Annotated in this window: 113 protein-coding genes and 1 pseudogene (1 of these 114 only partly in view); 86 read left to right on the forward strand and 28 right to left on the reverse strand. The window is 59.9% G+C overall.

Annotated elements, in window-relative coordinates; all coding sequences use genetic code 11:
- The first annotated feature begins 710 nt into the window (after positions 1 to 710).
- Positions 711 to 1,106 (forward strand): DUF6124 family protein, encoded by a 396-nt coding sequence (locus PMI25_RS00005; RefSeq protein ID WP_007964239.1) that lies wholly within the window; start codon positions 711 to 713, stop codon positions 1,104 to 1,106.
- 63 nt (positions 1,107 to 1,169) lie between these two features.
- Here PMI25_RS00005 and PMI25_RS00010 read toward each other — a convergent pair whose 3' ends face one another.
- The 4 genes from PMI25_RS00010 to plsB all read right to left on the reverse strand — a co-directional run bounded on the left by PMI25_RS00010 (position 1,170) and on the right by plsB (position 5,612).
- A complete protein-coding gene (locus PMI25_RS00010; protein WP_007964241.1) occupies positions 1,170 to 1,859 on the reverse strand; it encodes a DUF4197 domain-containing protein in 690 nt (229 codons plus the stop codon).
- A gap of 21 nt (positions 1,860 to 1,880) precedes the next feature.
- Positions 1,881 to 2,279: a YbaY family lipoprotein gene (locus tag PMI25_RS00015; RefSeq protein ID WP_003222082.1), complete on the reverse strand. Its 399-nt coding sequence runs from the start codon at positions 2,277 to 2,279 to the stop codon at positions 1,881 to 1,883.
- A 50-nt stretch (positions 2,280 to 2,329) separates the two neighbouring features.
- Positions 2,330 to 3,016, reverse strand: a complete 687-nt coding sequence (locus tag PMI25_RS00020) for a hypothetical protein (RefSeq protein ID WP_007964244.1) — start codon at positions 3,014 to 3,016, stop codon at positions 2,330 to 2,332.
- A 97-nt stretch (positions 3,017 to 3,113) separates the two neighbouring features.
- On the reverse strand, positions 3,114 to 5,612 hold the full coding sequence (gene plsB / locus PMI25_RS00025) for a glycerol-3-phosphate 1-O-acyltransferase PlsB (protein ID WP_007964246.1): 2,499 nt from the start codon (positions 5,610 to 5,612) through the stop codon (positions 3,114 to 3,116).
- 237 nt (positions 5,613 to 5,849) lie between these two features.
- Between plsB and PMI25_RS00030 the strand changes: the two genes are divergently transcribed.
- A complete protein-coding gene (locus PMI25_RS00030) occupies positions 5,850 to 6,059 on the forward strand; it encodes a cold-shock protein (RefSeq protein ID WP_007964248.1) in 210 nt (69 codons plus the stop codon).
- A 137-nt stretch (positions 6,060 to 6,196) separates the two neighbouring features.
- On the opposite strand, the gene PMI25_RS00035 is transcribed toward PMI25_RS00030, so the two are convergent.
- The 4 genes from PMI25_RS00035 to PMI25_RS00050 form a co-directional block, all read right to left on the reverse strand.
- Positions 6,197 to 6,574, reverse strand: a complete 378-nt coding sequence (locus PMI25_RS00035) for a hypothetical protein (protein WP_007964251.1) — start codon at positions 6,572 to 6,574, stop codon at positions 6,197 to 6,199.
- 75 nt (positions 6,575 to 6,649) lie between these two features.
- Positions 6,650 to 7,459, reverse strand: coding sequence for a putative RNA methyltransferase (locus tag PMI25_RS00040; RefSeq protein WP_007964254.1), 810 nt, complete (start codon positions 7,457 to 7,459; stop codon positions 6,650 to 6,652).
- A complete protein-coding gene (gene dapE, locus PMI25_RS00045) occupies positions 7,459 to 8,610 on the reverse strand; it encodes a succinyl-diaminopimelate desuccinylase (RefSeq protein WP_007964256.1) in 1,152 nt (383 codons plus the stop codon). The genes PMI25_RS00040 and dapE overlap by 1 nt, the downstream gene beginning before the upstream one ends.
- 238 nt (positions 8,611 to 8,848) lie before the next feature.
- Positions 8,849 to 11,440 (reverse strand): glycosyltransferase, encoded by a 2,592-nt coding sequence (locus PMI25_RS00050; protein WP_007964257.1) that lies wholly within the window; start codon positions 11,438 to 11,440, stop codon positions 8,849 to 8,851.
- Positions 11,441 to 11,824: 384 nt separating this feature from the next.
- Here PMI25_RS00050 and tcdA point away from each other — a divergent pair, with 384 nt between their 5' ends.
- Positions 11,825 to 12,643 (forward strand): tRNA cyclic N6-threonylcarbamoyladenosine(37) synthase TcdA, encoded by an 819-nt coding sequence (gene tcdA / locus PMI25_RS00055; RefSeq protein ID WP_007964258.1) that lies wholly within the window; start codon positions 11,825 to 11,827, stop codon positions 12,641 to 12,643.
- Between the two features lie 142 nt (positions 12,644 to 12,785).
- Here the strand turns inward: tcdA and PMI25_RS00060 are convergent, their stop codons facing one another.
- The 4 genes from PMI25_RS00060 to PMI25_RS00075 form a co-directional block, all read right to left on the reverse strand.
- Entirely contained in the window at positions 12,786 to 13,190 is a 405-nt protein-coding gene (locus tag PMI25_RS00060) for a SufE family protein (protein ID WP_007964259.1), read from the reverse strand.
- Complete coding sequence (locus tag PMI25_RS00065; protein WP_007964260.1) at positions 13,187 to 14,392, reverse strand: aminotransferase class V-fold PLP-dependent enzyme; 1,206 nt, start codon at positions 14,390 to 14,392, stop codon at positions 13,187 to 13,189. The genes PMI25_RS00060 and PMI25_RS00065 overlap by 4 nt, the downstream gene beginning before the upstream one ends.
- Positions 14,393 to 14,541: 149 nt before the next feature.
- The gene (gene dapD, locus PMI25_RS00070) at positions 14,542 to 15,576 is read right to left on the reverse strand and encodes a 2,3,4,5-tetrahydropyridine-2,6-dicarboxylate N-succinyltransferase (RefSeq protein ID WP_003222105.1); all 1,035 of its coding nucleotides are present in this window, start codon (positions 15,574 to 15,576) and stop codon (positions 14,542 to 14,544) included.
- Positions 15,577 to 15,608: 32 nt separating this feature from the next.
- The gene (locus PMI25_RS00075; RefSeq protein ID WP_003222107.1) at positions 15,609 to 15,971 is read right to left on the reverse strand and encodes an ArsC family reductase; all 363 of its coding nucleotides are present in this window, start codon (positions 15,969 to 15,971) and stop codon (positions 15,609 to 15,611) included.
- 291 nt (positions 15,972 to 16,262) lie between these two features.
- Here PMI25_RS00075 and PMI25_RS00080 point away from each other — a divergent pair, with 291 nt between their 5' ends.
- Positions 16,263 to 17,894, forward strand: coding sequence for a Na+/H+ antiporter (locus PMI25_RS00080; RefSeq protein WP_007964261.1), 1,632 nt, complete (start codon positions 16,263 to 16,265; stop codon positions 17,892 to 17,894).
- A 21-nt stretch (positions 17,895 to 17,915) separates the two neighbouring features.
- Here the strand turns inward: PMI25_RS00080 and PMI25_RS00085 are convergent, their stop codons facing one another.
- From PMI25_RS00085 to map, 5 genes and pseudogenes are all read right to left on the reverse strand, one after another.
- Positions 17,916 to 18,566, reverse strand: a complete 651-nt coding sequence (locus tag PMI25_RS00085; RefSeq protein ID WP_007964264.1) for a hypothetical protein — start codon at positions 18,564 to 18,566, stop codon at positions 17,916 to 17,918.
- A gap of 264 nt (positions 18,567 to 18,830) precedes the next feature.
- Positions 18,831 to 19,523, reverse strand: coding sequence for a M12 family metallopeptidase (locus tag PMI25_RS00090; protein ID WP_007964265.1), 693 nt, complete (start codon positions 19,521 to 19,523; stop codon positions 18,831 to 18,833).
- A gap of 161 nt (positions 19,524 to 19,684) precedes the next feature.
- Positions 19,685 to 20,884: a succinyldiaminopimelate transaminase gene (gene dapC, locus PMI25_RS00095; protein ID WP_007964267.1), complete on the reverse strand. Its 1,200-nt coding sequence runs from the start codon at positions 20,882 to 20,884 to the stop codon at positions 19,685 to 19,687.
- Positions 20,885 to 21,094: 210 nt separating this feature from the next.
- On the reverse strand, positions 21,095 to 23,797 hold the full coding sequence (locus PMI25_RS00100; RefSeq protein ID WP_007964269.1) for a [protein-PII] uridylyltransferase: 2,703 nt from the start codon (positions 23,795 to 23,797) through the stop codon (positions 21,095 to 21,097).
- 41 nt (positions 23,798 to 23,838) lie between these two features.
- A pseudogene (gene map / locus PMI25_RS00105) lies at positions 23,839 to 24,675 on the reverse strand (type I methionyl aminopeptidase); the annotation flags it as partial.
- A gap of 320 nt (positions 24,676 to 24,995) precedes the next feature.
- On the opposite strand from map, the gene rpsB reads away from it, so the two are divergent.
- The 23 genes from rpsB to ispD all read left to right on the forward strand — a co-directional run bounded on the left by rpsB (position 24,996) and on the right by ispD (position 51,129).
- Positions 24,996 to 25,733: a 30S ribosomal protein S2 gene (rpsB, locus tag PMI25_RS00110; protein ID WP_003222119.1), complete on the forward strand. Its 738-nt coding sequence runs from the start codon at positions 24,996 to 24,998 to the stop codon at positions 25,731 to 25,733.
- Positions 25,734 to 25,936: 203 nt separating this feature from the next.
- Complete coding sequence (gene tsf / locus PMI25_RS00115; protein WP_003222121.1) at positions 25,937 to 26,800, forward strand: translation elongation factor Ts; 864 nt, start codon at positions 25,937 to 25,939, stop codon at positions 26,798 to 26,800.
- Positions 26,801 to 27,013: 213 nt separating this feature from the next.
- The gene (gene pyrH / locus PMI25_RS00120; RefSeq protein WP_003222124.1) at positions 27,014 to 27,757 is read left to right on the forward strand and encodes a UMP kinase; all 744 of its coding nucleotides are present in this window, start codon (positions 27,014 to 27,016) and stop codon (positions 27,755 to 27,757) included.
- Entirely contained in the window at positions 27,754 to 28,311 is a 558-nt protein-coding gene (gene frr / locus PMI25_RS00125) for a ribosome recycling factor (RefSeq protein ID WP_003222127.1), read from the forward strand. Before pyrH ends, frr begins: the two co-directional genes overlap by 4 nt.
- 14 nt (positions 28,312 to 28,325) lie before the next feature.
- The gene (gene uppS / locus PMI25_RS00130; RefSeq protein WP_003222128.1) at positions 28,326 to 29,081 is read left to right on the forward strand and encodes a polyprenyl diphosphate synthase; all 756 of its coding nucleotides are present in this window, start codon (positions 28,326 to 28,328) and stop codon (positions 29,079 to 29,081) included.
- The gene (locus PMI25_RS00135) at positions 29,081 to 29,887 is read left to right on the forward strand and encodes a phosphatidate cytidylyltransferase (protein WP_007964272.1); all 807 of its coding nucleotides are present in this window, start codon (positions 29,081 to 29,083) and stop codon (positions 29,885 to 29,887) included. The genes uppS and PMI25_RS00135 overlap by 1 nt, the downstream gene beginning before the upstream one ends.
- Positions 29,884 to 31,074, forward strand: coding sequence for a 1-deoxy-D-xylulose-5-phosphate reductoisomerase (ispC, locus tag PMI25_RS00140; protein WP_007964273.1), 1,191 nt, complete (start codon positions 29,884 to 29,886; stop codon positions 31,072 to 31,074). The genes PMI25_RS00135 and ispC overlap by 4 nt, the downstream gene beginning before the upstream one ends.
- 54 nt (positions 31,075 to 31,128) lie before the next feature.
- Entirely contained in the window at positions 31,129 to 32,481 is a 1,353-nt protein-coding gene (gene rseP, locus PMI25_RS00145) for a sigma E protease regulator RseP (protein WP_007964274.1), read from the forward strand.
- Between the two features lie 74 nt (positions 32,482 to 32,555).
- Positions 32,556 to 34,931 carry an outer membrane protein assembly factor BamA gene (gene bamA / locus PMI25_RS00150; protein WP_007964275.1) on the forward strand — a complete coding sequence of 792 codons (2,376 nt, stop codon included), beginning with the start codon at positions 32,556 to 32,558 and terminating at the stop codon, positions 34,929 to 34,931.
- A 45-nt stretch (positions 34,932 to 34,976) separates the two neighbouring features.
- Positions 34,977 to 35,480: an OmpH family outer membrane protein gene (locus PMI25_RS00155; protein WP_003222140.1), complete on the forward strand. Its 504-nt coding sequence runs from the start codon at positions 34,977 to 34,979 to the stop codon at positions 35,478 to 35,480.
- Positions 35,481 to 35,483: 3 nt separating this feature from the next.
- Positions 35,484 to 36,539, forward strand: a complete 1,056-nt coding sequence (lpxD, locus tag PMI25_RS00160) for a UDP-3-O-(3-hydroxymyristoyl)glucosamine N-acyltransferase (RefSeq protein WP_007964276.1) — start codon at positions 35,484 to 35,486, stop codon at positions 36,537 to 36,539.
- 106 nt (positions 36,540 to 36,645) lie between these two features.
- Complete coding sequence (fabZ, locus tag PMI25_RS00165; RefSeq protein ID WP_003222142.1) at positions 36,646 to 37,086, forward strand: 3-hydroxyacyl-ACP dehydratase FabZ; 441 nt, start codon at positions 36,646 to 36,648, stop codon at positions 37,084 to 37,086.
- Complete coding sequence (gene lpxA / locus PMI25_RS00170) at positions 37,083 to 37,859, forward strand: acyl-ACP--UDP-N-acetylglucosamine O-acyltransferase (RefSeq protein ID WP_007964278.1); 777 nt, start codon at positions 37,083 to 37,085, stop codon at positions 37,857 to 37,859. Before fabZ ends, lpxA begins: the two co-directional genes overlap by 4 nt.
- 2 nt (positions 37,860 to 37,861) lie before the next feature.
- Positions 37,862 to 38,992 carry a lipid-A-disaccharide synthase gene (gene lpxB, locus PMI25_RS00175; RefSeq protein WP_007964281.1) on the forward strand — a complete coding sequence of 377 codons (1,131 nt, stop codon included), beginning with the start codon at positions 37,862 to 37,864 and terminating at the stop codon, positions 38,990 to 38,992.
- 8 nt (positions 38,993 to 39,000) lie between these two features.
- Positions 39,001 to 39,627: a ribonuclease HII gene (gene rnhB, locus PMI25_RS00180; protein WP_007964282.1), complete on the forward strand. Its 627-nt coding sequence runs from the start codon at positions 39,001 to 39,003 to the stop codon at positions 39,625 to 39,627.
- A 76-nt stretch (positions 39,628 to 39,703) separates the two neighbouring features.
- Positions 39,704 to 43,225, forward strand: coding sequence for a DNA polymerase III subunit alpha (gene dnaE / locus PMI25_RS00185; protein ID WP_007964283.1), 3,522 nt, complete (start codon positions 39,704 to 39,706; stop codon positions 43,223 to 43,225).
- 139 nt (positions 43,226 to 43,364) lie between these two features.
- Positions 43,365 to 44,312: an acetyl-CoA carboxylase carboxyltransferase subunit alpha gene (locus PMI25_RS00190; protein ID WP_007964285.1), complete on the forward strand. Its 948-nt coding sequence runs from the start codon at positions 43,365 to 43,367 to the stop codon at positions 44,310 to 44,312.
- A 132-nt stretch (positions 44,313 to 44,444) separates the two neighbouring features.
- Positions 44,445 to 45,773 carry a tRNA lysidine(34) synthetase TilS gene (tilS, locus tag PMI25_RS00195; protein ID WP_007964287.1) on the forward strand — a complete coding sequence of 443 codons (1,329 nt, stop codon included), beginning with the start codon at positions 44,445 to 44,447 and terminating at the stop codon, positions 45,771 to 45,773.
- A 274-nt stretch (positions 45,774 to 46,047) separates the two neighbouring features.
- Entirely contained in the window at positions 46,048 to 47,679 is a 1,632-nt protein-coding gene (locus PMI25_RS00200) for a CTP synthase (RefSeq protein ID WP_003222153.1), read from the forward strand.
- Positions 47,680 to 47,683: 4 nt separating this feature from the next.
- On the forward strand, positions 47,684 to 48,529 hold the full coding sequence (gene kdsA, locus PMI25_RS00205) for a 3-deoxy-8-phosphooctulonate synthase (RefSeq protein WP_007964290.1): 846 nt from the start codon (positions 47,684 to 47,686) through the stop codon (positions 48,527 to 48,529).
- Between the two features lie 156 nt (positions 48,530 to 48,685).
- Positions 48,686 to 49,975 (forward strand): phosphopyruvate hydratase, encoded by a 1,290-nt coding sequence (gene eno / locus PMI25_RS00210; protein ID WP_007964291.1) that lies wholly within the window; start codon positions 48,686 to 48,688, stop codon positions 49,973 to 49,975.
- Between the two features lie 171 nt (positions 49,976 to 50,146).
- Positions 50,147 to 50,425 (forward strand): cell division protein FtsB, encoded by a 279-nt coding sequence (gene ftsB, locus PMI25_RS00215; protein WP_007964293.1) that lies wholly within the window; start codon positions 50,147 to 50,149, stop codon positions 50,423 to 50,425.
- Complete coding sequence (ispD, locus tag PMI25_RS00220; RefSeq protein ID WP_007964294.1) at positions 50,422 to 51,129, forward strand: 2-C-methyl-D-erythritol 4-phosphate cytidylyltransferase; 708 nt, start codon at positions 50,422 to 50,424, stop codon at positions 51,127 to 51,129. The genes ftsB and ispD overlap by 4 nt, the downstream gene beginning before the upstream one ends.
- 143 nt (positions 51,130 to 51,272) lie before the next feature.
- On the opposite strand, the gene PMI25_RS00225 is transcribed toward ispD, so the two are convergent.
- The gene (locus PMI25_RS00225; protein WP_007964295.1) at positions 51,273 to 52,169 is read right to left on the reverse strand and encodes a LysR substrate-binding domain-containing protein; all 897 of its coding nucleotides are present in this window, start codon (positions 52,167 to 52,169) and stop codon (positions 51,273 to 51,275) included.
- 115 nt (positions 52,170 to 52,284) lie between these two features.
- On the opposite strand from PMI25_RS00225, the gene PMI25_RS00230 reads away from it, so the two are divergent.
- The 8 genes from PMI25_RS00230 to rpoS all read left to right on the forward strand — a co-directional run bounded on the left by PMI25_RS00230 (position 52,285) and on the right by rpoS (position 59,504).
- On the forward strand, positions 52,285 to 53,397 hold the full coding sequence (locus PMI25_RS00230) for an S-(hydroxymethyl)glutathione dehydrogenase/class III alcohol dehydrogenase (protein ID WP_007964296.1): 1,113 nt from the start codon (positions 52,285 to 52,287) through the stop codon (positions 53,395 to 53,397).
- A gap of 65 nt (positions 53,398 to 53,462) precedes the next feature.
- Complete coding sequence (fghA, locus tag PMI25_RS00235; RefSeq protein ID WP_007964298.1) at positions 53,463 to 54,308, forward strand: S-formylglutathione hydrolase; 846 nt, start codon at positions 53,463 to 53,465, stop codon at positions 54,306 to 54,308.
- A gap of 43 nt (positions 54,309 to 54,351) precedes the next feature.
- A complete protein-coding gene (gene ispF / locus PMI25_RS00240) occupies positions 54,352 to 54,825 on the forward strand; it encodes a 2-C-methyl-D-erythritol 2,4-cyclodiphosphate synthase (RefSeq protein ID WP_007964300.1) in 474 nt (157 codons plus the stop codon).
- Positions 54,822 to 55,880, forward strand: a complete 1,059-nt coding sequence (gene truD, locus PMI25_RS00245) for a tRNA pseudouridine(13) synthase TruD (protein WP_007964301.1) — start codon at positions 54,822 to 54,824, stop codon at positions 55,878 to 55,880. The genes ispF and truD overlap by 4 nt, the downstream gene beginning before the upstream one ends.
- Positions 55,868 to 56,617: a 5'/3'-nucleotidase SurE gene (surE, locus tag PMI25_RS00250; RefSeq protein WP_007964302.1), complete on the forward strand. Its 750-nt coding sequence runs from the start codon at positions 55,868 to 55,870 to the stop codon at positions 56,615 to 56,617. Before truD ends, surE begins: the two co-directional genes overlap by 13 nt.
- Before the next feature lie 41 nt (positions 56,618 to 56,658).
- Positions 56,659 to 57,294, forward strand: coding sequence for a protein-L-isoaspartate(D-aspartate) O-methyltransferase (locus PMI25_RS00255; RefSeq protein WP_169841266.1), 636 nt, complete (start codon positions 56,659 to 56,661; stop codon positions 57,292 to 57,294).
- A 212-nt stretch (positions 57,295 to 57,506) separates the two neighbouring features.
- Positions 57,507 to 58,388 carry a peptidoglycan DD-metalloendopeptidase family protein gene (locus PMI25_RS00260; protein ID WP_007964303.1) on the forward strand — a complete coding sequence of 294 codons (882 nt, stop codon included), beginning with the start codon at positions 57,507 to 57,509 and terminating at the stop codon, positions 58,386 to 58,388.
- Between the two features lie 105 nt (positions 58,389 to 58,493).
- Positions 58,494 to 59,504 carry an RNA polymerase sigma factor RpoS gene (gene rpoS, locus PMI25_RS00265; protein WP_007964304.1) on the forward strand — a complete coding sequence of 337 codons (1,011 nt, stop codon included), beginning with the start codon at positions 58,494 to 58,496 and terminating at the stop codon, positions 59,502 to 59,504.
- A gap of 599 nt (positions 59,505 to 60,103) precedes the next feature.
- Here the strand turns inward: rpoS and fdxA are convergent.
- Entirely contained in the window at positions 60,104 to 60,427 is a 324-nt protein-coding gene (gene fdxA, locus PMI25_RS00270) for a ferredoxin FdxA (RefSeq protein WP_007908827.1), read from the reverse strand.
- A gap of 163 nt (positions 60,428 to 60,590) precedes the next feature.
- Entirely contained in the window at positions 60,591 to 63,173 is a 2,583-nt protein-coding gene (mutS, locus tag PMI25_RS00275) for a DNA mismatch repair protein MutS (RefSeq protein WP_007964305.1), read from the reverse strand.
- 209 nt (positions 63,174 to 63,382) lie between these two features.
- On the opposite strand from mutS, the gene PMI25_RS00280 reads away from it, so the two are divergent.
- From PMI25_RS00280 to recX, 45 genes are all read left to right on the forward strand, one after another.
- Positions 63,383 to 64,117 carry a LexA family transcriptional regulator gene (locus PMI25_RS00280; protein WP_007964306.1) on the forward strand — a complete coding sequence of 245 codons (735 nt, stop codon included), beginning with the start codon at positions 63,383 to 63,385 and terminating at the stop codon, positions 64,115 to 64,117.
- A gap of 512 nt (positions 64,118 to 64,629) precedes the next feature.
- Positions 64,630 to 65,034 carry a tail fiber assembly protein gene (locus tag PMI25_RS00285; RefSeq protein WP_007964307.1) on the forward strand — a complete coding sequence of 135 codons (405 nt, stop codon included), beginning with the start codon at positions 64,630 to 64,632 and terminating at the stop codon, positions 65,032 to 65,034.
- Positions 65,035 to 65,178: 144 nt separating this feature from the next.
- Positions 65,179 to 65,520, forward strand: coding sequence for a phage holin family protein (locus PMI25_RS00290; RefSeq protein WP_003222183.1), 342 nt, complete (start codon positions 65,179 to 65,181; stop codon positions 65,518 to 65,520).
- 72 nt (positions 65,521 to 65,592) lie between these two features.
- Positions 65,593 to 66,114 carry a hypothetical protein gene (locus tag PMI25_RS00295; protein WP_007964310.1) on the forward strand — a complete coding sequence of 174 codons (522 nt, stop codon included), beginning with the start codon at positions 65,593 to 65,595 and terminating at the stop codon, positions 66,112 to 66,114.
- A 3-nt stretch (positions 66,115 to 66,117) separates the two neighbouring features.
- On the forward strand, positions 66,118 to 66,726 hold the full coding sequence (locus PMI25_RS00300) for a phage baseplate assembly protein V (RefSeq protein ID WP_007964312.1): 609 nt from the start codon (positions 66,118 to 66,120) through the stop codon (positions 66,724 to 66,726).
- 14 nt (positions 66,727 to 66,740) lie between these two features.
- Positions 66,741 to 67,073 carry a phage baseplate protein gene (locus PMI25_RS00305; RefSeq protein WP_003222189.1) on the forward strand — a complete coding sequence of 111 codons (333 nt, stop codon included), beginning with the start codon at positions 66,741 to 66,743 and terminating at the stop codon, positions 67,071 to 67,073.
- A complete protein-coding gene (locus PMI25_RS00310) occupies positions 67,070 to 68,065 on the forward strand; it encodes a baseplate J/gp47 family protein (RefSeq protein WP_007964315.1) in 996 nt (331 codons plus the stop codon). The genes PMI25_RS00305 and PMI25_RS00310 overlap by 4 nt, the downstream gene beginning before the upstream one ends.
- Positions 68,062 to 68,697, forward strand: a complete 636-nt coding sequence (locus tag PMI25_RS00315) for a phage tail protein I (protein WP_007964318.1) — start codon at positions 68,062 to 68,064, stop codon at positions 68,695 to 68,697. The genes PMI25_RS00310 and PMI25_RS00315 overlap by 4 nt, the downstream gene beginning before the upstream one ends.
- A complete protein-coding gene (locus tag PMI25_RS27770) occupies positions 68,698 to 70,647 on the forward strand; it encodes a phage tail protein (RefSeq protein ID WP_007964319.1) in 1,950 nt (649 codons plus the stop codon).
- Positions 70,648 to 70,656: 9 nt separating this feature from the next.
- On the forward strand, positions 70,657 to 71,082 hold the full coding sequence (locus tag PMI25_RS00325) for a hypothetical protein (RefSeq protein WP_045121928.1): 426 nt from the start codon (positions 70,657 to 70,659) through the stop codon (positions 71,080 to 71,082).
- Positions 71,083 to 71,182: 100 nt separating this feature from the next.
- Complete coding sequence (locus tag PMI25_RS00330) at positions 71,183 to 71,368, forward strand: hypothetical protein (protein WP_007964321.1); 186 nt, start codon at positions 71,183 to 71,185, stop codon at positions 71,366 to 71,368.
- Between the two features lie 2 nt (positions 71,369 to 71,370).
- Complete coding sequence (locus PMI25_RS00335; protein WP_007964323.1) at positions 71,371 to 72,537, forward strand: tail protein; 1,167 nt, start codon at positions 71,371 to 71,373, stop codon at positions 72,535 to 72,537.
- Positions 72,537 to 73,043, forward strand: a complete 507-nt coding sequence (locus PMI25_RS00340) for a phage major tail tube protein (RefSeq protein WP_007964324.1) — start codon at positions 72,537 to 72,539, stop codon at positions 73,041 to 73,043. The genes PMI25_RS00335 and PMI25_RS00340 overlap by 1 nt, the downstream gene beginning before the upstream one ends.
- 233 nt (positions 73,044 to 73,276) lie before the next feature.
- Complete coding sequence (locus PMI25_RS00345) at positions 73,277 to 73,858, forward strand: phage tail assembly protein (protein WP_007964326.1); 582 nt, start codon at positions 73,277 to 73,279, stop codon at positions 73,856 to 73,858.
- 188 nt (positions 73,859 to 74,046) lie between these two features.
- Complete coding sequence (locus PMI25_RS00350) at positions 74,047 to 76,485, forward strand: phage tail tape measure protein (RefSeq protein WP_238547058.1); 2,439 nt, start codon at positions 74,047 to 74,049, stop codon at positions 76,483 to 76,485.
- Positions 76,482 to 76,865 carry a phage tail protein gene (locus PMI25_RS00355; RefSeq protein ID WP_007964328.1) on the forward strand — a complete coding sequence of 128 codons (384 nt, stop codon included), beginning with the start codon at positions 76,482 to 76,484 and terminating at the stop codon, positions 76,863 to 76,865. The genes PMI25_RS00350 and PMI25_RS00355 overlap by 4 nt, the downstream gene beginning before the upstream one ends.
- Positions 76,858 to 77,070, forward strand: coding sequence for a tail protein X (locus PMI25_RS00360; RefSeq protein ID WP_007964330.1), 213 nt, complete (start codon positions 76,858 to 76,860; stop codon positions 77,068 to 77,070). The genes PMI25_RS00355 and PMI25_RS00360 overlap by 8 nt, the downstream gene beginning before the upstream one ends.
- Positions 77,071 to 77,079: 9 nt before the next feature.
- The gene (locus PMI25_RS00365; protein WP_007964331.1) at positions 77,080 to 78,108 is read left to right on the forward strand and encodes a hypothetical protein; all 1,029 of its coding nucleotides are present in this window, start codon (positions 77,080 to 77,082) and stop codon (positions 78,106 to 78,108) included.
- 158 nt (positions 78,109 to 78,266) lie between these two features.
- Entirely contained in the window at positions 78,267 to 78,851 is a 585-nt protein-coding gene (locus PMI25_RS00370; protein ID WP_007964332.1) for a phage tail terminator protein, read from the forward strand.
- The gene (locus tag PMI25_RS00375) at positions 78,848 to 79,027 is read left to right on the forward strand and encodes a DUF2635 domain-containing protein (protein ID WP_007964333.1); all 180 of its coding nucleotides are present in this window, start codon (positions 78,848 to 78,850) and stop codon (positions 79,025 to 79,027) included. The genes PMI25_RS00370 and PMI25_RS00375 overlap by 4 nt, the downstream gene beginning before the upstream one ends.
- On the forward strand, positions 79,027 to 80,523 hold the full coding sequence (locus PMI25_RS00380; RefSeq protein ID WP_007964334.1) for a phage tail sheath subtilisin-like domain-containing protein: 1,497 nt from the start codon (positions 79,027 to 79,029) through the stop codon (positions 80,521 to 80,523). The genes PMI25_RS00375 and PMI25_RS00380 overlap by 1 nt, the downstream gene beginning before the upstream one ends.
- Positions 80,524 to 80,590: 67 nt before the next feature.
- Positions 80,591 to 80,938 (forward strand): phage tail tube protein, encoded by a 348-nt coding sequence (locus tag PMI25_RS00385; RefSeq protein WP_007964335.1) that lies wholly within the window; start codon positions 80,591 to 80,593, stop codon positions 80,936 to 80,938.
- Complete coding sequence (locus PMI25_RS00390; RefSeq protein ID WP_003222226.1) at positions 80,935 to 81,231, forward strand: phage tail assembly protein; 297 nt, start codon at positions 80,935 to 80,937, stop codon at positions 81,229 to 81,231. Before PMI25_RS00385 ends, PMI25_RS00390 begins: the two co-directional genes overlap by 4 nt.
- A gap of 130 nt (positions 81,232 to 81,361) precedes the next feature.
- A complete protein-coding gene (locus PMI25_RS00395) occupies positions 81,362 to 83,359 on the forward strand; it encodes a hypothetical protein (protein ID WP_007964337.1) in 1,998 nt (665 codons plus the stop codon).
- Positions 83,346 to 84,581 (forward strand): DNA circularization protein, encoded by a 1,236-nt coding sequence (locus PMI25_RS00400; protein WP_007964338.1) that lies wholly within the window; start codon positions 83,346 to 83,348, stop codon positions 84,579 to 84,581. The genes PMI25_RS00395 and PMI25_RS00400 overlap by 14 nt, the downstream gene beginning before the upstream one ends.
- Before the next feature lie 3 nt (positions 84,582 to 84,584).
- On the forward strand, positions 84,585 to 85,628 hold the full coding sequence (locus PMI25_RS00405) for a phage baseplate assembly protein (protein WP_007964340.1): 1,044 nt from the start codon (positions 84,585 to 84,587) through the stop codon (positions 85,626 to 85,628).
- A 159-nt stretch (positions 85,629 to 85,787) separates the two neighbouring features.
- Positions 85,788 to 86,297 carry a phage baseplate assembly protein V gene (locus PMI25_RS00410; protein WP_007964341.1) on the forward strand — a complete coding sequence of 170 codons (510 nt, stop codon included), beginning with the start codon at positions 85,788 to 85,790 and terminating at the stop codon, positions 86,295 to 86,297.
- Entirely contained in the window at positions 86,297 to 86,695 is a 399-nt protein-coding gene (locus PMI25_RS00415) for a phage GP46 family protein (RefSeq protein ID WP_007964342.1), read from the forward strand. The genes PMI25_RS00410 and PMI25_RS00415 overlap by 1 nt, the downstream gene beginning before the upstream one ends.
- Positions 86,685 to 87,731, forward strand: coding sequence for a baseplate J/gp47 family protein (locus PMI25_RS00420; RefSeq protein ID WP_007964343.1), 1,047 nt, complete (start codon positions 86,685 to 86,687; stop codon positions 87,729 to 87,731). The genes PMI25_RS00415 and PMI25_RS00420 overlap by 11 nt, the downstream gene beginning before the upstream one ends.
- Positions 87,719 to 88,318: a YmfQ family protein gene (locus PMI25_RS00425; protein ID WP_007964344.1), complete on the forward strand. Its 600-nt coding sequence runs from the start codon at positions 87,719 to 87,721 to the stop codon at positions 88,316 to 88,318. The genes PMI25_RS00420 and PMI25_RS00425 overlap by 13 nt, the downstream gene beginning before the upstream one ends.
- Before the next feature lie 14 nt (positions 88,319 to 88,332).
- Positions 88,333 to 89,484: a hypothetical protein gene (locus PMI25_RS00430; protein ID WP_007964345.1), complete on the forward strand. Its 1,152-nt coding sequence runs from the start codon at positions 88,333 to 88,335 to the stop codon at positions 89,482 to 89,484.
- On the forward strand, positions 89,481 to 89,996 hold the full coding sequence (locus PMI25_RS00435) for a hypothetical protein (protein WP_007964347.1): 516 nt from the start codon (positions 89,481 to 89,483) through the stop codon (positions 89,994 to 89,996). Before PMI25_RS00430 ends, PMI25_RS00435 begins: the two co-directional genes overlap by 4 nt.
- A gap of 136 nt (positions 89,997 to 90,132) precedes the next feature.
- A complete protein-coding gene (locus tag PMI25_RS00440) occupies positions 90,133 to 91,227 on the forward strand; it encodes a hypothetical protein (protein WP_007964350.1) in 1,095 nt (364 codons plus the stop codon).
- A gap of 8 nt (positions 91,228 to 91,235) precedes the next feature.
- Positions 91,236 to 91,802, forward strand: coding sequence for a tail fiber assembly protein (locus PMI25_RS00445; RefSeq protein ID WP_007964351.1), 567 nt, complete (start codon positions 91,236 to 91,238; stop codon positions 91,800 to 91,802).
- 22 nt (positions 91,803 to 91,824) lie between these two features.
- Positions 91,825 to 92,751: a glycine-rich domain-containing protein gene (locus PMI25_RS00450; protein ID WP_007964353.1), complete on the forward strand. Its 927-nt coding sequence runs from the start codon at positions 91,825 to 91,827 to the stop codon at positions 92,749 to 92,751.
- Positions 92,751 to 93,218 carry a phage tail assembly chaperone gene (locus PMI25_RS00455; protein ID WP_007964355.1) on the forward strand — a complete coding sequence of 156 codons (468 nt, stop codon included), beginning with the start codon at positions 92,751 to 92,753 and terminating at the stop codon, positions 93,216 to 93,218. The genes PMI25_RS00450 and PMI25_RS00455 overlap by 1 nt, the downstream gene beginning before the upstream one ends.
- Before the next feature lie 36 nt (positions 93,219 to 93,254).
- Complete coding sequence (locus PMI25_RS00460; protein ID WP_007964356.1) at positions 93,255 to 93,992, forward strand: gp53-like domain-containing protein; 738 nt, start codon at positions 93,255 to 93,257, stop codon at positions 93,990 to 93,992.
- A 2-nt stretch (positions 93,993 to 93,994) separates the two neighbouring features.
- Positions 93,995 to 94,426, forward strand: a complete 432-nt coding sequence (locus PMI25_RS00465; RefSeq protein ID WP_007964358.1) for a phage tail assembly chaperone — start codon at positions 93,995 to 93,997, stop codon at positions 94,424 to 94,426.
- Between the two features lie 32 nt (positions 94,427 to 94,458).
- A complete protein-coding gene (locus PMI25_RS00470) occupies positions 94,459 to 95,661 on the forward strand; it encodes a carbohydrate binding domain-containing protein (protein ID WP_007964360.1) in 1,203 nt (400 codons plus the stop codon).
- Positions 95,662 to 95,671: 10 nt separating this feature from the next.
- Positions 95,672 to 95,890, forward strand: a complete 219-nt coding sequence (locus tag PMI25_RS27775; protein WP_007964361.1) for a hypothetical protein — start codon at positions 95,672 to 95,674, stop codon at positions 95,888 to 95,890.
- Between the two features lie 33 nt (positions 95,891 to 95,923).
- Positions 95,924 to 96,490, forward strand: a complete 567-nt coding sequence (locus PMI25_RS00475) for a glycoside hydrolase family 19 protein (protein WP_007964362.1) — start codon at positions 95,924 to 95,926, stop codon at positions 96,488 to 96,490.
- Positions 96,469 to 96,987 carry a lysis system i-spanin subunit Rz gene (locus tag PMI25_RS00480; RefSeq protein WP_007964363.1) on the forward strand — a complete coding sequence of 173 codons (519 nt, stop codon included), beginning with the start codon at positions 96,469 to 96,471 and terminating at the stop codon, positions 96,985 to 96,987. The genes PMI25_RS00475 and PMI25_RS00480 overlap by 22 nt, the downstream gene beginning before the upstream one ends.
- Positions 96,988 to 97,055: 68 nt before the next feature.
- The gene (locus PMI25_RS00485; protein WP_045121930.1) at positions 97,056 to 97,556 is read left to right on the forward strand and encodes a CinA family protein; all 501 of its coding nucleotides are present in this window, start codon (positions 97,056 to 97,058) and stop codon (positions 97,554 to 97,556) included.
- Between the two features lie 83 nt (positions 97,557 to 97,639).
- The gene (gene recA, locus PMI25_RS00490) at positions 97,640 to 98,698 is read left to right on the forward strand and encodes a recombinase RecA (protein ID WP_003222269.1); all 1,059 of its coding nucleotides are present in this window, start codon (positions 97,640 to 97,642) and stop codon (positions 98,696 to 98,698) included.
- Between the two features lie 8 nt (positions 98,699 to 98,706).
- Positions 98,707 to 99,177 carry a recombination regulator RecX gene (recX, locus tag PMI25_RS00495; protein ID WP_007964365.1) on the forward strand — a complete coding sequence of 157 codons (471 nt, stop codon included), beginning with the start codon at positions 98,707 to 98,709 and terminating at the stop codon, positions 99,175 to 99,177.
- 54 nt (positions 99,178 to 99,231) lie between these two features.
- On the opposite strand, the gene PMI25_RS00500 is transcribed toward recX, so the two are convergent.
- Positions 99,232 to 100,350, reverse strand: a complete 1,119-nt coding sequence (locus PMI25_RS00500) for a TIGR00730 family Rossman fold protein (RefSeq protein WP_007964366.1) — start codon at positions 100,348 to 100,350, stop codon at positions 99,232 to 99,234.
- A 351-nt stretch (positions 100,351 to 100,701) separates the two neighbouring features.
- Between PMI25_RS00500 and PMI25_RS00505 the strand changes: the two genes are divergently transcribed.
- Positions 100,702 to 100,896, forward strand: coding sequence for a hypothetical protein (locus PMI25_RS00505; RefSeq protein WP_007964369.1), 195 nt, complete (start codon positions 100,702 to 100,704; stop codon positions 100,894 to 100,896).
- Here PMI25_RS00505 and PMI25_RS00510 read toward each other — a convergent pair whose 3' ends face one another.
- Positions 100,897 to 101,322, reverse strand: coding sequence for a PA3611 family quorum-sensing-regulated virulence factor (locus PMI25_RS00510; RefSeq protein WP_007964371.1), 426 nt, complete (start codon positions 101,320 to 101,322; stop codon positions 100,897 to 100,899).
- Between the two features lie 189 nt (positions 101,323 to 101,511).
- On the opposite strand from PMI25_RS00510, the gene PMI25_RS00515 reads away from it, so the two are divergent.
- From PMI25_RS00515 to PMI25_RS00525, 3 genes are all read left to right on the forward strand, one after another.
- Positions 101,512 to 102,258 carry a tRNA-uridine aminocarboxypropyltransferase gene (locus PMI25_RS00515; RefSeq protein ID WP_007964374.1) on the forward strand — a complete coding sequence of 249 codons (747 nt, stop codon included), beginning with the start codon at positions 101,512 to 101,514 and terminating at the stop codon, positions 102,256 to 102,258.
- Between the two features lie 225 nt (positions 102,259 to 102,483).
- Positions 102,484 to 103,134 (forward strand): response regulator transcription factor ErdR, encoded by a 651-nt coding sequence (gene erdR, locus PMI25_RS00520; RefSeq protein ID WP_007964376.1) that lies wholly within the window; start codon positions 102,484 to 102,486, stop codon positions 103,132 to 103,134.
- 74 nt (positions 103,135 to 103,208) lie between these two features.
- On the forward strand, positions 103,209 to 103,571 hold the full coding sequence (locus tag PMI25_RS00525) for a diacylglycerol kinase (protein ID WP_003222276.1): 363 nt from the start codon (positions 103,209 to 103,211) through the stop codon (positions 103,569 to 103,571).
- On the opposite strand, the gene PMI25_RS00530 is transcribed toward PMI25_RS00525, so the two are convergent.
- Entirely contained in the window at positions 103,568 to 104,494 is a 927-nt protein-coding gene (locus PMI25_RS00530) for a LysR family transcriptional regulator (RefSeq protein WP_007964377.1), read from the reverse strand. The two genes, PMI25_RS00525 and PMI25_RS00530, sit on opposite strands and share 4 nt — an antisense overlap.
- 133 nt (positions 104,495 to 104,627) lie before the next feature.
- Here PMI25_RS00530 and fpr point away from each other — a divergent pair, with 133 nt between their 5' ends.
- Positions 104,628 to 105,407 carry a ferredoxin-NADP reductase gene (gene fpr / locus PMI25_RS00535; protein ID WP_007908723.1) on the forward strand — a complete coding sequence of 260 codons (780 nt, stop codon included), beginning with the start codon at positions 104,628 to 104,630 and terminating at the stop codon, positions 105,405 to 105,407.
- Positions 105,408 to 105,576: 169 nt separating this feature from the next.
- Here the strand turns inward: fpr and tsaA are convergent, their stop codons facing one another.
- The 5 genes from tsaA to rimO all read right to left on the reverse strand — a co-directional run bounded on the left by tsaA (position 105,577) and on the right by rimO (position 109,740).
- The gene (gene tsaA, locus PMI25_RS00540; protein ID WP_007964378.1) at positions 105,577 to 106,275 is read right to left on the reverse strand and encodes a tRNA (N6-threonylcarbamoyladenosine(37)-N6)-methyltransferase TrmO; all 699 of its coding nucleotides are present in this window, start codon (positions 106,273 to 106,275) and stop codon (positions 105,577 to 105,579) included.
- A 9-nt stretch (positions 106,276 to 106,284) separates the two neighbouring features.
- Positions 106,285 to 106,752, reverse strand: a complete 468-nt coding sequence (locus PMI25_RS00545; protein WP_007964379.1) for a DUF1456 family protein — start codon at positions 106,750 to 106,752, stop codon at positions 106,285 to 106,287.
- Between the two features lie 73 nt (positions 106,753 to 106,825).
- Complete coding sequence (locus tag PMI25_RS00550; protein ID WP_007964380.1) at positions 106,826 to 107,536, reverse strand: rRNA pseudouridine synthase; 711 nt, start codon at positions 107,534 to 107,536, stop codon at positions 106,826 to 106,828.
- A 189-nt stretch (positions 107,537 to 107,725) separates the two neighbouring features.
- The gene (locus PMI25_RS00555) at positions 107,726 to 108,199 is read right to left on the reverse strand and encodes a GNAT family N-acetyltransferase (RefSeq protein WP_007964381.1); all 474 of its coding nucleotides are present in this window, start codon (positions 108,197 to 108,199) and stop codon (positions 107,726 to 107,728) included.
- Positions 108,200 to 108,402: 203 nt separating this feature from the next.
- Positions 108,403 to 109,740 carry a 30S ribosomal protein S12 methylthiotransferase RimO gene (rimO, locus tag PMI25_RS00560; RefSeq protein WP_007964382.1) on the reverse strand — a complete coding sequence of 446 codons (1,338 nt, stop codon included), beginning with the start codon at positions 109,738 to 109,740 and terminating at the stop codon, positions 108,403 to 108,405.
- 349 nt (positions 109,741 to 110,089) lie between these two features.
- Here rimO and PMI25_RS00565 point away from each other — a divergent pair, with 349 nt between their 5' ends.
- On the forward strand, positions 110,090 to 111,849 hold the 5' portion of the coding sequence (locus PMI25_RS00565; RefSeq protein WP_443200884.1) for a potassium transporter Kup. It continues 82 nt past the right edge of the window; the window shows 1,760 of its 1,842 coding nt (coding positions 1–1,760); it begins with the start codon at positions 110,090 to 110,092; the stop codon falls past the right edge of the window.

Consider the following 111,849-nt stretch of genomic DNA (forward strand, 5'->3'; position numbering starts at 1 on the left):
CGGCCTGACAGCCGACCAATCTCCAACTGCCTGCACCCAATCCCACTGTAGGAGTGAGCCTGCTCGCGATGGCGGCCTATGAGCCGACCAATCTCCAACTGCCTGCACCCAATCCCACTGTAGGAGTGAGCCTGCTCGCGATGGCGGCCTAGTAGCCGACCAATCTCCAACTGCCTGCACCCAATCCCACTGTAGGAGTGAGCCTGCTCGCGATGGCGGCCTGACAGCCGACCAATCTCCCACTGGCCGCAGCCAATCCCACTGTGGGAGCTGGCTTGCCAGCGATGGCGACCTATGAGCCGACCAATCTCCAACTGCCTGCACTCAATCCAACTGTGGGAGCGAGCTTGCTCGCGAAGAGGCCCGCCCAGCCATCCAACCTCTTTGGTTTGTTTAAAAATGTTCCAGATAACCAGAACCTTCCCACAAGGTTTTCAGGTTGCCCGTCGGAAGCGCGATCTCTAGCCTGAGTCTGTCGCTGCCAATTCAGCGACCGGGTCTGCAAGCCCGCCGATAGTTTGTTAGGTGCTGATCAGCGCCCCTATAATCGTGGCGCTTTTTAGTGGCCATCGTTTTATGGTGGCTGTGTGCGGGATACCTTTGGGTATGCCGAGGGCCTAACAACTCGGTCTTGCAGACCCGTGCACAGCTGCCACCCGTCATCTGCAAGTGATGGTGGTAGCTCCACTTGAATAGTTAGGAGTTCCACCATGTTCAAACACACCCCAAATCCCCCAGAATCCGAACCCGAACCAACCCCCCAACGACCAACCGACCCCGTCTCCCCCTACGCCTTCCTCGATTCGCGCAAGCTCCACGACGCAGCCCTGCGTGCGCTCGATCACTACCTGCTGCCCGAGGCTGAAAAACAGCCCAAGCCCGTGACTCAGCCCAGCACAATCTTCACTGTACTCCCCGAAGTCGACACTGAAACCCTGCTGGCCCATGCCTGTGAAACGCTGGCCTCGGCCAATGTCATGGCCAGTGAGTTGGCGTTTACCCTGAGCGGCCCGACGTGCAGCCAGCTTCTCGGTATTCAGCAGATGATTTCGCTCGCTGAGCTGTCGGTAAACCGCGTCCTCGATCATGTCGATCCTCAAGGCTGACACGCAACAAAAAGCCCGCTGGCCATTACCGGTTCAGCGGGCTTTTTCGTGCAGCGGCAAAAATTACAAGGTGCCGAACACCTTCTTCGCCAGACCGGTCGCTGCAGCAGCCGGATTCTTGCGGATGGTTTCTTCCTGTTTGCCGATCATTTCGAACAGGCCGTTCAGTGCTTGTTCGGTGACGTAGTTTTCGACGTTGGCGCTCTTCGCATCCACCACGCCGAGGGTCGCGGCCTGGCCGGCGAAGGCGTTGTACTTTTGCGCTACGCCGACTTTGTCAGTGGCTTGTTTGACGATGGGCAGGAACTTGGCGCGGATCTGTTCGCGGCTGGTCTTGTCCAGGTATTGAGTGGCCGAGTCGGTGCCGCCGCTGAGGATGCCCTTGGCGTCGGCCACGGTCATTTTCTTCACGGCGTCGACGAGGATCGGCTGGGCCTGGGTCACGGCGCTTTCTGCGGCCTTGTTCATCGCGGTTTCGAGTTCGTCGACCTGGGCGCCCATGCCGAAGGCTTTCATCTTGCCGGCGACTTTGCCGAGTTTGCCCGGCAGTTCGATTTTAACGTCCGGGTTATTGCTGAAACCGCCCGGGGTGCCGAGTTGTTTGACGGCGAGTTGCGCGCCTTGGGTCAGGGCGTCCTTGAGGCCGCCGGTGGCGTCTTGTTGCGAGAGGTCGCTGAGCGACAGTGCCAGAGCGCTGGCAGAGATCATCAGGCCCGCGCACAGGCCGGCGAGGCGAAGGGTAGGGCGGAACATGGCGGCTTCCTTGAAAGACAATTAGCGAATCGCGTCGACGCGGATTTTCAGCGGCTGCGGATCGTTGCCGTCCAGTTGCACGGCGTGATTCTCGGTGGTGATGAACATCAGCTCGCCGTTGACTTCAATGCGCGCGCTGACCGAGTAGCGGTGACCGGGTTTGACCTGGGCCGGATCGTAACTCAAGTGGAACGGCAGCGGCACCTGGCCTTTGACCGGGCCTTTCTGTTCGTCGAGGACCACCGCCGGGGCGTCGGCCAGCGACACGTCCTGCAGGCTCACGCTCAGCGTCGCGCTCGGTGGCAGGGCGATGCGTTGCAGGTAGAACACTTCGCCGTCGAGGCCGACTTTGCCGGCGGGGGTGGTCGACTGGCAGGCGCTCAACAGGGTGGCTGCGGCGAGAAGGGTGAGTTTTTTCATCGGGACCTCTGAGACTTTTGCGCCGGAAGAATCCCGGCGCCGAAGCAAATCTAGCGGATTTTGGCGCCAGCGTCAGTGAACAAACGTAAGGGCTTTTCCAGCCACTGCATTAATTTCTGAAACGACAGCGCGCGGGTACTCGGCACCACGGGAGCCAGTTCGACTTGTTCAGGCGAGATCACAAGACGTTGATGGTAGCGGTTTTCAATACCCGTCAGTGCATAGCGTTTACCGGGTATAACGCGGTCAGGATCATATTTCAGATAAAACCCGGAGACTGACTGTTCGTCCTGTTTGACACTGACCAGCTCAACGTCGGGCGACTCTGCTTCATGCAGACTGATGGTGACTGCTTCTTCTGGCGCAACAACCTCGGCCTCTTGAGCTTCGACATACAGAAGCCCGATCGGGCTCAGGTGCAAAGTCTGACGGTGGGGAGTGTTGTTGACAGTAACGAAGTAGTCCTGCTCGATCAGCAAGGGTATTTGGTCATGAAGGAACTGGACATTGACTTGGTACCTGACGCCTACATCGCCGTAGTGATGAGGGAAGTCAAATTTCCAGCCGGCGTCGTAGATCGAAGCACGGTGCCAGTCCTTGATGTTAATAGGCGATTGGGAATTGAATACTTTGACGCTGACAATGGTTTCATTAACGCCATCGGCAGGTGCGCGGAATTCGGGTGGAAGACGGAAGTCCAGGATTACTGCAGAAGTTTCTTCGATTAACAGGCTCATCTCGATATCCGTATCGTGATTGGTGGATTGAGCCTATTAATCCATGAATCAACTAACGGGGCCATTGAAGTGTGCGCCCGTTAGTTGTCAGCAAGTTTCAGACTTGTGGTGTATCCGCTGTTTCGGCGGCATCTTCACTGCGGTGCAAAGCCACCTGACGAATCGACAGACGAATTTCCGCCGGCAACACGCGTTTGGCCGCACCTTCGGCCAGTTCGCCGAGCAGTTCGTGGTAGCTCAACTTGCCCGCTTCGTCGCGGCGCAGGACGTCGAGGTCAAGCAGGGTCTGGATGAAGTGGCGGAACAGGCTCTTGTCGAAGAACTCCGGGGCGTTCAAACCGTGGAGGATCGACAGGCGCTGGGCCATGACCGTGCACAGGTCTTCCAGCTCTTCGGCGCTGATGCTGTGCTGGCCGCTGTTGAGCAGCAGGGACACGGTCATGTAGAAACGCTGCAGGGTCTGGGCGATGCTTTTCGACAGCAGGGTCAGCAACACAAAGTGCCGCGAACTCGGCGCCGGACGCATATACACGTCCTTCTCGAAACGCAGCAGGCCTTGCTCGACAAATGCTTGCAGCCACTGATCGACGACGCCGTCGATTTCGTCCAGCGACCAGCGAATGAACAGCTCCGCCTGCAGGTACGGATACAGCGCGCGGGTGTAGCGCAGAATCTGTTCGCGACTCATGCGCGAGGTGCTCTGGAAGAAACTCGCCAAGAGCGCCGGCAGGGCGAAGATGTGCAACACGTTGTTGCGGTAGTAGGTCATCAGGACGGCGTTCTGCTCGTCCAGATACAGAATCTTGCCCAGCGCATCGTTCTGCTCGGACAGCAGATCCATGTCCTTCACATGCTCGATCAGCGCGCGACCATCGCCTTCCGGCAACGTGGTGTGTGGCGAATACGGGACTTTGCGCAGCAGCGCCAGATACAGGTCCAGCACCCGCGCCATGGCCCGATCGTCCAGCGCCAGACGGGTTGTCGACAACAAGGCCAGCGCCACCAGATTGACCGGGTTGATCGCCGCTGCTTCGTTCAAGTGCTGCGCGACTTTTTCGCCGAGGCGATTGGTGGTCTCGTTGAGCCATGCCGGTTTGTATTGCGGGCCGAGCTCCTGCTGGCGCCAGTCTGGCTGTTCGCTGTCGAGAAATTCCGCCAGTTTGATCGGCTCGCCGAAGTTCACCGCGACCTGACCGAAGCGCTGCTTGAGCGCGCCGATGACTTTGAAGATGTCGAAGATCGACTCTTTTTTCTTGCTCGCGCCACGCAGTTCGCCGAGGTAGGTGCGACCTTCCAGCACGCGCTCGTAACCGATGTACACCGGCACGAACACGATCGGCATCCGCGATGAGCGCAGGAAGCTGCGCATCGTGATCGCGAGCATCCCGGTTTTCGGTTGCAGCATGCGCCCGGTGCGCGAGCGGCCGCCCTCGACGAAGTATTCGACGGGGAAACCTTTGGTGAACAGGGTGTGCAGGTATTCGTTGAACACCGAGGTGTACAGCGGATTGCCCTTGAACGTGCGGCGCATGAAGAACGCGCCGCCACGGCGCAGCAGGCTGCCGATCACCGGCATGTTCAGGTTGATCCCAGCGGCGATGTGCGGCGGGGTCAGGCCGTTGCGAAACAGCAAGTACGACAGCAGCAGGTAGTCGATGTGGCTGCGGTGGCACGGCACGTAGATCACTTCGTGACCCTGGGCGACCTTCTGCACGCCTTCGATGTGGTTGACCTTGATCCCGTCGTAGATCTTGTTCCAGAACCAGCTCAGCACCACTTCGAGGAAACGGATCGCGGTGTAGGTGTAGTCCGAGGCGATCTCGTTGCCGTAGCGCAGGGCCTGGGCCTTGGCTTTTTCCGGGGAGATGTTCTCGCGCTCGGCTTCGTCGAGGATCGCTTGCTTGACCAAGGGCTGGTTGAGCAGGCCCTTGACCAGGTTACGGCGGTGGGAAATGTCCGGGCCGATGACGGCGGCTTTCAGATTGCGGAAGTGCACGCGCAGGATGCGCTGGGCCATGCGCACGGTGCGTTCGTGGCCCTTGTTGTGTTCGATCAGTTCGCGCAGGTGGATCGGCGCCGAGAACTGCACGCGAGTCTTGCGCCCCAGAACGATGATGCTCAGCAGTCGGCGCAGGCGTCCGGTGACTGCCCAGCTGTCGGCGAACAGCAGCTTCCACGGACTGTTTTCGCTGTCCGGCGACTGGCCCCAGAACACGCTGACCGGAATGATCTGCGCGTCTTCGGCGGCGTTCTGGGTCAGGGCGCTGACCAGACGGGTCAGGGTCGGCGGGGCGCCGCGCTTGTCCTGCCGGCCTAGCCAGTCCGGGTCCGGCGTCAGATAGAAAAACGCCGCCGGTTCGATCAACGGCCCCACTGATACCGGCAGCACCGGACGCGGCAGACCGGCCTTGGTGCACTCGGTGTCGACCACCGCCAGATCGGTGAGCGAAGGGTTTTGCAGGACGTAGAACACCGGACGACTGCGGTCGAGGTTGAGGGTGAACGACGACTGGTTGATCGTCTCGGAGCGAACCCAGAGGTACAACAGTCGGCGCAAGGTGCCAAACACAAGACGGCGGAACGGGGAACGGGTCATACGGCTTCTGCGTGAGTGAATAAAACCGAGCAAGTGCTCGGGCGGTCGACAGTTTGCCGTATTAGTCGAAAATCGGCAAAAAAGCGGCGAAGTAATCTCCTGTTGAGACTTTTTGCGCCTGTCATATACTCGGCAATCTGTCGCCGGGGCCCTTTATGGACGTCGGGCGCAGGCTGACGTTCCGCAAAGGCTTTCCTGCGAAAAGCCTGTTCAATAATAAAAAAGGAGTATGAACAGATGGCAACACGTGAAACCGGTAATGTGAAGTGGTTCAACGACGCCAAGGGCTACGGCTTCATTCAGCGCGAGGACGGGGTGGACGTGTTCGTGCACTACCGCGCGATCCGCGGCGAAGGGCATCGCTCGCTGACTGAAGGTCAGCAGGTTGAATATGCGGTGGTGACTGGCGAGAAGGGTTTGCAGGCTGAGGATGTGGTCGGATTGTAAACCGCACTCTTCGGATCCTCAGAAAACACTGTGGGAGCGGGCTTGCCCGCGAAAGCGGTTTGTCAGCCACCTCTATTTTGGATGTGCCGCCGCCTTCGCGGGCAAGCCCGCTCCCACAGGTTTTGTGTACGGCTTTGTTATGCAGTTTTCCAGGTGATCTCTTCTTCACCGTCGGCGCTGATGCGAATCCAGCGATCAGCCGTTTCCTCACCTTCTTCCTCGACCCAGGTGCCCGGCGCGCAACGCACTTCGACGTTCAGCGCGGCAAAGGCGGCGCGGGCGCAGGCGATGTCGTCGTCCCATGGGGTCGCATCGCTTTCCAGGTACAGGCTGTTCCACTTGCCCACGGCTTTCGGCAGCCAGGTCACCGGGATGTTGCCGGCCTTGCACTTGTAGGTCTGCCCCTTCTGCACCCAGTCGCTGCACGGGCCCAAGGCTTCGCCGAGCCAGGCGGAAATCGCCTTGTGGTCGACGTCGGCGTCTTTCAGGTAAATCTCGATGTCCGGTTGGCGCATGGATGTCCTCACTGCGGGTCTGAAAAATCCATTCGCGGATTTAGCCGGCCCCGGGCACTCGCCCGAGACCAAAAGTTATTGAAGAACGAAATAATCGTAGCGCATCGACACGGTGGTCACGAACGACTCGGGCTGTTCGATCACTGCGGCGCGGCGTTCGGCACTGGCGCGCCAGCCGTGGGGTGTCATCGCCAACAGGTTGGCGCGATCCTCGGGCTTGTCCAGGGTCAGTTTGAATTCCAGGGTTTCGCTGTGCGCCAGCGCCATGCCTTCGGGCACTAATGCCAGATGCTTGTCGTCGGTGTATTCGCGCACTTCGTCGTACAGGCGTTCGCGCAGTTCCATCAGGTGGCCGCTGGTCGGGCCGACCTTCATCAGGCCGCCGCCGACGCTGAGCAGACGCTTGGCCTCTTCCCAGTCCAGCGGACTGAAAACGCTGGCGAGAAACTGGCAACTGCCCGACGCCAACGGCACGCGGGCCATGCTGGCGATCAACCAGGTAAGCGCCGGGTTGCGCTTACAGGCGCGTTTCACCGCCTCACGGGAGATGTCCAGCGCGTAGCCATCGGCGTCCGGCAGGGCCTCGGCGATCTGTGCGGTGTAGTAACCCTCGCCGCAACCGATATCGACCCAGCGCGCCGGCGCATAACTCGCCGCCAGCTCGGCCAGACGCTTGGCCACCGGCGCGTAATGCCCGGCGTTCAGGAAGTCGCGGCGTGCCTCGACCATCGCCTGATTGTCGCCAGGGTCGCGACTGTTCTTGTGCTGCACCGGCAACAGGTTCAGGTAACCCTGACGCGCACGGTCGAAGCGGTGGCCGGCGGGGCAGACCACGCCGTTGTCGACGCTGTTCAGCGGTTCACTGCAGATCGGGCACGCGAGCATCAGGCGAGCAACTTGATCAGGGTCTGGTAGTAGATCTCGGTCAGTACGTCGAGATCGGCCGCCAGCACACGCTCGTTGACCTGGTGAATGGTCGCGTTGACCGGGCCCAGCTCAACCACTTGCGTGCCCATGGTGGCGATGAAACGACCGTCGGAGGTACCGCCGCTGGTCGACGCCTTGGTCTCGCGGCCGGTGATGTCCTTGATGCTCGACGACACCGCGTCGAGCAGTGCGCCCGGCTCGGTGAGGAACGGCAGGCCGGACAGCGCCCAGTCGATGTGCCAGTCCAGACTGTGTTTGTCGAGGATATCGGCCACGCGTTTCTGCAGGCCTTCGACGGTGGATTCGGTGGAGAAGCGGAAGTTGAACACCGCCACCAGATCACCCGGGATCACGTTGGTCGCGCCGGTGCCGGAGTTGAGGTTGGAAATCTGGAAACTGGTCGGCGGGAAGAAATCGTTGCCGTGGTCCCAGTGCTCGGCGGCCAGTTCGGCCAGCGCCGGGGCGGCGAGGTGGATCGGGTTCTTCGCCAGGTGTGGGTAGGCCACGTGACCCTGCACACCGCGCACGGTGAGCTTGGCGCCCAACGAGCCGCGACGACCGTTTTTCACCACATCACCGACCAGCGTGGTGCTCGACGGTTCGCCGACGATGCACCAGTCCAGACGTTCCTTGCGCGCCACCAGACGTTCAACCACAGCCTTGGTGCCGTGGTGCGCCGGGCCTTCTTCGTCGCTGGTGATCAGGAACGCGACCTTGCCCTTGTGGTTCGGGTAGTCGGCGACAAAACGCTCGGCGGCCACGGTCATCGACGCCAGGCTGCCTTTCATGTCCGCTGCGCCACGGCCGCAGAGCATGCCGTGTTCGTCGATGACGGCGTTGAAGGGGTCAATCTGCCAGGCGGTCACCGGACCGGTCGGCACCACGTCGGTATGGCCGGCGAAGCACAGCACCGGGCCGTCGTTGTTGCCATGGGTCGCCCAGAAGTTATCCACATCTTCGATGCGCATCGGCTCGAGGGTGAAACCGGCATCGCCCAGGCGCTGCATCATCTGCTTCTGGCAATCGGCGTCGACCGGCGTCACGGACGGACGGCGGATCAGGTCGATGGCGAGTTGGAGGGTCGGCGAAAGGTCGGCGTGGGCCGTCATGGAAAACTCCGGGAGCTTGAAATTGGGCTGGGGCCACTGTGGGAGCGAGCTTGCTCGCGAAAGCGGTGTATCAGGCAACTTAAGGGTTGAATGTTACAAAGCCTTCGCGAGCAAGCTCGCTCCCACAGGGATTGGGTTCGGTCGGTTACACCGCGTATCACGCCAAGCCCCGCAAAATGGCGGTTATCTTAAAGCAAAACGGCGACCATTGGCCGCCGTTTAGTGCATCGTCGAGGAATTAGACGACAGGCGCCGGTTCAGGCTCCGCCGCAGGTTTCGGCAGCGACGACAGGAACGCCATGATCAGCGCTGCGACGTACGGCAGGGACTGCACCAGCAGCATGACCACCCAGAAGCGCATGTCGTTGCTCGGAATGCCCTGCACCAGGTAGATCCCCAGCGCCGCGCCCCACAACAGCAGCATGATGAACAGTTCTTCCCGCGCTTCGGAAATCGCCACCCAGAAGCCGTGGTTGTCGGCGTTTTTCGGCGTGCGGAAGAACGGAATGCTGCTGGTGAAGAAGCCGTACAGCACCGCTTTGGCGATGGTGTGCGACAACGCCAGCCCGGCCAGCGCCGCGCAGAACGCATCCTTGAGGTTCACGCCAACGGCGCGACGGTAGAGGAAGATGATCTTGCCGACCTTGAACACGAACAGTGCCAATGGCGGGATGGCGAAAATCAGCAGCGGCGGATCGACCCGTTGCGGCACAATGATCATCGCCGCCGACCACAGCAGGGCGCCGACGGTGAAGAAGATGTTCATGCCGTCCGCGACCCACGGCAGCCAGCCCGCGAGGAAGTGGTAACGCTGGCCACGGGTCAGCTCGGTGTCCTTGCCGCGCAGCAGGCTGCGGGTGTGGCGCTTGATGATCTGGATCGCGCCGTAGGCCCAGCGGAAACGCTGCTTCTTGAAGTCGATGAAGGTGTCCGGCATCAGACCCTTGCCATAACTGTCGTGGTAGTACGCCGCCGACAGGCCTTTTTCGAACACGCGCAGACCGAGCTCGGCGTCTTCACAGATGCACCAGTCGGCCCAGCCCAGCTCTTCCAGAACCGAACGCCGGGTCATGGTCATGGTGCCGTGCTGGATGATCGCGTCGCGGTCGTTGCGGGTGACCATGCCGATGTGGAAGAAGCCCTTGTATTCGGCGTAGCAGAGCTTCTTGAAGGTACTTTCGTTCTGGTCGCGATAATCCTGTGGCGACTGCACCACAGCGATTTTCGGATCGGCGAAGTGCGGCACCATGTGCTTGAGCCAGTTCGGGTGCACGCAGTAGTCGGAGTCGATCACCGCGATCACTTCGGCGTCCTTGGCGGTGTGCGGAATCAGGTAGTTCAGCGCACCGCCCTTGAACCCGGCCAGGGGCGAAACATGGAAGAACTTGAAGCGCGGGCCGAGGGTTGCGCAGTAGTCGCGCACCGGCTCCCAGACGGCCGGATCCTTGGTGTTGTTGTCGATGATCAGGACTTCATAGTCCGGGTAATCGAGGGCGGCCAGGGCGTCGAGGGTCTGTTTGACCATGTCCGGCGGTTCGTTGTAGCAGGGCACGTGAATCGACACTTTCGGGCGATAGCTGGAGTCGCCCACCACCGGCAGGAATTCACGCCGACGCTTGTGAATCCACACCGCTTCGGCCAGTTCGTGGGCCTCGGTCAGCAGCACGATGAACACCCCGAGCGCACCGAGCGCCAGCAGGAAACCCACCGTCAGGCTGAACCACGTGCTGTATTGCTGGCTGTAGTCATAGCCGATCCACACCAGCACCGAGCCGCAAAGGAACGCGATAAAGGTCAGGAAGGTACGGCCACGCTGGCGCAGGGCCGAGCCGTCGATCATCAGCAGGGTCAGCGACAGCAGCGCCAGCACCACCGAACCGATGGCCAGCACGCGCCATTGCGGGATGGCGACGACCGGGCCTTCAAAGTTGAATTTCTGCTGGCGCGCGGCGTTGAACACGCCCCAGTAGGCGCCCACCGAACCTTCGTCACTGGCCTTCCACGGCTGGTCGAACGCTTCGATCACGAAGTAGTTGAAGCCCTGACGGTTGAGCTTGTTGACCAGCGTGCGCAGGTAGATCGCCTGATCCGCCGGCGACGCATCGGCGCCACCGCGCATGCGCCCGTTGCTCGGCCAGCCGACTTCGGACAGCAGCAACGGCTTTTTCGGGAACAGCTTTTTCAGGTCGCGGGCGCGGTCGAAAACAAACTGCCCGGCTTTGTCCACGGGGATGAATTCCCAGTACGGCAGCACGTGCGCGGCGATCAGGTCGACGTGCTTGGCCAGTTGCGGGTATTTTTCCCAGATATGCCACTGTTCGGAGGTCGTGACCGGTACTTTCACCGCTGCGCGAACACGATCCAGCAGGACGATCAGTGCCTCGGGAGTGATCTCCTCTCGAAACAATGCTTCGTTACCAACTACCACGCGAACAACACTGCGCGAAGAGTTCGCCAGTTCGATGGCTTTCGCGATCTCTCGCTCGTTGCGTTCCTGATCGGGGCTGATCCAGATCCCGAGGGTCACGCGCAGACCGAATTCTTCCGCCAGTTTCGGGATGTCCTGCAGCGAGCCGTCGACCGAGTAGATGCGGATGTTGTCCGTCAGCTTGCTCATAATCTCCAGGTCGCGGCGCATTTCATCGTCAGTCGGATACTGATCCTTCTGAGGGAATTGTCCCTGCTGGAATGGCGAATAGGAGAAACCGGAGATCTGCTCCGGCCAGTTGGGCGCGGAAACCGGGCGGTTGATCAGCGCCCAGAAACCGGTGAACAGGGCGGCGATTGCCAGAACCACCACCAGGTTGAGACCAAATTTACGCGATGACATAGCTATTTCGGGTTCCAAAGGCTGTGGAACGAAGGAACGGTTCGGCTTACGCCAAAAGGGCGCGAATCCTACACCGGCAGTTCACTGGTCGTACACCGGACAGGGAAATGCCCGATGTTGGGCAGTCCAACCTGATTTAAGTTCTTTAGTAACAGCTTGTAAGAGAAAACTTTGTTGGTCAGTTATAGCAATTCCCGGTGGCGAGGGAGCTTGCTACCGCTGGGACTGCGAAGCAGGCCGCTTTTTGAGGGCCGCTTCGCGACCCGGCGGGAGCAAGCTCCCTCGCTACAAAGATTGTGTGAAAACGGCTGTGGTTGCCGTTCATAGCGTCAAAGATGCTCTTGGCCGCCGACGGCCCTATAATGCGCGCCGGTTTTTGGGGTAATGGTCATGAGTACAGAAGATCCGCGGTTTGCAGGCATTGCCCGTTTGTATGGCATCGAGGGCCTTGAGCGCCTGCGTGCGGCCCATGTGGCGATTGTCGGCGTCGGTGGCGTCGGTTCCTGGGCGGCGGAAGCCATGGCCCGTTGTGGCGTGGGCGAAATTTCGCTGTTCGATCTGGACGACGTCTGCGTCAGCAACGCCAACCGCCAGTTGCACGCGCTCGACAGCACCGTCGGCAAACCCAAGGTCGAAGTGATGGCCGAGCGTCTGCGCGGGATCAACCCGGACTGCACCGTGCATGCGGTGGCGGACTTCGTGACGCGCGATACCATGGCTGAGTACATCACGCCGAACATCGATTGCGTGATCGACTGCATCGACGCGGTCAACGCCAAGGCTGCGCTGATCGCTTGGTGCAAACGGCGCAAGATCCAGATCATTACCACCGGCGGTGCCGGTGGGCAGATCGATCCGACACTGATTCAGGTCTGCGACCTCAACCGTACCTTCAACGATCCACTGGCCTCGAAAGTGCGTTCGACGTTGCGTCGCGACTATGGCTTCTCGCGCACCGTGACCCGTCATTACAGCGTGCCGTGCGTGTTTTCCACCGAGCAACTGCGCTATCCGAAGCCGGACGGCAGCATCTGTTTGCAGAAGAGTTTTGTCGGCGACGGGGTGAAGCTCGACTGCGCCGGCGGGTTTGGCGCGGTGATGATGGTGACGGCGACGTTCGGCATGGTCGCGGCGACCAAGGCAGTGGACAAGATTGTGGCGGGTGTGCGGCGGCCGGCGGATCGCATTAAACCGACTAGCTAGCAAATCTTGTGGCGAGGGGATTTATCCCCGATGGGGTGCGAAGCGCCCGCAAATCTGCTTCCTCGGAGTGTCAGGCAGACCGCATGGGTAGATTTTGGGGCCGCTTCGCACCCCATCGGGGATAAATCCCCTCGCCACAGGGTTAACCGGCCAGTTCATTCATGCGCTTGAGCACGGCATTCAAGCCATTGCTGCGTGATGGCGATAACTGGCGGGAAAGGCCGAGCTGATTGAACCAGTCCGGCAAATCCACCTGCTGCAACTCGCCAGCGCTCAAACCGTTGACCCGCAACAGCAACAACGCCACCAAACCGCGAATCATCCGTGCATCGCTGGCCGCGCGGAACTGCCAGTGGCCGTGCTGCAACTCACCCACCAGCCACACCTGACTCTCGCAGCCATGCACCCGGTTGGCCTCGCATTTGTTCGCGTCATCCAGCGCTGGCAGACGATCACCAAACTGCATCAGCAACCGTGCCCGTTGTTCCCAACCGGCGGCATTCTGAAAGGTCTGCAGCGCTTCGGCGGCGGCCAGCGGCAGGCTCATCGCAGCAACTCCAGAGCCTGATCCAGCGCTTCAAAGAAACGCTCCAGATCCTCGGAATCGTTGTACAGCGCCAGCGACACACGGATCGCGCCCGCCAGTTCGAAGCTTTTCAGCAACGGCATTGCGCAATGATGCCCGGCGCGTACGGCGATGCCTTGCTCGGTCAGCAGGTGCGCCAGATCGGCGTTGTGCACACCTTCGACAACAAAACTCGCCAGCGCCAATTGTGGCTTGCCCAGCAGGCGAATGCCGTTACGCGCGGCCAGGCCTTGCAGCAGGTAGGCGTGCAGCGCCGCTTCGTGGGCCGACACCGCGTCCTGATCCAGCCCGGCCAGATAATCGAGGGTCGCGCCGAGGCCGATTACGCTGGCAATCGGCGGCGTACCCGCCTCGAAGCCCAGCGGGGCGGGGCGGAAGCGTGAATCGTGATAATTGGCTTCCAGCACCATTTCGCCGCCGAACTGCCACGGCTGCAGTTGCTCAAGCGCCTTGTTGCGCCCGAACAGCACGCCGAGGCCATCGGGGCCGTACAGCTTGTGGCTGGAAAACACATAGAAGTCGCAACCCAGCGCCTGCACGTCGTGGCGACCGTGCACCACACCCTGGGCGCCATCGACCACGGTCAGCGCGTTGTGCGCCTTGGCCATCGCCAGCAGCGCCGGCAACGGTTGCCAGGCACCGAGCACGTTTGACAGCTGACTGACGGCCAGCAAGCGAGTGCGCGGGTTGATCAGATGCACGGCGGCGCCGAGGTCGATCACGCCGTCGGCATCCAGCGGCAGGATCACCAGTTTCAGGTTGCGACGTTGCGCCAGCTGCTGCCACGGCAGCAGGTTGGCGTGATGCTCCAGGGCGCTGATGACAATCTCATCGCCCGGGTGAAAAAGAGGTTCCAGACCATAGGCCAGGAGATTCAGCGCACTGGTGGCGCCGTGAGTGAAGACGATCTGCCCGCTGTCACTGGCATTCAGCCACTGGGCAACCTTGAGCCGACTGTCTTCGAACGCCTGCGTGGCGTGGGCGCCGGGCAAGTGTTGCGCACGATGCACATTGGCCGCGCCATTGGCGTAGTAATGCGTCAGTGCGTCGAGCAGGGCCTGGGGTTTTTGCGTGGTGGCGGCGTTGTCCAGATAGGTCTGGTCTTGCCGTTGCAGGGCGGCGATGGCCGGAAAGTCGGCGCGCCACGGGGAGGGAATCATCATCTGTTCAGCCCTGTGAACTTGGGCGGGGGTACATCGAACCTTGTGGGAGCGAGCTTGCTCGCGAAAGCGTCGTGTCATTCAGCACTGTTGTTGACTGACCGGACGCCTTCGCGAGCAAGCTCGCTCCCACAGGGGGATCGTATGGCTGCTTAGTTGTGAGCGTGCAGCGCTTCGTTCAGCTCGATCGCCGATTTGTGGGTCTTGCATTCCACGGCACCGGTTTCCGAGTTGCGACGGAACAGCAGGTCAGTCTGACCGGCCAGCTCACGCGCCTTCACCACCTTGACCAGATTGTTGTGCTCGTCCAGCAGCGCAACCTTGGTGCCGGCGGTCACGTACAGGCCCGACTCGACAGTGTTGCGGTCGCCCAACGGAATACCGATACCGGCGTTGGCGCCGATCAGGCAGCCTTCGCCAACCTTGATCACGATGTTGCCGCCGCCCGACAGGGTGCCCATGGTCGAGCAACCGCCGCCCAGGTCCGAGCCCTTGCCGACGAATACGCCAGCGGAAACGCGGCCTTCGATCATGCCCGGGCCTTCGGTGCCGGCGTTGAAGTTGATGAAGCCTTCGTGCATCACGGTGGTGCCTTCGCCCACGTAGGCGCCCAGGCGCAGACGCGCGGCGTCAGCGATACGCACGCCGGCCGGCACCACGTAGTCGGTCATTTTCGGGAACTTGTCCACCGAGAACACTTCCAGCAGCTCGCCACGCAGACGCGCTTCGAGTTGCATCTCGGCCAGTTCGCTCAGGTCGATCGCGCCCTGGCTGGTCCAGGCTACGTTCGGCAGCAGCGGGAAGATCCCGGCCAGGCTCACGCCGTGCGGTTTGACCAGACGGTGCGACAGCAGATGCAGCTTGAGGTACGCCTCTGGCGTCGAGGTCAGCTGTGCGTCTTCGGCCAGCAGGGTGGCGACCAGCGGCTTGTGGCTCTCGGCCAGACGGGTCAGCAGTTTGCCTTGAACGGCGTCGATGCCTTTGACCGCTTCAGCCAGTTGCGCAGCCTGCGCGGTGGTGAAGGTGATGGCCTGATTGCCTTCGGTGTAACCGAGGATCGGCGCAACAGCGGCGACCAGTTCGGCCGACGGGTTGAGCAGTGGCTGGGCGTAGAACACTTCCAGCCACGCGCCTTGACGGTTCTGAGTGCCGACACCAAAGGCGATGCTGAACAGGGAGTTGGACATGTGAATACCTCTAGCAATAAGTGACGGGCTGCTTACTTGAGTGCGGCCGCGTAGATGTCTGGCTTGAAGCCAATCAGGGTTCGGTCACCGAGATCGAGCACCGGGCGCTTGATCATCGAGGGTTGAGCGAGCATCAGTTCGATGGCTTTCGACTGGTCGAGATCGGCTTTACGTTCGTCGTCGAGTTTGCGAAAGGTCGTGCCTGCACGGTTCAACACCGTTTGCCAGCCGTGCTCGTCACACCATTGGGTCAGGTGCTCACGGTCGATGCCGGCGGTTTTGTAGTCGTGGAAGTCGTAGCTGACAGCGTGTTCATCGAGCCAGGTGCGCGCCTTCTTCATGGTGTCGCAGGCTTTGATGCCGAAAAGGTGCAACGTTTTACTTGAAACGGTCAAGGAATCGCCCCCTTTACAGGTGCTGGAAAAAAATGGTGTCGGATTATGCCATGACCAAAGCGTTTCGTCGGCCACGGTTGTCGTAACGCTGCAAAACCTGTGGGAGCGAGCTTGCTCGCGAAGGGGGCGTGTCAGTCAAAATCTCTGTTAATGACAAACCGTATTCGCGAGCAAGCTCGCTCCCACATTGGAATGGCGTTGCGGGCGTGCGACATAGGTGCAACGGTCAGACGCATCCTAAGCGGCTAATATGGCAGTTCAACGCTGTCGATTGTCTGAGATTTCCGCTTTATGCAAACCGCTTACACCGTCCTGATCCTGCTGATGCTGGTCAGCGTCTCGCGGCTGGTAGGACGGGTCATCCCGCTGCCGCTGCCCCTCGTGCAAATCGCTGCCGGTGCCTTGCTGGCCTGGCCGACACTGGGCCTGCACGTCGCGCTGGACCCCGAACTGTTCCTGTTTCTGTTCCTGCCGCCGCTGCTGTTTTCCGACGGTTGGCGCATGCCCAAACGCGAGTTCTGGCACCTGCGCGGGCCGATCCTGACGCTGGCGGTCGGGCTGGTGCTGTTCACCGTGGTCGGCGCCGGGTACTTCATTCACTGGCTGCTGCCGAGCATTCCGCTGCCGGTGGCCTTCGCGCTGGCCGCCGTGCTGTCGCCGACCGATGCCGTGGCGGTCTCGGCGATCTCGCAGAACCGCTTGCCGACGCCGCTGATGCACATCCTGCAAGGCGAGGCGCTGATGAACGATGCGTCGGGTCTGGTGACGTTCAAGTTTGCCTTGGTGGCGGCGGTGACCGGGGTGTTCTCGCTGGCCAATGCCAGCCTGACGTTCGTACTGGTGGCGGTCGGGGGCTTGGCCGTCGGCGTCGCGCTGAGCTGGCTGGTCGGGCGTTTGCGCGCGTGGATGATCGCCCGTGGCTGGGACGACCCGGCCACCCACGTGGTGTTCATGTTGCTGCTGCCGTTCGCCGCCTATGTATTGGCCGAGCGACTGGGTGCCTCGGGCATTCTTTCGGCTGTCGCGGCGGGGATGATGCAGAGCTGGCTCGATCTGCTGCCGCGGCAGACCAGCACCCGGCTGCTCAATCGCAGCGTCTGGTCATTGCTCGAATTTGCCTTCAACGGCCTGATCTTTCTGCTGCTGGGCCTGCAACTGCCGGACATCATCAAGGCCGTGGTCAGCCACGAACCGACGCTGTGGCCGACGCTGCTGTACCGCGGCCTCGACGTGGTGGCGATTTTCCTTGCCCTGGTGCTGTTGCGCTTTATCTGGGTGCAGAGCATCTGGCGCCTGTCGGTGCTGCTGCGACGGCTGCGCGGCAAGGGCGACCTGACGCAAGTGCCGACCGCGCGATCTTGCTGGCTGTTGACCGTTGGCGGGGTGCGCGGGGCGGTGACGCTGGCCGGTGTGATGTCGGTGCCGATGTTGATGGGCAGCGAGGCGTTCCCCGAGCGTGATCTGCTGATCTTCATCGCCGCCGGGGTGATTCTGTTGTCGCTGATTTGTGCCTGCATCGCCTTGCCGTTGCTGCTGCGCGGCATCGAGAAAAGCCCGGACGACAAGCGTCGTCAGGAAGTGCGCGATGCCTGGCGCAAGACCGCCGAGGCGGCGATCCATGCGCTGGAAACCGAAGAGGTCGCGCCGCAGGATGCCGCCCAAGCCGCGCTCTCGGCGGAACTCAAGGCACGGATCATGTTCGAGTATCGCCATCAACTCGAGGTGTTCAACGATTCTGCAGAGGCGCAGGCGCTGGCGTTCCAGATGGACCTGCTCGAACGCCGTCTGCGGCTCAAGGCGCTGCGTGCGCAGCGCCTTGAGCTCTATAGTCTCAGCCGTCAGCACCAGATCGGGGATGACGTGTTGCGTGAGGTTTTGGCAGACCTGGATTTAAGCGAAGCGAATCTGGGACAGGTCAAATAGCTGTTTGCTGTCGGATGATCTTTACTGACTTGTTGCTGCCGGATAGGGATAGGCCTTCGCCATGAAGGCTTTATCCTTATCGCTTAGACTCAAATTTAGAAGGTTCTGGAAGTCGCCTTGTGTCCAGGACTGATAAATGACGTAGTGCATGATCGATTTTCGGTCGTACTCCGAATAAATGCTTGCGCTGGGATCTGCACGATCCAGATACCATTGGTGCAGTCTTTTACGCGTCTCTCTGCCTTGAGCGTCATCATCTTCCGGATTTTCGGTGATTCCATGTCGTGCATAGATGGCTGGTTTGTCCCAGGGAATATCTGCCACGGGATTGGTCTGCTCATGCTCCGCGCCCAGCATATGACCGAACTCATGCATGACATTGGCGGCAAAGTAACGTGGCAGGCTCGGATGCGGCCAGAGTTTCATGGTCGGCTCATCGGGATATAACAGGGCATCCGTACCTATCAGAGAGGAAAACGTTCCTTCTTCACTGAGTATGCGGATGTCGCCTGCTTCACCCTCGACGAAATCGAACCTCAGGTTGATGTGCGGCAACCAGTTGCTGGCAGCGGCGATGGTAGCATCCTTGAATGCCTGCGTGCCGTTGAGGAAGGCGATGCGCAGTGTGCTGCCAGGCGTCCAGAATTTTGCCGGATTGTTCTTGGCCCACATTTTATTGAATCTCCCGCGTGCACTTGATGTTGCGGCAGTCAAGTGTGTGTTCGGGTTTTTTGCTTGGCTGAAGCCGTGTCAGGTACATAATTGAATATCCATGTTTTCAATTTTCAATTTTCAATTTTCAATTTTCAATTTTCAATTTTGAAATTTGACTTTTCGAGTTGTTTGTTATTTTCGACAAGTCATTTGAGTGGGTTGTTAGTAGCAGAGCTTGAGTAAGTAAATTGATTGTGTAGGGTTTTTATGGAAAGTCCTGATTCAACGTGGGTAAATCAAGCGCATGAGTTCTTTGTCTTTCTCACTGATTTCACGGTTTATCGGGTTTGCCCAATTGCCAAGTGTCAAGTTGTTGGAAATCGGATGGTGCATGATGGATTTTCGATCGTACGGTAAATAAAGCGCGTCGGCATCGTTAAAAGTGGTAAATATGTTGTCGTCAACTTGCTCACGCGACACAGGATCCAACGGTCTGTTCTGGTAGTAGTGGTAAACATTTTCTTTGTTCCAGGGGATTTGCGCCTTGGGGTGCTGGTGTTCGTGCATCGCGCCCAGTGCGTGGCCAAACTCATGCGTGACGACGGTCTCGAAGTCTTCGTGTTCGGGGTCGATGCCAAGCCACATGGTTGGCGTGTCAGGAAACATCTCCAGTGCGTCGGTGCCCAGAAATGAACTGTTCCCAACGCCCTCTGTGGAAATTCGGATGTGACCCTCTACGCCCTCGACGAACTCAAATTTCAAACTGATATAAGGAAGCCAGCGTTCGGCGGCGGCAATGATTTTCTTTTTGTGTTCCGGTGTTGGATTGTCCATGAACGCTATTTTCAGGGTGGATCGGCTTGGCCAGGTTTTGGAGTAGTGCACTAAAGCACGTTTTTTTCGGCTGTTTCCGAGACTCTTGGCTTTTGCCTCTTTAGGCGGTTCCTGAAGTGTGCAGTATTGAAAGCTATCCATATTTTGTTTTCTTCCTTGATTTGTTTTAGTTGTTTTTTGCGCATGCAAAAGATCACTGCACAAGATTAAGCTTTGGGCAGTGTCTGGAATAGTCGTAAAGTGGTTTTAAATGTAACTTGGGGATGTGTCCGTGCCAGATGACTGGCACGGATATTAGAAAGTTAGTGTTGGCGGGTAATGAAATCGCGAATCCGTTCTGCTGCTTCAACACATTCAGCCAACGGTGCAACCAGCGCCATCCGCACTCGGCCTGCGCCTGGATTGACACCGTCTGCTTCGCGCGACAGATACGAGCCTGGCACCACGGTCACGTGTTCCTGTTCGAACAAGTCGCGACAGAATGCGGCATCGTCACCGGCCACGTTCGGCCACAGATAGAAGCTGCCGTCCGGACGCTGCACATCCATCACCGGGCTGAGGATTTCCAGCACTGCATCGAACTTCTCGCGATACAACGCGCGGTTGGCGCGAACGTGCACTTCGTCATTCCAGGCGGCGACGCTGGCCAGTTGGGTTTGCACTGGCATCGCGCAGCCATGGTAAGTGCGGTACAGCAGGAAGCCCTTGAGAACGTCGGCGTCGCCCGCGACGAAACCGGAGCGCAGCCCCGGCAGATTGGAACGCTTGGACAGGCTGTGGAACACCACGCAACGCTTGAAGTCCTTGCGGCCCAATTCGACGCAGGCGCTGAGCAGGCCCGGCGGCGGGGTCTGTTCGTCGAAGTACAGTTCGCTGTAGCACTCGTCGGCGGCGATCACGAAGTCGTATTCGTCGGCCAGAGCGATGAGTTTTTTCAGCACATCGACCGGAATCAGCGCGCCGGTCGGGTTGCCAGGGGAGCACAGAAACAGGATCTGGCAGCGTTTCCAGATATCTGGCGACACGGCGTCGAAATCCGGGTTGAAGCCGTTTTCGTCCAGGCACGGCAGGTAATGCGGCTTGGCCCCGGCGAGAAACGCTGCGCCTTCGTAGATCTGATAGAACGGGTTCGGGCTGACCACCAGCGCGTCGTCGCCACGGTTGACCACGGTCTGGGTGAAGGCGAACAGCGCTTCGCGGGTACCGTTGACCGGCAGCACATTGCGCGCCGGATCAATCCAGCCGCTCGGCACGCCGAAGCGACGTTCACACCAGCCGGCGATGGCTTCGCGCAGGGCCGGGATGCCGAGGGTGGTCGGATACACCGCCATTTGATCCAGATTGTTCGCCAGCGCTTCAGCGACAAAGCTTGGCGAGCGATGTTTCGGCTCGCCGATCGACAGGGCGATCGGGCGTTTGTCCGGGTTCGGCGTGACCGTGCCAAGCAGGGCGCGGAGCTTTTCGAACGGGTAGGGCTGGAGCTGGTTCAGAGCGTTGTTCATGGGGGCCTCGTTCAATGTGGAGAGAACTCCGTGGCGAGGGGATTTATCCCCGATCGGCTGCGCAGCAGTCGCAAAACCATCGCGTGCGGTGTAGCGGATACACCGCGATTGCAGGTTTTTGGGACCGCTTCGCAACCCATCGGGGATAAATCCCCTCACCACAAAAGCCCCGGGCAGCTATATCTGCCTCCACAGGGATAGTTTGTTAATTCAAATACTGATGCGCGAAAGCTTGATATCCGGTTCCTGATTGACGCTCAGTTGCTCGACGATTGCGTCCTGCAAGCGGCTGCACAGCAGTGGGTCGGAGAGCGGCTGGTTGTGGGCGTCGGTGATGAAGAACACGTCTTCCACCCGTTCGCCCAGGGTCGCAATCTTGGCGTTCTGCAGCGACAGGTCGAATTCGAGGAAGATCCCGCCGATGCGTGCCAGCAAACCCGGGCGATCCGGGGCCGTCAGTTCCAGCACCGTCACCGGACGCTGGGCATCGTTGTGGATCGTCACCTGCGGCGCAAAGGCGAAGTGCTTGAGCTGACGCGGCACCCGGCGCTGGATGATCGTCGGGTAGTCGTCGGGGTTGCGCAGGGCTTCGGTCAGGCCGTCGCGGATCTGTTTGATCCGGGTCGGGTTGTCACCGATGGATTCACCGTCGTTATCGAGCACGATGTAGGTGTCGAGGGTGAACTGGCTGCTCGAGGTGATGACCCGGGCGTCGTGAATGTTCAGGTTGAGCTGGTCCATCGCGGCCACGGTCACCGCGAAGAAGTCGTGCTGGTCGGGGGCATAAATGAAGATCTGCGTGCCGCCCTCGAACTCGCGCTGGGTGGTTTCCTTGATCAGCACCAGCGGACCGCCGTCGGCCGGCTGCTGCAGGATCGCGTCACTGTGCCAGGCCACGTCGCCGGCGGTGTGACGCAGGAAATAGTCATCACCCAACTGTGCCCACAACTGCTCGACGTCATCCGGGTCGGTACCGCCGCGCACCAGGATGTCCAGCGCCGCACTCTGGGTCTGGCGAATCTGCTCTTCGCGATCGACCGGGTTTTCCAGGCCTCGGCGCAGGGCGCGCTTGGTCTCGGTGTAGAGCTGGCGCAACAGGCTGGCGCGCCACGAATTCCACAGCGTCGGGTTGGTCGCGTTGATGTCGGCCACGGTCAGCACGTACAGGTAGTCCAGACGGGTTTCGTCGCTGACGATTTGCGCGAAATCGTGGATCACCTGCGGATCGGAGAGGTCCTTGCGCTGCGCGGTGGTCGACATCACCAGATGGTTCTGCACCAGCCAGACGATCAGGCGGCTGTCCCAAAGCGGCAACTGATGGCGCTGGCAGAACGCTTCGGCATCGACCGCGCCGATGTCCGAGTGATCGCCATGCCGGCCCTTGCCGATGTCGTGATACAGACCGGCCATGTAGATCAGTTCGGGCTTGGGCAGTTTGGCCATGAGCTTGGCGGCCAACGGGAATTTTTCCGACACCTGGGTGTACTGCAACTTACGCAGGTGTTTGATCAGGTTCAGGGTGTGCGCATCGACCGTATAGATGTGGAACAGGTCATGCTGCATCTGCCCGACGATGAAGCCGAACTCCGGCAGATAGCGTCCGAGGATGCCGTAGCGGTTCATTCGCCGCAGGTTGCGGTGGATGCCGATCTTGCACTTGAACAGCTCGATGAACAGGCTGGTGTTGCGGATGTCGTTGCGGAAGTTGTCGTCGATCAGGTGCCGGTTTTCGCGCAGCAGACGAATGGTGTCGGCGCGCACGCCTTTGATTTCCGGCTGCTGGGCCATCAGCACGAAGATTTCGAGCATGGCGAACGGCGTGCGGCGGAACACGTTGTCGTTGCGTGCCTCGATGTAACCGTCATGCAACTGGAAGCGCGAGTTGATCGGCTGCGGCGGCGCTTCGTCTTCCGGGGCAAGGATCACTTCCTCGAAGTGCTGGATGATCAGGTCGCTGAGCTGGGCGATGCTCATCACCACGCGGAAATACTGCTGCATGAAGTTTTCGACCGCCTGTTTGGCGTCGTCGCCTTCAAAACCGAGCAGGCCGGCGATGGTCCGTTGATGATCGAACAGCAGGCGGTCTTCCGAGCGTCCGGCGAGCATGTGCAGGGCGTAACGCACTTTCCAGAGAAACTCCTGGGACGACGCCAACAGCGCGTTTTCGCTCTCGACCAGGAAACCTTCGCCGGCGAGGGCGCGCAGGTTCAGGGTGCCGTACTGACGCCGGGCCACCCACAGAATCGTCTGAATATCCCGCAGGCCGCCGGGCGAGCCTTTGACGTTGGGTTCCAGGTTGTATTCGGTGTCGTTGTACTTGTGGTGACGGGCCTTTTGCTCGGCGCGTTTGGCCAGGAAAAACTCCTTGGCCGGCCACATGTGGGCCGTGCTGGTGACATCGAGCATGCGCTGGCGCAGACGCTCGGGGCCGCAGATGGTGCGGCTTTCCATCAGGTTGGTGACCACCGTCAGGTCGGCGCGGGCCTCTTCGGCGCATTCGTCGACCGAGCGCACGCTCTGACCGACTTCCAGACCGATGTCCCACAGCAGCGTCAGAAAACGCTCGATGGAATCGCGGAAGACTTCGTGATCGGCGCTGTCCAGCAGGATCAGCAGGTCGATGTCGGAATAGGGGTGCAACTCACCCCGGCCGTAGCCGCCGACCGCGACCAGAGCGATATCGGCGTCTTCGCTCCAGTTGAACTGCTCCCAGGCCTTTTGCAGGATGTTGTCGACGAACCACGCCCGGTCTTCGATCAGCCGGCGGATGTCGCGGCCACTGCGAAAACGCGTGTCGAGGACCTCGCGGGCCTGGCGGATCGCCTTCTTGAACGCCGCGATGGGACTCGCTTTCAGGGCCAGTTCAGCCTGGAACTGGCCGCGGTCGAAGAGTTCGGGATCCACCTGCGGCATCGATTGGCTTTCCTTCTATAAGGCTGGGAGCGTTCTTGGGATCAGGCCGAGACGCGCGGGATGGTGTCGTCGGCGCGCAGGGTGAAGATCTCGTAGCCGGTGTCGGTCACCAGCAGGGTGTGTTCCCACTGTGCCGAGAGCTTGCGGTCCTTGGTGATCGCGGTCCAGCCGTCGCCCAGTACCTTGGTGTCGGCCTTGCCCTGGTTGATCATCGGCTCGATGGTGAAGGTCATGCCGGCCTTCAGTTCCATGCCGGTGCCGGCACGGCCGTAATGCAGGATCTGTGGCTCTTCGTGGAACACCTTGCCGATGCCGTGGCCGCAGAATTCGCGAACCACCGAGAAGCCGTTCTTTTCCGCGTGCTTCTGGATGATTTCACCGATGTCGCCGAGGCGGCAGCCAGGCTTGACGATTTCGATCGCCTTGTACATGCATTCCTGGGTGACCTGCGACAGGCGCTCGGCCCAGACCGGCACTTCGCCGACGTGGAACATGCGGCTGGTGTCGCCGTGGTAACCGTCCTTGATCACGGTGACGTCGATGTTCAGGGTGTCGCCATTCTTCAGTGGCTTGTCATTCGGAATGCCGTGGCAGACCACGTGGTTGATCGAGGTGCAGATCGACTTCGGGTAGCCCTTGTAGTTGAGCGGGGCAGGGATGGCCTGCTGCACGTTGACGATGTAGTCGTGGCAGATCTGGTTCAGTTGATCGGTGGTAACGCCCGGTTTGACGTGTTCGGCAATCATTTCCAGCACATCGGCGGCCAGTTTGCCGGCGACACGCATGCCAGCGATGTCCTCGGGGGTTTTGAGGTTGACGGTCATACAGGCTCTCTCTGCGCTCGGCGGCGCTTGCTGATACGGACGAGGGTGGCAGGTGTGCGATTTGCGACCCTGAAAAACCCGATTCTAACAGACGAAAGGCGCAAATCCGCGCCTGCATGCATCGTCTCTCTCTATACAATGGTGGGCCTTGAGGCGATTCCAAGGGGGCTGCGCCCATGTCCCTGGTGCGATTACAGATTCCGGGTTCCGTTTCTGCGCACCCTGTGGTATAAAATGCGCCGCTTTCCGGGGATACCCCGAAAAGCTTAAATCCACACACGTGTCGACACGATGACCTGGGTGCCTTTGGCTTTATGCTACTGGTTGGTCATTGGGATACGTGGAGGCCAAACCCGACTTATTAAGGAACTATCATGTCCCAAGTCAACATGCGCGATATGCTGAAGGCCGGTGTGCACTTCGGTCACCAAACCCGTTACTGGAATCCGAAAATGGGTAAGTACATTTTCGGCGCGCGTAACAAGATTCACATCATCAACCTTGAAAAAACCCTGCCAATGTTCAACGAAGCTCTGACTTTCGTAGAGCGTCTGGCCCAGGGCAAAAACAAGATTCTGTTCGTCGGCACCAAGCGTTCCGCTGGCAAGATCGTTGCTGAAGAAGCAGCACGTTGCGGTTCGCCGTACGTCGATCACCGCTGGTTGGGCGGCATGCTGACCAACTTCAAAACCATTCGTGCTTCCATCAAGCGTCTGCGTGACCTTGAAGTTCAAGCCGAAGACGGTACTTTCGCCAAGCTGACCAAGAAAGAAGCGCTGATGCGCTCCCGTGACCTGGAAAAGCTGGATCGTTCGCTGGGCGGCATCAAGGACATGGGCGGTCTGCCAGACGCACTGTTCGTGATCGACGTTGACCACGAGCGCATCGCGATCACCGAAGCCAACAAGCTGGGCATCCCGGTCATCGGCGTTGTCGATACCAACAGCAGCCCGGAAGGCGTTGACTACATCATCCCAGGCAACGATGACGCAATCCGCGCTATCCAGCTGTACATGGGTTCGATGGCTGACGCAGTGATCCGTGGTCGCAACAATGTTGCTGGCGGCACTGTTGAATTCGCAGCTGAAGAAACTCAGGCTGCAGCTGAGTAATCGACGCCCTGGCGTTGACTCAGTAAGCAAAAAGGGGGCTTGGCCCCCTTTTTGCCACCTCGAAAACCGTTTGTTGGCGCCCACTTGTGGCAGCGCACCTCCTGCATTTGTAACGTGCAGCAGCTACAAGGTGTTTCGGGAAGAATTGAACGCCCGTTCGATCGGGTGGAATGGTTGAAAACCTATCCAAGAGGAATTTGAAAATGGCAGCAATTACTGCAGCGTTGGTTAAAGAACTGCGCGAGCGTACCGGCGAAGGCATGATGGACTGCAAGAAAGCCCTGGAAAAGGCTGACGGCGACATCGAAAAAGCCATTGATGACATGCGTGCTTCGGGCGCGATCAAGGCTGCGAAAAAGGCTGGCAACGTTGCCGCTGAAGGCGCAATCGCAATCAAGGACGACGGTAAGGCTGCCGTTATCCTGGAAGTGAACTCGCAGACCGACTTCCTCGCTCTGCAAGACGACTTCAAGAACTTCGTTGCTGCCAGCGTTGAAAAAGCTTTCGCTGACAAGCTGACCGACGCAGCTCCGCTGATCGCTTCGCAAGAAGCTGCTCGCGAAGCACTGGTTGCCAAAGTAGGCGAGAACGTCAACATCCGTCGTCTGACCCGTATCGAAGGTGACGTTGTAGGTTCTTACCTGCACGGCAACAAGATCGGTGTTGTTGTGGCTCTGAAAGGCGGTGACGTCGAGCTGGCCAAAGACATCGCGATGCACGTAGCTGCGAGCAACCCTGAGTTCCTGCTGCCTTCGCAAGTTTCGGCTGAAGCGATCGAGCGTGAAAAAGCTGTGTTCCTGCAGCTGAACGAAGAGAAGATCAAAGGCAAGCCAGAAAACATTGTTGAGAACATGGTCAAAGGCCGTATCAGCAAGTTCCTGGCAGAAGCAAGCCTGGTTGAGCAGGCGTTCGTCAAGAACCCTGAAATCAAGGTTGGCGAGCTGGCCAAGAAAGGCGGCGCGGAAATCGTTTCCTTCACCTACTTCAAAGTAGGCGAAGGCATCGAGAAGCCGGTCGACAACTTCGCTGAAGAAGTTGCTGCCCAGCTGGCTGCCGCCAAGCAATAAGACAGTTTTTTCAACTGTCGCCCGAAAGAGGCTGCCCGCTCACGCGCGCAGCCTCTTTTCAGATGGGGTTACCAATTTTTAATTGGTTTCCACTGGGAACTGGCTTACAAAGCCAGGTTCCGATGGCGCTGAAGCAGCGCCAAGCTAGAGTGAACGGCAGCTGTAAAACAGCTTGCACAGAATTTTTTAAATACGCCGCAGGAGAGATTCGCAATGGCTCAGCAGGGCAGTGGTTATCAGGCTCGCTATAAACGCATTCTACTCAAGCTTAGCGGCGAGGCCCTGATGGGCTCGGAAGAGTTCGGGATCGATCCAAAAGTGCTGGATCGGATGGCGCTGGAAGTCGGCCAGCTGGTCGGCATCGGCGTACAGGTCGGTCTGGTGATCGGCGGTGGCAACCTGTTCCGTGGCGAGGCCTTGAGCAAGGCTGGCATGGATCGGGTGACAGGCGACCACATGGGCATGCTGGCCACTGTGATGAACGCCCTGGCCATGCGCGATGCGCTGGAACGTGCCAATATCTCGGCCATCGTGATGTCGGCCATTTCCATGGTTGGCGTGACCGATCACTATGATCGCCGCAAAGCCATGCGCCACCTGAACTCCAAGGATGTGGTGATTTTCGCCGCCGGTACCGGCAATCCGTTCTTTACCACGGATTCGGCAGCCTGCCTGCGTGCCATCGAGATCGACGCTGACGTCGTTCTGAAGGCGACCAAGGTCGATGGCGTCTATACCGCTGACCCGTTCAAAGACCCGCATGCCGAGAAGTTCGATCATCTGACTTATGATGAAGTGCTGGATCGCAAGCTGGGTGTAATGGATCTGACAGCTATTTGCCTGTGCCGCGACCACAAAATGCCGCTGCGCGTATTCAACATGAACAAGCCTGGCGCCCTGCTGAACATCGTGCATGGCGGCGCTGAAGGCACCCTGATCGAGGAAGGTCAACAATGATCAACGAAATCAAGAAAGACGCTCAAGAGCGCATGCAGAAATCCCTGGACTCTCTGGCCCATGCATTCGGCCAGATTCGTACCGGCAAGGCTCACCCAAGCATCCTGGGCAGCGTGATGGTGCCGTACTACGGCGCAGACACTTCCATTACTCAGGTGGCCAACATCACTGTAAAAGACTCCCGCACCCTGCAAGTTGTCGCTTTCGAGCGCAACATGCTGGCGGCCGTCGACAAAGCGATCCAGAGCGCCGGTCTGAACCTGAACCCGACCAACCTGGGTGAGCTGCTGCTGATCTCCATGCCGGCCCTGACCGAAGAAACCCGTAAAGGCTTCACCAAGCAGGCGCGTGCAGCAGCCGAAGATGCGCGTGTTGCTGTGCGCAATATCCGTCGTGATGCGCTGGGCGATCTGAAAAAACTGGTCAAGGATAAAGAAATCAGCGAAGACGAAGAGCGTCGTGCCACCGCTGATATCGACAAGCTGACCAAAGACTTCGAGGCCCAGATCACCAAGGCCACGGACGAGAAAGAAAAAGACCTGATGGCCGTATAAGGGTCGAGTTTTAAATGGACAAGACCAAGCAGTCTGCGCCGTCCGCGGTGCCGCGCCATGTCGCGATCATCATGGATGGCAATAATCGCTGGGCGAAAAAACGCTTTATGCCGGGTGTTGCCGGGCATAAGGCTGGCGTGGATGCTGTGCGGGCAGTGATTGAGGTGTGTGCCGAGGCCAAGGTCGAAGTGCTCACCCTGTTCGCCTTTTCCAGTGAGAACTGGCAGCGTCCGGCCGATGAAGTCAGTGCCTTGATGGATCTGTTTTTCAAGGCGCTGCGTCGTGAGGCCAAGCGCCTCAACGACAACAACATCAGCTTGCGCATCATCGGCGATCGCTCGCGCTTCCATCCTGAACTTCAGGCGGCGATGCGCGAAGCAGAAGCCATGACGGCCGGCGCCAACCGCTTCATCCTGCAGATCGCCGCCAACTACGGCGGTCAGTGGGATATTGCCCAGGCGGCGCAGCGTCTGGCGCGTGAAGTCCAGGCCGGGCATCTGCGTCCGGAAGACATCACTCCGGATCTGCTGCAGACCTGTCTGGCCACCGGCGACCTGCCGTTGCCGGACCTGTGCATCCGCACCGGTGGCGAGCACCGCATCAGCAACTTTCTGCTGTGGCAACTGGCATACGCCGAGTTGTACTTCTCCGACCTGTTCTGGCCGGACTTCAAACACGAAGCCATGCGCACCGCGCTGGCCGATTTCGCTTCGCGCCAGCGTCGCTTCGGTAAAACGAGCGAACAGGTCGAAGCTGGAGCCCGGGTTTAATGCTTAAACAACGAATCATCACTGCGCTGATCCTGCTGCCGATCGCTTTGTGCGGGTTTTTCCTGCTCGAAGGATCCGGTTTTGCGCTGTTCATCGGTCTGGTCGTGAGCCTGGGCGCCTGGGAATGGGCGCGTCTGGCGGGCTTTACCGCGCAGTCGTTCCGTGTCGGCTTTGCCGCTGTCGTCGCGCTGATGCTATTCGTCATGTACGTCCTGCCGGGCCTCGCCCCTTGGGTGTTGGGCGCTTCGGTGTTGTGGTGGGCGGTGGCGACGTACCTGGTGCTGACCTATCCGCGCTCGAGCGAGCACTGGTCCACGGCGGCCACCAAGCTGGTGATCGGCTTGCTGATCCTGCTGCCGGCCTGGCAAGGGCTGGTGCAGATCAAGCAGTACCCATTGGGTAACTGGCTGATCATGGCCGTGATGGTGCTGGTCTGGGGTGCCGACATCGGTGCCTATTTCTCCGGCCGTGCCTTCGGCAAGCGCAAGCTGGCGCCGCAAGTCAGCCCGGGTAAAAGCTGGGAAGGCGTTTACGGTGGCCTGGCGCTGAGTCTGGTGATCACTGCGATCGTTGGCCTGGTTCGCGACTGGACGGTGGCTGAACTGCTCAAGGGGCTGATCGGCGCTGCGTTGATCGTATTCATTTCGGTGGTGGGCGATCTCACCGAAAGCATGTTCAAGCGCCAGTCCGGCATCAAGGACAGCAGCAACCTGCTGCCCGGTCATGGCGGTGTGCTTGATCGCATCGACAGCCTGACCGCTGCGATCCCGATTTTCGCTGTATTGCTGTGGATGGCTGCACCGTGAGCCGCCCGCAACAGATTACCGTTCTGGGAGCCACCGGCTCGATCGGTCTGAGCACCCTCGACGTCATCGCTCGGCATCCCGAGCGTTATCAGGTTTTCGCCCTGAGCGGCTTCACGCGCCTGAGCGAGTTGCTGGCCTTGTGCATCCGCCATGTGCCGCAGTTTGCCGTGGTGCCGGAAGTGGCGGCGGCGCGCGGTTTGCAGGACGACCTGCGGGCTGCCGGTTTGCCCACTCGCGTATTGGTCGGGGAGGAGGGTCTCTGCCAGGTCGCCTCCGCGCCCGAAGTCGATGCCGTGATGGCCGCCATCGTCGGTGCCGCGGGCTTGCGCCCGACGCTGGCGGCGGTGCAGGCCGGGAAGAAAATCCTTCTGGCCAACAAAGAAGCGTTGGTGATGTCCGGCGCGCTGTTCATGCAGGCCGTGCACAAGAGCGGCTCGGTGTTGCTGCCGATCGACAGCGAACACAACGCGATCTTCCAGTGCATGCCGCAGGATTTTGCCCGCGGTCTGGGTGTGGTCGGCGTGCGGCGGATTTTGCTAACGGCATCGGGCGGTCCGTTCCGCCAGACACCGATGAGCGAGCTGGCGCATGTCTCGCCTGATCAGGCATGTGCGCACCCGAACTGGTCCATGGGGCGCAAGATCTCGGTGGATTCGGCCAGCATGATGAACAAGGGCCTGGAGTTGATCGAGGCCTGCTGGCTGTTCGACGCCAAGCCGTCGCAGGTCGAGGTGGTGATCCATCCGCAGAGTGTGATTCACTCGCTGGTCGATTATGTGGATGGCTCGGTATTGGCGCAGTTGGGCAACCCTGACATGCGCACGCCGATTGCCAACGCATTGGCCTGGCCTGAGCGGATCGACTCGGGTGTGGCACCGCTGGATCTGTTTGCCGTTGCGCGCCTGGATTTCGAGGCACCGGACGAACAGCGCTTCCCTTGTCTGCGCTTGGCGCGACAGGCGGCGGAGGCCGGCAACAGTGCGCCGGCCATGCTCAATGCGGCCAACGAAGTGGCAGTCGCGGCGTTTCTCGACGGACGCATTGGCTATCTGGAAATCGCGAGTATCATCGAGGACGTGCTGAACCTCGAGCCAGTGGTCGCGCTTGAGGATCTGGATGCGGTGTTTACCGCAGACGCGAAAGCGCGGATTCTGGCCGAACAATGGCTTGATCGTCGCGGCCGATAGCCGTTGCAGAACCATGGCGTCACGCGGCACTGAACAGGATTGCGGAGAAAGTAGATGAGCGCGCTCTATATGATTGCCGGCACCCTGATCGCTTTGGGTGTGCTGGTCACCTTTCACGAATTCGGCCATTTCTGGGTCGCGCGTCGCTGTGGCGTCAAGGTTTTACGTTTTTCCGTGGGCTTCGGCATGCCCCTGCTGCGCTGGCACGACAAGCAGGGCACCGAGTTTGTCGTCGCCGCGATTCCGCTGGGCGGCTACGTCAAAATGCTCGATGAGCGTGAGGGCGAAGTGCCGGCCGATCAGCTTCATCAATCCTTCAATCGCAAGTCGGTTCGCCAGCGCATCGCCATTGTCGCGGCGGGACCGATCGCCAACTTCCTGCTGGCTCTGGTGTTTTTCTGGGTGCTGGCCATGCTCGGCAGCGAGCAGATCCGTCCGGTCATCGGTGCCGTCGAATCCGGCAGCATCGCGGCCAAGGCCGGTTTGAATGCCGGTCAGGAAATCGTCGCTATCGATGGTGAGCCGACTTCCGGTTGGGCGGCGGTCAATTTGCAGCTGGTCCGTCGTCTTGGGGAAAGTGGTTCCCTGCAGTTGCTCGTGCGTGAGCAGGGGGCTACCGCGGATACGCCGCGCGAATTGGCGCTGGATCACTGGCTCAAAGGGGCTGATGAGCCTGATCCGATTCGCTCGCTGGGTATTCGCCCATGGCGGCCGGCGTTGCCGCCGGTGCTGGCCGAGCTCGATCCAAAAGGTCCGGCGCAGGCCGCTGGTCTGAAAACCGGAGACCGCCTGTTGTCGCTCGATGGCCAGGCGCTGGGTGACTGGCAGCAGGTGGTCGATACCGTTCGTACGCGTCCTGATACCAAAATCTTGCTGCGCGTCGAGCGCGACGGTGCTCAAATCGACGTCCCGGTGACCCTGGCAGCACGCGGTGAAAGCAAGGCGCCAAGCGGTTATCTCGGGGCTGGCGTGAAAGCTGTGGACTGGCCGCCGGAAATGATCCGCGAGGTCAGTTATGGCCCGTTGGCCGCGATTGGCGAGGGTGCCCGGCGTACCTGGACCATGAGCATCCTGACGCTGGACTCACTGAAGAAAATGCTGTTTGGCGAGCTCTCGGTAAAAAACTTGAGTGGGCCGATAACCATTGCTAAAGTGGCGGGCGCTTCTGCCCAGTCGGGCGTTGCTGATTTCCTGAATTTCCTTGCTTATCTGAGTATTAGCCTGGGGGTTCTGAATTTGCTGCCCATTCCTGTACTGGATGGGGGGCATTTGTTGTTTTATCTGATTGAGTGGGTGCGTGGTCGCCCCTTGTCGGATCGGGTGCAAGGTTGGGGGGTGCAGATCGGTATCAGTTTGGTGGTCGGAGTGATGTTGCTTGCTCTGGTCAATGATCTGGGTCGACTGTAAAGCTTCGCTGAATTGCGAATCTGCCGCATTTTGCGGCAGTTTGTTTATTGCCAGTTGGAATAAGAAAGGACTTCATGAAACGTCTGCTGCTAACTGCGGTTCTCACCGTATTGATGATCGCCGAAGTTCACGCCGAGTCCTTCACTATCTCTGATATTCGCGTCAACGGCCTCCAGCGGGTCTCCGCGGGTAGCGTCTTTGGTGCCTTGCCGTTGAACGTCGGCGAGCAGGCGGATGATCGTCGCCTGGTGGAATCCACTCGTGCGTTGTTCAAAACCGGTTTCTTTCAAGATATCCAGCTGGGCCGCGAAGGCAACGTTCTGGTGATCACGGTCGTCGAACGTCCGTCGGTCGCGAGTATCGAGATCGAAGGCAACAAGGCGATCTCTACCGAAGACCTGATGAAAGGCCTGAAGCAGTCCGGTCTGTCCGAAGGCGAGATTTTCCAGCGCGCCACCCTCGAGGGTGTCCGTAACGAACTGCAACGTCAGTACGTTGCCCAGGGCCGTTACTCGGCGACCGTCGATACCGAAGTGGTTTCGCAGCCGCGTAACCGTGTGGCGCTGAAAGTGAAGATCAACGAAGGCACCGTGGCTGCCATCCAGCACATCAACGTGGTGGGTAACACGGTCTTCCCTGATGACGATCTGATCGACCTGTTCGAGCTGAAAACCACCAACTGGCTGTCGTTCTTCAAGAACGATGACAAGTACGCCCGTGAAAAACTCTCCGGTGACCTGGAGCGCCTGCGTTCCTACTACCTGGACCGTGGCTACATCAACATGGATATCGCTTCGACCCAGGTGTCCATCACCCCGGACAAGAAGCACGTCTATATCACCGTCAACATCACCGAAGGCGAGAAGTACACCGTTCGTGACGTCAAACTCAGCGGTGACCTGAAAGTGCCTGAAGACCAGGTCAAGTCGCTGTTGCTGGTGCAGAAAGGCCAGGTGTTCTCGCGCAAGCTGATGACCACCACTTCCGAACTGATCACTCGCCGTCTGGGTAACGAGGGTTACACCTTCGCCAACGTCAACGGCATACCTCAGCCGCATGACGATGATCACACCGTGGACATTCTGTTCGCCGTGGATCCGGGCAAGCGCGCCTACGTCAACCGCATCAACTTCCGTGGCAACACCAAGTCCGAGGACGAAGTGCTGCGTCGTGAAATGCGTCAGATGGAAGGTGGCTGGGCTTCGACCTACCTGATCGACCAGTCCAAGACCCGTCTTGAACGTCTGGGCTTCTTTAAAGAAGTGAACGTCGAGACGCCGGCTGTTCCGGGTGTCGACGACCAGGTTGACGTGAACTACGCCGTTGAAGAACAAGCCTCCGGTTCGATCACCGCCAGTGTCGGTTTCGCCCAGAGCGCCGGTCTGATCCTCGGTGGTTCGATCACTCAGAACAACTTCCTGGGTACTGGTAACCGTGTGAGCGTGGGCCTGACCCGCAGCGAATACCAGAGCCGCTACAACTTCGGCTACGTTGATCCCTACTGGACCGCCGATGGCGTGAGCCTGGGCTACAACGCGTTCTATCGCACCACCGACTACAAAGACCTCGACGTCGACGTAGCGAGCTATGCGGTAGACAGCCTGGGTGCCGGCGTCAACGTTGGCTACCCGATCAGCGAGACTTCGCGTCTGACCTTCGGTCTGTCCGCTCAACAGGACAAGATCAAGACCGGTCAGTACACCGTTGACGAAATCTTCGACTTCGTTAACAAGGAAGGCGACAACTACCTGAACTTCAAGGCTTCGGCCGGCTGGTCCGAGTCGACCCTGAACAAGGGCGTACTGCCGACCCGTGGCCGTTCCCAGAGCCTGACTCTGGAAACCACGATTCCAGGCAGCGACCTGTCGTTCTACAAACTCGACTACCGTGGCCAGTTGTTCCAGCCGATCACCGAGAACTACACCCTGCGTCTGCACACCGAGCTGGGTTATGGCGACGGGTATGGTTCGACCGACGGCTTGCCGTTCTATGAAAACTACTATGCTGGTGGTTTCAACTCGGTTCGTGGCTTCAAGGACAGTACTTTGGGTCCTCGCAGTACCCCAAGTCGTGGTACTAACCCGGGCACTTCGGTCGACCCGGACCAGGATCCGCTGCCGTTCGGTGGCAACGTATTGATCCAGGGCGGTGTCGAGGTTCTGTTCCCGCTGCCGTTCGTCAAGGATCAACGCTCCCTGCGTACCTCGGTATTCTGGGATGTGGGTAACGTTTTCGATTCGCAGTGCAAGGACACCACCAACGCGAATGGCTCGACGTCCAACACCAAGTGTAACGACATCAGCCTGAGCAACATGGCCAGTTCCGTTGGTGTGGGTGTGACCTGGGTCACCGCACTGGGTCCTCTGAGTTTTGCTCTGGCGATGCCGGTCAAGAAACCGGATAACGCTGAAACTCAAGTGTTCCAATTCTCCCTCGGCCAGACGTTCTAAGCGTCTGACCCAAGATAACGACAATGGATTTTGTAGGAGTGCATCGTGCGTAAGTTGACTCAATTGGTTCTCCTGGCCTCCGTACTGGTGGCAGGCCCGGCGTTCGCCGACATGAAAATCGCCGTTCTGAACTATCAGATGGCATTGCTGGAATCCGATGCGGCCAAGAAATACGCCGTGGATGCCGAAAAGAAGTTCGGTCCGCAGCTGACCAAACTCAAGACGCTGGAAAGCAGCGCCAAGGGCATTCAGGACCGTCTGATGGCCGGTGGCGACAAAATGCAGCAGGGCGAGCGTGAGCGTCTGGAGCTTGAATTCAAGCAAAAGGCCCGTGACTTCCAGTTCCAGTCCAAGGAGCTGAACGAAGCCAAGGCAGTTGCCGATCGCGAAATGCTCAAGCAACTGAAGCCGAAACTGGATAGCGCAGTGGAAGAAGTCATCAAGAAAGGTGGTTTTGACCTGGTGTTCGAGCGTGGCGCAGTGATCGATGTCAAACCTCAGTACGACATCACGCGCCAGGTTATCGAGCGCATGAATCAGCTGAAGTAACCCATGACCGTGACTATCAAGCTCGGCCAGTTGGCCGAGTTCCTCGGCGCCACCCTGCGTGGCGACCCCGAGACGCAAATTACTGGGCTAGCCACCTTGCAGGAGGCTGGCCCAGCTCAGTTGAGCTTTCTGGCAAATCCTCAATATCGCAAATACCTGGCAAGTTCCCAGGCGGCTGCGCTATTGCTCAAGGAAGCCGATGCCGAAGGTTTTGCCGGTAACGCGCTGGTGGTGCCGGATCCTTATCTGGCTTACGCCCGTATCTCTCACCTGTTCGATCCCAAACCGAAAGCCGCTGCGGGTGTTCATCCCACGGCGGTGATTGCGCCGGATGCGCTGGTTGATCCAAGCGCCAGCATTGGCCCGTTCGTGGTGATCGAGGCCGGTGCGCGCATCGGTGCGCAGGTCACCCTGGGCGCCCATTGCGTTATCGGTGCCCGCAGTGAAATCGGCGAGGGCGGCTGGCTCGCCCCGCGGGTCACGCTGTACCACGACGTGCGCATCGGCAAGCGTGTGGTGATCCAGTCCGGTGCCGTGCTTGGCGGTGAAGGCTTCGGCTTTGCCAACGAGAAAGGTATCTGGCAGAAGATCGCCCAGATCGGCGGCGTGACCATCGGCGACGATGTCGAGATCGGCGTGAACACCGCCATCGACCGTGGCGCGTTGGCAGACACCGTGATCGGCAACGGCGTGAAACTCGACAACCAGATCCAGATCGCACACAACGTTCAGGTCGGTGATCATACCGCCATGGCGGCGTGTGTCGGTATCTCCGGCAGCACCAAAATCGGCAAGCATTGCATGCTCGCCGGTGGTGTCGGCCTGGTTGGGCACATCGATATTTGCGACAACGTTTTCCTGACCGGGATGACCATGGTGACCCACTCGATTACCGAGCCAGGCGCCTATTCTTCCGGCACAGCCATGCAACCGGCGGCCGAGTGGCGCAAAAGCGCGGCCCGCATCCGTCAGCTCGATGACCTCGCGCGACGTTTGAAGCAGCTGGAAAAGCGCGTCGGGGAAGTGACCCCCGGCAGCAATGCTTCATCTGATGGCTGATACCATTTCCATATCAAGTGTGCACAGCCTCTAGACTGCCTCCTTGATTTGCTAGAGGAGTGCGCGTCAGTCGCGCTCCCAATCTTTACATAGGCTTCCCCCCGAAATGATGGACATCAACGAGATTCGCGAATACCTGCCTCACCGTTACCCGTTCCTGCTGGTGGACCGGGTGGTGGAACTGGACACTGAAGGCAAGCGCATTCGCGCCTACAAGAATGTCAGCATCAATGAGCCATTCTTCAACGGCCACTTCCCGGCGCACCCGATCATGCCGGGCGTACTGATCATCGAAGCGATGGCCCAGGCTGCCGGGATCCTCGGTTTCAAAATGCTCGACGTGAAACCGGCCGATGGCACCCTTTACTACTTCGTCGGTTCCGACAAGCTGCGTTTCCGTCAGCCGGTGCTGCCGGGTGACCAGTTGATCCTGGAAGCCAAGTTCATCAGCTGCAAGCGCCAGATCTGGAAATTCGAATGCCAGGCTTCGGTCGACGGCAAGCCAGTCTGCTCGGCTGAAATCATCTGTGCGGAACGCAAGCTATGAGTTTGATTGACCCTCGCGCAATCATCGATCCGTCGGCCGTTCTGGCTGACGGCGTCGAGGTCGGCCCGTGGTCGATCGTCGGCGCAGGTGTGGAAATCGGCGAGGGTACCGTGATCGGGCCGCATGTGGTCCTCAAAGGCCCGACCCGCATCGGCAAGCACAACCGCATCTACCAGTTTTCCTCGGTAGGCGAAGACACGCCGGATCTGAAGTACAAAGGCGAAGAAACCCGTCTGGTGATCGGTGATCACAACGTCATTCGCGAAGGCGTGACGATTCACCGGGGCACCGTTCAGGATCGTTCGGAAACCACCCTTGGCGATCACAACCTGATCATGGCCTATGCCCACATCGGACATGACAGCGTCATCGGCAACCACTGCATTCTGGTCAACAACACCGCGTTGGCCGGGCATGTACATGTTGACGACTGGGCGATCCTTTCCGGTTTCACCCTGGTGCATCAGTACTGCCACATCGGCGCCCACAGCTTTTCCGGCATGGGCACTGCCATCGGCAAGGACGTTCCGGCGTTCGTGACCGTGTTCGGCAACCCGGCCGAAGCGCGCAGCATGAACTTCGAAGGCATGCGTCGTCGGGGTTTCAGCGAAGACGCGATTCATGCGCTGCGTCGCGCTTACAAAACCGTGTATCGCCAGGGCCTGACCGTGGAGCAAGCGTTGGCCGAACTGGCCGAGCCTGCTGCGCAGTTCCCGGAAGTTGCGCTGTTTCGTGACTCGATCCAGTCGTCGACTCGCGGCATCACCCGCTGATCATGGCCAGTCTGCGTATTGCGCTGGTGGCGGGAGAGGCTTCCGGTGACATTCTGGGCGCCGGCCTCATGCGCGCCCTCAAGGCTCAACACCCGGCGGTCGAGTTCATCGGTGTCGGCGGTCCGTTGATGCAGGCCGAGGGCCTGACGTCTTACTTCCCCATGGAACGTCTGTCGGTGATGGGCCTGGTGGAAGTGCTCGGGCGGCTGCGCGAGTTGCTCAAGCGCCGCAAGGACCTGATCGCCACGTTGATTGCCGAGAAACCGGATGTGTTCATCGGCATCGACGCTCCCGATTTCAACCTCAACATCGAACTCAAGCTGCGTCAGGCCGGGATCAAGACCGTGCATTACGTCAGCCCTTCGGTGTGGGCGTGGCGCCAGAAGCGTGTGCTGAAGATTCGCGAAGGCTGCGATCTGATGCTCACCCTGTTGCCGTTCGAAGCAAAATTCTACGAAGAGAAGGGCGTGCCGGTGCGGTTCGTCGGTCACACGCTGGCCGATACCATTCCGCTGCAGGCTGATCGCGCCGCAGCGCGTGCCGAACTCGGCCTGCCTGACGGGCCGCTGGTGGCGTTGATGCCCGGCAGTCGCGGTGGCGAAGTTGGCCGTCTCGGTGCGCTGTTCCTGGATACAGCCGAGCGTCTGCGAGTCATGCGCCCGGGGCTGCGCTTCGTCATCCCGTGCGCCAATGCCGAGCGTCGCGCTCAGCTCGAAGAGTTGCTGGTTGGCCGCGACTTGCCGGTAACCCTGCTCGACGGCAAATCGCATCTGGCCCTGGCAGCGTGCAACGCAGTGCTGATTGCCTCCGGCACGGCGACGCTTGAAGCATTGCTGTACAAGCGACCAATGGTTGTTGCGTATCGCTTGGCGCCGCTGACGTTCTGGATTTTAAAGCGCATGGTCAAGAGCCCGTACGTGTCACTGCCGAATCTGTTGGCCCAACGGCTGTTGGTGCCGGAACTGTTGCAGGATGATGCGACGGTGGAGGCATTGGCCCAGACCTTGGCGCCGCTGATCGAAGGCGGCGAAGAGCAGACCCGAGGCTTCGACGAGATCCACCGTACACTGCGGCTGGATGCTTCCAATCAGGCGGCGGATGCCGTCCTCAACCTGATCGGGCAGAAACCATGAGCAAGACGATGCAGATGGGCCTGGATTTCACCCTGGTCGCCGAAGTCGAAGAGCTGGTGGCCGGTGTCGACGAAGTCGGTCGCGGCCCGTTGTGCGGCGCGGTGGTGACGGCGGCGGTGATCCTCGATCCGAACCGGCCGATCCTCGGTCTCAACGACTCGAAGAAACTCACCGAAGCCAGGCGCGAGAAGCTCTATGACGAGATCATCGAGAAATCCCTGAGCTGGTGCATTGCTCGCGCCGAAGTGGAGGAAATCGACGAGCTGAACATTTTGCATGCGACCATGCTCGCCATGCAGCGCGCGGTGGCCGGTCTGCATATTCAGCCGAAACTGGCGATGATCGACGGTAACCGCTGCCCGAAACTGCCGATGCGCGCCGAAGCGGTGGTGCAGGGTGACGGCAAGGTACCGGCCATCGCTGCCGCGTCGATTCTGGCCAAAGTCAGTCGCGATCGGGAAATGGCCGCGTTCGAATTGATCTACCCGGGTTATGGCATCGGCGGTCACAAAGGCTATCCGACGCCCGTTCATCTGGAAGCGCTGGCGCGGTTGGGGCCGACGCCGATTCACCGGCGCTCGTTCGCCCCGGTGCGTCAGGCTTACGAGGCGCTGGAAGGTCTGATGCAGGTTTAGTCGCAAGGCTGATGTTTTGTTCGAGGCCCGGTACAATCCGGGCCTTGTTGTCTCTATGTAACTGGACAGGATCACTATGCCGGCTTCATTCGTTCATCTACGCCTGCACACTGAATACTCCCTGGTCGACGGGCTGGTGCGGATCAAGCCACTGGTCAAGGCGCTGACCGGCATGAACATGCCGGCGGTGGCGGTCACCGATCAGAACAACATGTGTTCCCTGGTCAAGTTCTATAAAAACACCATGGGCGCCGGCATCAAGCCGATCTGCGGTGCCGACCTGTGGCTGTCGAACAAGGATCCGGACGGGCCATTGAGCCGGATCAGCCTGTTGGTGATGAACGCCAAGGGTTATCGCAATCTCACCGAGTTGATCTCGCGCGGCTTCATCGATGGTCAGCGCAACGGCATGATCATCATCGAGCGCGAATGGGTCGCTGAAGCCAACGAAGGCCTGATCATGCTGTCCGCCGCCAAGGAAGGCGAGATCGGCATGGCCATGATCAGTGGCAACCCGGACGAAGCCGAGACCCTGGCGCGCGAATGGATGGCGGTGTTCCCGGATCGTTTCTATCTGGAAATCCAGCGCACCAATCGTCCTAACGACGAAGAGCAACTGCACGGTGCCGTGGCCCTGGCCGACAAGCTCGGCGCGCCGCTGGTGGCGACCAACGATGTGCGCTTCATCAAGCAGGAAGACTTCGCTGCCCACGAAACCCGCGTGTGCATCGGTGAGGGCCGCGCCCTCGACGATCCGCGGCGTTCGAAGAATTACAGCGACCAGCAATACCTCAAAAGCGCCGAGGAAATGGCCGAGCTGTTCAGCGACATTCCCGACGCCATCGAAAACACCGTCGAGATCGCCAAGCGCTGCAACATCGAAGTGAAGCTGGGCACGCACTTCCTGCCCAACTTCCCGATCCCCGATGGCATGACCATCGACGAATATTTCCGCAAGGTGTCCTTCGAAGGTCTCGAAGAACGCCTCGCGGTGCTGCTGCCCAAGGACACCACCGAAGACTACGAAGCCAAGCGTCAGGTCTACGTCGATCGCTTGAATTTCGAGCTGGATATCATCATCCAGATGGGCTTCCCCGGTTACTTCCTGATCGTGATGGACTTTATCCAGTGGGCCAAGAACAACGGCGTGCCGGTCGGTCCTGGCCGGGGCTCGGGTGCCGGTTCGCTGGTGGCTTACGTGCAGAAGATCACTGACCTTGATCCGCTGGAATACGACCTGCTGTTCGAACGTTTCCTTAACCCGGAACGGGTCTCGATGCCCGACTTCGACGTCGACTTCTGCATGGACGGTCGTGACCGGGTGATCGACTACGTGGCCGAGAAGTACGGCCGCAACGCGGTGAGCCAGATCATCACCTTCGGTTCCATGGCCGCCAAGGCTGTGGTGCGCGACGTGGCGCGGGTGCAGGGCAAGTCCTACGGCCTCGCGGATCGCCTGTCGAAGATGATCCCGTTCGAAGTCGGCATGACCCTGGAAAAAGCCTACGAACAGGAAGAGATCCTGCGTGACTTCATCAAGGTCGATGAAGAAGCGGCGGAAATCTGGGAGATGGCGCGCAAGCTCGAGGGCGTGGTGCGGAACGTCGGCAAGCACGCCGGTGGTGTGGTGATCGCGCCGACCAAGCTGACCGACTTCTCGCCGATCTATTGCGACGAGGCCGGTGACGGTCTGGTAACCCAGTTCGACAAGGACGACGTGGAGGCCGCCGGTCTGGTGAAGTTCGACTTCCTCGGCCTGCGCACCCTGACGATCATCGACTGGGCGCTGAAAACCATCAACCGCGACCGCGCCAAGGTCGGCGAAGAGCCGCTGGACATCGCGTTTATCCCGCTGGACGACAAACCGACGTACAACCTGCTGCAGAAAGCCGAAACCACCGCGGTGTTCCAGCTTGAATCGCGCGGCATGAAAGAGCTGATCAAAAAGCTCAAGCCCGACTGCCTGGAAGACCTGATCGCACTGGTGGCGCTGTTCCGTCCGGGCCCGCTGCAGTCCGGCATGGTGGACGACTTCATCAACCGCAAGCACGGTCGCGCCGAACTGGCGTACCCGCACTCGGACTACCAGTACGAAGGCCTCAAGCCGGTATTGGCGCCGACGTACGGCATCATCCTGTACCAGGAACAGGTGATGCAGATCGCCCAAGTCATGGCCGGTTACACCCTCGGTGGTGCGGACATGCTGCGGCGAGCCATGGGCAAGAAAAAGCCCGAAGAAATGGCCAAGCAGCGCGGCGGCTTCATTGAAGGCTGCGCGACCAACAACATCGACGCCGACCTCGCCGGTAACATTTTCGACCTGGTGGAAAAATTCGCCGGTTACGGCTTCAACAAGTCCCACTCCGCCGCCTACGGCCTGGTGTCGTACCAGACTGCCTGGCTCAAGGCCCATTACCCGGCACCATTCATGGCCGCGGTACTCTCGGCGGATATGCACAACACCGACAAGGTCGTGACCTTGATCGAGGAAGTGCGCACCATGAAACTGCGCCTCGACGCGCCGGACGTGAACACTTCCGAGTTCAAGTTCACGGTGAACGACGACGGCCGCATTGTTTACGGCCTCGGCGCGATCAAGGGCGTCGGCGAAGGCCCGGTGGAAGCGATCACCGAGGCGCGTCAGGACGGCCCGTTCAAGGATCTGTTCGACTTCTGCGCCCGGGTCGACCTCAAACGCATCAACAAGCGCACGCTCGACGGTCTGATCCGCAGCGGCGCGCTGGATCGCCTCGGCCCGTACTTCCACGATGAGCAAAAGGCTTATCAGGCCAACATCGACCGCAACCGCGCGGTGCTGCTGGCGGCGATGGAGGAGGCGATCAAGGCCGCCGAACAGACTGCCCGCACCCACGACAGTGGTCATGCCGACCTGTTTGGCGGGCTGTTCGTCGAAGAAGATGCCGACGTCTACGCGACGCACCGCAAGGCCAAGGAACTGACCCTCAAGGAACGCCTCAAGGGTGAGAAAGACACCTTGGGCCTGTACCTGACCGGGCACCCGATCGACGAGTACGAGGGCGAGATTCGCCGTTTCGCCCGGCAGCGCATCATCGACCTGAAACCGGCCCGCGACACGCAAACCGTGGCCGGGATGATCATTGCCCTGCGGGTGATGAAGAACAAGAAGGGCGACAAGATGGGCTTCATCACCCTTGACGACCGCTCGGGGCGGATCGAAGCGTCGCTGTTTGCCGATGCGTTCCACTCCGCGCAGTCGCTGTTGCAGACCGACGCGATGGTGGTGGTTGAAGGCGAAGTCAGCAACGATGATTTCTCCGGCGGCCTGCGCCTGCGGGTCAAGCGGGTGATGAGCATGGAAGATGCGCGGACCAATCTGGCCGAAAGCCTGCGCCTGAAGTTGCACACTCAGGACTTGAAAGGCGATCAGCTACGCTGGTTGGGTGAACTGCTCAAGCGTCACCGCGGGGCATGCCCGATCACCATGGAGTACACCAGTCCCGATGCGAAGACCTTGCTGCAGTTTGGCGAGACCTGGCGAATCGACCCGGCGGATGCGTTGATTCAAGCCCTGCGTGACCAGTTCGGGCGAGACAACGTCTTCCTCCAATACCGTTGACCGGCAAGTGCCATGATTGCGCTTGCTCACAACCTGAATTTTTAATCTCGACCTCAGCGCGCCTGTCCCTTAAGGTAGGGCGCGAATAGACAACCGGCCGGCCCAAGCTCATTTGGGACACGACCCAAGACGGACGCCTATGAACCCGAATTTTCTAGATTTCGAACAGCCGATCGCCGACCTGCAAGCCAAGATCGAAGAGTTGCGCTTGGTCGGTAATGACAATTCGCTGAATATCGGCGATGAGATCTCCCGCCTGCAGGACAAGAGCCGCACGCTGACCGAAGACATCTTCGGCAAGCTGACCAGCTGGCAGATCGCACGCCTGGCGCGTCACCCGAAACGCCCGTACACCCTGGACTACATCGAGCACATCTTCACCGAGTTCGACGAACTGCACGGTGACCGTCACTTCTCCGACGACGCGGCCATTGTGGGCGGCGTGGCGCGTCTGGAAGACCAGCCGGTGATGATCATCGGCCACCAGAAGGGCCGCGAAGTGCGCGAGAAGGTACGCCGCAACTTCGGCATGCCGCGTCCGGAAGGCTACCGCAAGGCTTGCCGTCTGATGGAAATGGCCGAGCGCTTCAAGATGCCGATCCTGACCTTCATCGACACCCCGGGTGCCTACCCTGGTATTGACGCTGAAGAGCGTAACCAGAGCGAAGCGATTGCCTGGAACCTGCGCGTGATGTCGCGTCTGAAGACCCCGATCATCGCCACCGTCATCGGTGAAGGTGGTTCCGGCGGTGCCCTGGCGATCGGTGTCTGCGATCAGCTGAACATGCTGCAATATTCGACCTACGCGGTGATCTCGCCGGAAGGTTGCGCTTCGATTCTGTGGAAAACCGCCGAAAAAGCACCGGATGCCGCTGAAGCCATGGGCATCACCGCCGAGCGTCTGAAAGGCCTGGGCATCGTCGACAAGGTGATCGGCGAACCACTGGGCGGCGCCCACCGTGATCCGGCCGCTGCCGCTGCCTCGATCCGTGCCGAGCTGAGCTCGCAACTGGCGATGCTGAAGAAGTTCGACAACGACGCGCTGCTCAAGCGTCGTTACGATCGTCTGATGAGCTACGGTCTCTAAGTCGAAGCGCGATACCCATGTGGGAGCGAGCCTGCTCGCGAAAGCGGTATAACACTCGACGAATGAGTTGAATGTTAAACCGTCTTCGCGAGCAGGCTCGCTCCCACAGTTGTTTGGGGTGAAGAGAAAGGTATGGGTCAGTCCATGATTGATTTGCCCTCACAGCTTTTGCGCAACCTTGAGCCCTGGCGCAACGCCGCTCAGTGGCGCATCGCCTTCTCCGGTGGTCTGGATTCCACCGTCCTCCTGCATCTGCTTGCCCATCTCGCTAAACACCATTCCCTGCCAGCGCTCAGCGCCATCCATATCCATCACGGCCTTCAAGCTGCGGCCGATGCGTGGCCGGCGCATTGTCAGTCGGTCTGCGATGCGCTGGGTGTTCCTTTGCAAGTGATGCGGGTGACGGTGCAACCCGGTGCCAGTCTGGAGCGGGCGGCGCGGGAGGCGCGGTATGCGGTGTTCATGTCGCTGAACGAGGCGGGCGATGTGCTGCTGACTGGGCAGCATCGCGATGATCAGGCCGAAACCCTGCTGTTTCGCCTGATGCGCGGCGCCGGTGTTCGCGGTCTGTCGGCGATGCCGGCGCAGCGACCGTTGGGGCAGGGCACGTTGCTGCGGCCATTGCTCGACGTCACCCGTGCCGAACTTGAGGCTTACGCCCGCACGCACCAGTTGCGCTGGATCGAAGACCCGTCAAACGAAGATCGGCAGTTCTCCCGCAACTACCTGCGCCATCAGGTGCTGCCGTTGCTCACCGCGCGCTGGCCGCAGGCGCAGGCGAGCATGGCCCGCAGCGCGGCGCACCTGCGCGAGGCGCAAGGTTTGCTCGATGAGCTGGCGCAGCTCGATCTGGTGCAAGCCGCCACGCCGAGCGAGTTTTCATGGCTGGGCCTGCCGTCGCTGGAGCTGGCGCCGCTGACGAGTCTGTCCGCCGCTCGTCAGCGCAACGCAGTCAGCCACTGGCTCGAACCGCTGACCCGGTTGCCCGACACTGACCATTGGTCGGGTTGGGACGACCTGCGTGGTGCTGCCAACGATGCATCCCCGGTCTGGTGTCTGGCCGACGGTGAGCTGCATCGCAGCGCCGGCCGGGTATGGTGGTTGAGCGGAGGCTGGCTGCGAGCGCCAGCGGTCAGCGTCGAGTGGCATGACCCATCGACGCCGCTACGCCTGTCCAATAACGGCCTTGTCATGTTCAGCGGGCAGACTCCGGTCGGGCCATTGCGGATTGGCTATCGGCAGGGCGGCGAGGTGATGCACCTGGCGGAGCGCGGCCATCGCGATCTCAAGCGCCTGCTCAATGAACGCGCGGTGCCGGCCTTCGTCCGTGGCAGATTGCCGCTGCTGTTTCGCGACGCGCAATTGCTCGCCGTGGCGAACCTGCCGGGCCTTGACGGGCAGGAGCCGGACGGCTGGAAATTGCATTGGCAGCCAACAGACGAAGATCAAGGTTTGAGATGAAAGGGGCATTCCGGTAGACTACGCTCCCTTCTTGATACAACTTCTGTGGATTCGCCTGAATTGCAGGAGTTGCCGATTACCAAGCAGTCTTTGCTGGGCGATTCCAAAAAATGTGTAGCGAGCAACGTACCGGTGTTTCATCTGCCGGTCTGTCCCAACGCGGCGGTTTTTTTGAAAGGTGCACTGTGATTAATGCAGGTGATCGGGGGCTTCGGCCTTCCTTCGCTTTCCCCGGCGGCTCGTACCGCTTTAACGCAGACTTCTAGGGTTTTTCATGACGCGCTACATATTCGTCACGGGCGGTGTTGTTTCTTCATTGGGGAAAGGCATTGCCTCGGCTTCATTGGCGGCCATCCTGGAGGCGCGGGGGCTTAAGGTCACCATGCTTAAGCTGGATCCGTACATCAACGTCGACCCGGGCACCATGAGCCCGTTCCAGCACGGTGAAGTGTTCGTCACCCACGACGGCGCCGAGACCGACCTGGACCTGGGCCACTACGAGCGGTTCATCCGCACGACCATGACCCAGAACAACAACTTCACCACCGGCCGTGTCTACGAGCACGTGCTGCGCAAAGAGCGCCGTGGTGACTACCTGGGTGCAACCATCCAGGTGATTCCGCACATCACCGACGAAATCAAGCGTCGCATCATCAAGGGTGCCGGCGATGCCGACGTGGCCCTGGTGGAAATCGGCGGTACCGTTGGCGATATCGAATCGCAACCGTTCCTCGAAGCCATCCGTCAACTGCGTGTGGAAGTCGGTTCCAAGCGCGCGATGCTGATGCACCTGACGCTGGTTCCGTATATCGCCACTGCCGGCGAAACCAAGACCAAGCCAACCCAGCACTCGGTCAAAGAGCTGCGTTCGATCGGCCTGCAGCCAGACGTGCTGATCTGCCGCTCCGACCATCCGGTGGATGTGTCGTCGCGTCGCAAGATCGCGCTGTTCACCAACGTTGAAGAACGTGCGGTGATCTCCCTGGAAGACGTCGACACCATCTACAAGATCCCGGCCGTGCTGCACGCCCAGGGTCTGGACGATTTCGTCGTCGAGCGTTTCGGCCTGCAATGCAATGGCGCCGACTTGTCCGAATGGGAAAAGGTCGTTGATGCCAAGCTCAATCCAGAGCACGAAGTGACCATCGCGATGGTCGGCAAGTACATGGAACTGCTGGACGCCTACAAGTCGCTGATCGAAGCGATGAGTCACGCCGGCATCACCAACCGTACCAAGGTCAACCTGCGTTACATCGATTCCGAAGACATCGAGAACCAGGGCACTGCGCTGCTCGAAGGTGTCGACGCGATCCTCGTACCGGGCGGCTTCGGTCTGCGTGGCGTCGAAGGCAAGATCACTGCCGTTCAGTACGCTCGTGAAAACAAGGTTCCGTACCTGGGCATCTGCCTGGGCATGCAAGTGGCGGTTATCGAGTTCGCCCGTAACGTGCTGGGCTGGAAAGACGCCAACTCCACCGAGTTCGATCGCGCCAGCGGCCATCCGGTCGTGGGTCTGATCACCGAGTGGGAAGACGCCACCGGCGCGGTTGAAGTGCGCACCGAAGCGTCCGATCTGGGCGGCACCATGCGCCTCGGCGCTCAGGAATGCCTGCTCGAAGCCGGCTCCAAGGTGCACGATTGCTACGGCAAGGACGTGATCGTTGAACGTCACCGTCACCGCTACGAAGTGAACAACAACCTGCTGCCACAAATCATCGAAGCCGGCCTGAAAATCTCCGGTCGCTCCGCTGACGCCGCGCTGGTTGAAGTGGTCGAAGCACCGGATCATCCATGGTTCGTCGCTTGCCAGTTCCACCCGGAGTTCACCTCGACGCCACGTGACGGTCACCCGCTGTTCAGCGGTTTCGTAAAAGCTGCGTTGGCTCAACACCAGAAGAAGGCGTAACCCGATGGCACAGAAGATCATCCGCGTCGGCGACATCGAGATTGCCAACGACAAACCCATGGTGCTGTTCGGCGGCATGAACGTGCTGGAAAGCCGTGACATGGCCATGCAGGTTTGCGAAGAGTACGTGAAGGTCACCGAGAAACTCGGCATTCCTTACGTGTTCAAGGCCAGCTTCGACAAGGCCAACCGGTCTTCTGTGACCTCGTATCGCGGCCCTGGCCTGGAAGAAGGCATGCGCATCTTCCAGGACATCAAACAAGCCTTCGGCGTGCCGATCATCACCGACGTCCACGAGCCGGATCAGGCCGCGGTCGTCGCTGAAGTCTGCGACATCATTCAGCTGCCGGCCTTCCTGTCGCGCCAGACCGATCTGGTCGTGGCGATGGCCAAGACCAACGCTGTGATCAACATCAAGAAAGCCCAGTTCCTCGCGCCTCAGGAAATGAAACACATCCTGAACAAGTGCGTGGAAGCGGGTAACGATCAATTGATCCTCTGCGAGCGTGGTTCGAGCTTCGGCTACAACAACCTTGTGGTCGACATGCTCGGCTTCGGCATCATGAAGCAGTTCGAGTACCCGGTATTCTTCGACGTGACCCACGCGCTGCAAATGCCTGGCGGTCGTGCCGACTCCGCCGGCGGTCGCCGTGCGCAGGTTCTGGATCTGGCCAAGGCGGGCATGAGCCAGGCGCTGGCCGGTCTGTTCCTCGAAGCGCATCCGGATCCGGACAACGCCAAATGCGACGGCCCTTGCGCCTTGCGTCTGGACAAACTGGAGCCATTCCTGGCCCAGCTCAAAGCCCTGGACGAACTGGTGAAGAGTTTTCCGACGGTAGAAACCGCGTAAACCTCAATTCTCCGGTAAAGTACCGCACGATTTGTCGCACATGCCCTCGGGCATGTGCGTTGTCGTCTGCAAGCTGCCCGCTGCACCCCACTTGCCGACGGTCAAAAGATTTCCTCTAGCTGCGTCGTTTTCGTCAACTTTGGAGTGTTTACAACAATGGCAAAAATCGTCGACATCAAAGGTCGTGAAGTTCTCGACTCCCGTGGCAATCCCACCGTGGAAGCGGACGTGCTTCTCGACAACGGCATCATCGGCAGCGCCTGCGCGCCGTCCGGTGCATCCACTGGCTCGCGTGAAGCGCTCGAGCTGCGTGATGGCGACAAGAGCCGTTATCTGGGCAAAGGTGTGCTCAAGGCGGTAGCCAACATCAACGGTCCGATCCGCGATCTGCTGCTGGGCACTGACCCAAGCGACCAGAAAGCCCTCGACCACGCGATGATCAAGCTCGACGGTACTGAAAACAAGGCTACCCTGGGCGCCAACGCCATCCTCGCCGTGTCCCTGGCTGCGGCCAAGGCAGCTGCACAGGATCAGGATCTGCCGCTGTACGCCCACATCGCCAACCTGAACGGCACTCCGGGTGTGTACTCGATGCCGGTGCCGATGATGAACATCATCAACGGTGGCGAGCACGCCGATAACAACGTCGACATCCAGGAATTCATGGTGCAGCCGGTTGGCGCCAAGACCTTCTCGGAAGGTCTGCGCATGGGCACCGAGATTTTCCATCACCTCAAAGCTGTGCTGAAGGCTCGTGGCCTGAGCACTGCCGTTGGCGACGAAGGCGGTTTCGCACCGAATCTGGCGTCCAACGAAGACGCGTTGAAAGTCATCTCCGAAGCCGTGGCCAACGCCGGTTACAAGCTGGGCACCGACGTGACCCTGGCCCTGGACTGCGCAGCCAGCGAGTTCTTCGAAGACGGCAAGTACAACCTGTCCGGCGAAGGCCAGGTGTTCACCGCTGAAGGTTTCGCCGATTATCTGAAAGGCCTGACCGAACGTTATCCGATCATCTCGATCGAAGACGGTCTGGACGAGTCCGACTGGGCTGGCTGGAAGATCCTCACCGACAAGATCGGCGAGAAGACCCAACTGGTCGGCGACGACCTGTTCGTGACCAACACCAAGATCCTGAAAGAAGGCATCGATAAAAAGATCGCCAACTCGATCCTGATCAAGTTCAACCAGATCGGCACCCTGACCGAAACCCTGGAAGCCATCCAGATGGCCAAGGCTGCCGGTTACACCGCGGTGATCTCGCACCGTTCGGGCGAAACCGAAGATTCGACCATCGCCGACCTGGCTGTGGGCACTTCGGCTGGCCAGATCAAGACCGGTTCGCTGTGCCGTTCCGACCGCGTTTCCAAGTACAACCAACTGCTGCGTATCGAAGAGCAGTTGAATGGCAAGGCCAAGTACAACGGTCGCAGCGAGTTTCGCGGCTGAGCAGTAAATGATAGAAAGACACCGGATTGTGTCGGAAAAGTCGTGACAGCGATGGATTTGCCACTAATCTGATGCCTTATATGCACAAGCCTGGATCTTCCAGGCTTCGTGCTATCAGACGTTTCAAAGTTTTCGCGTGGCTGTCTTTTTTCACTGGATACCTGATATTCGATGCGCAGTCCTTACTGGTTGTTTCTCGTTTTGCTCTTGCTGCTGGCCGGTCTGCAGTACCGCCTGTGGGTGGGCAATGGCAGTCTGGCGCAGGTCGCCGAGCTGAAGCAGCAGATTGCTGATCAGCACGCCGAGAACGAAGGCCTGCTGGAGCGCAATCGGGTGATGGACGCTGAAGTCAGCGAATTGAAGAAAGGCATGGAGACTGTTGAAGAGCGGGCTCGCCATGAGCTGGGCATGGTCAAGGACGGTGAAACCCTTTACCAGCTCGCGCAATGATCGATTCCCTGCCGGCCTTTTGGGCCGTGATTCCTGCCGCGGGCGTCGGTGCCCGAATGGCCGCGGACCGTCCCAAGCAATACCTGCAACTGGGCGGGCGCACAATTCTCGAACACAGCCTCGGCTGTTTCCTTGATCACCCACGCCTCAAAGGGCTGGTGGTCAGTCTTGCTGTTGATGATCCTTACTGGCCGAACCTGGCCTGCGCCAGCGACTTGCGGATTCAGCGCGTCGAGGGCGGCGCGGAGCGTTCCGGGTCGGTGCTCAATGCCTTGCTGCATCTACACGCGCAAGGTGCCGACGATGAGGACTGGGTGCTGGTGCACGATGCGGCCCGGCCTAACCTGAGTCGCGATGATCTCGACAAGTTGCTGGCGGAACTGGCGGATGACCCGGTAGGCGGCTTGCTGGCAGTGCCGGCCCGCGACACACTCAAACGGGTCGACAAGCAGGGTCGGGTGCTCGAAACCGTGGATCGCAGCGTGATCTGGCAAGCTTATACGCCGCAGATGTTCCGCCTCGGTGCGCTGCACCGTGCCTTGGCGGACAGTCTGGTGGCAGATGCCGTGATTACCGATGAAGCCTCGGCGATGGAGTGGGCCGGTCTGGCGCCGCGCCTGATCGAAGGGCGCGCGGACAACCTCAAGGTCACCCGGCCGGAGGATCTGGAGTGGTTGCGTCAGCGTTGGGCTAACCGTCGCTGAGTGCTGTATTGCCTGTTCTGCCGCCTTCGCGAGCAAGCTCGCTCCCACATTTGATTCGCGCCTGACACCCAATCTGCATCCGCTGCAGATCCCCTGTGGGAGCGAGCTTGCTCGCGAAGGCGATAGTTCAGGCAATCCATCTCTCAGCCCCGATACTCCGGCCGCTCGGCCAATCCTTCCTTCAAAAAATCCACCAGCTTGCGCACCTTCGGCGACAGATGCCGCTGCTGCGGATACAACGCCCACACCGCCGTATTCGGCGGCTGATGCGCCTCCAGCAGCGAAATCAGCGCACCACTGTGCAAATGCTCCAGCACGTAATAGTCCGGCAACTGACACAGGCCGACCCCTTGTAGCGCCGCATCCAGCACTGCTTGCCCACTGTTGCAGCGCCAGTTTCCCTGCACGCGCTGGGAAAATTCCCGGCCGTTCTGTTCCAGTTGCCACAGATCCGAACTGCCGATCAGGCAATTGTGCCGGCTCAGTTCCGACAAGCTGTGTGGGCGGCCATACCGTTCCACGTAGGAAGGAGACGCGCACAAGTACATCCGACGCGGCGCCAGGCGGGTGGCGACCAATCGAGAATCCTGCAATCGGCCCAGACGGATCGCCAGATCCAGTCCCTCATGCACCAGATCGAGTTGGCGGTTACTCAGCTCGATATCAACGCGCAGTTGCGGGTATTGCCCCATGAACCGCGTCACCAGCGGCACGATAAACCGCTCGCCATAGGCCACGGCGCAGGTCATGCGCAGCATGCCTTTCGGTTCGCTGGTCAGGTCGCCGACCGCGCGCAAAGCTTCTTCGCGACCGTCCTGCAGGCGCTGGCAATGCTGCAGAAAGGTCTGACCGGCTTCGGTCAGGGTCACACGACGGGTGCTGCGGTAGAGCAGGCGCGTCTGTAATCGATCCTCCAGCCGTACGATTTGTCGACTGATGTGTGAGGAAGAAACGCCAAGGCGTTCGGCCGCAGCGGTGAATTGGCTGCATTCGGCGACGGCGACGAACTCATCAATACCTTCCCAGCGGTTTTCGGACATTTGATTATCCCTGTACAGCAATAATATTTTGCATTTGTCCGGATTATTAATCAGTTGGCGCTGAACTACACTGCCGGTCTGGTTTTTTATTCATTGGATTCACTGGAGAGTCAGCATGATCAAGTCGCGCGCCGCCGTTGCCTTCGAGGCCAAGAAGCCGCTGGAAATCGTAGAAGTCGATGTGGCCATGCCCAAGGCCGGTGAAGTGTTGCTGCGCGTGGTGGCTTCCGGGGTTTGCCACACCGATGCCTACACCCTGTCCGGTGCGGATCCGGAAGGCATCTTCCCGTCGATCCTTGGCCACGAAGGTGGCGCGATTGTCGAAGCCATCGGCGAGGGCGTCACCTCGGTCGCCGTCGGTGACCACGTGATTCCTCTGTACACCCCGGAATGCGGCCAGTGCAAATTCTGCAAGTCGGGCAAGACCAACCTGTGCCAGGCGATTCGCGCTACTCAGGGCAAAGGCCTGATGCCGGACGGCACTTCGCGCTTTTCTTACAAGGGCGAGACGATTTTCCACTACATGGGTACGTCGACCTTCTCCGAGTACACCGTGCTGCCAGAAATCTCCGTAGCGAAAATCGCCAAGGATGCGCCGCTGGAAAAGGTCTGCCTGCTCGGTTGCGGCGTGACCACCGGGATCGGTGCGGTGATCAACACCGCCAAGGTCAAACCCGGTGACACCGTGGCGATCTTCGGTCTGGGTGGCATCGGTCTCTCGGCAGTCATCGGTGCAGTGAAAGCCAAGGCTTCGCGAATCATTGCCATCGACATCAACCCGGCCAAGTTCGAGATCGCCAAGCAACTGGGCGCCACCGATTGCGTGAACCCGAAAGACTTTGATCGTCCGATCCAGGAAGTCATCGTCGACATGACTGACGGCGGTGTCGACTTCTCCTTCGAATGCATCGGCAACGTGCAATTGATGCGCGCTGCGCTGGAATGCTGCCACAAGGGCTGGGGCGAATCCGTGATCATCGGCGTGGCCGGTGCCGGCCAGGAAATCGCCACCCGTCCGTTCCAGTTGGTGACCGGGCGCGTCTGGCGTGGTTCGGCGTTCGGCGGCGTGCGTGGCCGTACCGAGCTGCCAAGCTACGTCGACATGGCGCAAAGCGGCGAGATCCCGTTGGATACCTTCATCACCCACACCATGGGTCTGGAAGATATCAACAAGGCCTTCGACCTGATGCACGAAGGCAAGAGCATCCGTACCGTCATTCATTTCTGATCAATCGCGATGCCACGGCGACAGACGTTGAAAGGTTGTCGCCGGGGCCGCGTAGGAGTCTTTACATGAGTCTGGAAAATATCTCCTGTCAGAAAAGTTTCGGCGGCTGGCACAAGCGCTATCGCCACCGTTCCGACGTGCTCGGCTGCGACATGGTGTTTGCCGTGTACCTGCCGCCGCAAGCGGAGCAGGGTGGCAAGCTGCCGGTGCTGTACTGGCTGTCCGGTCTGACCTGTACCGACGAGAACTTCATGCAGAAGGCCGGGGCGATGCGCATGGCCGCCGAACTCGGTCTGATCATCGTCGCGCCGGACACCAGTCCGCGCGGCCCGGATGTGCCGGGTGATCCAGATGGCGCCTGGGATTTCGGTCTCGGTGCCGGGTTCTACCTCAATGCCACTCAGGAACCTTGGTCGCGCCACTATCGGATGCATGACTATGTCGTGCAGGAATTGCCTGCACTGGTTGAAGCGCATTTCCCGGCGTCGGACAAACGCAGTATCAGCGGCCATTCCATGGGCGGTCACGGTGCGCTGATCTGTGCGCTGCGCAATCCGGGGCGTTACCGGTCGGTGTCAGCGTTTTCGCCGATCAACAATCCAATGGATTGCCCGTGGGGGCAGAAAGCGTTCTCCCGATACCTGGGCGAAGATCGCTCCAAGTGGAAAGAATGGGATGCCTGCGCGCTGATCGCGGAAGCCGACGAGAAACTGCCGTTGCTGGTCGATCAGGGGGATCGCGATGACTTCCTCGCCACGCAGCTCAAACCCGAAGCCCTGCAACAAGCGGCAAAACAAGCGGGTCATCCGCTGACGCTGCGCCTGCAACCGGGCTACGACCACAGCTATTTCTTCATCTCAAGCTTCATTGACGACCACTTGCAGCATCACGCACAAGCCCTGCGCGGTTAATGCAGGTAGAATCACGCCCTGACAAAAATCGGGGCGTTTTTTTATGCGTATTGGCCACGGCTACGATGTTCACCGTTTCGCTGAAGGCGATTTCATTACTCTGGGCGGCGTGCGCATTGCACACAGCTTCGGGCTGCTCGCTCATTCCGACGGTGACGTCCTGCTGCACGCCTTGAGCGATGCCTTGCTCGGCGCGGCTGCGCTGGGCGATATCGGCAAGCACTTTCCGGACACCGACCCGCAATTCAAGGGTGCCGACAGCCGTGTCCTGCTGCGGCATGTGGTCGCGCTGATCCACGCCAAGGGTTGGAAAGTCGGCAACGTCGACAACACCATCGTCGCTCAGGCACCGAAAATGGCCCCGCATATCGAAGCGATGCGCGCGTTGATCGCCGCCGATCTGCAAGTTGAACTGGATCAAGTGAACGTGAAAGCTACTACCACCGAAAAGCTCGGCTTTGTCGGTCGCGAAGAAGGCATCGCCGTGCATTCCGTTGCCTTGTTGCTGCGCGCATGAACGAACTGCAATTGCTTGGCCCGCGGGCCTATGGCGAACCACTCGGCACTGCGGTTCTGAAAGCCATCGCCGAAGATTTTCAGGTCGATGAAGTGCTCGACATCCCGTTCAGCGGCGATGGTGAGCACCTGTGGATCTGGGTGGAAAAACGTGGCCTGAACACCGAAGAAGCAGCGCGCCGAATTGCCAAGGCCGCCGGCGTGCCGTTGCGCACCGTCAGTTATGCCGGGCTCAAGGATCGTCAGGCGTTGACCCGTCAGTGGTTCAGCGTGCAACTGCCGGGCAAGGCTGATCCGGATCTGTCGGCGGCGGAAAACGACACGCTGAAGATCCTTAAAACCACGCGGCACAAGCGCAAGCTGCAACGCGGCGCGCATTCGGCGAACGGCTTCACCTTGCGCCTGACCCAGTTTGCCGGCGACAAGGATGCGATCGAGCAGCGTCTGCAACTGATCGCCAGGCAAGGCATTCCCAATTATTTCGGCGCCCAGCGCTTCGGCCATGACGGCGGCAACGTCGTTGATGCGCGTACCTGGGCGGCGCGCAAGGCATTGCCCGAGCAGCGCAATGTGCGTTCGCGGCTGCTGTCGACGGCGCGCAGTTTTCTGTTCAATCAGGTACTGGCCGCCCGGGTGGCCGATGGCACTTGGCAGCAGGCACAGGTCGGCGACCTGTTGGCGTTTACCGACAGCCGCAGTTTCTTCCCGGCCGGGGTTGCCGAATGCAGCGATCCGCGCCTGGCGATTCTCGACCTGCACCCGACCGGTCCGCAGTGGGGCGAAGGTGACTCACCGGCCGCCGGCGCTGTCCATGATCTGGAGCAGGGGATTGCCGAGCGTGAGGCGGATCTGCGCGATTGGTTGATCAATGCCGGAATGAGCCACGAACGTCGCATCCTGCGGCTGCCCATTGGCGGGTTGTCGTGGCATTATCCCCAGCCTGACATTCTGCAACTGGAATTCGTCCTCCCGGCCGGATGCTTCGCCACCGTATTGGTGCGCGAACTCGTTGATCTGGTGCCGGTGGGGCAGACGGACAGCCCATGCGTATTCTGATTTCTAACGACGATGGGGTAACCGCACCCGGTCTCGCCGCGCTTTATGCTGCGCTGGCGGATTACACCGAGTGCGTGGTTATCGCCCCGGAGCAGGACAAAAGCGGCGCCAGCAGTTCGCTGACGCTCGACCGTCCGTTGCACCCGCAATACCTGGCAAACGGTTTCATCAGCCTCAACGGCACACCGACCGACTGCGTGCACCTGGGCCTCAACGGCCTGCTGGAGCGCGAGCCGGACATGGTGGTTTCCGGAGTTAACCTCGGCGCCAATCTGGGCGATGACGTGCTGTATTCCGGGACTGTGGCGGCAGCCCTTGAAGGGCGTTTTCTCGAGCGCCCTTCGTTTGCGTTCTCGCTGTGCTCACGACAGGTGGACAACCTGGCGACAGCCGCACATTTCGCGCGCAAACTGGTCGAGGCCCACGCCGGGCTGGACCTGCCGCCGCGCACGGTGCTGAACGTGAACATCCCCAATCTGCCGATCGACCATATTCGTGGCATTCAACTGACCCGTCTGGGCCATCGCGCCCGGGCCGCGGCGCCGATGAAAGTAGTCGACCCGCGTGGCAAGGCCGGCTACTGGATTGCCGCTGCCGGCGACGCCGAAGATGGCGGCCCGGGCACTGACTTTCATGCGGTGATGCAGGGGTATGTGTCGATCACGCCGTTGCAGCTCGATCGCACTTTCAATGATGCCTTCAGAAGTCTCGACGGCTGGCTGGAGGAACTGCGCTGATGGCTCGTGAACACGAAGACAGACTGCGCAGCGGCATCGGCATGACGTCGCAGCGCACCCGTGAACGTCTGATCCAGCGTCTGTATGAAGAAGGCCTGTCCAACGCCAAGGTGCTGGAAGTGATCCGCCGTACGCCGCGTCATCTGTTTGTCGATGAAGCGCTGGCGCATCGTGCCTACGAAGACACCGCACTGCCGATCGGCCACAACCAGACCATCTCCCAGCCTTATATGGTGGCGCGCATGAGCGAGCTGCTGCTGGAGGCGGGGCCGCTGGACAAGGTGCTGGAGATCGGTACCGGTTCGGGCTATCAGACGGCCGTGCTGTCGCAACTGGTCGAGCGGGTATTTTCGGTCGAGCGCATCAAGGTTCTGCAGGATCGGGCCAAAGAGCGACTGGTCGAGCTCAACCTGCGCAACGTGGTGTTCCGCTGGGGCGATGGCTGGGAAGGCTGGCCGGCGCTGGCGCCGTACAACGGCATCATCGTCACCGCGGTCGCGACCGACGTGCCACAGGCCTTGCTCGATCAACTGGCCCCTGGTGGGCGGATGGTGATTCCGGTCGGTTCGGGGGAAGTGCAGCAACTGATGCTGATCGTGCGTGAAGAACACGGCTTTTCCCGTCACGTTCTGGGGGCGGTGCGCTTCGTGCCATTGCTCAATGGCCCGCTGGCCTGAGCATTTATTTGCGGGCGCTGAATTCCTTGCGCTGGCCTGTGTCTTACACCGGCAGCGATGGTTTAAACGCTACGAACTGTCCACGGGCAAACGTGTGCGTGAAGCGTTTTCGCATCTTTAACGGTAAAGCCTGTTCGGCCCGTTATACTTGCGACACTACTTGCCGCGATTCGGCATTCCACATATTTCAGCCACCACAAAGGGAGCGGCGGGTGAGTCTCACAGTCATTGCGCAGCGTATGGGTAACACGAGCTTTCAGCGCCTGGTGACTGGCCTTGTATTGAGCACCTTGCTGGTCGGTTGCTCCAGCACCAAATCGAGCAATGTGCGCGTGCTCGATCGCAACAGCGCGGCGGCCCAGCGGCCTGCCGTCACGACCGGGCAGTATGTAGTCCGTCCGGGCGATACGCTGTTTTCCATCGCTTTTCGCTACGGCTGGGACTACAAAGCCCTCGCGGCCCGGAACAACATTCCTACGCCGTATACGATCCACCCGGGTCAGACAATTCGCTTTGACGGTCGTACCGGTTCAACGCCGACGGCCGTGGTGAGCAACAGCAGTTCCGCGCCATCATCGTCGAGCAAAACCACGGTAATCCGACGCCAGGCGAATGGCACGACGACCACCACGGTGACCGGCTCCGGGGCCGCTGCTGCGGGGGCTGCACCGTCCGTCGCGAACAAATCGGCCCCGGCGCCGATGCCTCCACCAGGCCCGGCCCCGACCGGCTGGGGATGGCCATCTAATGGCATTCTGATTGGAAAATTCTCTTCAAACGGTAGTTTGAATAAAGGAATTGATATCGCCGGAGATTTGGGACAGCCTGTTTTAGCTGCGTCTGATGGGACGGTGGTTTACGCCGGGAGTGGCTTAAGGGGCTACGGCGAATTAGTCATCATCAAACACAGCGAAACCTACGTCAGTGCCTACGGACACAACCGCAGGCTGTTGGTACGGGAGGGGCAGCAGGTCAAGGTCGGACAGACAATTGCCGAAATGGGGTCAACGGGTACAGACCGGGTGAAACTGCATTTTGAGATTCGCCGCCAAGGTAAACCTGTAGATCCGCTGCAGTTCCTGCCCAAACGTTGATTTGAGGCCAGCCTGTTCCGTCGCGTAGAGGGGACAGGCTCCAGCGCTGCCAAGGATAAAGGCGTCGCTTGAGCTTGGGGTCGAACTCACCAAAGGACTATAACAATGGCTCTCAGTAAAGAAGTGCCGGAGTTTGACATCGACGATGAGGTTCTCCTTATGGAGGCCGGCATCGATTCGGAATCTTCGATGTCGAATGATGAAGGGGCTGCTCCACCTTCCGTTCGTTCCAAATCCAGACAATCCGCTTCACTTAAACAACACAAGTACATCGACTACACTCGGGCACTCGATGCCACGCAGTTGTATCTCAACGAAATCGGCTTTTCCCCATTGCTCTCCCCGGAGGAAGAAGTTCATTTTGCGCGTCTGTCGCAAAGTGGCGACCCTGCCGGGCGCAAGCGCATGATTGAAAGTAACCTGCGGCTGGTCGTGAAGATCGCCCGGCGCTACGTCAATCGGGGGCTGTCGCTGCTGGATCTGATCGAAGAGGGCAACCTCGGATTGATCCGCGCGGTGGAAAAGTTCGATCCCGAGCGCGGCTTCCGCTTCTCGACCTACGCGACCTGGTGGATTCGTCAGACCATCGAGCGCGCGATCATGAATCAGACCCGGACCATCCGGCTGCCGATCCATGTGGTCAAGGAGCTCAACGTGTACCTGCGGGCGGCACGGGAGCTGACGCAAAAGCTCGATCACGAACCTTCACCCGAAGAAATCGCCAACCTGCTGGAAAAACCGGTGGGCGAGGTCAAGCGCATGCTCGGCCTGAACGAGCGGGTTTCTTCGGTCGACGTCTCGCTGGGTCCGGATTCGGATAAAACCCTGCTGGACACTTTGACGGATGACCGTCCGACCGATCCATGCGAACTGCTGCAGGACGACGATCTGTCGCAGAGCATCGATCAATGGCTCTCGGAACTGACCGACAAGCAGCGCGAGGTGGTCGTACGCCGCTTCGGCCTGCGCGGCCATGAGAGCAGCACGCTGGAAGATGTAGGCCTGGAGATCGGCCTGACCCGGGAACGGGTGCGGCAGATCCAGGTGGAGGGCCTCAAGCGCCTTCGTGAAATCCTCGAGAAGAATGGCCTGTCGAGCGAGTCGCTGTTTCAGTAAGCGCCTCACACGCCTGCCGCAAGAAGCCCCGACTGGTTCGGGGCTTTTTATTGCCCGGATGCTGTCTGTGGCGAGGGAGCTTGCTCCCGCCGGGTTGCGCAGCAACCCCAAGATTCATGAGCGCTGCGCACTCAAGCGGGAGCAAGCTCCCTCGTCACTACGTTCATTGCCGGACAAATGGTCAGCAATTCCATCGTTTGTAGTCTCGCGATGTAAGCCTTGGCTTACTCTTTCGTAAGCGTTCCCTATTTTCGCAGGACGGTAGACGTCGACTGCTGCCGAGAGTCGAATTTAACCAATTGATTTATATGCTTATTTTTTAATATGAAGTGCTTATTACAGCGACTTTCCCCCTGCGGGGCCGATTGCTCTCGGCGGGGAACTCTTTAGTATCAGCACTGTGTCGACGGACAGACACGCCCTTCAAGGATGAGGGGAAAGGACATCGCAGGATGCGATTCATCAGGACGATGAAAAGGAATACAGGGAATAGGGAAAAAATGTGGGCGGGTCAAACCGCCCCTTTTTTTGCCTGTAGGAAAGTCAAACCCGAAAAAGCAAAAAGGCCCGCAAGGGGCCTTTTGGTAACGAGCGACAGATCAGCGTTCGAGGTCTTTGATCTTGCCTTTGACGCCATCCCACTCTTCGGCATCCGGCAGCGATTCTTTCTTCTCGGTGATGTTTGGCCAGATTTCAGCCAACTCAACGTTCAGTTGAATGAACTCCTGCATCTCTTCCGGAACTTCATCCTCGGAGAAAATCGCGACGGCCGGGCATTCCGGTTCGCACAGGGCGCAGTCGATGCACTCATCCGGGTGAATCACCAGGAAGTTCGGGCCTTCGTAAAAGCAGTCCACCGGACAGACTTCTACGCAGTCGGTGTACTTGCACTTGATGCAGTTGTCGGTGACGACGAAGGTCATTTCTAATTTTCTCCTCAGGCGGCGGCAGCGTAGCCCCTTCACGGTTGGGGTCGCCAGGTTCGGGAGCGATGTCTGCCAGCCAGGCTATTAGCCAGCAGCATCCCAAACCGCGCGAGATTCTAACAGCTTGAAGCCGTTTGCGTTATATCCGGTTCTTTGCTGCTTAGATCCGGTTCTTAAGTGCATATAACAATTCGAGCGCTCGACGCGGGGTCAGGTCATCGAGATCCACTTTGGCCAACTCATCGAGCACCGGATGCGGCAGGCTGGCGAACATGTCACTTTGCTGCGGGGCCGCCGGTTTGCCTTTGACGGCAGGCTTGGGCGCTTCATGCGGCAAAGCGGTGTCTTCCAGTCGGCTCAGGTGCTCGCGGGCACGCACGATCACTTCACTCGGCACGCCGGCCAGTTGCGCCACCGCCAGGCCGTAGCTCTGGCTGGCAGGCCCTGGCAACACATGGTGCAGGAACACGATGCGCTCGTTGTGCTCGGTGGCATTCAGATGCACGTTAGCCACCAAAGGTTCGGCTTCAGGCAGCACGGTCAGTTCGAAGTAGTGCGTGGCAAATAGAGTATAGGCACGCAGATGCGCCAGACGCTCGGCGGCCGCCCATGCCAGCGACAGACCGTCGAAGGTGCTGGTGCCGCGACCGACTTCGTCCATCAGCACCAGGCTGCGTTCGGTGGCATTGTGCAGGATGTTGGCGGTTTCGCTCATCTCCACCATGAAGGTCGAACGGCCGCCGGCCAGGTCATCGCTGGAGCCGATCCGGGTGAAGATCCGGTCCACCAGCGACAGTTCGCAACTGGCCGCCGGCACGAAGCTGCCAATGTGCGCCAACAGCACGATCAATGCGGTCTGGCGCATGTAGGTGGATTTACCGCCCATGTTCGGGCCGGTGATCACCAGCATCCGGGTGTTGTCATCCAGGCTCAGGTCGTTGGCCACGAACGGCGTGGTCAGCACTTGTTCGACCACCGGGTGACGACCCTGGGTGATGCGCATGCACGGCTCGCTGACGAAGCGCGGGCAGTTCAGGTCGAGGTTCAACGCACGTTCGGCGAGGTTGCTCAGCACGTCCAGTTCGGCCAGCGCGCCGGCAGTGTCCTGCAGCGGTGGCAGTTGGCTGATCAGATCTTCCAGCAGCGCCTCGTAGAGCATTTTCTCGCGGGCGAGGGCACGGCTCTTGGCCGACAGCGCCTTGTCTTCGAATTCTTTCAGCTCGGGCGTGATGAAACGCTCGGCGCCCTTGAGCGTCTGGCGACGGATGTAGTCTGCCGGAGCCGATTCCGCCTGCTTGCTCGGCAGTTCGATGAAGTAGCCGTGAATACGGTTATAGCCAACTTTCAGGTTGGCCAGGCCGGTGCGGGCCTTTTCCCGGGCTTCCAGATCAATCAGGAACTGGCCGGCGTTTTCGCTCAGCGATTGCAGCTCGTCGAGTTCGCTGTCGTAACCGGTTTTCAACACGCCGCCGTCGCGGATCACCGCTGGCGGGTTGTCGATGATGGCTTTTTCCAGCAGCGCCGCCAGTTCAGGGTAGGTGCTGGTGGTGGTTGCCAGGCGTTGCAGGTGCGGCGCTTCTAGATCGGTCATCGCCACTTGCAGTTGCGGCAGGGCACCGAGAGCATCGCGCAGGCGGGCGAGGTCACGGGGGCGCGCATTGCGCAGGCCGATCCGCGCCAGAATCCGCTCGATGTCGCCGATTTCCTTGAGCTGTGGTTGCAGCTTTTCAAAACGGTAGCCGTCGAGCAGGCAAGTGATCGACGTCTGCCGCGCCAGCAGCACGGTCAGATCGCGCAGCGGACGGTTCAGCCAACGGGTCAGCAAACGGCTGCCCATCGCGGTCTGGCAACGATCGACCACCGATTGCAGGGTGTTGTCGCGACCGCCGGCCAAGTTGGTATCGAGTTCCAGGTTGCGACGGCTCGCACCGTCGAGCACCACGGTGTCGTCCAGGCGCTCATGACGCAGGCTGCGCAGATGGGGCAGGGCGGTGCGCTGGGTTTCCTTGGCATAGGCCAGCAGGCAACCGGCGGCACCGATGGCCAGGGTCAGGGTTTCACAACCGAAGCCTTTCAGGTCTTGCGTGGAGAACTGCTGGCAGAGGCTCTTCAGCGCCGAGTCACGCTCGAAATCCCACGGCGCGCGGCGACGCACACCACGGCGTTTTTCCGCCGGCAGGTCTTTCGGCCAATCGTCCGGGATCAGCAGTTCCACCGGGTTGACCCGCTCCAGTTCCGCCAGCAGGTTCTCCCAGCCCTTGATCTCCAGCACAGTGAAGTTGCCACTGGTGATGTCCAGCACCGCCAGACCGAACAGACGCTCGTCGCCCAGCACGGCGGCAATCAGGTTGTCGCGGCGTTCATCAAGCAGCGCTTCGTCGCTGACCGTACCCGGAGTGATGATGCGCACCACCTGACGTTCCACCGGCCCCTTGCTGGTAGCCGGATCGCCGACCTGTTCGCAGATCACCACTGACTCGCCGAGCTTGACCAGTTTCGCCAGGTAACCTTCCGCCGCGTGGTAAGGAATCCCGCACATCGGAATCGCTTGCCCCGCCGACTGGCCGCGCGCGGTCAGGGTGATGTCGAGCAACTTGGCAGCCTTCTTCGCGTCTTCATAGAAGATCTCGTAGAAGTCGCCCATGCGATAGAACATCAGCTGATCCGGGTGCTGATTCTTCAGGCGCCAGTATTGCTGCATCATCGGGGTGTGGGAGGACAGGTCGGAGACGGCTTTATTCATCGGATTGTCAGGTAACTCGTTAAATGATGTAGGGCAAAAGCGAGGGCAACCGCCGGGCTTTTCCGCGATGGGCGCAAGGTTACCATGGGCGGTCGGCTCGACGCAGGCATGGCGGCCGGCTGACACTTTCTGCGTTTAATTGTGATTTATGCACGATTTATGCAAATCAGCATTTGTCTTCGGAAAAAACTTCAAGCACTATGCGCGTTATGCAAAAACGCAACGTATCCTCCGTCTTAAGAGCACTGCTCGACCAGCACGGGATCTCCCCCACGGAGCTCCACCGTCGCACCGGCGTGCCTCAATCAACGCTCTCGCGGATTCTCAGCGGGAAGATCGTCGATCCTTCGGATAAACACATTTCGAAGATTGCCGAATACTTCAATGTGAGCACTGATCAATTGCGTGGTCGCGCCGATGTCGCCCCGGCGACTGGCGGCGCGCGCGATGACGTGCATGCGGAACTCAAGGACATAAGCCTGTGGGACGACGATACCCCTGTCGATGACGACGAGGTGTCGGTGCCCTTCCTTCGTGAGGTTGAATTGGCTGCTGGATCAGGAAGATTCGTCATTGAAGAGAGCGAACGCTCTAGCCTGCGCTTCGGCAAGCGCAGCCTGCGCCATAACGGTGTGCAGTTCGACCAGGCCAAATGCGTGACGGTGCGCGGTAACAGCATGCTGCCGGTGTTGCGGGATGGCGCCACGGTCGGAGTCAACGCCGGCAAGTGCGGCATCGGCGATATCATCGATGGTGACCTTTACGCGATCAATCACAATGGTCAGTTGCGCGTGAAGCAGCTCTACCGCCTGCCGACCGGCATCCGTCTGCGCAGTTTCAACCGCGATGAGCATCCGGACGAAGACTACAGTTTTCAGGACATGCAGGACGAGCAGATCGTCATCCTCGGTCACGTCTTCTGGTGGGGCATGTACGCCCGATAGATTTTCACCCGTCACAGAAACCCGCCTCATGGCGGGTTTTTTTTCGCCTGAATAAAACCCTCGAGCCCTTGATTTATGCGGCCTGCATGCGGTTGTGCATTTTCAGCGCATAAATAAATGCATTTATGCATTGACTGTATATGCATCCATGCATATTCTTGCCACCAAGCCGCTCGACAAAGCGGCTGGCAACAACAGCTCTTTAGTTCCACAAGAACAGGCAGCGATGAACCGGCCTCAACGGTTCAGAGGGTTGGCAACTGACCCGGGTGTGCAGCGTAAAGCACCAAGAGCAGTTATCCGGCGGGCAGGGACCGCGGTCGGAAAAACAATTTGAATGGACTCGTACCGCGCCAGTAGCGCCGAAAAGTCAGCTTCCTTCTCGAATACGGGATTTGAAGGAAGGCGAAGGAGCGCATTACTGAAAAGCCCGGCCAGGTGCCGGGCTTTTTGGAATGCCTGCCAGATTCCATCACGACATTCATCGCTAACACCACACAAAGGAAGACTAAATGAATCTCTATGCACTGGTTGAATACAACAAAGTTACCCAGCTCAAGGAAAGTGAAGTCAGCCCGGAAGCACCTGCTTCGCCAACGTCGTTTTGGGTTGATGTAACAGGTAATACGCAGATTCGCGTCGGCTGGAGCGCAACATTCGATGGCGTCTGGACATTCACGCCGCCCTCCGAGCAAGAACTGCGCGATGAAGCGCAGCAGCAGAAATGGAAATTGCTGAATGTTGCCGCTGGTTGGCTGCTGCTCAACTCCCTGAATTACAAAGTTGAGACCGGCGTTGCCACCACGGCAGAACAAGCCCTGCTGCTGACGTACAAACAATATTGCATCGACGTCAGCGACATCGATAAACAGCCGGGTTATCCCGTAACGATCGTGTGGCCAGTCGCGCCCTTCTGATTCAGCAAATCCGCCGTCATTAAAATCTGGAGCGCATTACTGAAAAGCCCGGCCTCAGCGCCGGGCTTTTTGGAATGCCTACCTGAAGAGACATCGCTTGAACCCAACACACAACACTCATCAACTAAAACCAGGAGGCGTGACATGACAAACGAGCAACAAGCGTTGGCGGACATGCCGATCTGGCTGGTCATCCTCCTCGCTGTAGTGGGCGGGGTGTCCGGCGAAATGTGGCGCGCCGACAAGGAGGGCGCTCGTGGCTGGTCATTGCTGCGGCGTCTGGCCCTGCGCTCCGGTGCCTGCATGATCTGCGGCGTCTCGGCGATCATGCTGCTGTATGCCGCCGGATTATCCATCTGGGCCGCTGGTGCCTTCGGTTGCCTGACCGCGATGGCCGGTGCCGACGTGGCCATCGGTCTTTACGAACGCTGGGCCGCCAAGCGTATTGGCGTCTGCGAAGTTCCCCCGCCGCGCGATCCCCAGTAACTCAACACTTTCTTGCCTCGCTGCAACTGATGCGGCGGGGCTGCGCGTGGACAATTGAAAAGGAGGTCATGCATGCCCGCACCGATCCAGCAGCCTTCGCAGCTGTTCACGGCGATGGCGACAACCTTGCGCAACAGCGCCGGCCTTAATCTGCAAGTTGGCAATCACGACGACTTCACGGCACCCGGCGCTCAGGCCTGGGCGTTGATCGACTTCGACCGTAATGCACCGGGCGCACGGGCCGCTGACGGGCGTATCGCCCACGTCATGACGGTGTCGCTGCAAGTCATTCCGGCACTTTCTGCGAGCGCATTTGCTGCCTGGGATCTGATCGCCGTACTGAAAAACCTGATCACCGACAACCGCTGGGGACTGCCCGGTGCTCAATGTGATCTGCCGATGAACCTTGATGGTTTGCCGTCAGTGCTCACACGCGCCGACCAGCCATACAAGGCTTGGACCCTGACTTTCACCCAGACCCTCTATCTCGGCCCGACCTTGCTCGACGACCCGCTCGGCACACCGAAATTCGCCCGTACCTGGGAAGTCAGCAATATCGACGATCCGGACCAATACACCGCGCTGGAGGCCTGACTGATGTTCGACGCATTACTGCGCATGCAACTGGGGCCAATCATCGAGCGGCTGGCCGAGATGGAAGCGGAAATCGACGATCTGCACCGACGCGCCGAGAGTTTCTGTCGCATCGGCGTCTGTCAGGCAGTCGATGCTGCGAGCAACACCTGCCAGGTCAGTCACGGTGGATTGCTGACGCCAGCCATCAAGTTCTTCAACCCGAGCGCCGGAGCGCAGAGCGAATCGCGAATTCCGAGCGTGGGCGAGCAATGCCTGCTGCTCAACTACGGCAGCGGTGAAAGTGGCGCGCAAAGCGTGGCGTTGTTCGGTTTGAACAGTGACCGCTTTCCACCGACGGCAACGGTACCGACGCTGACGCGCCGGGTGCATGTCGACGGCAGTGAAAGCGGCTACGACGACGCCACACACACCCTGCATTGGCAGAACGGCCCGGCGGCTTTCACCGGTTCTCGCGAGTCGCTTGCACTGAGCATCGGCCCTGCGCAACTGACGATGACGCCACAGCTGATCAGCCTGCAACTGGGCGGCGTCGGCCTGAGCATCGACGCCTCGGGCGTGCACTTCAGCGGCCCGTTGGTGGATCACCAGGGCCGCGTCATCAGCCCCTGAATCAAGAGCTTCCCATGATCGGAATCGATAGAGACTCCGGGGCCACGGTCGACGACTGGCTGCAGTTTGTGCAGCGCGCGACACGAGCCCTGACCACGCCGCTGGGCACCCGGCAAAAAAGGCCCCTCTATGGCTCGCTGATCCCCACGCTGCTGGGGCAGAACCTCGGTGACGACGTTCTGCTCCTGGCCCAGAGCCACGCGGCTCAGGCGTTCTACAACGCGCAGAACGGGATCAGCGATTTTCAGCCGAGCGTGATCGTCGCCAGCCGTCAGGGCGCCGGTCTGCTGCTGCGTTTCGCCGGCACCTGGAAAAACCGTCAACAGACCTTCGAGGTAGTGACATGAGCATGTTGATCCCCGGCCAGAACCAATTGGCCGAACCGGCGCTGATCACCGTCGACGCCTTCGAAGACCTGCTCGCCGAGTTCAAGACCTTCGTCGTCGAATACGTTGGCGCCCGCGCACCGGACAGCGCGGCGAAACTCAAGACCAGCCTCGACAACGAAAGCGAATTGCTGACCCTGGCGCTCGAGGCTTTCTGCGTGCGCCTGCAAACCCACGAACGCAAATACAACGCCCGCATCAAGCAGATGCTCGCGTGGTGGGCGACCGGCAGCAACCTCGATGCACGGCTGGCGGACATGGGCCTGGAGCGGCAGTTGCTCGATCCGGGCGACCCGGCGGCATTCCCGCCGGTACCCGCGATTTACGAAAGCGACGACGACGCGCGGCTGCGTTATTACCTGGCGCCGCACGCCCCAGCTGCGGGCTCGCGGATGCAATATCGTCGCGAAGTGTTCACCCTCGGTGAGCGGCCAACGGTGAAGGTCGAATCCAGCGATGCCGGTGTGGTGAATGTCACCTACACCTTCAATCCTGACGGCCTCGCTGCACAGGTCAAGGACGGCAATGGACGCCGCACGGCGCCGGGCGAAGTGCAGGTCACGGTGTTGTCGCGAGACGGCGATGGCACCCCGTCTCAAGTGTTGCTGGAAGGCGTACGTCAGCACTTCGCCCGCCCTGATGTGCGACCGGAAACCGACCTGGTCACGGTCAAGGCTGCCGACATTCAGCACTACAAGATTCGCGTGGTGGCGAAGATCAATTCCGGCCCCGATTCGGGCCTGACCAAAGTCGCCGCACAGCAGCAATTGCAGGCCTACGCCGACAGTTGCCATCGCCTCGAAGGGCGGGTCGACCCGAGCTGGATCGACTACACGCTGCACAGCGCTGGCGCCGTGCAACTGCAGATTCTCGAACCGCTGGCGCCGATCGTCACCACGGCGTTTCAGGCGCCGTACTGTACGGCGGTCGAGGTCGAGGTGCTGACGTTATGAGTGAGTCAACACAACGCCCGACCTTGTTGCCGGCCAACAGCTCGGCACTCGAACGTGGACTGGATCTGGGCTTCGGCACACTGCTGGATCGCATCGCGCCGCCGTTCCCCGAACTGATGAACCCGAGCGAAACGCCGGTCGCTTTCCTGCCGTATCTGGCAGCGGATCGCGGTGTCGCCGAGTGGAGCACCAGCGCACCGGAAGCGGAAAAGCGCCTGACCGTCGAACTGGCCTGGCCCACCGCGCGGCAGGCCGGCACTCGCAAGGCGCTGGAAAACGCGGCCAAGGGTTTGCAACTGCGCCCCGAAGTCCGCGCCTGGTACGAACAGACGCCGCCCGGCGTGCCTTACAGCTTCACTGTGCGCGCCTTCAGCGATCAACCCTACAGCGCAGAAATCGACGCCCGTCTCGACCGACGCCTGGCCGATGCCAAGAGCGAACGGGACATTCTCTCGGTGACGGTTGGCTTGAGCGCGTTCGGCAGCCACTCCATCGCCGCCGCGACTTTCTGCGGTGAGCTGACGACGGTTTATCCGGTGTTCATCGAAGGGCTTGAAACCTCTGGCGAGGCGTTCATGGCCGCCGCGATGTACACCGTCGAAACATCCACTATTTATCCTCAGGGGGCCTGAATGGCTGACTATTACACCCTGCTCACCAACGCAGGGATTGCCTACGAAACGGCGTGCAAGGCCGCGGGAACGCCGATCAAGTTGACGCAGATTTCCGTCGGCGATGGCGGCGGCTCGGTCTACAACCCGGCCGCGACCGCCACCGCGCTGAAACGCGAAGTCTGGCGCGGGCCGCTCAATGCGCTGTTCCAGGACGAGAAAAACCCGAGTTGGCTGCTCGCCGAAGTGACCATTCCGCCGGACGTTGGCGGTTGGTACGTGCGTGAAGCCGGGCTGTGGACCGACACCGGGATCCTCTACGCCATCGTCAAATACCCGGAGTCGTTCAAACCGGTACTGGCGACGTCGGGCTCGGGCAAAGAGTTCTACATTCGCTCGATTTTCGAGACCAGCAATGCATCGCTGGTGACCTTGCTGATCGACGACACGGTGGTCAAGGCCACCCGTGCGTGGGTGGCCGGGTATGTGGCTGATGAGCTAGCCAAGCTTGATGCCAAGCAATCTGTACGCGTGGCGACGACGGGCAATATTGTTTTGAACTCCGCGCAATCCGTTGATGGTGTTGCGGTTGTTGCTGGTGACAGGGTATTGGTGAAGAACCAGACTCTGGCGAAAGATAATGGCATCTACATAGTTGCCAACGCCGCTTGGGTTCGCGCAAAAGATGCCGATAGCAATTTGAAAGTTACTTCGGGGCTGATGGTTTCTGTCGAGCAGGGTGCGACGTTCGCCGACACAATCTGGCAATTGGTCACGGATGGAGAAATTGCTCTAGGTATCACCGCTCTGAATTTCCAAAACATAACTTTTGGTTTTGCACCACTCAAATCCCCTGCGCTTCTGGACAGTCCGACTGCACCCACCCAGGCGCAGTTTGATAGCAGCAAATTGTTGGCGACCACTGAGTTTGTTCAACGGGCGCTGGGTAGTTATGCAGATTTGGTAACTTATCCGGGCAGCATTGATTTGACGGCAAATGATGTCGGCAAGTTGATTGCTCCTGGTGGATCAGGTTCGACAGTCACACTTCCTGACGCAGGCACCGTACCTCAAGGATCGATCGTTACTGTTTTGGCGGGATTGAATGGGGCAACCTTCAAGGCCAGGACCGGACAAACCTTGATCGCGATCAACGGTGCCGCGGGTCCCTTTACCCAGCCCCAATCGACGGTTTCGGCGTTTCGGCGTCTGAGTAATGGGCTCGGGTGGACCATGGAGGGCGGTGACGGAGCGCTGAAATATTCTCCGATCATGTCTGGTGCGCACTGGATAACCGCCCCCCAATTTGATAGTGGCAAGACGTTAGCTACTACTGAGTTCGTTCAGCGCGCTCTAGGAAACTTCGGCGGCCAGACAAACATCGTTACTCTTCCGGCCTCATTGACACCCGCTATGGCAGGACGAAGGATTGTAGTCACTGGTCCGGGAGCTTTGACTCTGCCCTCTCTGAGCGCCAGTCCTGTCGGGTCGAAGTTTTACATCCTCAACATCGGAACAGGGGATGTTACCGTCAATCGTCAAGGGACTGACAATATCGCAGCGCTCGCGAAAACATTTACCAGTATTACGGTCCAGAGCGCTTCTAATGTTGTTGTAACCTGCGGTGACAACAACTATGTCATTGAAGAGGGGGCTTCTTCGCTCAAGTACTCGAATGAGTTTTCCGCCTTACTGTCTCCGAACGGCTATCAGAAACTTCCCTCCGGATTGATCATTCAATGGATGACAGCCGCGTTTTCAAAGGCTGCAATGACTACCCCGTTCAATTTGCCCATCGCGTTTCCTAACGCGAACTTTGGCTGCACGGTGTCACAAACGGACAGCACAATTTATTCACCATCTGGTTCACCTTTTGTGTCTGGTATGGCGAATGGATTAGGTCAGGTGGTTTTACAGTCGAACTATACGCCCAGTCAGTCTGCAGTTCGAGTGCTTGCTTTCGGAGCTTAAGGGGGTTACATGATTTATTGCAGCAAGGCTACCGAGCTTTTTTATGATTCAAATTTGGGGGGCGAAATTCCAGACGATGCCGTCGAAATCTCGTTTGAATTACACGCTGAACTTATCAGTGGTCAGTCTCAATTCATGAAAATCAACTTTGAGACCGTTCCCCCCTCGTTGATTGAGCGGCCGCCGATACCCATTGAGCAAGCGGCCGAGTTGGAACGGAGTTGGCGCGACGGGCAATTGTCAAGAACAGACGGAGTTGTGTCGCGTCAGCGTGACGAGCTGGAGGCGGGAATACCGGCTACGTTTACCGCCGAACAATACGCTGAACTTCAGCTTTTCCGGCATCAGTTACGCAACTGGCCGCAGGAAGCTTTTTTCCCATCTCAGGAGCATCGACCGATAGCGCCTGATTGGCTGTCTGAGCAACTTCAATAATCGCCTCGAACTTCCGAGCGTTTTCTAATCCCCAAGAAACCTTCAACACCCGCCAAGCCCCTCCCCTCGAGGGGCTTTCCCGTTTATGGAGAAACGAAAAATGGCAACCCGCCAAACCTACACCGTGCTCGTCCCATTCCCCACCGGCGGTGGGCACTGGTCGAGCGTCGGTCAAGACCTTGATCTGCTTGACGTCGAGGCCAGTGCGCTGCACAGCGCCGGTCGACTGGAACTGAAAACACCCTCCACCCAGGCCAAAAAGGCCGCTGCCAAGAAGGCTGACTGAACATGGCTGAGGTTCTGAACTTCGAGCACAACGGCATTACCGTCAATGCCACTGAATCCCCCGAGGCCATGGGTGGCCTGGGTGACAACGTCATCGGTCTGGTCGGCACTGCGCCGAAAGCCGATCCGCTGATTCCGCGCAACGCACCGTTTCGCATCAACAGCTTCACCACCCACGCGCTGCTCGATCCGACCGGCGCCGAAGAGGGCACGCTGTACCACGCGGTTTACCAGATCCTCAAAGTGGTCAAGGTGCCGGTCTACGTGGTGATCGTCGAAGCGGGCGCGACCCCGGCCGACACCGTTAACGCGGTGATTGGCGGTGTTGATCCAGCCACCGGCCGCAAGCTCGGTCTGGCGGCACTGGGCAGCGTCCCGGAAGACCTGACCATCATCGGCGCGCCGGGCTTCACCGGCACCAAAGCGGTGGCCAGCGAGTTCGCCTCGTTCGGCAAGCGCATCAAGGCCCGTGTGGTGCTGGACGGCAAGGACGCTTCGGTCGCTGACCAAGTGGCTTACAGCCAGGAACTGGGCGGTGCCGACCTCGGTTTTGACCGTTGCCTGGTGGTGCACAACATGCCGGCCGTGTACTCGAAAGCGGCGAAGAAAAATGTCTTCCTCGCGCCGTCGAGCCTGGCGATTGCCGCGCTGGCCAAGGTCAAGCAGTGGGAGAGCCCGGGCAACCAGGTGACCTACGCCGAAGACGTGTCTCGGGTCGTTGAATACAACATCCTCGACACCTCCACCGAAGGCGATCTGCTCAACCGCTACGGTGTCAGCTATTACGCCCGCACCGTGCTCGGTGGCTTCTCGCTGCTGGGTAACCGCTCGATCACCGGCAAGTTCATCAGTTACGTCGGCCTCGAAGATGCGATCAGCCGCAAGCTGGTCAAGGCCGGCCAGAAAGCCATGGCGAAGAACCTGACCAAGTCATTCATGGATCAGGAGGTCAAGCGCATCAATGACTGGCTGCAGACTCTGGTCGCCGACGAAACCATTCCTGGCGGCAGCGTCTACCTGCACCCGGAACTCAACAGCGTCGAGAAGTACAAGAACGGCACCTGGTACGTGGTCATCGACTACGGCCGCTACGCGCCGAACGAACACATGGTTTATCAACTCAACGCCCGCGATGAAATCATCGAGCAGTTCCTGGAGGACGTTCTCTAATGTTTACCAACCGCGTAAGACAGGCCATCGCGGCCACCCTGCAAGGCCTGCCGTTGTCGGCGACCGTTGAGGAATTCACTCCGCCGAAGATCGACTTCGACATGGAAAACATGACGGGCGGGCGCTTCATCGTTGAGGAAATGGCCAAGAGCGCCAAGCCGCTGAATGCTCAGATCAAGCTGCAAGGCACCGGTGCTGAAGTATTGCTGGCGATGGGCGTAAAACTGGGCGACGACATCCTGCTGAACGTGCGTGAAGCCGGTCAGGATCAGGACGGCAACACCTGGTTCACCTACCACACCATCGGCGGCAAGCTCAAAACCATGGGTGAAGACGCGATCAAAATGGGCGGCAAGGCCCTGACGACGCTGGACTTCTCCTGCCGCACCTACAACCGCCTGGAAAACGGCGTGCCGGTGATCGACATCGACGTGCGCACCCAGAAATTCGTGCTCAACGGTGTAGACATCCTCGGTGATGCGCGTCGTGCGGTGTTGATGCCGTAACGCTGTAAGCAAGCCCTGCACCAAAACTTGTGGGAAGGAGCTTTTGTGGTGAGGGGATTCATCCCCGATGGGGCGCGAAGCGGCCCCAGCATTGAGTTGGCGATTTAGCGGATACCGCACCCATCCATAAGCGGGGCTGCTGCGCAGCCCATCGGGGATGAATCCCCTCGCCACAAAGGTTTCTTCTCCCAAGTGCTGCAACACCCCTTCAAGAATCACCAAGGAATTCATACATGTCGTGGATGCCACCCCAGCATGACCTGCTGTCGCCGATCATCGGCGACGACGGCACGCAGATCGAACAGATCCAGCTCAAGCCGCTGTTCTACGCCGCGCAGAAAGAAGCGCTGGAACGCGCCGGCGATGATGAGGACGATCAGTTCTTCGAACTGGCGCTGCTCGCCACCGGCCTGTCAGTCAAGGAACTCGACCAGCTGAAACGCCCGGACTACGTGAGCATCGCCCAGTACGTGCACGAGATGTCGACCCGTCCGGCGTCGTACTTTCTGGAGCAGGTCGAAGACGCGGAAAAGTCCGCCGATCCTGACCAGGTGCAACTGCTGCAACCGCTCGCCGTGACTGGCCGCACCGTGACCTCGCTGTCGCTGGAAATGCCCGCACTGCGCGCCACCAAAGTGATGAAGAAACTGAAAACGGCCAAGGAACGCGCCGAGTTCATCACCGCGCATTGCACCGGTCTGATGATCCCCGATCTGGCCCAGCTGAGCGTCCCTGACTGGACCCAATTGCAGGTGCGCATCGACGATTTTTTAAACCAGCCGGCGGCCTACTTTCGGAACGCGACATCGAAGTAATCCTCGATATCGTCCCGCTCATTTACCCGGTAAGTGAAGCGGAGATTCTGGAATGGGACGCCGAAAAGGCGTTGCGCCGCTACGACATAGCGATCACTCGCCTTGGCGTGAAACAGGAGTAGAGCGGCATGGCAGACACATCGTTTTCGCTGATGTACGCCGCGCAAACCGGCGGCGCGGGTTCCGGTTTGTCGGCAGGCGGATCGGCCACAGACAGCCTGATCAAACCACTGTCCGAACTGAAAGAGGCGCTGCTCACGGCCAGCCTGGACATCCGCAGTCTGGTGCGTGAACAGGTCAAACTCGGCGCCGTTGTCCTGGGGCTGAACACGGCCCTGGCATCGTTCAAGGTGCCAATGGTAACTGCCGCACCGGCGGCTGGCGGCGAGAGCAAGTCAAAGCTCAAGGCTGAGATTGAACAACGCTCGCCTCCGGCCTACCTGCAATCGGCCATGGCCCTGGAAACCGCCATGGCCCAGATCAAGCAGGTTCAAGGCCTGGGTGGCGACCTCGACACGCTGTCGAAAGCCAACCTTGAACTGGCCACCGACAAACGAGTTGCCGGCAGTGGGGCGACGGTCGTGGATCTGGTGCAGGTCCAAGGCGCGGCTGGCCGATCCGGGATTGGCGCGGGTCTCAAGGGCGCCGACAAGGAACAGGTGCTGCTGGACTTTGCCCAGGATGCAGCGGTCAATGCGTCGGCGTTCGGCATCAGCCTGAAGTCGGCCGGTGAAATGCTGTCGGCCTGGCAATTGTCGATGAAACTGGATCGCACTCAAGGTCAGCTGCTGGCCGATGCGACTCAGCATCTGGGCAACAGCGGACTGAATGCGACGGCTGCCGACATCGGCTCGGTCGTGCAGCAATCCGGCGAGTCGGCCGTTGCAGTGGGGATCCTGCCCGAGCAGTTGGCGGCGCTGTCAGCCGCGTTGCTCAACGCTGATGTCGACAAGGCCGGTGCCGGCGCGGCGGTGAAAAGTATCAGCGCAGCCCTGGGCAAAGGCACCCAAGGCTCGGCGGCCGAGCAGTCGGCGTGGAAGGCGTTGGGCCTTGATCCCGGCAAGTTGACTGAAAACGTACCGGACAACCTTGTCAAAGCGTTGGCGGCATTGAAGCAACAACCGGCAGAGCAGCAAACGGAGCTGGTCAAGACACTTTTCGGTGGCGACAACGGTGTACGCAAACTGCTGGCGAAACCCGAAGACCTGCAAAAAGCGTTTTCGCTGGTCGCGCCGGCCAAACTGGAAGGAACGTCGACGCTTGTGCCATCGCAAGCGACCCAGGGCAGCTTCGCATCGCCATTCAAGGGTGAGGGGGGCGTGCGCCAGTGGATGGGCAAGCCAGGGGAGGCTCAGACGCCGCTTTCATTGCTCAAGCCTGATGATCCACTGACACCGGCTTACAGCGGCGCGATTGAACGCAGCGCCGAGCCTGCGGGTAAAGATCCGCAGCGAAGCTGGAACGCGTTCGATGCCAGTCTCAATCGTTTGATCACGGCATTGGCGCCGGATGCGACCGGCACGCTGGACTCGCTGACGAATATGACCAATGGCGTGGCCGATTTGGCTGAAGCCCATCCCAAGACCTCGACGGCATTGGCCCTTGCGGGCGCTGGACTGTCGGCCATCGTAGTCGCGGTGATGGCCAAGGCATTCGGCAATTTCACCGACAAGCTGCTCAAGGGCGTCGCTTCAAAATTGCCACTCGGTCTTGGCGGTCTGATTGCCAAGATTGAAGACCCGAAAGCGGAGCAAACGTCTGCCGGAAATGGCGCGGGCCATGACTGTTGCTGCTGCAAACCGCTGGGCGGCGGGTCAGGCGACAAACTCAAGCTTCGCCGGTCAAGCACCAAGCCTCGCCGGTCAAGCACTAAGCCTCGAGTCAGACGTGAACAAACCGGTCGAGGCGGGAAAAGCCCCCGCACAGTACCCCCTCGGCCACTACGGATCAGTGCACCGCCGGCGTCGCCGGCACGACCCGTTCTGCCCCGCATGTCCGGCACGTCCTGGCTGGCAAGCACGACCGCATTTGCAGGGTCATCAGCCGTCAGTCCTGCCCCAGCCGCTTCACTGTCCGGTTCTTACGCCAAGGCAGGCAGACTGCTTGCCAAACGGGCACCGCCGCTGCGGTTGCTCAGTGCCGGATATGAAATGGTCACCGGCGTCATGAAGGGCGATACGCGTGCCGTCGTGTCGTCCGGTGCCTCATTGGCCGGGTCTTCTGCTGGGGCCGCCGTCGGTGCAGCACTTGGCACGTTGATTTTGCCCGGTGTGGGCACGGCAATTGGCGGGTGGCTCGGAAGCATGGCGGGGGGCGCGATCGGTGAATCCCTGGGCGACAAGCTAGGGACACAAGTCGATCGTCTCGGCTCACCTGCACAGGTCAGCAAAGACCTTATCGCGACTTCGGCGATTTCCACGATCCCCGGGGCACCTGCCATCACAGCCGCCAGCCAGCCGGTCACGTTCAACTCAACCATTAACATCAATGGTCAGGACCAGACCAGCGCCCAGGCACTGGCCAATCTGGTGGTGCAAACCACCATGGGGCAGTTGGGCCAGATCATGCCGACCAATTCCCTCGCCACACGACGTGACGCAGCCCTGACCGATGGAGTCGCCACATGAAACAACAAATGGCCCTGGGCAGTTTCATCTTTGGCCTGTCACGCGGCTTTGCCTACAGCAGTTTTCTGCGCAAGTCCGACGGCGGCTGGACGGAACTGCAGATTCTCACCAGCAAACCCAAGTCCCATCAAATTGGCCAGAAACCCGAAACCCTGACCATCACCGGTAAATCAATGTACGCGGTGGCCATGGATCGGCTGGATGAGCTGCGGGCGCTGCAAGCCCTTCGTGTGCCGCTACCGCTGATTGATGGCATCGGCCGTAATTGGGGTCTGTGGCGAATCACCATGGTTCAGGAAACCCAGACCTGCATCATCGATGATGGTACGGCAATGGTGGTCGACTGGACCCTTGAACTGGCGGAGTTCAACAATGCGTAAGGTACGAAGCATGGCCGGCGATTCGGTGAATCTGTTGCTCTACCGCGAAACCGGTCGCAGCGATGACAGCGCCGAAGAAGCCCTGTGGAAACTCAACCCGACCTTGGCCGAACGTGGTCCGATTCTCCCGGCAGGCGTCTGGGTGACATTGCCGGAACTCGACAGCAAACCCGCCGCGATCAAACCGGTTCTGGCCTGGGACTAAGGAGGTTGCATGACACAGGGATTCACCCCGGCGATCGAAATCTACGGGGCCAACAAAGACTTGCTGAATCAGCGTCTGATCAGTTGGGAGCACGTTGATGCTGCCGGGATGGAGTCCGATCAACTGACACTGGTGATTGACCTGGAAGGCCTCGAAGGCTTGCCGACCCTGGGCGGAACCATCGGTCTGCGGGTGGGTTATCTGGAATCCGGGCTGGTCGAAAAGGGCCAATTCAAGGTGACTAGACTGACACCAACGCTGTTCCCGCTGCGCCTGACACTGGTCGCTACGGCCGCGCCCTTCAGCGGCAAGGACGAAACCGGATTCAAGGAACGGCGTACGGCCAGTCATGGCCCCACCACCCTTGGCGCACTGTTTCGCGAACTGGTCTCGCGGCACGATTTTTCGCCGCGCGTCGATCCTGAGCTGGCGCTGATCCGGATTGCTCATGTCGACCAGTCGAACGAAACCGACATGAGCTTTATCACGCGACTGGCAAAGAAGTACGACGCGGTGGCCAAACCGTTCAACAACCTCTACGTGCTGGCTAAACCGGCGCAGCTGAAAAACCTCTCGGGCCAGGTGATACCGGACGTCAGGCTGTCGGTGACCAGCAACAATCGACCGGGTGACCACGCCTTTATCAGCGCGACACTGGAAGAGACTGCCCGCACCCAGAATCAGGGGTGCAAGACCTGCTTCTGGGACGGTGCTCTTGGCAAGCTGCAGGAGGTGATCACCGGTTCCGCACCCTACAAGGTCATTCGCCAGAAACAGACGAGTGAAGAAGAAGCCAAGGCCATCGGCGAAGCCGAAGTGCGCAAGATGCTGCGCGAGAAATACAAGCTGAAGGTCACTTGCCCGGGCGATCCGCTACTGGCTGCCGAAGGCCTGTTGGTACTCGATGACACCTGGCCAGACTTCATGCGCGGTCGCTGGTCGATCGAAAAAGTCACCGCCAGCGGCAAGCGCGAGGAAAGCTATCGCTGCCTGATCGAGGCAACCGGCCTCGATCACAAGGCGGACGCCAAAGCCTGATCTCACAGCCGCGAGTTCCCTGTAGGAGTGAGCCTGCTCGCGATGGCGGTGTGTCAGGCACATTGATTGTGAATGTGCCATCGCCATCGCGAGCAGGCTCACTCCTACAGTGGATTCGCGGTGTTTTCTGCACCTCATCTCAATTCTGGAACACCACCATGAAGATCACCCCGATCCTCACGCAACTGCGTGGGCAATGCCCAAGCCTTGCCAACCACATTGCGGTGGGTGTCGATCTGGCCTTGCTGCAAGGCAACCCCGATCTGCCGACACCCTCGGCCCACGTGCTGCCCCTGGCGGATCTCGCCAGCAACAGCACCGCACAAAACCTCATTGCCCAGCCGATCCGCGACCGCTTCGAAATCGTCCTGGCACTTGATGCCACGGACGCCACAAAAGCGCTGGATCTGTTGCACGACCTGCGTGCCGAACTGTGGCGCGCGCTGGTGGGGTTCAAGCCGGGCAATGACTACAGCGCCATCGTCTACGACGGCGGCGAGATGGTCTCGATCAACAGCAGCCGGGCCTTCTATCGGCTGCGCTTTTTTACCGAGTTCCAGCTCGGCCGCAATCTGCCGAGTCAGCCTGCGGAGAGTTGGCACGAACGTGAACTGGACGGTTTGTCGTCCTTTACCGGGGTCACCGTGCGGGTCGATGCGATCGACCCCGCCGACCCCAATCTGAAACACCCGGGCCCTGACGGGCGCGTGGAACTGACTTTCTCTGGAGACGTAACCCCATGAGCAATCGCATCACCGTACTGCCGGCCGCTGGCCGTGCCGTACCTGACCCGGAAGCGGGCGATCTGCTGCCCAAAGAAGGCCGTGAAGTGCTGGACAGCGCCTGGTGGCGCCGACGTCTGGCCGACGGCGATATCACCCTCAAAACCGTAAAAGTCAAAACACAGGGAGCCAAATAATGGCGATCGGATTCAGCAACATCCCCGCGGACATTCGTGTACCGCTGTTCTATGCCGAAATGGACAACTCGGCCGCCAATAGCGCGACTTCGGCCATGCGCCGTCTGATCGTCGCTCAGGTCAACGACAACATCGCCCCGAGCGAAGTCGGCAAACTGGTGCTGGTCTCCAGTGTTGCGCTGGCAAAAAGCATCGGTGGTCAGGGCTCGATGCTCGCCTCGATGTACGAGACCTTCCGCAAGGCCGACCCGATTGGCGAGATCTGGTGCCTGCCGCTGCACAACGCTGAAGGCGCCATCGCCAAAGGCGTGCTGACCCTTACCGGCACCGCCACCCAGGCTGGCGTGCTCAACGTGTACGTCGGCGGTGTGCGGGTGCAGGCCACCGTGGTCAACGGTGCCACCGCTGCTCAGGCGGCTACTGCTCTGGCGCAGAAAATCAACGCCACCGCCGATCTGCCGGTGAGCGCTGCGGCTGCCGAAGGTGTGGTCACCCTGAACGCCAAGTGGACCGGCGACAGCGGTAACGACATCAGCCTGCAGTTCAATCGCCTGGGCAAGAGCAACGGCGAAGAAACCCCGGCTGGCCTGACCACTGCAGTCACCGCCATGACCGGCGGCGCCGGTGTGCCGGACCAGGTCGCAGCCGTGGCTGCACTGGGCGACGAGCCGTTCGAGTTCATCGCACTGCCGTGGTCGGATCTGTCGACCCTCAACACCTGGCAAGCAGTGATGGATGACAGCACCGGTCGCTGGTCCTGGGCCAAGCAATTGTTCGGTCACGTTTACAGCGCCAAGCGCGGCACCGTCGGCACGTTGGTTGCTGCTGGCCAGGCACGCAACGACCAGCACATGACCATTCAGGCACTGGAGCCGGGCGTACCGCAACCGTTCTGGGTCCAGGCTGCCGCACTGGCTGCACGCACCGCAGTGTTCATCTCCGCCGATGCCAGCCGTCCGACCCAAAGCGGCAGCCTGCCGGGCGTCGACCCTGCACCGGCCAGCGAGCGTTTCACCCTGACCGAGCGTCAGTCGCTGCTCAACTACGGCATCGCCACCGCCTACTACGAAGGCGGTTACGTGCGCATTCAGCGTTCGATCACCACCTACCAGAAGAACGCTTACGGTCAGGCCGACAACTCCTACCTGGACAGCGAAACCATGCACCAGTCGGCGTTCATCGTGCGTCGTCTGCAAAGCGTGATCACCAGCAAATACGGTCGCCACAAACTGGCTTCCGACGGCACCCGTTTCGGCGCCGGCCAGCCGATCGTGACGCCAGCGACCATTCGCGGCGAGCTGATCGCGCAGTACGCCAAGCTGGAACTGGAAGGCCACGTGGAGAACGCCGAGCTGTTCGCCGAGCACCTGATCGTCGAGCGTGACGTGCAGGACCCGAGCCGCGTGAACGTGCTGTTCCCGCCGGATTACATCAACGGTCTGCGCGTGTTCGCACTGCTCAACCAATTCCGTCTGCAATACGACGACGCGGCCTGATCGCCGCGTTTGGCCGTAAGCATTCAGCCCACTCCGGTGGGCTTTTTTATTTGAAGGGAGTAACACCATGGGTCAAGTGATTGCAGGCACCTGCTACGTCAAAGTCGACGGTGCACAACTGACTATCAACGGCGGCTGCGAAGCCCCGCTGATGGCCGTCAAACGCGAAACCGTCGTACCGGGTTTCTACAAGGAAACCGACGTCGCGCCGTCGTTCAAAGTGACCGCGCTGCACACCGCCGACTTCCCGCTGAAGAAGCTGATCGAAGGCACCGACATCACCGTTACCTGCGAATTCAGCAACGGCAAAGTCTACGTGCTGGCCGGTGCCTATCTGGTCGAAGAGCCGGTATCCAAGGGCGATGACGCCACCATCGAACTGAAATTCGAAGGCATCAAGGGGACCTGGCAATGAGCGGCGCCGTGAAGCTTCAGGTTGCGATCGAAGCTCACGGCGAGCCCCTGACCGAACTCGTCCTGCGCCGTCCGACGGTGCAGGAAGTGCGAGCGATCAAGGCGCTGCCGTACAAGATCGACAAGAGCGAAGAAGTCAGCCTCGACATGGACGTGGCGGCCAAATACATCGCCGTGTGCGCCGGCATTCCGCCGTCGTCGGTCAACCAGCTCGATCTGGCTGACCTCAACGCGCTGAGCTGGGCCGTTGCGAGTTTTTTCATGAGTGCGGCGTCGGAGCCATCACCGACCTGATCGCAGTCGCCTATGACCTGGCCTGGTTCTGGAAGGTTGACCCCGAACAGATGATGGCCAGGCCACTGGATGTGCTCCGCGAATCGCTGGAGCACGCGCAACGGATCAATGCGATGCAGCAGGTGCAGTGATGGCGAATACAAATTTGAGCCTGATCCCGCAGAACTTTCCCGTCACGGTCAACATGCTCGTGGTGCTCAAGGGCGCCGAGAAAATGGAGACCGAGATGAAGGGGCTGCGCGGCAAGGTCGCAGCATTCAAGAAAAGCATGGAAGACAGCGGCCTCGAGCCGCTGGACGTGGCCGGCTTCATTGCTGAAGGTGGTTTGCTCAAGCCGTTTCAGGATGGCATCAAAAAAGCCATCGAAGCGCAGGATGCGCTGGCGAAGAAAGCCAGGGCACTCAAGGGCCTTAAAGTGCCGAAGGTGGTCCAGGGGGAAACCTCGGCCAACCTGGAAAAATTCAACAAGGCGCTGGATAACATCTCGCTGAAAATCGGTCAGGCGTTGTTGCCGGCGGTTAACGGCATCGTCACGGCGCTGACACCGGTGATGACTTCGATTGGCCAGTTTGTCGCCAACAATCCGTATCTGGTCGAAGGGCTGGCGGCCGCTGCCGTGGCGTTTACGGTGGTCACGGTCGGGGCGATGGGGCTGGTCGCGGTGCTGGGGATTCTGACCTCGCCCATCGGGCTGATTGCGGCGGCTATCGCGGCAGCGGTGGCCATCATCGTGATTGGCGCACGGTTGATTACTAATAACTGGGCGTCGATTTCCGGATTCTTCGGCAGGATGTGGGACTACGTTTCGACGAAATTCAACGCTGGAGTTGCGGCGACCACGCAGGCAATCGAATTGATGGGGGCATCGATCAGCAAAACGTGGGGAGAGATCAGCGCGGAATTTTTTGCCGGCGTCGACAGCGTCGTCAATATTTACAACGGCTTGGTATCGAAAGCGCAGGCAGGCACTGACAAGCTCGTGGCGGCTTTCGACTTCTCGCCGAGTGAGCTGTGGAATAAGGCGTTGGCGAAAGCCAGCAGCGTTGTCAGTGATTTCTTCGCCAGCACCATGGCGGATGCACAAGCAGGGATCGACAAGCTCAGGGCGAAGTTCGATTTCTCGCCGCGTGAGGTGTGGAACAAGGCGTTGGCGAAGGCCAGTAGCGTTGTCAGTGATTTCTTCGCTGGCACTATGGCGGATGCGCAAGCGGGTATCGACAGGCTCAGGGCGAAATTCGATTTCTCGCCGAGTGAAGTGATGAGCAAGGCTTTTGCAACCGCGAGCAATGTCGTCAGTGATTTCTTCGCTGGCGCACAGGCCAAAGCTGCTGCCGGTGTGGACGCGCTCAAGGCGAAGTTCAGTTGGTCGCCAGTGCAGACGATTACTGACGCCTGGGGTTCGCTGAACAATGTGTTTGGCAATCTTGTTGGCGGTGTTGCCGATAACGCCGCGGCGCGGTGGGAGCAGGTCAAATCGATCTTCACGCAATCGCCGGTAGCGATGATTGAGTCGGCTTGGCAACCCGTGGCGCCGGTTTTTTCCGCGCTGTGGGACGTACTCAGGGCTGGAGCCCAGCCGTTGCAAGACGAGTTTCAAAACCTGTTTGGCAGCGCGCCTGTGGAAGCGGTCATGGCGAAGTGGAATGGCGTGAGCGCGTACTTCTCCGGTCTGTGGGCATCGTTGACCACGGATGCACAAGTGGTGAAGAGCATCTTCGGCGATCTGTTCAGCCAGTCGCCGCTGGAGTCGATCCAGCTGAAATGGCAGCCGGTACTGACCTGGTTCAGCGACATGTGGACAAACCTGCAAGGGATTTTCGGGCAGCTTAAAGAACTGTTCGGTGGCAATTTCTCCGGCGTCTTTGCAACCCTCACCGGTACCGCCCCAGCAGCGCCTGCCGGTGCCCCGAAGTTAAGCAGTTCGCTGCCACAAACCTCCAGCGCCCTGATCCAGCAAAGCGCCGCCAACAACCGCACGCAACTCGAAGGCGGCCTGACCGTGCGCTTCGAAAATGCGCCGGCGGGGCTGCGCACCGATCAACCACAAACCAATCAACCGGGCCTGGCGCTGTCTTCGCGCATCGGCTATCGCTCGCTGTCGGCAGGAGGTTCCAATGAACTGGCGTGACCGTTTGTTGCCGGCATCGTTTCGCGGTGTCGGGTTCTGGATCGATCAGGCGAAAACCCCGGTCGGTCGCAAAGGTCAGTTGCACGAATACCCGCAACGCGACCTGCCGTATTTCGAGGATCTCGGCCAGCAGGCCAAGACCCACGACATCACGGCGTTCATCATCGGCGCCGATTGCCTGGAGCAGCGCGACAAGCTGCTCAAGGCCCTGGAGGCGGGCAGTGGTGAACTGGTGCATCCATGGCTGGGACGTTTGCAGGTCAAGGTCGGCGAATGCGACATGACCCACACCCGCCAGGATGGCGGGCTGGTGACGTTCAGTCTGAAGTTTTACCCGGACCGGCCGTTGCCGTTTCCGACCGCCACGGTGAGTACGCAAAAAGTTCTGTTGGCCAAGGCTGACACTCTGTTGGGTTCTGCGGTGGCGCGCTTCGAACAGGCGATGACGTTGATCAAGGCTGCGCGGATCGGCATTGCCAATCTGCGTAACAGCCTGACCGGGGTCTATGAGGTGATCAAGGAGCAGCTCAAACCGCTGATCGAGCAGTACAAGCAGATCACTGAACTGGTCAAGGCCGTCAAGGAGTTGCCCAAGGAAGTGGCAGCGGAGTTCAAGGGCTTGCTCGGCGATATCAAGGAACTCAAGGCATTCGCGAAGGAGGGCTACCGTGGCGTGATTGCCGACGTGTCCCAACAACTCGAAGCCATTCGCAAGGCCGATGCGCCGAAGATCACCACCGGCAAGGACACCAACGCGGCGGCGCAAGCCATGGCCGATCTGGTGCAGGACACCATGCTGGTGAAAGTGGCGCAGTGGGTCGCGTCGATGCCGGTGGCGACTCCGGCGGTGAAGCTGTCGTCGACACCTTCGGTGGCGCATCAGGCGGATCAACCGGTGACCCGTCAGGAAGTGCCGGTGACCGAAGAAATGAAAGCGCTGCAGCAGGCGGTCGGGGTGGCAATCGACCCGATGCTGGACAAGGCCGATCCCAAACATCACCAGGCAATCAACGATGTGAAGGAAGCGCTGATTGCGCATCTCAAGGCAGTGGCGTCATCCGGTGTGCGCCAGGTCACCAAATCGTTTCAGGAAAGCCTGCCGGCGCTGGTGGTGGCCTACAAGCAATTTGCCGATGCCACACGGGTGACTCAAGTGACGCAGAGCAACGCGATGAACCATCCGGGCTTTTCTCCCAACGATGTAAAAGTGTCCAGGGAGTGAGCCATGAGCGAGATGGATAACCATGTCACGCTGACCGTCAACAACATGGAATACGGCGGCTGGAAAAGCGTGGAAATCACCGCCGATCTGGAGCGCCAGTTCCGCACCTTCAAACTTGACATCACCTGGCAGTGGCCGGGGCAGACGGTGGATCAACGGATCAAGCCGGGTGACCCGTGCGAAGTGAAAATCGGCCAGGATCTGGTGCTCACCGGCTACGTGTTCAAGGCACCGATCAGTTACGACGGACGCCAGATCAGCCTGAGCATCGAGGGTAGCTCCAAGACTCAGGATCTGGTCGATTGCGCAGCCACCAACCGGCCGAACCAATGGCAGGAGCAACCGCTGCTGAGCATCGTCCAGGCGCTGGCGGCGGAATACTCGCTGTACGTGGTCAACGAAATTCCCGAGACCGCGCGGCTCGCCAAACACACCATCGTGCCGGGCGAAACGGTGTTCCAGTCGATCGATCGTCTGCTCTCGCTGTTCCGGGTGTTTTCCACTGATGACGAGCAAGGCCGTCTGGTTCTGGCCAAGCCCGGTAGTGGTGGTCGGGCCAGTGACGCGCTGGAGTTGGGCAAGAACATTCTGTCGGCGAACGCGCCGATGGATCAGAGCCAGGTGTTTTCCGAATACCGAGTGATCGGTCAGCAGAAAGGTTCGGACAAGAAGAGCGGGGCGGCCGTCAGCGAGGTTCAATCCAGCGCGGCTGATCTGAGCTTCAAGCGCCGCCGCACCACGATCATCAACGAGGGCACCGCACTGACGTTCGAGTTGGCCCAGCAACGCGCCCAATGGGAAAGCGCCACCCGCATGGGCCGGGCGCAGACCACTACCTATCAGGTGCAGGGCTGGCGTCAGTCCAATGGCGATCTGTGGCGCCACAACACGCTGGTGAAGGTCACGGATCCGGTGCTCGGCTTTGACGGCGACATGCTGATCTCCAAAGTGACGTATTCGCTTTCGTCTCAAGGCTCGGTGACCACCTTGCAAGTGGCGCCACCCCATACCTTCGATCCTGATCCAACGCCCCCGAAAAAAACCTGAGCCTGACACCCAACCCGACTGGCACCACCTGTTCCTGTGGGAGCGGGCTTGCCCGCGACAGCGGTGGTTACCGCAAACACTTCTTTGCCTGACACGCCGCCATCGCGGGCAAGCCCGCTCCCACAGGTTTTGTGTTGGCAAAGTATCGAGGATCAATCCATGAGCCTACTGACACGCCTGCTGGCGCGCGGCACTGTCGTGCTCGCCAACTCGGCATCCAAGCTGCAATCGCTGCAAATGCGCCTCACCGCTGGCGAAGTGAACGACGACCTGGAGCATTTCGAACCCTACGGTTTCACCAGCAACCCGCTGGCCGGCGCCGAAGGCATCGTCACGTTTCTTGGCGGTGACCGTTCCCACGCCATCGCCCTGGTGGTCGCCGACCGTCGCTATCGCTTGCAGTCGTTGGCCTCTGGCGAGGTGGCGATCTACACCGACGAGGGCGACAAGATTCACTTCAAGCGCGGGCGGATCATCGACATCGAAACCGCCACCCTGAACATCCGCGCCAGCAGCGCGGTGAACTTCGACACGCCGGTGATCAACCAGACCGGCAAGATCGTTTCCACCGGCGATCAGCTCGCTGGCGGCATCAGCCAGATCAAACACGTGCACGTCGGCGTGCAGGCCGGTAGCGGCCAGACCGGTGCGCCGGCAGGAGGCAAATAATGCTTGTCAGCCAGAATCTCCATGCCGCACTGACCCGCGCCGTGCTCATCAGCCTGTTCACCTGGCGCCGCGCCGCCGATGACGATGCCCTCGACGACGAGGAGCGCTTCGGCTGGTGGGGCGACAGCTTTCCCACCGTCGCCGACGACCGCATCGGTTCGCGGCTGTGGCTATTGCGCCGGGTCAAGCTGACCCGACAGACCCAGATGGACGCCGAGTTCTATGCCCGCGAAGCCCTGCAATGGCTGATCGACGACGGCCACTGCAGCGCCATCGACATCATCAGCGAACGCCTCGACGCCCAGCGCCTGAACCTGCGCACGGTCTTGACCCTGGCCGACGGCGAACGTCTGGACATCAACCCCGATAACAGTTGGCAGGTGATCTATGCCGTTTGAAACCCCTTCGCTGCCGGTGCTGATCAAGCGCACCCAAAGCGACCTGGCCGGCGATTCGCTGCGCCAGTCCGATGCGCAAGTGCTGGCCCGCACCCTCGGCGGCGCCGCTTATGGCCTGTACGGTTATCTCGACTGGATTGCCGAGCAGATCCTGCCGGACAAGGCCGACGAATCGACCCTTGAGCGCATCGCCGCCCTGCGCCTGAACCAGCCGCGCAAACCGGCGCAAGTCGCCACCGGCAGCGTCAGTTTTACCGCCACTGCCGGCGCGGTGCTCGACGTCGACACGCTGCTGCAAGCAAGCGATGGCCGTACTTACAAAGTCACCGCCGCACGCACCACCGTCAGTGGCAGCAACACCACCACGATTGCCGCGCTCGACGCTGGCAACCTGGGCAATGCCGACGCCGGTCTGGCGCTGAACCCGGTGCAGCCGATCACAGGCGTCGTCGGCAACAGTTTTGTGGTGCTCGCGCCCGGCCTCAGTGGCGGTGTGGCGCGGGAAAGCCTGGAGTCGTTGCGCTCGCGGGTGATCCGTTCCTATCGCGTGATCCCCCACGGCGGTTCCGCCAGCGACTACGAGACCTGGGCGCTGGAAGTGCCGGGTGTGACGCGGGCCTGGTGCCGTGGCGGTTTCCTTGGTCCGGGCACGGTGACGGTGTTCATCATGCGTGACGAAGACCCGCAACCGGTGCCCAACGATGAGCAACTGGCGGAGGTTCAGGAGTACATCGAACCGCTGCGTCCGGTGACGGCGGAAGTACACGTGCAGCGGCCGATTCAGGTGCCGGTGGTGTATCGCTTCAAGAGCGTGAATCCGGACACCAGCGCTGTGCGCGCCGCCGTTGAAGCGCAACTACGCGACTTGCACAACCGCGAGGCCGATCTCGGTGTGCCGCTGCTGATCAGCCATATCCGCGAAGCCATCAGCAGCGCCGGCGGTGAGTACGACCACACGCTGACCGCGCCGGCCGCTGACGTGCCTGCCGGGCAAAGCGAACTGCTGACCTTCGGAGGCTGCGTATGGGGGGCATAAGAACCGCCGCGCAATATCAGGCGCAGCTGCGCGCCTTGCTGCCGAGCGGCCCGGCGTGGGACCCGGAACGCGTCCCGGAACTCGAGGAAGTGCTGCAAGGCGTCGCCGTCGAACTGGCGCGCCTCGATGCCCGCGCCGCCGACCTGCTCAACGAGATGGACCCGGCGGGCGTCAGCGAACTGGTGCCGGACTGGGAACGGGTGATGGAACTGCCCGACCCGTGCCTGGGCGCCACGCCGCTGTTCGACGACCGCCGCCTCGCCGTACGCCGACGCTTGCTCGCGGTCGGCAGCCAGGCCGTCGGTTACTACCTCGACATCGCCAAAAGCCAGGGCTACCCCAACGCCAGCATCACCGAACACGAAGCCCCACGCATGGGCCGCTCGCGTTTCGGCGCCGCGCACTGGGGCACCTGGGAAGCGCAGTTCATGTGGACGCTCAACACCGGTGGCCGGCTGCTGCTCGGTCGGCGCTATGGCGCGAGCTACTGGGGCGAGCGCTTTGGCGTGAACCCAGGCTCGGCACTCGAGTGCCTGATCCACCGCAGTGCACCGGCGCATACCAAGGTGCACATCAATTATGACTAGGGAGGAATGACAGGATGGACTATCCGAAAAGTGTGCCCAGCGCCGGCCTGGTGAATGGCCAGTTTATCGATGAAAACCCGCTGACCGGGACGCCGGGGTCGCTGATTCCTGCGGACTGGGGCAACGGGGTTACCCAGGAAATTCTCAACGTGATCAAGGCCGGAGATCTGGCCCCGGACGAGAAGAAATACGATCAGTTGTTGCAGGCGATTCAGAACGTTTCGGCCAAGGGCTGGAATCTGGATTCGGCGTTGCCGATCGGGTCGTTGCCGACCGCGACGGTGGCGACGCCGGACGGTCGTCTGGCGATCACTCCGGCAGCGGTTGCCACCAGTGGCGGACGGATCTCGATTCCGGCCGGCGTGCTGATCAGTCTCGGCCAGGAAGTGCTGACTGGTCAGTTGGCTCGTCCGCGCACATTTACGACACAAGCCTGGAGCAGTGCCGATCTGTTGCCTAACTCTAATTACTTTCTGCGTGCGCAAGTAGTTGCCGGTGTGCTGACCTTTTACACGCAGCGCGGCATTATCTATGACGCTACGCCCGAAGGCTTGAAGGGCACGATCAATGGTGCGGCGGGAGGCGGTTTTCAGTCGACGCCGCTGGATATTTGTCTGGCATGGGTGGTGACAGCAGGCCCTGGCTCGGTGCCGATTGTCCGACCGATTTATAATCGCGGTCGCTTGTCGTGGACGCAAACAATCAGCGGTAATGGCGTGGTGTACCTGCCACTTGACCCGCATGCCCGTGCTGCGCGGCTGGTGGTGGGCAACGCGACGCCGCATCCGACGCTCGTCACAGCCGTGAATTTTGCTACACCCGGATGGCTGGGTGCCAACTACTGTTTTCTCAATCCTAAGGCTGCCGCGTCGAGCAATTGGGATGGTTGGGCCATTGCGGGTGAGACGGTACGGGTTATTACCAACAACGAGGTGAGTGACACAACCGTGTCGACACTGACCGCCAGCTTCGACCACAGCATGTTGCGTTCCCTGTGGCAGACCTATCAAGCCGAACACGCTTTTGGTGCCGATAACGGTTCAAGTGACGAATTGCTGTTCAGCATGGGCATCAAAAATCTCCTCCCAAGCGACTACGCCAACGGTGTTGCCATCAATTTTTCAGCGGCGGTGAATATCAATCTTTCCTGGGAGCTGATCCGATGATCATCATTCAAGAACTTCACCACTTCGAAGAAGGCTTGCGTCCGGCCCAGCCGTCCAGTGCCCATGATTGGGATGGAGAAAAATGGCAGCTGAATGCATCCAGAGTTGCCGAACTGGAACTTCAGGGAGCCGAACAGCTGTGTTCCAAGGTCGACGCGGCGGCCGACAGTGCTCGCACCGTTTTGGCCGGTGACCCGCTCAAAGCCATGGAGTACGCACAAGCGGCCGCCGACGCACAGGCCTATCAAGACGCCGGTTATCCGAAAAAAGAGGTGCCGCTGTCGGTTGCTGCGTGGGTAGTCAAAGGTCGTACTGCCAAACAGGCAGCCGAGCAAATCCTGAGCAAGGCCGACCAACTCACCGACCATCTGCTGACCCTGCGCACCTTGCGCCTGAAGGCCAAAAGCCAGATCCACGCGCATGCGGCCAAAGGCAATCTCGATCTGGCGCGCCGTGCTGGCGATGACGCGTTGGCGGCGATTCGTGAGCTGGTCAGCAGCCAGAATCTCTAGTCGCAACGCCTTCGTTCTGCATCACCCAAGCCCACTTCACCGTGGGCTTTTTATTTTCAGAAAACAGACCGCCGCTGGCTCGCATCAGCGATCGCCGTGACGCGGTTCATTTGTATTTCAGAGGAACGAAAAACCTATGGATTATCCAAAAAGCGTCCCCAGCGTCGGCCTTGTCAATGGCCGCTTCGTCGATGAAAACCCGGTGGCAGGCACGCCGGGTTCGTTGATTCCGGCGGTGTGGGGCAACAGCGTGACTCAGGAGATCCTGAGTGTGATTAACGGTGGCGGGCTGGTGGCTTCCGAGGCGGATACCGGTCAGTTGTACAAGGCGATTCAGTCGATCATCGGCAAAGCCAGCCCGATGCGTTCGGTCATCACCCGACTGGCCGTGTCGAAAGCCCTGACCGAGGCCGAGCTTGGCCTGGTGCTGATCGACGGCAGCCCGGGACCTGTGACCGTGCTGCTGCCTCCGGCCAACGCCGCACTCGGTGTGCGTGACGTGATTGTTCGTCGAGTGGACAACAGCGGTAATCGCATGGTCATACAGGCGTCAGGTACTGACGGGATTCGTTTTCACACCCATCTGTCGGCCAGCGGTTATCCGTTCTTCGTATTGATGGGCGGCGGTGACTGGTGGCACCTGCGCAGTGATGGGGCGGGGAGTTGGTGGCCGGTCGGGCGCTTTGACAATACGCCATTGGGGCGGCCGTTTTTCGAGACGACCCTGATGCTCAGTCCCGGTGGATACGGTGCATTGAATGGCACCGTGATGAAGCGTGCGGAATGGCCGTGGCTGTGGGATCACGCCCAGCAATCGGGAATGCTGGGGACTGAAGCCTCACGCGTAGGCTCCGAGGGGAAATGGACCACGGGTGACGGTGCGACGACCTTCCGTGGCCCCGAAGGGCGAGGGGAATTTCTGCGGGTTCTGGATGAAGGTCGTGGTGTGGATGCCGGGCGGGCGATGGGTACTTTTCAGACTGGATCGACGCATTCCTATGCGCAAGGTGCCAATGGCGCAGGCGCTGTGGGCGCGTACTGGTCAGATAGCCTGACCAACTTTGGCGCAGATACGCGTGAAGAGCCCCAATACGTTACAGGGCTGGTCAATGGCGGCCCAATCTTTCCGGTCAACACCACCTACCAGAGGGATACCGCAGCAGTTTTGCTCTACGCCTTCAAATCCCGCCCGCGCAACATCGCCTATCCCGGCCGCATCAAACTCATCTGAGGCACTTTATGTTCAATTATCTATTTGATGGCTCGGGCGCTCTGTCCGGGCCTGTCGAGTTCATTGTCACGCCGGGCATTGGCGTCCAGTTACCCGGTAATGCTGTTGAGCTGGCGTACGAATTGCCTGAACCGGAAACCGGTCGTAGCTGGGCACTGATCAACGGTGTACCGCGTGAGGTGATCGATCGCCGCGGCATGGTTTATCGCAAGGACGGCGGCGCGCAACAGATATGGACCGAGCTGGGTGAGTTGCCGGACACCCTGACCGCGCAGCCATGGCCAGGCGAGTTCCACATCTGGCGCGACAACGCCTGGGTGCTGGATGAGCAGGCTCGTTTGGCGAGCATCAGACAGCAATCTCTCGGCCAGCGCGACGCACTGCTGCGCGACGCCGTCCTGCGCATTGCCCCGCTGCAATACGCCGAAGACATCGGCGATGCCAGCCATGACGAACAGTTGCTGCTGATCGAATGGAAGCTCTACAGCGTCGAGCTGAACCGCATCGAAAAGCAGGTCGGATTCCCCGACGAAATTACTTGGCCGGTCGCGCCCGGCGCAGCCGTAGCCAACTGATTTCAGCACAGGGAGCAGTGCAATGGATTATCCAAAAAGTATTCCCGGCGTTGGCCTGGTCAACGGCGGCTTCGTCGATGAAAACCCGATCGCCGGTTCCCCGGGATCATTGATTCCGGCCGCGTGGGGCAACAGCGTCACCCAGGAAATTCTCAACGCGATCAAGGCTGCCGGGCTGACGCCTGACGAAGCCAGAACCGACCAGTTGGCAACGGCCATCGGCGCGTTGGTCGACTTCAGCAAACTGAAAAACACCCCGACCACGCTGGCCGGTTACGGCATCACCGATGCGGTGGGGCGGTTGTTGGCGGTGCGGCAGATCGAGACGGTCGGGATCACGGTTTACAAGCCTAACCCGAGGGCCAAACGGATTCGCGTGCGGTTGGTGGGGGCGGGTGGTTCGGGTGGAGGTTGTGCGCCTGTTGCCGCCAGTAATTTGCGTATTGGCGGTGGAGGTGGTTCAGGTGCCTATGCGGAAAGCCTGTATGACGTGACTCCACAAATCCTTGCCGGCGTGCCTGTTTCGTTGGGTGCGGGTGGTGCGATAGGCCCCACGATGGGGTTGGGCGGCGGCGGGGCCTCCTTCGGCTCATACATGAGCGTGGGAGGCGGGGGCGGTGCACAGATCCTCAACATTGATACGTCAACTTCTGCCTCAGGGTACGTCCAAGGCGGCCTCGGAGGCCAAGACGCGGTGGGCGGCAATCTTGCCAACGCACGTGGCAACACCGGCGGCTACGCAATGTTCAACGGCAATTGGGGAGTGCTCTCTGGTGGCGGAGCCGCAAGCCCGTTCGACGGCGGCGCCCCGTACAAGGGCGTAAACAACCCTGGCGTTGCGGGTATTCGAGGCTCAGGAGGCAGTGGCTCCTGTTCGTCGCACCCTACGAATTCTTTCGCTGGTGGTGCTGGCGGCAACGCCTTCTGTGAAATCTGGGAGTACGAATAATGGCCCGTTATGCACGAGTGGAAAACGGTGTCGCGGTCGAACTGATCGATACCGGCGACTACGCGATCACCCAACTGTTTGCCCCCGCTTTCGTCGAGTCGATGGTGCAAGTGCCAGAGGGCATGCAGATCGAAATCGGCGCGCCCGTCGGCGAACTGCGCCAGGAGATTACGCCGTTGCCTGTAACGAGCAGTCCGGTCATTACCCCCGAAATAGTCCCCGATGAGCAAGAGCCCCTGGCGGCAGCGCGCCTTTGGCGCCAATCCAGTCTGTCGGCCACTGAATGGTGGGTGACCCGGCATCGTGACGAGCAGGAACTGGGGCGGGGGACGACGCTCAAGGCCCAGCAGTATCTGGAGCTGCTTGAGTATCGACAAGCGCTGCGCGACTGGCCTGAAGCAAGTCATTTCCCGGTATTGGATTTTCGGCCGGGAGCACCCCGGTGGATGGCCGATGTTCATGACTGAAGGCTTGTTTTATGTTTTCAAACATGGAGAAGAGTGATGGATTATCCAAAAAACATACCCAGCGCCGGTCTGGTGAATGGCAAGTTTGTCGACGAAAACCCTCTTACCGGAACGCCGGGATCGTTGATTCCAGCAAGTTGGGGTAATGCTGTTACGCAAGAAATTATTGAAGTCATCAAGGGCTCAGGCGCGCTCGTCGATGAAAGTGACAATACCCAACTAAGAGTGGCAATTGACACGCTGATATCGAAGAGGCAAAGCGATAGCCTGGCGAGTCAGGAAGAAGCTGAATCCGGTTCCAGTACTGCCAAGTTGATGACACCACTGAGGGTTTTTCAATCCATCGCGAAGAAAGTGCAACAGGCGACAGAATCCTTGGCAGGAACGGCAAAAATTGCCAATCAGGCAGAGATCAACGCCGGTATCAGCGATTCATCTATCGTAACCCCTAAAAAGCTCCGGTTCGGGTTTATGGTGAGGTTAGGGGGGTCAGGATACGTCGTTTTTCCTTCGTGGATGGGAGGGGTGATTATCCAATGGATTGCCGGCAGTGCCAGTCAGGCAGGTAATAGTAACTATGGCGATATAAACGTATGGCCATTAGCTTTTCCGAACGCACTCTTTCTCGCGGTTGCTACCCACGAGGGCACTTCCTCCGGAACTTTAATGGTTTGGAACAATGCGACGATTAGTCGGCAAACGGGGCTCAATGTACGCTGCCCTGATTATCCGACAGGTTCGATTGCCGCTCGTGTTATCGGAATAGGATATTGAATATGTATTATTTTTCTCCGGCAACTTCCGGCTTTTATCATTCCGATCTACACGGAAAGAATATCCCCGCAGATGCATTTGAATTGAGCGAGGGCGAGTATTGCGCGCTGGTGTCTAATGCGCCCGCAGGGACGGTTCTTTCACTGAACTCTCAAGGGCGTCCAGAGCGGGTGATACTGGCTGGACAAACCACCGATTCAATAGAGCGGGCTTGGCGCGACAAGGCACTGGAACTTACTCAATGGCTGGTCCTTCGCGATGCCGAAGAACTGGAAATGGGCGAGGGCAACACCCTGAGCGCCGAAGAGTTCAAACAACTCCTGACTTACCGGCAGGCACTGCGCGACTGGCCCAACAATCCAGAATTCCCAGATGCTCGTTCGCGTCCGATCGAGCCCGATTGGCTGGAAGACTTGCTACGGACCAATAGCTGAGCGATTTGCTCATCGGCCGAGGATAAATAAACATGGATTACCCAAAAAGTGTCCCGGGCTCAGGCCTGGTCGACGGAAAATTCGTCGATGAAGATGCCATTGCCGGCACGCCGGGATCGCTGATCCCGGCGAGCTGGGGCAACAGCGTCACCCAGGAGATTCTCGGCGCGATTACTGCGGCCGGTTTGAAACCTGATGAAGCACAAACCGACCAGTTGGCGCAGGCCATCCGCCAATTATCGAAGCCTGATCCACTGCAGCAGTTTCCGGCACAGGTGTATCGCCGGAATGTGCTGATCAACGGCGGCTTCGATATCTGGCAGCGCGGAACGACCAACCAAGGCCCCAATATTGGTGGGTATGTAGCCGATCGTTTTCGTTGCGACTGGAATGGCAATGCTGCCGTGGCCATCTCTCGCCAGGATTTTGCCCCTGGCCAGACAGACGTGACAGGTGAGCCGAGCTATTTCTTGCGCTGGCAGCAAACCACGGCTGGCGTTGGCGCTACCGAGCACAAGATTTCCCAGGGCGTTGAATCGGTCAGGACTCTGGCTGGAAAAACCGCCACCGTGACATTTTGGGCGCGCTCCGACGCCGCGCGCCCGTTGAAGGTAACCATCGGTCAGTACTTCGGCAACGGTGGTTCGGAAGCCGTCGTCAAAGTGGTCGATGTCTTTGCATTGAGCACTGCATGGGCCAAATACAGCGCAACGTTTGAGGTGCCAGTGATCGCGGGAAAAATGCTCGGCACCAATGATTACTTGCGGTTGGCTTTTGATCTGCCACTTAACGTTTTGCAAACCGTGGATCTTGCACGGGTTCAACTCGAGGAGGGACCGGTTTCGACTCCGTTCGAATATCGTCCGGTTGGTGAAGAGCTGATGTTGTGTCAGCGCTACTTCGAGAAGTCCTTTGCCAATCGCTTGCAGATTAGTGCAAACAATGGTGTTGGAACCTGCATCGTTACGTTCACTCAGGCTGCGGCGGGGAATACCGGTCAATACGGCATGGTTATAGACATGCAGGTTCAGAAGAGAGTGCAACCCACCGTTGTCCTGTATTGCCCTGGAAATGAAAGCGGTCAGGTCTGGAACTACTCGCAGGGAGTGGCTTGCACGGGGACCACTGTGCAAAGTGTGACACAGCGAAGTTTCGCCATCGGTACCGTGACGCCTGTGAGCAGTCAGCCCGGTAACGGATTGCAGATTGAATGGACTGCGGACGCTGAAATCTAAGGGGAAGCTCATGACATATCAACTGACTGCCTGTGGTGTATTGCGCGTTGAAGATGCTGCGTTTATTCCGCAGGACACGACCAATCGTGACTGGCTTGAGTATCAGCGATGGCTGTTAACCGGTGGGCAAGTGCTGCCACTAAATGAAGCACTCGAAGAATCTGCACCAAACAGCACCCTGACAACTCTGGCAAAAAAATGGCTGGGGGGCGTTGTCCGTCAACCATGATTCAATCGGAGCATCCAGGGAGGATTACGCATTATGCAAATAACAGAAGACAACCTTAAAACCATCATGCCCAACGCCCGCTCCCAAGCGGGCGTTTTTGTTTCTGCACTGAATAACGCAATGAATCGCCGCCATATCGACACGCCCAAACGTATCGCTGCGTTTCTCGCGCAAATCGGCCACGAGTCGGGGCAGTTGCAGTACGTGCGCGAACTGGGCAACAACCAGTACCTGAGCAAGTACGACACCGGCACGCTGGCGCTGCGCCTGGGCAATACGCCCGAGGCCGACGGCGACGGGCAGAAGTACCGCGGTCGCGGGCTGATCCAGATTACCGGGCGCAGCAACTATCGGCAGTGCAGCCTTGGCCTGTTCGGCGATGAGCGTTTGCTGTCTTTGCCGGAATTGCTCGAGCAGCCGCAATGGGCGGCCGAATCCGCTGCGTGGTTCTGGGAACAGAACGGTCTGAACGATCTGGCTGATCGCGACCAGTTCAACAGCATCACCCGCCGAATCAACGGTGGGTTGAATGGCTTGCAGGATCGGCTGGATATCTGGGCGCGGGCGAGGGCGGTGTTATGTCAATCTCCTGGCGCCTGATCGGCATTTTGTTGCTGGCTGCGGCAGCCGCCGCGCTGGCCTGGCAGTTTCAGGAATGGCGCTACGGGCGGCAACTGGCCGAGCAGGCCCGGCTGTACGCCGACACCCTCAATCAACTGACTTCGGCCGCCGCCACCGCGCAGCAGGCCGAGCAGGATAAACGTCTGGCGCTGGAGCAACGGCTCGCGACCAGTGAACAGACCCACTATCGAGCACTCAGTGATGCCCAACGTGATCAGGATCGCCTGCGCGATCGTCTTGCCACTGCTGATCTGCGCCTGTCAGTCCTCATCGACGCCGGCGATGCTGCCCAAGGCTGCGGGGTGCCAGCCACCGCCGGCGCCGGCGGCGTGGATCATGCAGCCGTACGCGCCCGACTTGACCCGGCGCATGCTCAACGAATTATCGCCATCACCGACACCGGCGACCGCGGACTGATTGCCCTGCAGGCCTGTCAGGCCTATGTCAGAGCGCTGGCGCCCGAACATTTTGAATGAGTCTGTGTATTGAAAGCGCAACCGGGTCGTGTACGGTGGTAGTCATTCCACCCGATCCGGAGCGCATCGTGAAAGAGATCACTCAACTGGCTGCCGAGCTTGGCCGACGTTTGCAGTTGCTCAACGCCCACGTCACCACGGCCGAGTCGTGTACCGGTGGCGGGATTGCGGAAGCGATCACCCGGATTCCGGGCAGTTCGGCGTGGTTCGAGGCCGGTTATGTGACCTACTCCAACCGGCAGAAGACCCGGCAACTGAACGTACCCGTCGAACTGTTCGGCACGGTGGGGGCGGTCAGTCGCGAAGTCGTCGAGTCGATGGTGCGGGGCGCGCAGAAGCACAGCCTGGCGCGGTTTGCCGTGGCGGTCAGCGGCGTGGCCGGGCCCGACGGCGGCACACCGAACAAACCGGTGGGCACCGTATGGCTGGCCTGGGGAGTGGGCGATGCGGTTTCCAGCGAGGTTCAGCACTTCCCCGGCAACCGCGACGAGGTGCGCCGACAAACGGTGAAGGCCGCGCTAGAGGGGCTGTTGCGACTAGCGGCACGAGAAATCGAAAATCAGGGGTAGGCGATCCGCGAACGCTGTGGAATAATACTGGCTACTTATACAGGTGTTGGCCGTCAGGCCTTATTGATTACGTGAGGACTTTAATGGACGACAACAAGAAGAAAGCCTTGGCTGCGGCCCTGGGTCAGATCGAACGTCAATTCGGCAAGGGTGCCGTAATGCGTATGGGCGATCAGGACCGTCAGGCGATCCCGGCCATTTCCACCGGCTCTCTGGGTCTGGACATCGCACTCGGCATCGGCGGTCTGCCAAAAGGCCGTATCGTTGAAATCTACGGTCCTGAATCTTCCGGTAAAACCACACTGACGCTGTCCGTGATCGCCCAGGCTCAAAAAGCCGGCGCGACCTGCGCTTTCGTCGACGCCGAACACGCCCTCGACCCTGAGTATGCTGGCAAACTCGGCGTCAACGTCGACGACCTGCTGGTGTCCCAGCCGGACACCGGCGAACAGGCACTGGAAATCACCGACATGCTGGTGCGCTCCAACGCGGTAGACGTGATCATCGTCGACTCCGTAGCCGCTCTGGTACCGAAGGCTGAAATCGAAGGCGAAATGGGTGACATGCACGTGGGCCTGCAAGCCCGTCTGATGTCCCAGGCGCTGCGTAAAATCACCGGTAACATCAAGAACGCCAACTGCCTGGTGATCTTCATCAACCAGATCCGCATGAAGATCGGCGTGATGTTCGGCAGCCCGGAAACCACCACTGGTGGTAACGCGCTGAAGTTCTACGCTTCGGTCCGTCTCGACATCCGCCGTACCGGCGCGGTGAAGGAAGGCGACGAAGTGGTCGGCAGCGAAACCCGGGTCAAGGTTGTGAAGAACAAGGTGGCTTCGCCGTTCCGTCAGGCCGAGTTCCAGATTCTTTACGGCAAGGGCATCTACCTCAACGGCGAGATGATCGACCTGGGCGTGCTGCACGGCTTCGTCGAGAAGTCCGGCGCCTGGTATGCCTACGAAGGCACCAAGATCGGTCAGGGCAAGGCCAACTCGGCCAAGTTCCTGGCAGACAACCCGGAAGTCGCTGCCAAGCTCGAGAAGCAACTGCGTGACAAACTGCTGTCGCCAGCAGTGATCGCGGACTCCAAGGCCTCTGCGGTCAAAGAGACCGAAGACGACCTGGCTGACGCTGATATCTGATAACAGCGATGACCACCGCCGTACTCGATACCCTCGTCGCGGTGCGGCGAACCGCCATGGACCTGCTCGCTCGACGCGAGCACGGTCGAGTCGAGCTGACGCGTAAACTGCGTCAGCGCGGCGCCGAGGCGCAGATGATCGAAACAGCCCTCGACCGGTTGACGGAAGAGGGGCTGCTTTCCGAAGCCCGTTACCTTGAAAGCTTTGTTTCCTACCGTGCCCGTTCCGGTTACGGCCCTTTGCGTATTCGTGAAGAGTTGGGCCAGCGTGGTTTGCAACGCGCCGATGTCGAACTCGCTCTGCGTGAAAGCGGTATCGACTGGCAGGAGCAGCTTCGGGATACCTGGCGGCGCAAGTTCTCCGGGCATTTGCCGATTGATGCCAAGGAACGCGCCAAACAAGGCCGCTTCCTAGCCTATCGGGGCTTTTCGATGGAGATGATCAACCGCTTGTTCAGCGGCAGAGGGATGGACGATTAAGTCGGTTGAACAAAAACGGCCCGCTATGAAAATAGCGGGCCTTTTTTTTTGCCTTCAGATTACCTTTGATGGCTCACGGGCACGTTGAGTGGTCTGCGGTTTGCTGTGAGCCCAGTTTTCCGGGAGGTTGATGTAATCCACCAGTTCCCTGAGTCGGCCATGGTTCCGGGCATTGAACGCGAAGGCCAGCCGCACCAGATGGCTGTACTGCGCTTCGTCGTGTTCCTCGCCGCTGTAGGCGTGTTGATGGAACTGGTCGCTCAGGCACAGATCGGCAAAGGCTTGTTGCATATGTTCCAGTGCCTGCTCGCTGAGCTTGTGATGCATACGAATCACGAACTGACGCTTGAGCCAGCGGCTGGAGTGGAAGTTGCTGTAGAACTGGTTGATCTGCTGCACCGCCTCGTCGACGCTGTAGACCAGTCGCATCAGTTGCAGGTCGGTGGGCAGGATGTAGTGGTTTTCTTCGAGCTGCTGACGAATGAAATCCAGGGCGCCTTGCCAGAATGTACCCCCCGGCACGTCCAGCAACACCACGGGCACCAACGGACTTTTACCGGTCTGGATCAGTGTCAGCACTTCCAGTGCTTCGTCCAGGGTGCCGAACCCGCCAGGGCACAGCACCAGCGCATCGGCTTCCTTGACGAAGAACAGTTTGCGGGTAAAGAAGAAATGGAACGGCAGCAGGTTGCCAGTGCCATTCACGGTCGGGTTTGCATGTTGTTCGAAGGGCAGCGTGATGTTGAACCCGAGACTGTGATCGCGCCCGGCGCCCTCGTGCGCGGCAGCCATGATCCCGCCACCCGCACCGGTGATGACCATCATGTCTGATCGGGTCAGGGCCGCGCCGAGTTCACGGGCCATTGCATACAGGGGGTGCTCGACCGGCGTGCGCGCCGAGCCGAATACCGTGACTTTGCGTCGTCCCTTGAATTGTTCCAGCACCCGGAACGCCTGCTCCAGTTCGCGCAGGGCTTGCAGGGTGATCTTGGCGTTCCAGCGGTTGTGATCTTCCTGGGCCATGCGCAGCACAGTCAGGATCATGTCGCGGTAAATCGGCAGGTTCGGGCTGTCGGGAGAAACCTGAGTGAGTTGTTCTTCGACCTTGCTGATGAGGTCGGGGAGTTGTTCCTGAAAATGCCGGCTAAGCAGGTCATTCGGTTGGTAAGGCATTCAACGTCTCCTTCTGCACAGAGCGGTGGCTCTGACGTGCGGCGTCAGTGCCGCGCTGCAAAAACACACACGATCGGCAGTTCCTTTGCTGCCGTGAACAGATAATCGGGAATACTTTGAATCTAGACCCTTGCACGCAATTGCGCTGACTTCATCATTGCCATGCAGACTCGCTCCAGGCAACCGCTCATTGTTCTTTGCCGCAATGAATTCACCGCTCGTCCGAACGTCCACCGTAGAGCAATCGCTCTGATTTACTGACTTACAGGCACCGTACGACAGTTTTGCGACAACGTCTGTACGCAAGGTGCACGCTTTTCAAGGATTCGCGGTGGCATGGAGGCGGGATAGATGGCCAGAGTGGTTCTGGAAATCGATACGCAGTTGTATCGGATGCTCAAAGCATCAGCCGAGACCAATCAAGTGAGTCTCGAAGAGGAGTGCTGCCGACGGCTGGCAGGGGGAGAGCGACGCTCTCGTTATTTGCAGGCCCTGGTGGCCGAATTGCGCGCCGAGGATGAACAACGGCGCGCCAACACCGGATGATTACTTCTTCTTCGCCGGGGCCGCTTTCGGGCAGTCGGAATCCTGGTAGCTGGCCGAACCGATAGCCTTGTTGGTTTTATATTCACTGAAGTCGTAACGCATGACCGCGCCTTTGGCCATCAGCTTGCGGTACGACGGGTTATTGCACACCGAAGCACCCAGCTGGAAATACACCGCTTTTGGATCAGCGCGCATCTTTTCGGCGTGGCTGGCTTGCACGCTCAGGTGGTTGATCAGGGTGATGCCTTCAACGGTGTAGCCCTGATCGAGAATGTCTTCGTTGATCGCCCGTGGTGTGCCGACGCTGCTTTGTTCAGCGATGTTGCGCAGTTCGCGATTCAGATTCTGCTCTTTCAGGGACGCAGCCTGTGCGCTGAAGGACAACGCCAATGCGATGGCCGCGGTAGGAACGATAAGGCGCAGCATGAAACTCTCCTGATTCAGTGACTGGTGGTTCGACCAGCCCCGTGGCTGTGCGTTCAGTGGCGGCGAATTATAGGGGAGCCGGTCTGGACGGTACAGGCTTGTGCCCGTTGCTCTGATAAACTGGCGATCTTTATTGCCTTGCCGAGTGTTGTTCGTGTCGAGTTTTCCTGCCTCCGGGGGCTGTCTGCAATGAATCACGCCCCTAACGCCGTCGCCCGCCTGCGCGACCAGCGCGAAGATGAAGGTATCAAGCCGATTCAGGCCCGGGGTTTTCGCTCCGAGCGTTGCCGCGACTGTCGGGTGATCATCAGCCATTGCCTGTGTGCCTGGCGCCCGACGGTCGAAACCCGTTCCGGTGTGTGCCTGATCATGACCGGCAAGGAAGTGTTCAAACCGAGCAACACCGGCTGGCTGATCGCCGATGTGGTGCGCGACAACCATGCATTCATCTGGTCGCGCACCGAGCCGGACGAACAGATGCTGGCGCTGCTCAATGACCCGCAATGGCAGCCGTATCTGGTGTTTCCCGGCGAATACGTCGAGCCGTCGCGGGTAACCAACACCGTCGCACTCGATAGCAGCAAGCGACCGCTGTTCATTCTGCTGGACGCGACCTGGACCGAGGCGCGCAAGATTTTCCGCAAGAGTCCGTATTTCGACCGCTTGCCGATTCTCAGCCTGCTGCCCGACAGACTCTCGCGCTATCGCCTGCGCCGTTCCACCCGCAGCGAGCATTTGTGCACCGCCGAAGTAGCGGCATTGTGCCTGGAACTGGCAGGCGACAGCGACGCCGCGTCGGCACTGGACGCCTATTTCGATGTGTTCAGCCAGCATTATCTGGGCGCCAAACAACAGCTGGTTCTCAACGAGTCGACGCCGGCCCATGCCGAGTTGTTGCCTTATATACGAAAGCCGCAAGCGGTGTTGGCCCCATAGTGGCCCATACTTCACCCAGCGGCGGCCGTGCTGCTTGACCACCCCGGCTTCGCTGGGCATGCTTGGCGCCGATTGGGGTGCGGCCAAGGTTTGAAACGCCGTGTTTGCTGTTGATTGGCGTTGAACGTGCCCCTGTGGATATCGCTTCAAAAGCGGCATCTTGAGTTGCTTTGGCCAGACCGGAATGCGCCGCGTCTGCCATCAAAAAACAGGATCATTTGAAAAATGGCCACATACGACATCCTGATTGCCGATGATCACCCTCTGTTTCGTAGCGCACTGCACCAAGCGGTGACCCTGGGCCTTGGCCCGGACGTACGACTGGTGGAGGTGGCGAGCATCGCCGAACTGGAAGCGCGCCTGACCGAGAAGGCTGACTGGGATCTGGTTCTGCTGGACCTGAACATGCCCGGGGCTTTCGGGTTTTCCGGTCTGGTCATGCTGCGCGGGCAGTACCCGCAGATTCCGGTGGTGATGGTCTCGGCGCAGGAAGAAGCCTCGGTGATGGTCAAGTCCCGCGAGTTTGGCGCCAGTGGCTTCATTCCCAAGTCCAGCGACCTCAGCGTGATTCAGCAAGCCGTGCGCAAAGTGCTCGATGGCGATGTGTTCTGGCCGCCGCAGGCGTTCGAAGCGGTGAGTGTCTCTGACGAGGCCAAGGCCGCCAGCGACGGTCTCGCCAGCCTGACGCCGCAGCAGTTCCGCGTGTTGACCATGGTCTGTGAAGGCTTGCTGAACAAGCAGATCGCCTATGAATTGAACGTGTCCGAGGCGACCATCAAGGCCCACGTCACAGCAATTTTTCGCAAGCTGAACGTGCGCACCCGGACACAAGCGGCATTACTTCTGCAACAACTTGAGTCAATTCCGAGCCAATAATGGCGGTCGTCTTCACGCTTTTTTGACTTTTGTTGCTCTAGCTTTCCCACTCCTTTCTGGTTGGTTTTTACGTTATGTCACCTTTCAAGGGCCAGACCGGCCTGAAACGCATCCTCAACGCTTCCGGTTACTCGCTGGACGGCCTGCGCGCAGCCTTCACCGGCGAAGCAGCGTTCCGCCAATTGGTGCTGCTCAATGTGGTGCTGATTCCGTTGACGTTCTTCCTGAATGTCAGTCGCGTTGAACAGGCGCTGCTGATCGCCGTGTGCCTGCTGGCGTTGATCGTCGAGCTGCTGAACTCGGCAGTGGAAGCGGCCATTGACCGCATTTCCCTGGAATTGCACCCGCTGTCGAAAAACGCCAAGGACATGGGCAGCGCCGCGCAATTCGTGGCCCTGAGCATGATTGCTCTGGTGTGGGCGGTGATTCTGCTTTAAGCGATGCTTGGCAAGACGATCTCGTCGCTGCGCTGCACCCCGGCGGTGAAAGCGCGGCACAGATCGAGAAACTCGCGCATGGCCGAGGTCTGGTATTTCTGCTTGTGCCAGATGAAGTAAAACTGCCGGGCCAGATCCAGATCCGGGGTTTCCACCGCCACCAGACTGCCACGGCGGAACGCATCACGCAGCGCCAGCCGTGAAATGCAGCCAATCCCCAATCCTGATTCCACCGCGCGTTTGATCGCTTCGGTGTGTTCCAGCTCCAGACGGATATTCAGCGCACTGCGATGGTGACGCATGGCCTGATCGAAGGTCAGCCGTGTGCCGGAGCCTTGTTCACGCAGGATCCACGCCTCGTGGGTCAGCTCTTCCATGGTCGCACTGCCGCGTTTGGCCAGCGGATGTTGCGGCGCACAGAACACCACCAGCTCATCCTCGACCCAGCTCTGCACTTCAATGTCCGGGTGGCTGCAGTCGCCTTCGATTAGACCCAGATCAATTTCATAATGGGCCACTTGATGCACGATATTGGCAGTGTTTTGCACATGCAGTTTCACCTGGCTTTCCGGATGGCGCTGCATGAAGCCGCCGATCAACAGGGTCGCCAGATAATTGCCGATAGTCAGGGTGGCGCCCACCGACAGTGAGCCGAAACCGGATTTGCCGTTGAGCAGGTCTTCGATTTCCTTGGACTGGTCGAGCAGGGCCACCGCTTGCGGCAACAGCTGTTTGCCGAGGGCGTTGAGGCTCAGGCGTTTGCCGGCGCGATCGAACAGCTGGCAGCTGGACTGGCGCTCCAGTTCGGTGATCGAGGTGCTCGCCGCCGATTGCGAGAGGTTGAGCAGACCCGCAGCACGAGATACGCTTTCCTGCTGGGCGACGGCGACGAAGACTTGCAGTTGACGAAGAGTAAATCGCATATCGATATAACCGATAACCCTTATCTTAATAATCCAGTTAACAGATATTGTCGTCGCTATTAGAATGCGTTGCAATTGCGCACTGTCGGCCGCAAAGCCGAGCGCAGACCCAATATCCAGGAGTCCCACGTACATGAGCAACATGAACCACGAGCGTGTCCTCAGTGTTCATCACTGGAACGACACTCTGTTCAGCTTCAAGTGCACCCGTGATCCGGGCCTGCGCTTCGAGAACGGTCAGTTCGTGATGATCGGCCTGCAACAGCCCAACGGCCGCCCGCTTATGCGCGCTTACTCGATCGCCAGCCCGAACTGGGAAGAGCATCTGGAGTTCTTCAGCATCAAGGTGCAGGACGGTCCGCTGACCTCGCAGCTGCAGCACCTGAAGGAAGGCGACGAGATCATCATCTCGAAGAAGCCTACCGGCACTCTGGTACTGGACGACCTGAACCCGGGCAAGCATCTGTACCTGCTGAGCACCGGCACCGGTCTTGCGCCATTCATGAGCGTGATCCAGGACCCGGAAACCTACGAGCGCTTTGAAAAAGTGATCCTGGTGCACGGCGTGCGTTACGTCAACGAAGTCGCCTACCGCGAATTCATCACCGAGCACCTGCCGCAGAACGAGTTCTTCGGCGAAGCGCTGCGTGACAAGCTGATCTACTACCCGACCGTGACTCGCGAGCCGTTCGAGAACCAGGGCCGTCTGACCGACCTGATGCGCAGCGGCAAGCTGTTCAGCGACATCGGCCTGCCACCGATCAACCCGCAGGACGACCGCGCGATGATCTGCGGCAGCCCGAGCATGCTCGACGAGACCAGCGAAGTGCTCGACAGCTTCGGCCTGAAGATCTCGGCGCGGATGCGCGAGCCGGGTGATTACCTGATCGAGCGTGCGTTCGTCGAGAAGTAACACGCAATACCTGTGGGAGCGGGCTTGCTCGCGAAGGCGTCGTGTCAGCCAACACACCTGTTAATGACAGACCGCTTTCGCGAGCAAGCTCGCTCCCACAATGATTTTTATTGAATGAAAAAGCCCGCGTTGCCTGAGAAGGCAGCGCGGGCTTTTTCGTTTCCGGGGATTACGCCGAGGCCGGGATCACTTCCAGCACGCAAATCTGCTCCGGCGTCGGGTAATGCCAACGCACGTCCAGATCCCAGAACTGCGCGCCGTACTCGCGCTCTGGCGTCGGTGTCTGATACGCCGGGCGCGGATCCTGCGCCAGGCACTGCTCGATCAACTCGACCAAAGGCTCGCCAAGGCGCTGAGCATGCCCGTGCGCCTGTCGCAGCGCGGCGTCCGTCCACTGCACGTCGATCAGCCCCGGCGCGGCACTGGCGATGCTGTTGGAGGCGTCAGCGATGATATCGGCGTAAGGCACATAAGGTTTGATGTCGAGAATCGGCGTGCCGTCGAGCAAGTCGATCCCCGAAATGAACAGCCGATTGGCCTCGACCTTGTCCAGCTTCACCACTGACTGCCCGATGCCATTGGGCCGATGCGTCGCACGGGTGGCGAACACGCCCATCGACTTGTTACCGCCCAGCCGTGGCGGGCGCACTTTCAGGCGCGGCTTTTCTTCCAGCGCCTGATGAAACAGGAATAACAGCCAGACATGGCTGACCTGCTCCAGCCCCTGCACGGCATCCCCCTGATCGAACGGCGCCACCAGTTCCAGCACGCCACGGGCGGCGGGGGCCAGTTGCGGCTGGCGCGGGATGGCGAACTTCTCCTTGAAGCAGGAGCGCACGAAGCCGATAGGGGAGACGCTGTAAGTCATGCTCGGTGATCAGCCGCGAACGCGCAGGGTCAGGCCCTTGAGGAAATTGCGCAGCAACTGGTCGCCGCACGGACGGTAGTTGGTGTGGCCGACCTTGCGGAACAACGCGCTCAGCTCAGGCTTGGACACCGGGAATTCGGCAGCCTTGAGGATCGCGTGCATGTCGTCTTCCTTGAGTTCGAAGGCCACGCGCAGTTTCTTCAGGATGATGTTGTTGGTCACCGGCACTTCGATCGGTTGCGGCGGACGGCTTTCGTCCTTGCCGCGCTTAAACACCACCAGACCGTCGAGGAAGTGTGCGATGACTTCGTCCGGGCAGCGCACGAAACCCTCTTCGTCTTCTTCTTTCTTGTCGAGCCAGGTGATCACGTCGGCGAGGGTCACGTCCATGCCGCCGAGTTTGATGATCTCGACAACTTTCTTGTCGCTGATGTCGAGCATGTAGCGCACGCTGCGCAATACGTCGTTATGAACCATGAGGGTAATCCTGATATTCCGTTTTGGGCAACGCGCAGGCGCGTTGCCGGAGTGTGTGGCGGCAACAGAGGCGTCAGAACTTCTCTTTGCCGGACAGGTAGCGCCATTGGCCCACCGGAACCTTGCCGATCGATACACCGCCGATGCGGATGCGACGGATGCCGACGACCTTCAGGCCAACCGCTTCGCAGAACTGGGCGATGATTCCCGGCTGCGGGTTCTTCATGGCGAAGCGCAGGCGGTTTTCGTTCTGCCAGCTGGCCTTGACCGGCGGCAGCTCCTTGCCCTTGTAGGTGAGGCCGAGCTGCAGGCGGTTGAGGCCATGGGCAACCATGTCGCCCTCGACCTCGACCACGTATTCCTGCTCGATCTTGGCTGCGTCGGCAGTCAGTTTGCGCAGCACTTTCCAGTCCTGCGTAAACACCAGCAGGCCGCTGGCCTTGGGCTGCAGATCGGCGCTGGCGGTCAGGCGCAGAAAATGCCCGCGCAACGGACGTTTGCCGTAGCGGTGTTCTTCGCCGAGAGTGTCGGCGCCGAGTGTCTGCATGGCGTCTTCAGTGCTCATGCCGGCCGGCACGTTGAGCAGGATGGTCACCGGCTCTGGCGCGGTGGCCTTGGCGTCCTTGTCGAGTTCGACTTTCTGCTCGCCGACCTTGAATTGCGGTTCGTCGATCACTTCGCCGTCCACGGTGACCCAGCCGCCCTCGATGAACAGCTCGGCCTCCCGGCGGGAGCAACCGACCAGTTCGATGAGGCGTTTGGAGAGGCGAATCGGGTCAGTCATGACAGGGCCGTAACAAAAAAGGGGTGGGCATTGTACCTGCCTGGCGCCGGTTAAGCCCGGTTCCATTTGCAGGGTGTTCGCAATTCCTGTGGGAGCTGGCTTGCCAGCGATGGCATCACCTCGGTGCATCTGTCAGACCGAGCCGCCTGCATCGCTGGCAAGCCAGCTCCCACAGGGTTCTACGATGTGTCAGCCGTTGCTGGAGCGCTGCTGGTTCTGCCGCAGGCGCATATGCAGCAACGGGTACGGCTGGCCCATGCCATCCACGTCCGAGCGGCCAATCACCTCAAAACCCTGCTTGAAGTAAAACCCCAGCGCCTGCGGGTTCTGTTCGTTGACGTCGAGTTCATCGGCATTCAGGTGCTGCATGGCGTAGTTGAGCAGTTTCTTGCCCAAACCCTGGCCGCGATGCTCGGGATCGATGAACAGCATCTCGATCTTGCCTGCCGCCACGCCGGCAAACCCGGTGATACGCTGGTTGGCGTCCTTGGTACAGATCAGCATCACTGCATCCAGGTAACGCGTGAGCACCAGATTGCGCAGCAACTCGATGTAGCTGTCCGGCAGGAAATCATGGGTCGCGCGAACCGAGGCCTCCCACACCCGGGTCAGTTCCTGATAGTCGCTGAGTTTCGGCGTGTGAATGACCGAATGCTGACGCATGCCCGTCGCCTCTTTCCAGTGGATAAGCGGGATTCCTTCCCACAGCAAACGATAGCCGCAAAAAAGCCCCGCATCTTGTAAAAAAGAGCGAGGCTTTTGGGTTTGGCACAATCCCTGTAGGAGTTGTCGAGTGAAACGAGGCTGCGATCTTTTCAGGATCAAAAGATCGCAGCCTTTAGCAGCTCCTACAGGGTGTGCTGCGTTTAGATCTGTTCAGCCCACAGATCGTATTCGTCAGCGTCAGTCACCTTGCACCAGACCTTGTCGCCCGGCTTGAGGTTGCTGCCGTTGTCGATGAACACGTTGCCGTCGATTTCCGGGGCATCGAAGAAGCAGCGGCCAACCGCGCCTTGCTCGTCGACTTCGTCCACCAGCACTTCGATCTCGCGGCCGATGCGCATCTGCAGGCGTGCCGAGCTGATCGCCTGCTGGTGCGCCATGAAGCGCTCCCAACGATCCTGCTTGACGTCGTCCGGCACGATTTCCAGGTCCAGATCATTGGCCGGTGCGCCTTCCACCGGCGAGTACTGGAAGCAGCCGACGCGGTCGAGCTGGGCTTCGGTCAGCCAGTTCAGCAGGTACTGGAAGTCTTCTTCGGTTTCGCCCGGGAAGCCGACGATGAAGGTCGAACGGATGATCAGATCCGGGCAGATTTCGCGCCAGTTCTTGATCCGCGCCAAGGTCTTGTCTTCGAACGCCGGGCGTTTCATCGACTTCAGGACTTTCGGGCTGGCGTGCTGGAACGGGATGTCCAGGTACGGCAGGATCTTGCCGGCGGCCATCAGCGGGATCAGCTCGTCAACGTGCGGGTACGGGTAAACGTAGTGCAGACGCACCCACACGCCCAAGGTGCTCAGCGCTTCGCAGAGTTCGGTCATGCGGGTTTTCACCGGCGCGCCGTTCCAGAAACCGGTGCGGTATTTCACGTCGACGCCGTAGGCGCTGGTGTCTTGCGAGATCACCAACAGCTCTTTGACGCCGGATTTGACCAGACGCTGGGCTTCGTCGAGCACATCGCCCACCGGACGGCTGACCAGTTTGCCGCGCATCGACGGGATGATGCAGAAGCTGCAGCTGTGGTTGCAGCCTTCGGAAATTTTCAAGTACGCGTAGTGACGCGGGGTCAGCTTGATGCCTTGCGGCGGCACCAGGTCGATCAGCGGGTTGTGATCCTGACGCGGCGGCACCACTTCGTGCACGGCGTTGACCACCTGCTCGTACTGCTGCGGACCGGTGACGGACAGCACGCTCGGGTGCACGTCGCGGATATTGCCTTCTTCCACGCCCATGCAGCCGGTCACGATGACCTTGCCGTTTTCCTTGATCGCTTCACCGATCACTTCCAGCGACTCGGCCTTGGCCGAGTCGATGAAACCGCAGGTGTTGACCACGACCACGTCGGCGTCCTGATAGGTGGACACCACGTCATAGCCTTCCATGCGCAGCTGGGTCAGGATGCGCTCGGAGTCGACCAGTGCTTTCGGGCAACCCAGAGATACAAAGCCAACCTTTGGATTGGCCGGCGCAGGAGTGGTGGACATGTCTAACCTCGGTGTTTTGTGACGTCGCTTGCCGTGTGGGAAAACCGACGGATGGGCGCTTAGGGTGCGCCTCTGATCAAAAAGTGCGCAATTCTAGCGATGAGCAACGCACTTGACCAGCTTTATGCAGGGAAATACGACGAGTGCTGCGCTATGCTTCGCGCCGTTGAGCTTTACCAATTTTTTACAGTCAACAAAACGTCTGTAACAACAGGTAAAACAGCGCATGCTGCACCACAAAGCATAGTGCTTCATTCAAAGAAGCCGGTTTGAGAATCAGGAGTGTTGGATGGGTCAGGCAAGTAGTCAGGCGGCGGGCGCCGAGCATTCGGCTGCAAAACCGCTGAGCATGCTGGTCGCGGCAGTCGGAGTGGTTTACGGCGACATCGGCACGAGCCCGTTGTACACCCTCAAAGAAGTGTTTTCCGGCGGCTATGGTGTGCCCGTCAATCACGACGGGGTGCTGGGCATTCTGTCGTTGATCTTCTGGTCGCTGATCTGGGTCGTCTCGATCAAATACATGATGTTCGTCCTGCGCGCCGACAACCAGGGCGAAGGCGGCATCATGGCGCTCACCGCACTGGCACGGCGTGCGGCGGGGGGGCGCAAGAAGTTGCGTTCATTACTGGTGGTTTGCGGACTGATCGGCGCGGCGCTGTTTTACGGCGACAGCATGATCACCCCGGCGATTTCCGTATTGTCGGCCATTGAAGGCCTGGGGCTGGCGTTTGACGGCATCGACCACTGGGTGGTGCCGCTGTCGCTGGTGGTGCTGGTCGGCTTGTTTCTGATCCAGAGCCACGGCACCGCGCGGATCGGCATTCTGTTCGGGCCGATCATGGTCACCTGGTTTCTGGTGCTCGGCGCCCTCGGCGTTTACGGCATCAGCCATTACCCGGAAGTGCTGCACGCGATGAACCCGGTCTGGGCCGTGCGCTTTTTCATGGTTCACACAGGCATGGGCGTGGCGATCCTCGGCGCCGTGGTGCTGGCGCTGACCGGTGCCGAAGCGCTGTACGCCGACATGGGCCACTTCGGGCGCAAGCCGATTGCCCGTGCGTGGTTCCTGCTGGTGCTGCCGGCGCTGGTGCTGAACTACTTCGGTCAGGGGGCGCTGTTGCTGGAAAACCCGGAAGCGGCACGTAACCCGTTCTACTTGCTGGCGCCGAGCTGGGCGCTGATTCCGCTGGTGGGGCTGTCGACCCTGGCCACGGTGATCGCTTCGCAAGCGGTGATTTCCGGCGCGTTCTCTCTGACCCGTCAGGCGATCCAACTCGGCTACATTCCGCGCATGTACATCCAGCACACCTCCAGCGATGAACAGGGCCAGATCTACATCGGCGCGGTGAACTGGTCGCTGATGGTTGGCGTTGTGCTGCTGGTACTGGGCTTTGAATCCTCGGGCGCACTGGCCTCGGCTTACGGCGTGGCAGTAACCGGCACCATGCTGATGACCACCATTCTGGTGTCGGCGGTCATGCTGCTGCTGTGGAAGTGGCCGCCGATTCTCGCGGTGCCGGTGCTGATCGGTTTCCTGCTGGTGGACGGTCTGTACTTCGCCGCCAACGTGCCGAAAATCGTCCAGGGCGGTGCGTTCCCGGTGATCGCCGGTATCGCCCTGTTCGTGCTGATGACCACCTGGAAGCGCGGCAAGCAATTGCTGGTCGAGCGCCTCGACGAAGGCGCGCTGCCGCTGCCGATCTTCATCAGCAGCATCCGCGTACAACCGCCGCACCGCGTGCAGGGCACTGCGGTGTTCCTCACCGCGCGCTCCGACGCCGTGCCACATGCGCTGTTGCACAACCTGCTGCACAACCAGGTGCTGCACGAGCAAGTGGTGCTGCTGACCGTGGTCTACGAAGACATCCCGCGCGTGCCGCCATCGCGACGCTTCGAAGTCGAGGCCCACGGCGAAGGCTTCTTCCGGGTGATCCTGCACTTCGGCTTCACCGACGAGCCGGACGTGCCGCAGGCGCTGAAGCTGTGTCATCTGGATGAACTGGACTTCAGCCCGATGCGCACCACTTACTTCCTCAGCCGCGAAACGGTAATCGCCTCGAAACTCGAAGGCATGGCCCGCTGGCGCGAGGCGCTGTTCGCGTTCATGTT

It is taken from the genome of Pseudomonas sp. GM30, assembly GCF_000282275.2.
GTDB lineage: Bacteria > Pseudomonadota > Gammaproteobacteria > Pseudomonadales > Pseudomonadaceae > Aquipseudomonas.

What these genes read in the sequence shown, in the direction of transcription:
- PMI25_RS27775 (WP_007964361.1), top strand. Translation starts at nt 95,672, where the DNA reads ATGACATATCAACTGACTGCCTGTGGTGTATTGCGCGTTGAAGATGCT.
- PMI25_RS00040 (WP_007964254.1), bottom strand. Translation starts at nt 7,459, where the DNA reads ATGCTCGCGTGCCCGATCTGCAGTGAACCGCTGAACAGCGTCGACAAC.
- rseP (WP_007964274.1), top strand. Translation starts at nt 31,129, where the DNA reads ATGAGCGCGCTCTATATGATTGCCGGCACCCTGATCGCTTTGGGTGTG.
- rpoS (WP_007964304.1), top strand. Translation starts at nt 58,494, where the DNA reads ATGGCTCTCAGTAAAGAAGTGCCGGAGTTTGACATCGACGATGAGGTT.
- erdR (WP_007964376.1), top strand. Translation starts at nt 102,484, where the DNA reads ATGGCCACATACGACATCCTGATTGCCGATGATCACCCTCTGTTTCGT.
- PMI25_RS00135 (WP_007964272.1), top strand. Translation starts at nt 29,081, where the DNA reads ATGCTTAAACAACGAATCATCACTGCGCTGATCCTGCTGCCGATCGCT.
- PMI25_RS00435 (WP_007964347.1), top strand. Translation starts at nt 89,481, where the DNA reads ATGATCATCATTCAAGAACTTCACCACTTCGAAGAAGGCTTGCGTCCG.
- PMI25_RS00515 (WP_007964374.1), top strand. Translation starts at nt 101,512, where the DNA reads ATGAATCACGCCCCTAACGCCGTCGCCCGCCTGCGCGACCAGCGCGAA.
- PMI25_RS00510 (WP_007964371.1), bottom strand. Translation starts at nt 101,322, where the DNA reads ATGCTGCGCCTTATCGTTCCTACCGCGGCCATCGCATTGGCGTTGTCC.
- PMI25_RS00280 (WP_007964306.1), top strand. Translation starts at nt 63,383, where the DNA reads ATGCAAAAACGCAACGTATCCTCCGTCTTAAGAGCACTGCTCGACCAG.
- PMI25_RS00365 (WP_007964331.1), top strand. Translation starts at nt 77,080, where the DNA reads ATGACACAGGGATTCACCCCGGCGATCGAAATCTACGGGGCCAACAAA.
- PMI25_RS00400 (WP_007964338.1), top strand. Translation starts at nt 83,346, where the DNA reads ATGAACTGGCGTGACCGTTTGTTGCCGGCATCGTTTCGCGGTGTCGGG.
- lpxA (WP_007964278.1), top strand. Translation starts at nt 37,083, where the DNA reads ATGAGTTTGATTGACCCTCGCGCAATCATCGATCCGTCGGCCGTTCTG.
- surE (WP_007964302.1), top strand. Translation starts at nt 55,868, where the DNA reads ATGCGTATTCTGATTTCTAACGACGATGGGGTAACCGCACCCGGTCTC.
- PMI25_RS00340 (WP_007964324.1), top strand. Translation starts at nt 72,537, where the DNA reads ATGTTTACCAACCGCGTAAGACAGGCCATCGCGGCCACCCTGCAAGGC.
- dapE (WP_007964256.1), bottom strand. Translation starts at nt 8,610, where the DNA reads ATGACGGCCCACGCCGACCTTTCGCCGACCCTCCAACTCGCCATCGAC.
- fpr (WP_007908723.1), top strand. Translation starts at nt 104,628, where the DNA reads ATGAGCAACATGAACCACGAGCGTGTCCTCAGTGTTCATCACTGGAAC.
- rimO (WP_007964382.1), bottom strand. Translation starts at nt 109,740, where the DNA reads ATGTCCACCACTCCTGCGCCGGCCAATCCAAAGGTTGGCTTTGTATCT.
- bamA (WP_007964275.1), top strand. Translation starts at nt 32,556, where the DNA reads ATGAAACGTCTGCTGCTAACTGCGGTTCTCACCGTATTGATGATCGCC.
- PMI25_RS00380 (WP_007964334.1), top strand. Translation starts at nt 79,027, where the DNA reads ATGGCGATCGGATTCAGCAACATCCCCGCGGACATTCGTGTACCGCTG.
- PMI25_RS00360 (WP_007964330.1), top strand. Translation starts at nt 76,858, where the DNA reads ATGCGTAAGGTACGAAGCATGGCCGGCGATTCGGTGAATCTGTTGCTC.
- PMI25_RS00500 (WP_007964366.1), bottom strand. Translation starts at nt 100,350, where the DNA reads ATGCCTTACCAACCGAATGACCTGCTTAGCCGGCATTTTCAGGAACAA.
- PMI25_RS00460 (WP_007964356.1), top strand. Translation starts at nt 93,255, where the DNA reads ATGGATTATCCAAAAAACATACCCAGCGCCGGTCTGGTGAATGGCAAG.
- PMI25_RS00505 (WP_007964369.1), top strand. Translation starts at nt 100,702, where the DNA reads ATGGCCAGAGTGGTTCTGGAAATCGATACGCAGTTGTATCGGATGCTC.
- mutS (WP_007964305.1), bottom strand. Translation starts at nt 63,173, where the DNA reads ATGAATAAAGCCGTCTCCGACCTGTCCTCCCACACCCCGATGATGCAG.
- PMI25_RS00085 (WP_007964264.1), bottom strand. Translation starts at nt 18,566, where the DNA reads ATGTGGGCCAAGAACAATCCGGCAAAATTCTGGACGCCTGGCAGCACA.
- tsf (WP_003222121.1), top strand. Translation starts at nt 25,937, where the DNA reads ATGGCAGCAATTACTGCAGCGTTGGTTAAAGAACTGCGCGAGCGTACC.
- PMI25_RS00005 (WP_007964239.1), top strand. Translation starts at nt 711, where the DNA reads ATGTTCAAACACACCCCAAATCCCCCAGAATCCGAACCCGAACCAACC.
- PMI25_RS00470 (WP_007964360.1), top strand. Translation starts at nt 94,459, where the DNA reads ATGGATTACCCAAAAAGTGTCCCGGGCTCAGGCCTGGTCGACGGAAAA.
- recA (WP_003222269.1), top strand. Translation starts at nt 97,640, where the DNA reads ATGGACGACAACAAGAAGAAAGCCTTGGCTGCGGCCCTGGGTCAGATC.
- PMI25_RS00385 (WP_007964335.1), top strand. Translation starts at nt 80,591, where the DNA reads ATGGGTCAAGTGATTGCAGGCACCTGCTACGTCAAAGTCGACGGTGCA.
- PMI25_RS00310 (WP_007964315.1), top strand. Translation starts at nt 67,070, where the DNA reads ATGAGCATGTTGATCCCCGGCCAGAACCAATTGGCCGAACCGGCGCTG.
- kdsA (WP_007964290.1), top strand. Translation starts at nt 47,684, where the DNA reads ATGGCACAGAAGATCATCCGCGTCGGCGACATCGAGATTGCCAACGAC.
- frr (WP_003222127.1), top strand. Translation starts at nt 27,754, where the DNA reads ATGATCAACGAAATCAAGAAAGACGCTCAAGAGCGCATGCAGAAATCC.
- PMI25_RS00420 (WP_007964343.1), top strand. Translation starts at nt 86,685, where the DNA reads ATGCCGTTTGAAACCCCTTCGCTGCCGGTGCTGATCAAGCGCACCCAA.
- PMI25_RS00545 (WP_007964379.1), bottom strand. Translation starts at nt 106,752, where the DNA reads ATGGTTCATAACGACGTATTGCGCAGCGTGCGCTACATGCTCGACATC.
- ispF (WP_007964300.1), top strand. Translation starts at nt 54,352, where the DNA reads ATGCGTATTGGCCACGGCTACGATGTTCACCGTTTCGCTGAAGGCGAT.
- lpxB (WP_007964281.1), top strand. Translation starts at nt 37,862, where the DNA reads ATGGCCAGTCTGCGTATTGCGCTGGTGGCGGGAGAGGCTTCCGGTGAC.
- dnaE (WP_007964283.1), top strand. Translation starts at nt 39,704, where the DNA reads ATGCCGGCTTCATTCGTTCATCTACGCCTGCACACTGAATACTCCCTG.
- PMI25_RS00225 (WP_007964295.1), bottom strand. Translation starts at nt 52,169, where the DNA reads ATGTCCGAAAACCGCTGGGAAGGTATTGATGAGTTCGTCGCCGTCGCC.
- PMI25_RS00425 (WP_007964344.1), top strand. Translation starts at nt 87,719, where the DNA reads ATGGGGGGCATAAGAACCGCCGCGCAATATCAGGCGCAGCTGCGCGCC.
- tsaA (WP_007964378.1), bottom strand. Translation starts at nt 106,275, where the DNA reads ATGACTTACAGCGTCTCCCCTATCGGCTTCGTGCGCTCCTGCTTCAAG.
- PMI25_RS00100 (WP_007964269.1), bottom strand. Translation starts at nt 23,797, where the DNA reads ATGCCGCAGGTGGATCCCGAACTCTTCGACCGCGGCCAGTTCCAGGCT.
- PMI25_RS00015 (WP_003222082.1), bottom strand. Translation starts at nt 2,279, where the DNA reads ATGAAAAAACTCACCCTTCTCGCCGCAGCCACCCTGTTGAGCGCCTGC.
- PMI25_RS00525 (WP_003222276.1), top strand. Translation starts at nt 103,209, where the DNA reads ATGTCACCTTTCAAGGGCCAGACCGGCCTGAAACGCATCCTCAACGCT.
- lpxD (WP_007964276.1), top strand. Translation starts at nt 35,484, where the DNA reads ATGACCGTGACTATCAAGCTCGGCCAGTTGGCCGAGTTCCTCGGCGCC.
- dapD (WP_003222105.1), bottom strand. Translation starts at nt 15,576, where the DNA reads ATGTCCAACTCCCTGTTCAGCATCGCCTTTGGTGTCGGCACTCAGAAC.
- PMI25_RS00415 (WP_007964342.1), top strand. Translation starts at nt 86,297, where the DNA reads ATGCTTGTCAGCCAGAATCTCCATGCCGCACTGACCCGCGCCGTGCTC.
- PMI25_RS00030 (WP_007964248.1), top strand. Translation starts at nt 5,850, where the DNA reads ATGGCAACACGTGAAACCGGTAATGTGAAGTGGTTCAACGACGCCAAG.
- PMI25_RS00305 (WP_003222189.1), top strand. Translation starts at nt 66,741, where the DNA reads ATGATCGGAATCGATAGAGACTCCGGGGCCACGGTCGACGACTGGCTG.
- PMI25_RS00190 (WP_007964285.1), top strand. Translation starts at nt 43,365, where the DNA reads ATGAACCCGAATTTTCTAGATTTCGAACAGCCGATCGCCGACCTGCAA.
- PMI25_RS00315 (WP_007964318.1), top strand. Translation starts at nt 68,062, where the DNA reads ATGAGTGAGTCAACACAACGCCCGACCTTGTTGCCGGCCAACAGCTCG.
- PMI25_RS00300 (WP_007964312.1), top strand. Translation starts at nt 66,118, where the DNA reads ATGTTCGACGCATTACTGCGCATGCAACTGGGGCCAATCATCGAGCGG.
- PMI25_RS00410 (WP_007964341.1), top strand. Translation starts at nt 85,788, where the DNA reads ATGAGCCTACTGACACGCCTGCTGGCGCGCGGCACTGTCGTGCTCGCC.
- PMI25_RS00060 (WP_007964259.1), bottom strand. Translation starts at nt 13,190, where the DNA reads ATGAGCCTGCCGCTGGCCGCCGCCGAAGCGCTGCAGACCTTTCAGAAT.
- PMI25_RS00090 (WP_007964265.1), bottom strand. Translation starts at nt 19,523, where the DNA reads ATGGATAGCTTTCAATACTGCACACTTCAGGAACCGCCTAAAGAGGCA.
- plsB (WP_007964246.1), bottom strand. Translation starts at nt 5,612, where the DNA reads ATGACCCGTTCCCCGTTCCGCCGTCTTGTGTTTGGCACCTTGCGCCGA.
- tcdA (WP_007964258.1), top strand. Translation starts at nt 11,825, where the DNA reads ATGGTCATGAGTACAGAAGATCCGCGGTTTGCAGGCATTGCCCGTTTG.
- dapC (WP_007964267.1), bottom strand. Translation starts at nt 20,884, where the DNA reads ATGAACAACGCTCTGAACCAGCTCCAGCCCTACCCGTTCGAAAAGCTC.
- PMI25_RS00255 (WP_169841266.1), top strand. Translation starts at nt 56,659, where the DNA reads ATGACGTCGCAGCGCACCCGTGAACGTCTGATCCAGCGTCTGTATGAA.
- tilS (WP_007964287.1), top strand. Translation starts at nt 44,445, where the DNA reads ATGGGTCAGTCCATGATTGATTTGCCCTCACAGCTTTTGCGCAACCTT.
- uppS (WP_003222128.1), top strand. Translation starts at nt 28,326, where the DNA reads ATGGACAAGACCAAGCAGTCTGCGCCGTCCGCGGTGCCGCGCCATGTC.
- truD (WP_007964301.1), top strand. Translation starts at nt 54,822, where the DNA reads ATGAACGAACTGCAATTGCTTGGCCCGCGGGCCTATGGCGAACCACTC.
- fdxA (WP_007908827.1), bottom strand. Translation starts at nt 60,427, where the DNA reads ATGACCTTCGTCGTCACCGACAACTGCATCAAGTGCAAGTACACCGAC.
- fabZ (WP_003222142.1), top strand. Translation starts at nt 36,646, where the DNA reads ATGATGGACATCAACGAGATTCGCGAATACCTGCCTCACCGTTACCCG.
- PMI25_RS00555 (WP_007964381.1), bottom strand. Translation starts at nt 108,199, where the DNA reads ATGCGTCAGCATTCGGTCATTCACACGCCGAAACTCAGCGACTATCAG.
- PMI25_RS00430 (WP_007964345.1), top strand. Translation starts at nt 88,333, where the DNA reads ATGGACTATCCGAAAAGTGTGCCCAGCGCCGGCCTGGTGAATGGCCAG.
- PMI25_RS00445 (WP_007964351.1), top strand. Translation starts at nt 91,236, where the DNA reads ATGTTCAATTATCTATTTGATGGCTCGGGCGCTCTGTCCGGGCCTGTC.
- PMI25_RS00065 (WP_007964260.1), bottom strand. Translation starts at nt 14,392, where the DNA reads ATGATGATTCCCTCCCCGTGGCGCGCCGACTTTCCGGCCATCGCCGCC.
- PMI25_RS00455 (WP_007964355.1), top strand. Translation starts at nt 92,751, where the DNA reads ATGGCCCGTTATGCACGAGTGGAAAACGGTGTCGCGGTCGAACTGATC.
- PMI25_RS00295 (WP_007964310.1), top strand. Translation starts at nt 65,593, where the DNA reads ATGCCCGCACCGATCCAGCAGCCTTCGCAGCTGTTCACGGCGATGGCG.
- recX (WP_007964365.1), top strand. Translation starts at nt 98,707, where the DNA reads ATGACCACCGCCGTACTCGATACCCTCGTCGCGGTGCGGCGAACCGCC.
- PMI25_RS00390 (WP_003222226.1), top strand. Translation starts at nt 80,935, where the DNA reads ATGAGCGGCGCCGTGAAGCTTCAGGTTGCGATCGAAGCTCACGGCGAG.
- eno (WP_007964291.1), top strand. Translation starts at nt 48,686, where the DNA reads ATGGCAAAAATCGTCGACATCAAAGGTCGTGAAGTTCTCGACTCCCGT.
- PMI25_RS27770 (WP_007964319.1), top strand. Translation starts at nt 68,698, where the DNA reads ATGGCTGACTATTACACCCTGCTCACCAACGCAGGGATTGCCTACGAA.
- PMI25_RS00230 (WP_007964296.1), top strand. Translation starts at nt 52,285, where the DNA reads ATGATCAAGTCGCGCGCCGCCGTTGCCTTCGAGGCCAAGAAGCCGCTG.
- PMI25_RS00465 (WP_007964358.1), top strand. Translation starts at nt 93,995, where the DNA reads ATGTATTATTTTTCTCCGGCAACTTCCGGCTTTTATCATTCCGATCTA.
- ispD (WP_007964294.1), top strand. Translation starts at nt 50,422, where the DNA reads ATGATCGATTCCCTGCCGGCCTTTTGGGCCGTGATTCCTGCCGCGGGC.
- PMI25_RS00335 (WP_007964323.1), top strand. Translation starts at nt 71,371, where the DNA reads ATGGCTGAGGTTCTGAACTTCGAGCACAACGGCATTACCGTCAATGCC.
- PMI25_RS00285 (WP_007964307.1), top strand. Translation starts at nt 64,630, where the DNA reads ATGAATCTCTATGCACTGGTTGAATACAACAAAGTTACCCAGCTCAAG.
- PMI25_RS00355 (WP_007964328.1), top strand. Translation starts at nt 76,482, where the DNA reads ATGAAACAACAAATGGCCCTGGGCAGTTTCATCTTTGGCCTGTCACGC.
- PMI25_RS00475 (WP_007964362.1), top strand. Translation starts at nt 95,924, where the DNA reads ATGCAAATAACAGAAGACAACCTTAAAACCATCATGCCCAACGCCCGC.
- PMI25_RS00550 (WP_007964380.1), bottom strand. Translation starts at nt 107,536, where the DNA reads ATGACTGACCCGATTCGCCTCTCCAAACGCCTCATCGAACTGGTCGGT.
- PMI25_RS00290 (WP_003222183.1), top strand. Translation starts at nt 65,179, where the DNA reads ATGACAAACGAGCAACAAGCGTTGGCGGACATGCCGATCTGGCTGGTC.
- PMI25_RS00395 (WP_007964337.1), top strand. Translation starts at nt 81,362, where the DNA reads ATGGCGAATACAAATTTGAGCCTGATCCCGCAGAACTTTCCCGTCACG.
- pyrH (WP_003222124.1), top strand. Translation starts at nt 27,014, where the DNA reads ATGGCTCAGCAGGGCAGTGGTTATCAGGCTCGCTATAAACGCATTCTA.
- PMI25_RS00035 (WP_007964251.1), bottom strand. Translation starts at nt 6,574, where the DNA reads ATGCGCCAACCGGACATCGAGATTTACCTGAAAGACGCCGACGTCGAC.
- ftsB (WP_007964293.1), top strand. Translation starts at nt 50,147, where the DNA reads ATGCGCAGTCCTTACTGGTTGTTTCTCGTTTTGCTCTTGCTGCTGGCC.
- rnhB (WP_007964282.1), top strand. Translation starts at nt 39,001, where the DNA reads ATGCAGATGGGCCTGGATTTCACCCTGGTCGCCGAAGTCGAAGAGCTG.
- PMI25_RS00530 (WP_007964377.1), bottom strand. Translation starts at nt 104,494, where the DNA reads ATGCGATTTACTCTTCGTCAACTGCAAGTCTTCGTCGCCGTCGCCCAG.
- rpsB (WP_003222119.1), top strand. Translation starts at nt 24,996, where the DNA reads ATGTCCCAAGTCAACATGCGCGATATGCTGAAGGCCGGTGTGCACTTC.
- PMI25_RS00200 (WP_003222153.1), top strand. Translation starts at nt 46,048, where the DNA reads ATGACGCGCTACATATTCGTCACGGGCGGTGTTGTTTCTTCATTGGGG.
- PMI25_RS00020 (WP_007964244.1), bottom strand. Translation starts at nt 3,016, where the DNA reads ATGAGCCTGTTAATCGAAGAAACTTCTGCAGTAATCCTGGACTTCCGT.
- PMI25_RS00405 (WP_007964340.1), top strand. Translation starts at nt 84,585, where the DNA reads ATGAGCGAGATGGATAACCATGTCACGCTGACCGTCAACAACATGGAA.
- PMI25_RS00370 (WP_007964332.1), top strand. Translation starts at nt 78,267, where the DNA reads ATGAAGATCACCCCGATCCTCACGCAACTGCGTGGGCAATGCCCAAGC.
- PMI25_RS00440 (WP_007964350.1), top strand. Translation starts at nt 90,133, where the DNA reads ATGGATTATCCAAAAAGCGTCCCCAGCGTCGGCCTTGTCAATGGCCGC.
- PMI25_RS00480 (WP_007964363.1), top strand. Translation starts at nt 96,469, where the DNA reads ATGTCAATCTCCTGGCGCCTGATCGGCATTTTGTTGCTGGCTGCGGCA.
- PMI25_RS00375 (WP_007964333.1), top strand. Translation starts at nt 78,848, where the DNA reads ATGAGCAATCGCATCACCGTACTGCCGGCCGCTGGCCGTGCCGTACCT.
- PMI25_RS00010 (WP_007964241.1), bottom strand. Translation starts at nt 1,859, where the DNA reads ATGTTCCGCCCTACCCTTCGCCTCGCCGGCCTGTGCGCGGGCCTGATG.
- PMI25_RS00450 (WP_007964353.1), top strand. Translation starts at nt 91,825, where the DNA reads ATGGATTATCCAAAAAGTATTCCCGGCGTTGGCCTGGTCAACGGCGGC.
- PMI25_RS00345 (WP_007964326.1), top strand. Translation starts at nt 73,277, where the DNA reads ATGTCGTGGATGCCACCCCAGCATGACCTGCTGTCGCCGATCATCGGC.
- PMI25_RS00325 (WP_045121928.1), top strand. Translation starts at nt 70,657, where the DNA reads ATGATTTATTGCAGCAAGGCTACCGAGCTTTTTTATGATTCAAATTTG.
- PMI25_RS00050 (WP_007964257.1), bottom strand. Translation starts at nt 11,440, where the DNA reads ATGTCATCGCGTAAATTTGGTCTCAACCTGGTGGTGGTTCTGGCAATC.
- PMI25_RS00330 (WP_007964321.1), top strand. Translation starts at nt 71,183, where the DNA reads ATGGCAACCCGCCAAACCTACACCGTGCTCGTCCCATTCCCCACCGGC.
- PMI25_RS00080 (WP_007964261.1), top strand. Translation starts at nt 16,263, where the DNA reads ATGCAAACCGCTTACACCGTCCTGATCCTGCTGATGCTGGTCAGCGTC.
- fghA (WP_007964298.1), top strand. Translation starts at nt 53,463, where the DNA reads ATGAGTCTGGAAAATATCTCCTGTCAGAAAAGTTTCGGCGGCTGGCAC.